The sequence below is a fragment of the Lactococcus nasutitermitis genome (assembly GCF_018403765.1).
In the GTDB taxonomy this organism is placed as follows: Bacteria; Bacillota; Bacilli; order Lactobacillales; family Streptococcaceae; genus Lactococcus; species Lactococcus nasutitermitis.
The window spans coordinates 346,029-432,087 of sequence record NZ_BOVQ01000002.1 but is presented as its reverse complement, the minus strand read 5'-3'; the positions used below and the strand labels follow the sequence as shown (position 1 = coordinate 432,087).

Sequence of the window (86,059 nt, the reverse complement as noted above, 5' to 3'; positions counted from 1 at the left end):
TCGAACACAGAAGTTAAGTCCATCCACGGCGGAAGTACTTGGAGGTTGCCTCCTGGGAGATAGGCTAGTTGCCAAGTATTGGGGAGTTTAGCTCAGCTGGGAGAGCATCTGCCTTACAAGCAGAGGGTCAGCGGTTCGATCCCGTTAACTCCCATTCAAGGAAACTTGAAGAGGTTCCATAGTATATCGGCTAGTACATCGCCCTGTCACGGCGAAGAGACGGGTTCGATTCCCGTTGGAACCGTTGTATCGTGAGATACAATGACTCGTTAGCTCAGTTGGTAGAGCATTTGACTTTTAATCAAAGGGTCGCGCGTTCGAGCCGCGCACGGGTCATTCGTTGGATAAGATATCTGCGAGCGGATGTGGTGAAATTGGCAGACACGCTAGATTTAGGTTCTAGTGCTTTAGGGCGTGAAGGTTCAAGTCCTTTCATCCGCATATGTTAATTTAGGTTACTCAGTAGCCGACTTAGCTCAGTTGGTAGAGCATCTGATTTGTAATCAGAGGGTCGCGTGTTCGAATCATGTAGTCGGCATAGGAAACTTTGGGAGTAGAGGGATATTTACTGCTTGCAGGGTTTAGGATAATTTGCGAACGTAGTTCAGTGGTAGAATACAACCTTGCCATGGTTGGGGTCGCGGGTTCGAATCCCGTCGTTCGCTTTCGGATATTTAAATCCGTTAATAATAGTTTATATGCAGGCGTGGCTCAACTGGATAGAGTATCTGACTACGAATCAGACGGTTGTAGGTTCGAATCCTACCGCTTGCATCGAAGATTGTCATTCTTTGAGTGGTAATTTTCGGGAAGTAGCTCAGCTTGGTAGAGTACTTGGTTTGGGACCAAGGTGTCGCAGGTTCGAATCCTGTCTTCCCGATTGAGGTTTTAAAAAACTAAAATTGGTTTTGTTCCCTCTTTTGGCGGTGTAGCTCAGCTGGCTAGAGCGTACGGTTCATACCCGTGAGGTCGGGGGTTCGATCCCCTTCGCCGCTATTACTTGATGAGACTGGATCTTTAGCTCAACTGGTTAGAGCTCTCGGCTCATAACCGAGCGGTTGCAGGTTCGAGTCCTGCAAGATCCATTTGTTTGGATATTATTCAAGCTTCCTTTATTTATTAACTCACATTGCTAATATTGTTTTGTGAGTTAGTGAAAATTGGCTCGGTAGCTCAGTTGGTAGAGCAAAGGATTGAAGCTCCTTGTGTCGGCGGTTCGATTCCGTCCCGCGCCATTGTTACTTTTAATGGTAAGTAACATTTGCGGATGTAGTTTAATGGTAGAACTTCAGCCTTCCAAGCTGACCACGCGAGTTCGATTCTCGTCATCCGCTTCAAATTTTCTGTTACTCTTCGCAGGAACTCAATCACGTACCTTAGTACGTTTCAATCGTTCCTTCCTAGATTAACAAAGAATTTATTAATCTACATGGGAGATTAGCTCAGTTGGTTAGAGCACTGTGTTGATAACGCAGGGGTCTCAGGTTCGAGTCCTGAATTTCCCATAGATATTAGTTATCTATTTTTGTTGAATTTGCCTGTGTGGGGAGTTACTCAAGTGGCTGAAGAGGACGGTTTGCTAAATCGTTAGGTCGGGAAACCGGCGCGAGAGTTCGAATCTCTTACTCCCCTTTGTTGACGTCTATTGTTTAATAGGCGTCTTTTGTACTTTTGTCGTTTGGTGATTATTCAATGATGCTGAACTTTTAGAATATGTTTGTGTGTATTTCTATTTGCGTTCTTATTGGGAAGAGGTGTAAATGGCAATTTTAAGTAATGAGGAGTTGGTAGAATTAAAGGGGAAGGTGAATATTGCGGATGTGATTTCGCAGTATGTTACTTTGTCTAAAAATGGTAAGAATTATCTAGGACTTTGTCCTTTTCATGGGGAGAAGACGCCAAGTTTTAATGTCAATGCTGAAAAGGGTTTTTATCATTGTTTTGGTTGTGGTAAGTCTGGCGATGTGATTGAATTTTTGAAAGATTATAAGCAGGTTGGTTTTGTTGATGCTGTGAAGGAATTGGCTGAGTTTGCTGGTGTGACACTTGCGGTTGATGAGGCTCGTGAACAGCGGAATAATCCAAATTCGGCATTATATGAAATCAATAATCAGGCGGGACGTCTTTACAATATTTTGCTGATGTCAACGGAACTTGGCGCTCGGGCACGAGATTATTTGGAGGAACGTGGGATTTCGACTGAGATTATCAAGCGTTTCAATATTGGCTTGGCACCGGATGAGGAGGATTTTATTTTCAAAAATCTTTCACAGAAGTTTGAAGAAGGTGTTTTGGCAAATTCGGGTTTATTTAATTTTTCAAATAATCGTGTGTTTGATGCGTTTAAGAATCGGATTATGTTTCCAATTACAAATGAATATGGGCATGTCATTGGCTTTTCGGGGCGTAAATGGCAGGCGGATGATGTGAGTAAGGCGAAATATATCAATACTTCGGCGACGACAATTTTTGATAAGTCTTTTGAACTTTATAATCTGGATAAGGCGAAACCGGTAATTTCTAAGAGTCATGAAGTTTATCTGATGGAAGGGTTTATGGATGTTATCGCGGCCTACAAGGCTGGTGTGTTTAATGTTGTGGCTTCGATGGGAACGGCTTTGACAGAAAAACATGTGCATCGGCTGAAACAAATCGCAAAAAATTTCGTATTAGTATATGATGGGGATTCTGCGGGACAAAATGCAATTTATAAAGCGCTGAATTTGATTGGTGAGGGGCAAACGCAGGTGGCTAAAGTGCCTGAAGGTCTTGACCCGGATGAATATGCGAAAACTTATTCGTTGGAGAGTTTGGCGGCTCTGATGAAAAATGGACGGATACAGCCGATTGAATTTTTGATTGACTTTTTGCGTCCTGAGAATTTGTCAAATTTGCAGGTGCAGCTTGATTTTATTGAGCAGATGGCAGGTCAGATTGCTAAGGTGCCGTCTTTGACTGCGCAGGATGCTTTTATAAGGAAATTAGTTGAGATTTTGCCTGATTTCGAGTATAATCAGGTAGAGAATGCTGTGAATTTGCGGCGTGAAAATGTTGCGGGGCTTGAGAATTTCTCGTCAGAAGTTGAAAATACTTTGACAGAAAATTTTCCTGCTCGAAGTGACCTAGTGCCTCCTGTCAGAGAGGATGAAAGTTTTTTGACAGAACTGTCAAAAAATGTACCACCCGATTTTTTGGAAAATGTGCCTGAATATGCACCGCGCATAGTTCCTGCGGTTCCTATCAAACAACCTGCGATAAAATTGTCGCGGATTGAACGAGCAGAAGAACAGCTCCTTAATCGGATGATTTATCATTCGGCGGTACTCAAGCGTTTTGAGGAAGATGAGAATTTCCGTTTTGTTCATCAGCGTTATCAGGATTTATTTGAGAAAATAATGATTGAGGCGATGACTTTTGGTGAGCTGGAGGATTCACATTTGGCTGGAGAATTAGAGGCAGATGAGCGGAATTTGTTTTATCAGATTATCAGTTTGGACTTGCCTGATGAGGTTTCTAGTCAGGAGCTTACAGATTTGACGGGAACTTTTGCTCGGGAAATGGATGTGACGAAGCTGTCCGAACTTATTCATCAGCTAGAAACTGCTCAAAAGTCGGGCAACAGGGAACGAGAATTGGAACTGACCGTTCAAATTATTAATCAAAAGAAAAAATTATTATAATTTTTTATGTTTTACAAAGAGGAGGATTACATGGCTCAAACTAAGAAAAGAATTAACCAAATCGCAAAGGAAACTGGAATTCCAAGCACTGCATTGGTTGCCAAGGCTATCGAGCTACAAATGGCTGTGAAGTCGCATTCGAGTTCTGTCACGGAAAATGAAGAACGACGTCTCCTTGAAGCGATGGACGTAAAACCTATCGTTGTGGAAAAAATTGAACCTATCAAAAAGGTGACGGTTAAAAAAGAAGTTGCAAAAGAACAAGAATTTGATACAAAAGCTTTTGACAAAGCTGTCAAAGAGTATATTGCGAAGCGTAAACCGCTTGGACAAGCGCTGGATGATGAAATCACGGATGACTTGGTGGTTAAGTTTGAACTCGACCCAGAGGCGATTGATGATTTGTTGACGCAAATTCAAGATGCTGGGATTGATATTGTCGACACAGAAGGAAATCCGAGTCCGCTGGCTTTGAAGGCAAATGAAACAGAAGAAAAAGAACATGATGTTTCAGATAATGCAATGGATGAAATTGTCACAAATGTGCGTATTGATGACCCTGTCCGTATGTATCTGAAGGAAATCGGACGTTATCCGTTAATTTCGCTGGATGAAGAAACGAAACTTGCTGAGGCGATTGTTGCTGGTGGTGAAGAAGCTGAGTTTGCCAAACAAATGCTTGCTGAGGCGAATTTGCGTTTGGTGGTTTCGATTGCGAAGCGTTATTCTGGTCGTGGAATGCAGTTTTTGGACTTGATTCAAGAGGGAAATATGGGCTTGATGAAGGCTGTGGATAAATTTGACCACACGAAAGGTTTCAAATTCTCGACTTACGCGACCTGGTGGATTCGTCAGGCGATTACACGTGCGATTGCTGACCAAGCACGGACAATCCGTATTCCTGTCCACATGGTTGAGACGATTAACAAATTGATTCGCGTGCAACGTAATCTCTTGCAGGACCTCGGACGTGACCCGTCGCCAGAAGAAATCGGGAAAGAATTGCACATGGCGCCAGATAAAGTGCGTGAAGTTCTGAAAATTGCGCAAGAACCTGTGTCACTTGAAACGCCAATTGGTGAGGAAGATGATAGTCATTTGGGCGATTTCATTGAAGATGATGTGATTGAAAGTCCGGTTGACTATACCAACCGTATTTTGCTCCGTGAGCAGCTGGATGAAGTCATGGATACATTGACTGACCGTGAGGAAAATGTCCTGCGGATGCGCTTTGGACTTGACGATGGTCGGATGCACACTTTGGAAGATGTTGGAAAACAATTCAAAGTGACACGTGAGCGTATTCGTCAGATTGAAGCAAAAGCCATCAAAAAATTGCGTCATCCAAGACGTAGCAAACCTTTACGTGATTTTATGTAAGTGAAAAACTTTTTGACAGTTCTGTCAAAAAGTTTTTTTATCTCTTTTTTCAAGTTTTCTAGCCTCTGTCAAAAAAAGCATTAGGAAATTGTTTTTGACAAACTTGTCAAAAAATTTTTTATGAAAATTCAATAGTGTACACTATTGTTATGATGTTTGACAACATCATAAAACATTATTGGAGAAACAAATGGAAAATCAACCAACATTTTGCCCGACTTGTGGCAAGGAAATTGAGGCTGGAAGTGCCTTTTGTACGAACTGTGGTGCAAAATTGAGAACTACAACAGTCGATGAAACAAGTAACACAAACTCATCCAAAAATTTTGTCACAGAGCAGCAAAAAGAAATTTTGAAAAAAAGTGCGACAAACCTTTGGAGCTGGGCAATAAGCGCTATCAAAGCACCAACAAAAAGTACAGCAGAAGAAAATCCCATCTGGTTTAACTGGTTAGCTTTTCTGGTGACTGCGATTTTTGGGACACTTACTCTATGTAAAATACTTGTGAATATTGTTACAAGTACGAGCGATAGTGTGGGAAATGCACTTGGCTCAGCCAATGATTCTCTGGGGAGTCTCTACAGTCAAAGTGTTGGAAATCCAGTGACAAACACTGCAAATCATGTGTTTGGACAGATTATTTTCCCAGTTATTATCAGTTTTATCATCCTTCATGGGGCGACAATTTTGGGTGCTTGGCTGGCAAATTTTGCAATTCTTGGCGATAAAACATACACATTTCAAAAAATCCTTCATTCTTATGGACGCTTTTATGTGTTACTTTTTGCGATGAGCTTTGTGAGTTTTCTATTTGCCCTCATTCATGTCAATGTTCTAGCGATTTTTATTGCTTATCTGGCAATGATGCTCTGGACATTTATTTCATTTTTCTCTTATATCAATACGACAGCTCAGCGAAAAATGGATACATTTTACATCAAACTTCTTGCATGGTTGGCAAATTGCGCAGTTCTTGGTCTTGCATTTTTGATTGTTTTTGCAATCATGGGTTCAGAAATTGCGACACTTATCCGCAACGCAACTGGCGGATTATTATAGGAGATAAAGATGGAAAATCAAAGCAAATTTTGCCCACATTGTGGGACAGAAAATAAAGCAGAAGCCACATTTTGTGCGAATTGTGGTCAATCAATGACTATCAACCAAGCAGATAATAAAGAACCAGAAACGAAAGAAAAACGTCCAGTCAATAAGAAAATGATTGGAATTATTGGTGCTATTGTTGCAGTTATTCTCATTGTCGGGGGGATTTTTGCCTACATCAATGCACAACCAAAAAGTATTTTAGGCAGTGTCAAGGTCAACTTTTCTGGTTACAATAGCCAAGGAACAGCTAGCATTTCCGGTAATTATGAGAAAAAAGAAATTGAAATCATTGGCAAAAAAGTTGGAATGTCGTCATCAGAAATTAAAAGCCTAGAGAACGGTAATTTGAACGCTAATCTTCCATATTTGACGAAAAACAGCCCATCAAAATTGCAAAAATTTGCGAAATATGTTGAAGATACAAGAATAAATCTTAGCCAATCGCAAAATTTATCCAACGGACAAAAAGTGACTTTAAAAATCACAACAACATTAAAAGATAATCCAATCAAGCAGGAAACAAAAAAATATACGGTCAAAAGTTTGGAAAAAGCAACAACTTATACGATTGAAACTGCTTTGAAAGAAAATCCTGTCACCTTCACTGGTTTCAATCATTTTGGCTCTGTCAAATTTGACGATGATGAATTTACAGTAAACAATGATGATTCTGATTCTGCACCGGCAGATTTGACAAATGGCGAGCGTGTCACAGTCCAACTTTCAGAAAATTATATCAGCGGGCAAAAAGATAATGGAAAAATATTGTCTGGCTCAGCAACAAAAACTTTGACAGTTTCAGGATTGACAAACAGTCCAAAAATATCAAATTTGAATGATTTATTAACGCAAGAAGATACGGTCGTTCGTGCAGACAATGAAAGTACGACAGGTGATTTTGGTACAACTTACACGGTAACACGTTTAGATTCGTATTTTGTAGGAACAAATGTTAGTGAATGGGGAGACACCTCAGATGATGAGAATGGCGAGTTTTCTGTTGTTACGATTTACAAAGTTGTGAGCCATTTTAATGACGATACGGACACATCCAATGATACAACAGGCTACGATACTTATGGCTATACAGGTTTAACTTTGACAGATGGAAAAGTTGATGTCAGTAGGTTGACAGATGACAATAAATATGAAGGTGGAAGTTCATCCTCAGAACAAGCAGCGGTTGACCAACTCAAATCAGATTATTCGAGCGCAACAAAATTAGATTAAAAACAAAAATTCTGTCAGATTTGACAGAATTTTTTTCATATAAAATCAAATTATTTGCCAAAATCTAAGAAAATGATTATAATTAAATCATCAAAGGTCAAAATTGGTCAGACTTTTAATAAGAAAAAACAGTTTTCAATCTTTGATATTAAAAAATTAGAGTAAAATAGTATTTAGAATGTTCTGTAATTTTTGACAGAGTTGTCAAAAACGCAGACAAGGCAAAAGGAGGACTTTATATGCTCTGTCAAAATTGTCATATTAACGAGGCTACCATTCACCTCTACACCAATGTGAATGGACAAAAAAGACAAACAGATTTGTGTCAAAATTGCTACCAAATCATGAAGGCAGGCGGACAAGAAAGTCTGTTTAGCAACGCAAATTCGATGAATGCGAATGATGATGAACCATTCAACCCATTCAACGACATTTTCAGCGCTCTTCACGGCAATGAATTGCCAAATGAACGTGGCACACAAGGACAAGTTCCACCAACACAAGCAGGCGGACGAGGTCCTGGTGGACCGCGTAATCCACGTTCACAGCGACCAAAAGGAATGCTCGAAGAATTTGGCGTTAATGTCACAGATAGCGCGCGCCGTGGCGAAATTGACCCCGTCATCGGACGTGATGAAGAAATCAAACGTGTCATCGAAATTCTCAATCGTCGGACGAAAAACAATCCTGTCCTGATTGGCGAACCTGGTGTTGGTAAAACGGCCGTCGTCGAAGGACTTGCACAGAAAATCGTTGATGGCGATGTACCACAAAAACTTGCCAGCAAAGAAGTTATCCGTTTGGATGTCGTTTCGCTCGTACAAGGCACAGGAATCCGTGGACAATTCGAGGAACGGATGCAAAAACTCATGGACGAAATCAGAAAACGCAATGACGTAATTTTGTTCATTGATGAAATCCATGAAATTGTCGGTGCAGGTTCTGCAGGTGATGGCAATATGGATGCAGGAAATATCCTGAAACCAGCTCTCGCGCGTGGCGAACTCCAACTGGTCGGTGCAACAACGCTCAATGAATATCGGATTATCGAAAAAGATGCCGCTCTCGAACGTCGTATGCAACCTGTCAAAGTCGATGAACCTTCTGTTGAAGAAACATTGATTATCCTCAAAGGTATCCAAAAACGCTACGAAGACTATCATCATGTCAAATACACAGATGATGCGATTGATGCCGCAGCAAAATTGTCAAATCGTTACATTCAAGACCGTTTCTTGCCAGATAAGGCTATTGACCTGCTTGACGAATCAGGTTCTAAGAAAAATCTGACCCTCAAATTCGTTGACCCAGACGACATCAAACGTCGGATTGCCGAAGCAGAACAACACAAAAATGAAGCAATGCGCACAGAAGATTTCGAGAAAGCCGCACATTTCCGCGACCAAATCTCAAAACTCCGCGAATTGCAAAATCACGAAGTATCTGATGATGAAATCCCAGTGATTACAGAAAAAGATATTGAGCAGATTGTTGAGCAAAAAACGCACATTCCAGTGGGCGATTTGAAAGAAAAAGAACAAACGCAGCTCATTCATTTGGCAAGTGACCTGCAAGCGCACGTTATTGGTCAAGATGAAGCGATTGACAAAGTGTCTAAAGCTGTCCGTCGTTCACGTGTTGGTCTCGGCAAACCTAACCGTCCAATCGGTAGTTTCCTCTTTGTCGGCCCAACTGGTGTCGGAAAAACGGAACTTGCCAAACAACTTGCCGTTGAACTCTTTGGCTCAGCGGACAGCATGATTCGTTTTGATATGAGCGAATACATGGAAAAACACAGTGTGGCAAAACTCATCGGTGCGCCTCCAGGATATGTCGGTTACGAAGAAGCTGGACAGCTCACGGAACAGGTCCGTCGTAATCCATACAGCTTGATTTTGCTTGATGAAATCGAAAAAGCCCATCCAGATGTGATGCATATGTTCTTGCAAATCCTTGATGACGGCCGTTTGACGGATGCACAAGGTCGCACGGTCAGCTTCAAAGATGCGATTATCATCATGACCTCAAACGCTGGTACAGGAAAAGTTGAAGCCAATGTTGGTTTTGGTGCGGCGCGTGAAGGTCGGACAAATTCTGTTCTTGGACAGCTCGGCGATTTTTTCAGCCCAGAATTCATGAACCGTTTTGATGCGATTATCGAATTTAGCGCACTTTCTAAGGAAAATCTCCTGCAAATCGTTGATTTGATGCTCGAAGAAGTCAATGCACAGATTGCTCGCAATGAAATTCATCTGAGTGTCACGCAAGCAGCGAAAGAAAAACTTGTTGACCTTGGATACGACCCAGCAATGGGCGCACGTCCATTACGTCGGACAATTCAAGACCATATCGAAGACCCGATTGCTGACTTCTACATCGAACACCCAGAATACAAAGAACTTGTCGCTGACCTGATTGATGATAAGATTGTCATTGCCAATCATACCGAAGAACCTGCAGAAACAACTGACGAAGAGGTTCCAGCAGAATAAAGCATAAAATTATTTTTGACAGTTTTGTCAAAAAATATAAATCACTTATGACAGGGTCATAAGTGATTTTTTTGATGAAAAAGTAAATAAAACATTACTTTTTGTTTGACAGACTTTACGTAAAGTGTTAAACTCTATTTGTAAATAAAAGTTTACATTTATAGAAGGAGAAAATGTGATAAAAAACAGAATAAAAGTCTTGCGTGCCGAAAATGACATGACCCAAGATGAGCTTGCTGAGCGCGTCGGTGTCTCCAGACAAGCCATCATCTCCATCGAAAAATACAAATACAAACCGTCATTAGACCTCGCCTTTAAAATCGCCAGAGAATTTGACAAATCAATCGAAGAAATCTTTGAATATACGGAGGACGAAAAATGATTTTGGAAATAATTATCTTAGTACTGGTTGCTTTGACACTCATCATGCGCTTATTAACTGTCCGCGGCGAGCGCGCATTAAAATCACTTTACAATAATGATGAACGCTATCAAGAAATCGTCCATCAAGCCAATTCGGCAACTTTTCAAATCATACGCTGGACTTTTGTTGTCTTTGTCCTCTCCTTACTCACGTTGAGTTTTTGGCTACAAAAAATGGAGATAAATATCAATCTGGCGACAAGTATTGCTCTCTTTTTTGGCTGTGGCTTTCAAATTATCCGCTATTACCTCATCAAAAAGCTAGATAAGGAGCTATGATGGACATCAATGCAATCATTCACAATAATACCGAGCTGATAATTGATGGAATTGTGCTGATTTTAGTCCTCTGGATTATCTTCAAACAACTTCGTGTCCAGCGCCTGAAATACCGTCCTTGGCTCTATGTCATTATTATTGTTATCGGTTTAAATCAAGCCGTGCAAGCAGGAAAAAATTTCCACATAAGTGCCAACTATGAACTCCTTGTTTTCCTTGGTTCGCTTTGTTTGCCAATCTTTCTCGGACTTTTGCGGGCAATGACCTATCATTACTGGGTCGGCGAAAGTCCAGATAAAAAAGATGGCGGAAAACAACTCGTCTTACGTCAAGGTTCTTGGCTCACGCTTCTTTTGTGGATTATCAATTTTGCCTTGCACGGTTTTATCCACTATCTTAATCCCGAAACAGCCATTTTCAGTACCTTTGAAATCGGCCTAACACTTTTTGCCCAACGAATGATTGCCTACACGATTGCTCGCCGCAAATTTCCCAGAGAAATCGAAAATAATTAAAAACAAAGAAAAGAGAAAAAGTGAAACATTCAAAAAGAAATCCGTTCGTTGGGAGGATTAGCAGATTTTCTGCAAAACATCGCTGGTGGATTGTGGCAAGTTGGCTCGTTATCTTGATTGCCTGTGTTTTCGGAGCAAAAACACTTGAAAAACCAATGAGTTCAAGCTTTACCATCAAAAATCTCCAATCCATCACAACATTAAATACAATCAATAAAAAATTTGGCAATTCATCTGATGGAGGAAATATCGTCTTTGCAGCGCCCAAAGGAGAAAAATTAACAGCAGAAGATGCTGAAAAAGTCGCAGAACTTACCCAAAATCTGGAACAAATCAAAGGCATTACCTCAGCAACAAATCCCTTTACCGCTCAAGTAAAAACACTTTCTCCTGCAGGAAGAATTGGCTATATCGCTGTGACCTTTAACAAGCAAGCCACAAGTGGCACTAGCGTACAACATTCCGCCACGCAAAATGCGATAAAAAAAGCAGTGGACAAGGTCAATTCTCCAGAGTTGAAAGTAAAAATGACATCAGGATTATTGCCAGCATCAAGTTCCAGTTCAAATCCTCTGATTGGCTTAATCCTTGCCTTTATCATCTTGTTTATCACATTTGGCGCCTTGTGGACAGCAGGATTTCCTCTGATAAGTTCGGTGTTAGCTTTGGGAATTTCAATGACTGGAATTTCGATGGTCACACATTTTACAACAATCAATGACGTTGCGCCCGTCCTTGCGATGCTGATTGGGCTGGCTGTTGGGATTGATTATTCTTTATTTATCATCAATCGTCACAAGCAACAACTCCTCTCGGGCATGGAAATAGAAGCTTCCATCATAAAAGCAGGAGCGACCGCAGGCACAGCTGTTGTCTTTGCTGCTTTTACCGTCATCGTCGCACTGGTTGCTTTAGCCGTGGCGCGTGTCCAATTTCTCACACAAATGGGACTTTCAGCTGCCTTTGCCGTCTTTGTTGCTATGTTTGTGGCGATTACTTTAACACCTGCTTTACTCGCTATTCGTGGCAATAAAATTCTTAGAAAACGTGAACGTTTAGCACTCAAAGCAGGAGAAGTCCAAAAACACGGTCATCACGCAGATAGCTGGGCAAAAATTATCACAGCCCATCCTATCCTTGCTATCCTCGTTTCAGTTATTGCTTTACTCATTCTTGCTTTTCCTGTATTATCCATTCACTTGGGCCTGCCAAATGATGGCAATCAACCCTCAGATACACAGCCAAGACAAGCTTATGACCTGATGGGACAAGGATTTGGTTCCGGAGTCAATGGACCAATTATCCTTTTGGCAAATTATCCAAGCATCCAAGCACACCAAATAAACTCCAAGTCGGACAAGCTGTTGAAAAGCTCAAAACAGTCGCTGACGTCGCAGAAGTCATCCCATCAGGACTGAAAAGAAATGCTCTCCTGATAACAGTGATTCCAAAAAGTGGCCCCTCTGCCCTTTCAACACAACGCTTAGTACAAAGGCTAAGAAAAACAAGCTTAGAAAGTTCTTTAGCAGGCAAACCAAAATTAGAAGTTTCCGGACAAACAGCTGTCAACATTGACGTTTCTAAACGTCTGGCAAATGCCTTGCCTCTTTATCTTTTATTAGTTGTTGGCTTTGCCTTTATCCTTTTGGCAGTTGTCTTTCGTTCATTGCTCGTGCCATTAAAAGCTGTACTAAGTTTTCTGTTAAGCCTTGGTGCAGCGCTTGGCAGCACGGTTGCTGTCTATCAATGGGGCTGGTTAGGAAAGCTCTTTGGTGTTGACCCTGCAAGTCCAATTCTCTGTTTCTTGCCGATTATTGTGATTGGTGTCCTCTTTGGTTTGTCAATGGATTATGAGATTTTCTTGGTCAGTGGGATGCGTGAACGTGTCGTGTTGGGCGATGAAGCACATACTGCGATTCATTCAGGTTTCGCTTTGGGTGCAAAAGTCGTTGCTGCGGCAGCCTTGATTATGATTGGTGTCTTTGGCAGTGGAATTTTCACTTCAGCCAGCACAACAAAACCGATTGCTTTTGCCTTAGCAGTTGGCGTGCTTGTCGATGCCTTCGTGGTGCGGATGATTATCCTTCCTGCGGTGATGGCGCTGTTTGGAAAATCTGCTTGGTGGTTCCCACATTGGTTAGATAAGATATTACCTAAAATCACGATTGAATAAATAAAAAATCATCTGTTAAGATGATTTTTTTAGTCATTAGTTTCTTGCTCAAATTTGGCAATCGTACCAGTTTCAACGTTGATATAATACTCAAATACGTGGCGGTCATTGCGAAATTCGAGTTCCCAGATGCGTTGCCCATGCTCAGTATCAATACCTGAACTTTCAGAGAAATGTGCGTTGATACCACGTTCTTGCAAGTCTTTTTCAGCAATTTTAATCGCCTTGTTTTCTGAAATGTCGCCTGTTGTTTTTGACTTGCCAGAGTTTTCATTGCTTGTATCATCGTCGGCTTCTACAACTGTTGAGATTTCAGAGTGATTGCGCACGCCTTCGTTGATAGTCCAGCTACGTAAGAGAAATCCACCCGTACCAGCTATCGCAAAAACAGCGATGAATAATAAAATGAGCCATTTTTTACTGTTCAATTATCTTTTCCTCCATTTATTCTTTATATTTATTATAACAAATGAGAAGAAGATGAAGAAAAGATATGAAAAATCTAATTATTTTCCCAAATCCAACGGTCCAAGTCTTTTAATTCATAGTTTTCCTCAGTTTCTTGGGCTACTTTTTCAAGTGTAATCGCGGAAAGTGTGGAAACAAGTGTGTTTTCAATGGTATCAAGGGCATCAGTGATGGCACATTTTTGTGCTTTATCACCTTCGCTCCCTAGAAAATTTTTAAGTAATTGTTGACTTTGAAAAATCTTGCCACGTCCTTCAACAGCGAGAAAAACATCGTAAAATGTGATATCAGAAAGTGGTTTTGCTAGAGAAAAACCGCCATTTTTTCCTGTTGTTGAGCTGAGAATACCTTCATTGACAAGAAGTTTAATGATTTTTTTGAGGTAAGATTGGGACACGCCGAGCCTGTCTGCCAGCATGATAGAGTTCATTGCACGATTATCTGGAAAGCGTGCGAGAATAAGTAAAACATAGACGGACTGCTCCCAGCCTGATGATAATTTCATAGAGTCTCCTATTCGGGATATTTATTATCTTTATTATAACATTTTTTCTTGACAAATAAAAACAAAGGTTTTATAATGATATTAGAGATATGAAATATCGCTAAATAAAAAACGGAGGACTACTAAAATGGTAGTAAAAATCGGAATCAATGGATTTGGTCGTATCGGACGTTTGGCTCTGCGTCGGGCGCAAAATGTGGAGGGGGTTGAAATTGTTCAGGTCAATGATTTGACAGACCCTGCAATGCTTGCGCATTTGTTGAAATATGACAGTACACAAGGAAAATTTGATGGTAAGATTGAAGTTGCTGAGGGCGGATTTCTTGTCAATGGAAAATTTGTCAAGGTCACTCAAGAAGCTAATCCTGAAAAAATTGACTGGGCAGCTTCTGGCGTTGAAATTGTGCTTGAAGCGACTGGCTTTTTTGCCACACGTGAAAAAGCTGAAAAGCATTTGCACGCAAATGGTGGAGCGAAGAAAGTGATTATCACGGCGCCTGGTGGAAATGATGTCAAGACGGTTGTTTACAATGTCAATCATGACACACTTACAGGCGAGGAAACTGTGATTTCTCCTGGTTCTTGTACAACAAATTGTCTTGCACCAATGGCAAATGCGCTGAACAAGGAATTTGGAATTGTCGTTGGGACGATGACAACGGTACATAGTTACACAGGAGACCAGATGTTGCTTGATGGCCCACATCGTGGTGGAGATTTTCGTCGGGCGCGTGCTGCAGCTGTCAACACAGTACCTGCAAGTTCTGGCGCTGCGAAAGCTATTGGACTTGTCTTACCTGAACTTAACGGTCGTCTGAAAGGTCATGCACAACGTGTGGCTACACCAACGGGTTCATTGACAGAGCTTGTCAGTGTGGTTGAAAAGCCAGTCACAGTCGAGGAAGTCAATGCAGCGATGAAGAAATATGAGACAGAAAGTTTTGCCTATAATACTGATGAAATCGTCAGCTCTGACATTATCGGAGATACACATGGTTCAGTATTTGATGCGACTCAGACAGAAGTCACTTCACATGGCGATACTTATCTTGTCAAAACTGTTGCTTGGTATGATAATGAAATGAGCTTCACAGCGCAGCTCGTACGGACTTTGGAATATTTTGCTAAGATTGCAAAATAATTGTTGATGAAAATGAAAACCCTTGTCAAATTTTGACAAGAGTTTTTTTGACAGTTCTGTCAAAAAATAAATAGCAAAAAAGCTTTTGACAAAACTGTCAAAAACTTTTTTTATTGGATAACGAGCATTCCATCTTTGACAGCCCAAGGTTGTTCAGGATTGATGTGGTCGTAGAACATGATACCATTTGTATGGTCGATTTCGTGCTGCACACACATGGACTCAAAGCCTTTCAGACGGATTTTTTTCTTCTCGCTATTTTTATCAACATACTCAACGGTAACGCGCGCATGACGTACGACAAAACCAGGGACATCGCGGTCAACGGAGAGGCAACCTTCGCCGCCTTCTAGTGCAGCTTCTTGGACGGATTCGCTGATAATGCGTGCATTGTACATGATTTCTTGCATTTTATAAGCTTCGGTTGGGGCGATTTCATTGCCATCTTCATCAACTTCTGGGTCATTTGGCACGAGAACAGCAATCACTTTTTTGAGAATGCCGAGCTGATTGGCAGCAAGACCGACACCGCCACGCAAGCCCATTTTTTCAGAAAGAACAGGATCTTGTGAATTACGCAGAAATTCCATCATTTTTTCGCCTAGACGAATATCTTCATCAGATAAGGGCAAAGTTACATTTTCAGCGACTTCACGTAGAGTTGGATAACCTTCACGGACGATGTCGTCCATGTTAATGAGATGACTTGCTTTGATTATATTTTCTTGAATTGACATTTTATATAAATCCCGAAAATGGGATTTTTCCTCCTATATTTTTATCTATATTTAAATTATATCATGAAAAAGGAGGTTGCGATAGTGCGAAAACTTTTAAGCTTAGCGATAATGTGTTAAAATAATATCAACTATTTGGTTACATTTCGTGAAAAATATCGTATTATATTATGAAAGAGGAAAATAAAATAGCGAAGAAAAAATCATCATCTTTTTTATGTCAAAATTGTGGCTATAAATCAGCAAGTTATCTTGGCCGTTGCCCAAACTGTGGGGAATGGAGTTCATTTGTTGAAGAAGTTGAAATTGCTGAAGTCAAAAATCAACGTGTGAGTTTAACGGGAGAACGCTCAAAACCCATGAAACTTGATGAAGTTGAGCTTTTTGATACACCGCGCGTGCCGACAGATTTGGAAGAATTTAATCGTGTATTAGGTGGTGGGATTGTGCCAGGTTCTTTGGTATTGATTGGTGGTGACCCTGGGATTGGGAAGTCAACCTTGCTTTTGCAAGTTTCTACACAACTTGCTTCTCGTGGACGCGTGTTGTATGTTTCAGGAGAAGAATCTGCCCAACAAATCAAGCTTCGTGCGGAACGTTTGGGAGATATTGACCGAGACTTTTATCTTTATGCAGAGACAAATATGCAAGCTATTCGTGCAGAAGTGGAACGTTTGCAACCTAATTTTTTGATTATCGACTCTATCCAAACAATCATGACACCAGAAATCCAGAGTACACAAGGCTCGGTCAGTCAGGTACGTGAAGTGACGGGCGAGTTGATGCAGATTGCTAAGACGAATGATATTGCGACTTTTATCGTTGGACACGTTACAAAAGAAGGGCAACTTGCGGGGCCTAGAATGCTGGAGCATATGGTGGATACTGTTTTGTATTTTGAAGGAGAACGTCAAAATACTTTTCGGATATTGCGCGCGGTAAAAAATCGCTTTGGTTCAACCAATGAAATTGGGATTTTTGAGATGCAAAGTCATGGATTAGCAGAAGTGACAAATCCTTCTGAGGTCTTTTTGGAGGAGCGTTTGGAAGGTTCCACAGGTTCGGCGATTGTCTGTGCGCTTGAGGGAACACGTCCGATTTTGGTGGAAATTCAAGCACTGACAACACCAACAATGTTTGGAAATGCAAAGCGAACAACTTCTGGACTGGACTTTAATCGTGTGAGTTTGATCATGGCTGTACTTGAAAAACGTGCAGGTTTATTATTGCAAAATCAGGATGCTTATTTGAAATCTGCAGGTGGTGTTAAATTGGATGAACCAGCGATTGATTTGGCTGTTGCTGTTGCGATTGCATCAAGTTATCGTGAAAAACCAACAGATGCACGAGAATGTTTCATTGGAGAAATCGGTTTGACTGGCGAGATTCGGCGTGTGACGAGGATTGAGCAACGTATCAATGAAGCAAGTAAATTAGGATTTAAGAAGGTTTATGCACCGAAAAATAGTATTTCCGGTATTGAAATTCCTAAAAATGTCAAAGTTATCGGTGTGACGACTCTGGAAGAATGTTTAAAACTTGTCTTTGGTTGATTTTTGTAGATGATGACAAATTATGAAAACGGCTAAATTTAGGAATATTTATAGACCTTGTGTTATAATTAGCATAGAGGCTTTTTGAGATTACATTCGTTTTTTAGATTAGTAAATGAGCTGTAGTCATACTATTTTGTGCTTAGATAAGAAATGGTCTGCGTTGTAGGTAAACTTGGAAGATTAAACAAGTGCTACATGAAAAACTTCAATTTTATATTCAGAAAGGAATATTGTATGCGTCGTTGGATAATCCATCTTTTGATGGCTATTGTTGGGGCATCCCTAGGAGTTGCGGCTTTGCCACCTGTGTGGCGGTTGGTGGGTCAGGAACGTAATGTTTTTGATCATGGGGTCGTGAACGGTTTAATTGGTGCCATTATTTTTCTTATTATTTCATTTTTTCTTGCCGGTACACTGTCTCGTGTTTTTTCACAAATTGAGAGTAAAGTTATCAATATCAATATGTCGAAACTTGTTTTCAACTTTATTGGTGCTGTTGTAGGTTTGGTTGTAGGTGTTTTGGGAAGTATTCCTTTGATTTTGTGGAATGTTCCTGTTTTGAGTAGTGTCGTTCCATTTTTGCTAATTTTGGGCTTGATTTATCTGGGATATGTGGTTTTCAATCGTCGTGGAGATGAGATTGTTCGAGTTTTTTCTCGGAAACGTAAAGAAATCATTGCGCATGAAAATTCAACTGAAGTTGCTACTGTTGTGGAAAATCAGATTGTGCTGGATACGAGTTCCGTGATTGATGGTCGGATTTTGGACGTTTTGCGGACAGGATTTATTTCAGATAAAGTGATTGTTCCGAATTTTGTGATTTTGGAATTGCAGTTGATTTCGGATAGTTCGGATGCGTTAAAACGTGCTAAAGGTCGGCGCGGGCTGGATTTGGTCAATACGTTGAAGGAATTTGATAATGTTGAAATTTCAGATAAAGATTATTCAGATATTCACGAAGTGGATACGAAGTTGCTCCGTTTTGCAAGTGAAACGGGTGCGAAATTGGTTACAAATGATTTTAATCTGAATAAGGTTGCTGAAATTCAAGGTGTGAAAGTGCTGAATATCAATGATTTGGCAAATGCGGTAAAGACACAGTTGGTCGTTGGCGAAACGATTGATGTGACGATTATTCGTGCAGGTTCTGAGCGCCAGCAAGGTGTGGCGTACTTGCCAGATGGCACGATGATTGTTATCGAAGATACAGCGAAAATGATTGATAAGACGGTGCGCGTGGAAGTGGCGAAAGTGCTGCAGACCAGTGCTGGACGGATGATTTTTGCTGATTTGATTAAGAAATAGTTTTTGACAGGGGACAAACTGACAGTGTTGCTATCAGCTTAGCCTGTCCGAGAAGTCTAGGTGCTGAAGTACCAAGCCCCTTAGACAGTTCTGTCAAAAAAGTTTGTTACATTTTTTGAGAAAGAATATGAGAATTTTCATGTTCTTTTTTTGACAGTTCTGTCAAAAATTTTGAGACTAAGTTTTGACAGTTTTGTCAAAAAAACTCGCGTTATGCGAGTTCTTTTATAATTTGGGAAATGGTGTAATCACGCTCAAAAACGAGGCGCCAAGGCAGGACAATCTTTGCTGCTAAAATAGTCGCGCTCAGGCTATTGTCAAATGCTTGGGCGATTTCATTTTCATACATTGCCCACATTCGCAAAAGGCGGTCGTGAAGTGCTGGCGTGGCGCGAATCAGTGCGGGGAGCGAGAGATTTTCTTCGTTTTCCTGCTCAAGGCTTTTGAGCCAGTCAAGGTAAGTCTGCCAAGGAGTTGCGCTATCGTTGATGACCTCTAAAATCTGTTCAAGAAGTTCGCGCTCATTTTCAAAAATAATGTCTTCTTTGCTGGGAAAATACTGGAAAAGGGTTTTTTTGGCAATTTGGCAAGCCACAGCAATCTCAGCGGTTGTTGTGTTATCGTAGCCTTTTTCGCTGAAAAGAGCGAGACTTCTTGCGACAATTTCTTCGCGTTTAGCGCGTTTTTTTTCTTCTCTGTTCATGATTACATTGTAACTCAGTTACTTATCTTTGGCAAGTGAAAATAGTATAATGTAACTTGGTTACTTTATTTTTGACAAAGTAGATGAGAATGTGTATAATGAATTTTATAAAAAGTAACTTAGTTACATTTTTGAAGAAAGAGGATTTATCATGAAAAAAACGAATTCGCTCTTACTGATAATGGTGCCGTTAATGTTGATTTTATTTGTTTCGTCACTTGACCAGACGATTGTCGCAACAGCTTTGCCGAGTATCGCGAAGTCATTGGCGCAGCCACAATATGTGGCGTGGACGACGACGGCTTATTTGCTGACAAGTTCGGTGACGACTTTGTTATTTGGACGTTTGGGCGACCAGCAGGGACGAAAAATTGTGCTGCAAGTGTCGCTTGTGATTTTCCTACTCGGCTCAGCCCTTGCTGGCTTAGCACCGACGATGCTGTTCTTGATTGTCATGCGTGCTTTTCAGGGAATAGGCGGTGGCGGTTTGACAGCGCTGGTTCAGGCAACGGTCGGTGATTTGGTGCCGGCGCGAGAACGTGGCGCTTATCAGGCACTTTTAGGGATTGTACCGTCATTGGCGGTGATTGCTGGGCCATTTCTTGGTGGCTTCATTGCTCAGACGGTGAGCTGGCGTTGGATTTTTTATATCAATGTTCCGGTTGGTGTGCTGGCTTTTGTGCTGCTGGGGACTTTATTGCACTTGCCAAAAGTACGAAAAGTTGGGCAGGTTGATTTTCTGGGCGGATTTTTGGCAACACTTTTTACCACGTCACTCTTGTTGATGACGACTTGGGGCGGGAATACTGTGGCTTGGACTTCGCCATTGATTATTGGGTTGATTGTGTTGGCGGTGCTGAGTATGCTTGGCTTTATCTTCGTGGAAAGACGTAGAAAACAGGCGATATTGCCTTTGGGATTGTTCAAAAAGTCAGTTTTTGCGATTTCTAGTTTGCAATTTGCCTTGGCGAGCTTCGTTTTGTTTGTGCTGATGTTGTTTACACCGATGTATTTGCAGACGGTGCGTGGTTTTAGTGCAAGTCGTGCGGGGCTAGTGATTATTCCGATGATGTTGGGGCTGGTCGTTGGTTCGGCGGTGACAGGACCGATTATCACGAAAACGGGAAAATACAAGATTTATCCGATTATTGGGAGCTTTTTGATGGGAATTTCCAGTTTATTTTTGGGAATGTTGACGGTGCGGACATCTTTGCTGGAGTTGATTGCGCTGTTGGTGCTTTCTGGAATTGGGCAAGGGCTGATGATTCAAGTTGCTTTGCTTGCTGGACAAAATGCGGCACCTTATCAAGATTTGGGTGCGGCAACAGGCGCATTAAATTTCTTTAAAAGTCTTGGTGGCGCTTTTGCTGCGGCAATCATGGGAACCTTGCTCAATGATGGCATGAAGCATTTGACAGCAGTAGCAGCGTTTGGACGGCTTTATAGCTGGCTCGTGCCTCTGATGCTGGTAAGTTTCGTGCTTGCTGTATTGATGAAAGAATTACCCCTGTCAGACGCGATGATTTCCGTGCTGAAAGAAGAAGTTGATGTGCCGGAATATTAAAGAGACTGAGAACATTTTTTGACAGAGTTGTCAAAAAATTTTTTCATATTTTCAGAGAACACTTACAGTTTGGAAATTTTGCTATAATTTAATAAGATAAAAATTTTGATGAAAGTGTACAAAAAGTGACTTCTGAAAATACACAAAAGCCGTTGACTTTTGGGAAACAGTTGGCAAGTGTTTATCTGCCAACGATGATTTATGAGATTGGGATTGGTGCGGTGACACCGGTCATTCCGCTGACAGCTTTACATTTGCACGCAAATGCGGCGATTGCGGCGTTTATCGTCGCGCTCTTGGGAATTGGGCAAGTGGTTGGAGATATTCCTGCGGGACATCTGGCAACGCGGCTGGGCGATAGAAAAGCAATGCTCTATGGTGCGGCGGTGACGATTGTGCTGCTCATCATGTGTGCTTTCGCGCCAAATTGGGAAATCTTTGCGCTCGGTATTTTTGTGCTTGGGATGGTCAATGCGCTCTTTGTCCTAGCAAGACAAGCCTATCTAACAGAAGTGACACCGCCGATGAAACGTTCGCTCGCCTTGTCAATGCTGGGCGGGATGACACGAATTGGCTCATTGATTGGCCCATTTTTTGGTGGTGCTGTGATGTCAATTTTCGCGATGAATGTTGCGGGAAAAGCGCAAGATTGGCTGCCTGGAGCTTTTTGGACGGCGGTCGTCTTGACGATTGTAACTTGGATTGTCGTTTTTGCCGTGCCTGAGATTGCAACACCAAAAACGGAAGCCCAAGTTAAAGCAGCGCAAGTCAGTTCAGGGTTTATTTTGCGAAAAAATGCGAAGATGTTCATGACATTGGGATTGGCGATTGTGCTGGTTGGTGCGGTGCGCCAAACGTCAAATACGGCGCTACCGCTCTGGTCAGCGCACATTGGCTTGTCGGCTTCGGTGACGAGTTATGTTTACGGATTGTCAGGGCTACTTGATGCGCTACTTTTCTATCCTGCGGGACGGATGATGGACCGTTTCGGCAGACTTTGGGTGGCAATTCCTTCGATGGTGATTTTGGGTGGTTCGATTTTGCTTATCCCCTTCACGCATGGTGTCTGGTCGATTGCGATTGTTTCGCTCGCGATGGGCTTGGGAAATAGTATTGGCGCGGGGATGATTATGACGATTAGCGCAGATATGGCGCCGAGCGATTATCGGGCGCAGTTTCTGGCGACCTGTCGAATGTTTGGCGATACGGGTTCGGCGGCTGGGCCTTTGCTGGTGGCAGCAGGTGCAGAAGTTGGATTTTTGGCAGGCGGTATCTGGTTGCTCGGCGCTTTTGGACTACTCGCTGCAGTAATATTAGGCACAACCTTAGAAAAATACAGTATTCATGCCAATCAACGGACGCGTTTGGCACACGGATTGACAAAAAGAGGTCGTCCGATTGAAAAATAAGTTTGACAGTTCTGTCAAAAAATTTAGCTCAAATTTAGTTTTGCTTGAGTGAGAATTAAGCTGACTTGGCTATAATAAATTTATTCCAATAAAAATTTTTTCATAAAGTTTACTCCTAAATAAAATAAACGGCTGGTTACCGTTTATTTTTTTGTCAAAAATCGCTTCCTGTTTGCTCAACGGAAATCTGCCAGAGACGCTCAGCGGCGCGTGGGTCAATAGAATGCGGGCGCACACCGCCTGAGAAATTGTCAGCTTCATTTTCCGTCATCAAGCGCGCAATGTTGCAATCTTCAAGATAAAGTCCGCCTTTATCAGCTAAATCAGGACTTGTTGCCGCCCAAACGACACTCGCAGCACCTTGCTGGATGGTCTTGAAATAGCGGTATTTACTGCGGTCAAAGCCAACTCTCAGAGCTTTGAAAAAGTCAGAAACACGAACCAACAACAATTTCTCAGCGATTTCGCGTTGCCAAGGACGAAACTGAAAGTGTTCACGGCCGATATTTGTCGTGGGAATCATTCCCGGATGAACCGCAAAGCTCCGAATACCGGCGTTTTTTCCGCGGGCATCAAGGGCAACGCTAAAGAGGACGTTCGCGGTTTTCGACTGCTGATAGCCGAGCTGCGGCGTGTAATGGTGCGTGTCCGTGAAATTCCAGTCGTCAAGCAAGGACGAAGATTGCTGAGCACGGCTCGAAAGGTTGATAACACGGGCATTACCAGACTTTTTAAGAGCAGGAAGCAGGGCGAGCGTTAGCTGAAAATGTCCGAGATGATTGGTCGCAAAATGGCTCTCAATCCCGCGCTTATCACGGCGCAGAGGGACGTACATGATGCCAGCTGCATTGATGAGAATGTCGAGGCGCTCATGTTCTTTGAGAAAATCCTTGGCAAAACGGGAAATGCTGGCAGGCGCCATCAAATCCATCTGGAAAATCTTGACATTTACCAGCCCTGCGAGCGCTTTTTGAGCGACGTCAATCCTGCGTGCTGGGACGACAACTCGTGCACCAGCACATGCGAGTGCTTGTACAGTGGCAAGTCCAATTCCCGAATATCCGCCTGTCACAACTACGATTTTTCCAGTCAAATCGCGGTTTTTGATGATTTTTTTAACGCTCGTTTTAAAATTATAATGGTAATTTTCGATAGCTTTTTGCTCATTCATTTGAATAATTCTCCGTAAAATGTTAAAGTAACAGTTGTTACGTTACAGATGTTATCTTAGCAGATTAAGAAAAATTTGACAAGAAAAAATGCGCGAAAAAGCAGTAAAATAGACAGATTGACCAATCTGTAACAGGAAAAATTTTTGACAGAACTGTCAAAAAAATAGGAGAAAAAATGTCAGACAAAAAAGAACAATTTTATGAATTTCATCACTATATTGTCACGGCGACGATGCAACTTTTGGATGAAAAAACGCTGACAGAGCTTGCTGTGACTGACATTTGCAAACGTGCGGGCGTCAGTCGTCCTGCTTTTTATCGCCATTTTAAAAATAAAGAGCAGATTGTGCTGACCTATTTCACGCCGATTTATGAAAATTTTTTGACAGAACTGTCAAAAATGCCAAATCTCAACAGTCAGCTTTTAGCAGAGCAATTTGTCAATTTTTTTGCCAATCAGGGCAAGGAAATCCGCAAAGCAACGCGCGCTGGCTATTATCTGCTGATTTTCCAAGTTTTCGCAGAAAAAATTGCTGATTTTTATAATGACACAACGACATGGACAGATTATGTCGGCACGAAACGCCAGTTCTGGAACGACTTTATGGCGGCAGGTTTGTTCTATGTTCTCGGAAATTGGGCAAAAAATAATTGTCCAGAAAGTCGCGAAGAAGTTGTTAAAATGGTCATTGAATTTCATGAATAAATATTTTTGACAGAACTGTCAAAACTTCAATTCCATACAAAAATGCTTTTGACAGAACTATCAAAAGCATTTTTTATCTGATTTTCATTTTCTCATTTTTGACATAGGATAGCCGTTGTGAGCTTGCTTACTTTACGGATATGCTAGTTGGGTTATCCAGAACTGTCAAAGGTGATTTTATCATCTGATTCTCATTTTGATAAATCAGTCAAAAAAATTTATAAACTGAAAACCATATTGTACCAAGTTTCGCCTGCGTGCTGTGAGGCAGAAACGCCTTCATTGACAAATCCGTGCGCTTCGTAGTAAGGCACAAGCGACTCCAGACAAGTCAGACTGATAATTTCGCGTCCAGCTGACCTGTCAACTTCTGCCAAGCGTTTGAGCAATTCGCCAGCCAAACCATGTTTGCGATAATCCGCCAGCACCGCCAGACTTACCACTGTCTGCACCTTATCTGTCGGCAAATTTGCCCGTGAATGTTCAAACAAATCATCTGTCAAATAGCGCTCAGGCGATGTCGGCCCAACGACCATGCCGACCACACGACCGTCCTCATTGCGGGCAACCAAAAAAGTATCCGAAATCAGCGCAATCCGTTCAATCATTGATGCCCGCGATGCAGCTTCCTCAGGGGTAAAACATGAGGTTTCAATCGTCATGATATCATCAATATCCTCAGCTTTTGCAAAATCGTAAGTAAATTTCATTTTTTTCTCCTTTTATTTTAATTTTTCTTATTTTAATTTTTCCAGACCAGCAACATTGAGCCGTTCAATGATTTCCTGACTTCGCGCAAAGAGTGAAATGTGCCGGTCAAAGCGACTTTCCAGCGGCACGAGTGACAGTTTTTCATTGCGCGCCACAAAACTTTCAGCAACAGAACGCGGCAAAATTGTCACCATCTCCGAATTTTCCACGAAAGCAACATTAGAAGTTGCAGATTCTACCTCATGGATTTTCGGCAATGGCTCAGCCAATTCCCGATAAGCCTGTGAAATTTTTTGATGAATCGGGCAAGTCGTTAGATGCAGCAACAGCTCAAAATCCTGTAAATCCAGCGCAGACAGCACCGTATTTTCCGTAAAATCATGATAAGCACGTGCATAAACCATGCAAAAATCCTCATCAAAAAGCGATAATTCCAGCATATTTCCACTCAACTGCTCCGCCAGCTCATGGTCAGCAATCAGCGCATCAAGCCGCTCATTAAATGCTTCCGTCAATTTCGCCGTATCATTGACCACAAAAACTTCTTGCAGATGTGACATTTCACGCACAAAAAAATCCGAGTAAATCGTTGAAGCAACGCTATCATAAGTCCCGATTTTCAAACCAGCCAGCTCTTTTTTGCTTGTCAAATTTTCTGTCAGTTTTGACAAGTCTGTCAAAAAATTTTCAGCAAAAATATAAAGCATTTCACCAGAAGCTGTGAGTACCACACCGCGCGACGAGCGCTCAAAAAGCTGACTATCCAAATCATTTTCCAAAGCGCGAATCCGTCTGGAAATCGACGACTGGTCAACATACAGTTTTTCCGCAGCCCGCGAAATAGAACCATTATCAGCCACAGCGATGAAATTTTGCAAACTATCTACAGACACCCCTCGAAGATTCATAACGCCCACCATGTCAAATCTGCATAGCTCCCATGCAAGATTGACCATTCCTTTTCTTGAAAAATTCAACTATACTTATTTTAACATATTTAAGGAGTTTATCAAAAATGCAAAAAAACAACTATCTACTAGGATTAGCACTCTGTCTCATTTCCACGATTTTTTGGGGCAGTCAATTTCCAGTCATGGAGCCAGTCCTCAAAGTTATTGACCCTTTTTACTTCACGCTCATGCGCTACGGCTCCGTTGCGATTATATTCGCAATTTTACTCTTGATTACCGAAGGCAAAAAAGCCTTTCACATGGACGGTCATCTCCTCAAACTTTGGTTGCTTGGCTCATCAGCGATTGCCGGCTATTCCTTCCTCGCCTTTGCCGGACAAAAAATGGCAGGAAATTCTGGAAGTATCATTACCTCTGTCCTCATGGCAGTTCAGCCTCTCCTTGCCGTCCTCGTTGCTCGCGTCTATCGTGGCACACGACCAACAAAAGTCGCACTTTTGTCAATGGCAGTTGCACTCATCGGCGTGCTTCTCGTCGTGACGAATGGCAATCTCAGCATTCTTACATCAGGCAGTCACACCTTGATTGCTGTCGTCCTCATTCTCCTTGGCGCACTGTGCTGGGTTATCTATACCACAGGAGGCGCAGATTTCACAGATTGGTCGATTTTACGCTTTTCCACACTCAGTACGATTTTAGGAATTGGTACCGTCATTGTCCTCCTCGCTATCGCCACAGCCGCGGGTTGGCTCCATATCCCAACAAGTAACGCCGTCGGCTCAATTCTACCAGAATGGCTTTATATGGTCATTCCAGCAGGCGTTATCGCCGTTTTCACTTGGAATTTAGGCAATCGCATCGTCAGCCCAATTAACGGTATTTTATTTATGAATATCGTTCCCGTCACTTCATTTATCATCAGCGCCGTTATCGGCTACAAAGTCGGCAGTTTTGAAATCATCGGCGCCGCCATCGTTATCAGCGCCTTGATTGCCAACAACATCTATAACCGCAAACATTCGTCCTAAAATAATTGACAAACTACTTTCCAAAGCATATAATGGAAATATTGTCACGCTCCATCTTCTAACGGTTAGGAATCTGGTTTCTCATTCCAGCAATAGGGGTTCGATTCCCCTTGGAGTGATAGAAGAACAAAAAAGTCTTACAGCTTTTTCTAAGAGAATTATAGAAGTTTCATTTTTCTATCATTCTCTTAGAATTTTTTTTGTGAAAATCAAACTTTCCTTTCGTTCTTCAATATTATTTTAGGAGACATTATGAATCAAAAAGCAAAAATCTGGACGAGTACTTTTAGCATTACCATGGCTATCAGCTTTATTTTTTACCTCGTTTTCTATCTTTTAACCGTCATTATCGGCACTGTTGCGATGACACAGGACCATGCATCCGCAGGACTTGCCGGCTTTTTATCAGGTATTTTCATTATCGGCTCATTTCTTGGCAGACTTTGGGCGGGAAATACAATCAATCGTATCGGGCTCAAACGAATGCTTTATATCGGCATTATTTTCTACTTGATAATGAACCTTTTTTATTTCTTTATCTCAAACATCTGGCTGCTCCTTTTCATTCGTTGCCTGCACGGTGTCGGTTTTGGGATTGCGGCAACAGCAACCAGTACACTCGTTGGACTTGTTGTTCCTGCCAGTCGTCGAGGGGAAGGAATTGGCTATTTCACCTTGTCACTCACACTCGCCTCAGCAGTTGGACCTTTCCTATCGATTTTCCTCTATCATACCTTTGATTATTCAATTTTACTTATTCTTTCAGTGATTGTCCTTGGCTTGGCACTTATCGGCTCATTTTTCCTGAAAATTCCTCAGCACGTCATTGACATCATGGCAACACAAGAAAAAAAGAGTTTCCATTGGTCAAATTATTTTGAAACAACAGCTCTACCAATGGGCTTTATCGGATTTTTGATTGGTGTCGCTTATGCAGGAATTCTAACCTTCATGGCAAATTTCACCGCAGAAATCGGACTTGTCACAGCTGGTAGTTTATTCTATGTTGTTTATGCGATTTTTATCCTCATTTCTCGTCCACTCACAGGACGTTTGTTTGACAGCAAAGGCGACAATTTTGTCCTTTATCCAACTTTAGTTTTGTTTGCGCTTGGTTTGCTGGTGACGGGACTTTCAACAACGAGCATCGTCTTGTTTGGCGCAGCCGCACTGGTTGGACTGGGTTATGGTTCTTTTCTACCTTTTGGACAAACCATTTCCATTCGCAAAGTATCCTCTGAGCGTATTGGTATCGCCACTTCAACATTTTTTAGCCTTTATGACATGGGTGTCGGCTTAGGCCCACTTTTTCTTGGCTTGATTGTCCCAATGACAGGCTATCGCAATCTCTATTTTTACTCAGCCATTTTTGTCCTTGTGATTATTGTGATTTATTGGCTCATTCATGGTAGAAAAGTAGCAAAATAAAAATCCAGATATCTGGATTTTTTTATGTCTCGATTTATTTTTTCCCGAGGTAAGCTCTGCCAAATCCACATTTTTATGATAAAATAGAAGTGATTACAAGCCAAATTGACTTGCTATAAATTTGTTGATTATCAGGAGAGAAACAAGTGTCTAATAACATTCGAGTGCGTTATGCACCAAGTCCAACAGGACTTTTACATATCGGAAATGCGCGTACTGCGCTCTTTAACTATCTTTTTGCACGTCATTATGATGGGACGTTCATTATCCGTATCGAAGATACTGACCGCAAACGTCATGTCGAAGATGGAGAACGTTCACAGTTGGAAAATCTGCGTTGGCTAGGGATGGATTGGGACGAAAGTCCTGAAACACATGAAAAATACCGTCAGTCAGAACGTTTGGATATTTACCAAAAATATATTGACGAATTACTCGCAAATGGTGCGGCTTATTACTCTTATGCGACAGAAGAAGAACTTGCCGCAGAGCACGAACGTCAAGAAGCTGCGAAAGAAGCGCCTCATTATGTCAATGAATACCGTGGAATGTCTGATGAAGAAAAAACAGCTTATGTTGCAGAACGTAAAGCAGCTGGGATTGTGCCAACGGTGCGCTTGAAAGTGCATGATGAACGTCTTTACAAGTGGCATGATATTGTCAAAGGCGATATTGAGTTTGAAGGTGGCAATATCGGTGGTGATTGGGTCATTCAAAAACGTGATGGCTATCCAACTTACAACTTTGCGGTCGTTGTAGATGACCATTTGATGGAAATTTCTCATGTGATTCGTGGCGATGACCATATCGCAAATACACCAAAACAGTTGATGATTTATGAAGCACTTGGTTGGGAAGCACCAGAATTTGGTCACATGACATTGATTATCAATTCTGAAACAGGTAAAAAACTTTCAAAACGCGATACAAACACTTTGCAATTTATCGAAGATTACAAGAGCAAGGGCTATATGCCTGAAGCCGTCTTTAATTTCATTGCTTTCTTAGGTTGGAACCCTGGCGGAAATGATGAGATTTTCTCCAAAGACGAATTGATTAAATTGTTTGATGAAAAACGTTTGAGCAAAGCACCAGCAGCATTTGACCAGAAAAAACTTGATTGGATGAATAATGACTATATCAAGCACGCCAGTCTTGATAAGGTCGTTACTCTTTGCCGTCCATTTTTGGAAGCAGCCGGACGTTGGGATGTACGTGGCGAGAAGTTTGTTGCGCTCTACCAACCACAACTTCGCTCAGCCGAAGAAATCGTTGGCTTAACAGATATGTTCTTTGATGAATTACCTGCTTGGGATGAGACAGAGCAAGAAATGATGGCATTAGAAAGCTCACCGATTGCGATTAAGGCATTCATGGAAAAATTAGCAGCAATTCCAGAAGCAGATTTTGTTGCAGATAATATCTTCCCACTTTTCAAAGAAACGCAAAAAGAAACAGGTATCAAAGGAAAAAATCTCTGGATGCCTATTCGTATCGCCTCAACAGGTTCAATGCACGGCCCAGAACTCCACAATGCGATTGAGTTACTTGGTAAGGAAACAACCTTGAAACACATGGAAGCAGCTTTAGCTAAGTAAATATTTTTTGACATAGGCAAGCCGTTATGAGCTTTCTCATTTGCCACTTCGCCTGTGGCTTTAGCCACATGATGCGAATGGACAGCGTAGCGAAGCGGAGATACGGATAGCCTAGTATGTTTATACAGAACTGTCAAAAATAAAAAGTTCTATCATTCTGATAGAATTTTTTTGACGAAAATAGAAAAACAGGAAAATCAATGAAAAAAGTAATTATTCAGCGTCTCGCAAGATTGGCAATCCTCACAGCCTTATGTTGCGTCTTGCGGATTTGGATGGCAGCTTTGCCAAATATTAAACCAATTACGGCACTCTTTTTTGTCTTTGCTCTTTATTTTGGACTGGCAGATAGTCTGGTGATTATGGCACTGACGATGACTGTCACAGGGATTTTACTGGGATTCTCACCGATTATTTTGGGACAAATTATTGTTTATGGACTGATTATTTTGCTTTTCAAGTTTTTGACAGAACTGTCAAAAAATAATTTAATCCTGTCAATTTTTTCTGGACTTCTCGCGCTACTCTATGGCGCACTGATTGATATATTTTCAGGAATTTTATTTGGTTTTGGGACAGGCGGATTTATTGGCTATTGGCTAGCGGGACTGCCGTTTGACCTAGCTCATGCGGTCTCCACTTTCTTATTTTTTCCTTTGATAATTTTCATTTTTAAGAGAATAAAAACACTCAAATGAGTGTTTTTTATAATTTTTCAGCAAAAAATTGAAAAAGTTGTTTATCAAATTTTTCTGTTTGCCAAGTACATTCTGGGTGCCATTGAACAGCAAGAACGCGTTTTTCTTTATTTTCCACAGCTTCGATAATGCCATCAGAAGCATGAGCAATAGCTGTCAAACAAGGTGCAAGTTCTTTGAGTGCTTGATGATGAAAAGAATTCACAAAATAATTTTCAGGTAAAAAATCCAAAAGACTATCTTGCTTAACCGTCACAGAATGAATCGGAAATTCCTGCGGAGTTGGGGCTTGCCGGTGTTTTACAACAGTTCCGGGATAATCACTCAAATCTTGATAAAGCGTGCCACCAAAATAAACATTCAATATCTGAATACCTCGACAAACACCAAATATTGCCTTTTTTTCAGCAAGTGCAGCTTCAATCGCAGCTATCTCAAAAGCATCGCGGTCAGGATTCGTAGTTTCTAATCGTGGTGAGGGTTCTTCATTGTAAAATTGAGGAGAAATATCTGCACCACCTGTTAGCACGATTTTATCCACTAAATGAATAAGATTTTTTGCATTTTCAGGTTTATCTGCGGGAATAATAAGCACAGTATGTCCCAATTCTTGCAAGACATCAATAAATCCTTGACGTGTATAAGTGACTTTATTCCACCAAAAAGGGGACTTTTCAACAATATTGTACGGTGTTCCTAAAATACCAATAACGGACAACTTTCACCTCCATTTTTAAATTTCTATTCTAATTGTAATAAATTTTTTCTTTGACAGACTTATAAAAAACGAATCATGGTATTTTATAAGTTAAAAAGTTTTTGACAAAACTGTCAAAAATTATTTTTCGCAAGGAATGATAAGTTTTGACTGAGATAAGTCAATATTGTAAGTGACATCACGATTATCACGAACAGTATGCTCGAAATCCGTGCTATACAAGAGAATGCGCAACTTATCATCTTTTTCTAATTGATAAATCGTAGGTTGCAATTTCAAACGGACAGTAAACCATTCATCTGCTTTAATCTCGCTAATACTCATCAAATTCTCATGATTTTGTAAGTTTAAAAAACCTTTGCTCATTACTTGATAAGGACTATTAACTAAAGGAATTTCACGTAAATCCTCTAATTGGAAATTGTGTCCACGGTCAATAGCTTTAAAGTCAAGTACCCGACTCACATCTGGCAAACGTTTTTTCTCACCAAAATCTAATAATTGGGCAGATAATAAACCTTTTGTATCATTTAATTTTAATCTTAACTCTAATTCAGCAGCTCCATTTAATAAAATAGAATCAGTCAACTTCAAATCAATGACAGCAGAATTTGCATTTCCAACAAACAAATCTTTCTTAAATTCATGAAAATCTTTGCTATATTTTTCAAATTTATCTGTTTCATAATGATTTTCAAAAGTTGCAATCGAAACAGATGTTTTTGCTAAAGGAAGTTTAGTTACTTCAACACTTCCCCAATCATCTACAGCTTTCCAAGATTGTTCTTTAGAATTTTCTTGCAAAATAATAGGAGGAAGATTAAGATTTAATTCTTTATCTAATAATTTTGCCACAAAATAATTATTTATTGCCTCAGAAAAGTCCAAAGATAACCAGTTATTGATATTTATATGCGCTCCGCGATGCAAGAAAATATGTTTTGCTACATCATCAGGGAGAGCTTTCCAGAAGTTATAAGCCTGTTCAGGAGTAACATTCCAATCCTGTAAACCGTGCACAATCAGCACATCCGCTTTTACATTTGCAATATTTGGTAAATAATTTCTATCATGCCAAAATTGATTGTAATCACCTGAAGTACGGTCCAAGGCAGTTGTCATTTCTGATAAAAGTTTAAGATGATTTTCATTATTTTTTAAGAAATCAGCGCCATCCAGATTTTTAGAATAAGTAAATTCAGCTAAAACATCCAAATCTTCCCCCGGAAAACCACCAGGTGAACGGACTAAGCCATTTTCACGATAATAGTTGTACCAAGAAGTGATACCAGCTTCAGCAAGAATAACTTCAAGTCCATCAATACCTGTTGTAGCAGCACCATAAGCCATTGTTCCAAGATAAGAACGCCCAGTCATTGCCACTTTTCCATTTGCCCAAGAAGCTGTAATTTCATGCGTTTTTTTACGATTAGTAAAGGCACGTGCGCGGCCATTGAGCCAATCAATAACTGCAGTCATCCCATAAATTTGTTGATAGTCACCAGAAGTTTGAAAACCATCAGAACCACGAGTACCAACACCTGCAACGTAGATAGACGCAAAACCACGAGCAAGAAAATAATCATTTAAAGAATAAGTCCAGCCGTGTGAGAAGTGCATTGTTGCTTCATCATCCACAGCTTTCTCATCTTTTTCATAACTTTCTAATTTAGGCAGACGATTTTCAACAGAAATCTCATGCTTTTCTTTTTCTGCGAGTTCAGTTTTCATTTCATGAAGTTGCGCATCATTTGCTTTGTCATTGGTTCCAAGATGATAAGGACTTGCGGTCATCACAACAGGAAGTTTTCCATCGTAGGAAGGACGAATAATTTGTACTTTGATTAGGTCATAACTTCCACGTCCGAGAGTATCGACAGAACTTTCCACCCAGACAGTTTCGCGTGTTAGATGTGCTGTATCAAAGCTGGCGAGAGACTTATCATTGAAAAAGTGATAGCGATTATCAACAGGCAGTAGCCCCTCTGAAACCCAATGCTCAACTAAAGTCATACCATTTAAACGCCGACTGGCAAGTAAAAGATAGAGAGCAGAAATAAGTTTTTCACTTTCCAACTCTCCAGCCACTTCAGGCAAATTTAAAGATTGAGCAAAATCATGTGCTTTCCCTATTTCAAAGTCAAAATTAACAGTAAAATCTAAAAGTTGCAAAGCAACTGTCCAAAAAATCTCCCAATCCAAATCTTCATCAGATTTAAAAAATTCTAGAACGTCAAGATTTTTAGTAGCTTGAAGTGCTGTCATATCAATCGGAGCAATGATAAGAAAATCTTTCAAAATCTTTTTTTCGCTCCAAAAAACTGACCAACGAAAGCCCAGACTATCTAAATCTTTGAGTTTATCAGTAAAACTCTTTTTAACAATAGAAAAGTGATTAAATTTCATTTATTTCCCCCTTAAAAAAATCGTGATAATATTAGACAATTATAGCAAATTTCACACAAACTTGCACATACTTTTTTATAGAAAAAACGCACAGCACTAAAGCTGAACGTTTTTAAGATGATTTTATTTGTTATGAGCTTCTTTATATTTTGCTGTTTGATAACGTCCGTGGATAAGAATATAAATAATCCAAACGATAATAACAGCAGGAGCGCTCAATAAGAAAAGATTACGGAAACCGACCATTCCTTTACCAAGCATTGGGATAATTGCACCAAGTATCATAGGACCGCCACCAACACCGAGGTCAAGGAAACCAAAGAAAGTAGAGGTTGCAACACCGATACGTTCAGGTTTAGCATCGCGAATGGCGACTGCTTGACCAAAAGGAGCAACACCACCATAACCAAGTCCAAAAGCAGCACCAGCAACCAATAGCAAGGCAAAGCCGACTGTTGCGTTAAAGAAGCCAGCTAAACCTACAAGAAGCATTGCGATAGCGTAGAAGACAAAGAGTGGGTGGAAAACCCAGTTATCACCTTTTGCATCAAACATACGACCAGTCAATGGACGTGAAATCAAAATAAGGATAGCGTAGAAGGTAAAGAATAATGAACCAGCAAGTGGGATTTTGAGGTAGGTAGAAAAGTCACCCATACCAGTCAAAATAGCAGAATCAATGAAACCAGCAAGGAAAGCAACGATAGAAATAGGTAAAGCTGCTTTTTCAAGATATTTATCTAAACCTTTAGGTTGTTTAGGAAGCTCAGTAGCAAGAACATCTTTGGAAACTTCTTTGACATGGACAAAGAAAATCATGGCAAAGGTAAGAACAAGCAATATAACAGCTAACATCAACAATACTGAAAAACCGTAATGTGAGTAGATTAAAATACTTAGAGCAGGTCCAAAAGCGGCGGCAATCGTAACAGACAAAGCATAATAACCAATTCCTTCACCTCGTCGGCTTGCTGGGACAACGTGTCCAGCGATTGTTCCAGAAGCAGTAGCGCCAATACCAAATCCGATTCCTTCAATCGTACGAATGAGGAAAAGGACAGGAACGCTATTTGTAAGGTAATAACCAAGGGTTAAAACAAGGAAAATGATACCTCCGACATAGAGAAGACGTTTCATACCAATGCGGATAACGACATTACCAGTCCAAAGACGACCGATTAAGGCGCCAATGACAAAAATACTAGAAAGTGAAAGGCTAACAACAGTAGATTGATGAAGCTCTTGCAAAGCATAAGTACTAATAGATGAAGTCAAAAGATAAAAGACTAAGTAGAATAAAAAGTTAATAAGGGTGTTGATGATGAAAGTAGGGGTAAAAATACTTTCTTTTTTCATAAGTTTCTCGTTTCTAAAAAATAAATAATAAATTTGGAGTTAAAAGTGCAATAAGAAGAAAATATTTTTTATTTTCCTCTAATGATGAGTGTGTCACAGGTTGCATGGTTAATAATGTATTGAGCGACAGAACCAACAAAGATACGTTCAATATAGCTCATACCAGTAGCACCAAGGACGATGAGGTCAACGTTTTCACGTTTTGGGATGGTTGTGCCCATCATTACTTTTGGAGAACCATATTCCAAGAAAGTAGTGACTTTTTTGACACCGGCTTGTTTTGCTTCATCGGCAAAGTCTTTCAAGAGCAGTTCAGCGCCCTTTTGGTGGTCTTCGGCAACGATTGTATCATAGGTTGCGATAGACTGGTAAGAGCGTAGTTCAATGACGTTGACCAAGATAAGTTCGGCATCATTACGAAGCGCAGTGGCAAGCGCGGTATCAAAGGCTTTTGTGGATTCTACAGAGCCATCAAGACCGACTAGGATTTTTTGATAATCATTCATATAATAACCTTTCTAAATATGAGTTTAAGAATATTTTCACTAGTAATTATACCCCTATTCTAAGCTAAATGAAAGAATTTTCATGAATGAAGCCGTTTTCTGAGAAAAATCTAATTTAACACCGTTTTCAGGGGGACTATATGAGTTTATTTTAATAAAAGAGGGAGAAATAGACCAAACATATTCCAAAGAATGTGGATAGACATATTCAGGTAAAAGTTACGATATTTTGCATAAAAAATAGTGAGAGTTAAACTCATCAAACCATAAGTAAGCCAACTATAAAGGTCAGTTGGCCCGTGCATAAATGCAAAAAGAACGGTAGCTGTGATAAAAGCGAGTTTTGGATGTTTTGCAAAAACAATCTCAAAAATACCTACACGATAAGTGAGTTCTTCAAAAAATCCAGCAAAAATAACTTGAAAAGCAAAAATCACAAATGGAATAGATGTTTCAAGTTGATTGAGTGCGGCTTGATTTTCCGTGGTGGCACTATGCGTGACTTGTCCGACAATTCCTGTGAGATAAGAAAGGATAAGAATGCAGAAAAATCCAATGATAATTTTTACTATTGGAAATTGCTTGAATGAAATTTTGGGTATAATTTCAGGCTTTCTTGCAATGAAATAAGAGATGAAAAGCGCAACGAAAAAGATGAGAAAGAAAATGGAAATGCTTTGTGTTGCATTAGGATGATGCGCTTCAGCCAGAAAGCTAGAAGTTATTGTAGGAAGTAAAGAAAGTACAAAGAGTGCAATCCAGCGCCCTTTGTTGTACACAAACAGAAGTCCTAGAAGATAAATAATCAGAGCTGTAGTGGCAAAATCCACAAGATTTTTTCCGAAAGAAAAGAAAGATGTGAAAAGTAAAACAGGAAATAAAAGCCAGAACCAGCGGTATTTTATAATGTGGTTAATCATGCTTTCATTGTATCATATAAGAGCTTGCGATGAATAAAATTAAAGTGAATTTTTAATCCGCGAGCAAATCTTTGATAATTTGACAAAAATTTGCGAAAATAAGAGAATAAGAAGTATGCAATTTTTCAGATATGAGAGATGGAAGTTAATTCGTTTCAAAGATAAAAAAATGTGCAAAATTATTGGAGGCTGCCGTGAGTGAAATTTTGAAAAGTATAACAGAAGTGATGCCTGTTTATCGTGTTTTAAATCGTGAGGAAAATTTGAACTTTTTCCGTGACGTATTAGGATTTAAAGTGCTGATGGAAGAAGGAGCAATGGTTTGGCTCGGAGGACATGAGGCTAAAAAAGCACATTTGCTCTTAGAAGAATCACCAGGATTGCGTTCTGCAAATGGTGCTAAAAAGCATGGATTGACAGTTATCAAGGCAAATCGTGAGGAAATCATACAACTTTTAGCTGGACAGTTGGAAAAAATTTCCAAAGTGTATCAGACAGAAACTGGCTATGCTTTTGAGGCAATTTCTCCTGAAAATGATGTTTTTGTGCTAACAGATAATGAAAATTCTCATTTGACAGAAATTGCGAAGTCAGCTATCAATTTTTCTGTACGACAAAATTTTACAGGTCTGTCAAATTTTGAAGTGGAAGAAATCAAGGTGAATGTTACAAATTCTGCAACTAAAGATTTTTTGACAGAAATTTTGGATGAAAAATTGACAGTCGCATCAACGAAAATTCTTTTTACAACTAGTGATGATGAAGATTTGAATGTTGCTTCAGATGAAACATTGGATTTGGAATTTTTGCGTTTTGGAGTTGAGAAAGAATTTGACCTCTCAGCCTTTGAAGAAAATTTTGACAAAACTGTCAAAAATTATTTAGACAAATCAGCAAGAACACTTGTATTGACAGCACCAAATGGAATGGAAATTTGGTTTGTAAAATGAAAAAAGTTTTTGACAGACTAAGAATAAATTCTCTAGCCTCTACGGCAGAGCTGTCAAAAATAAAAATAGCAGGTGAAAATAATGAGAAATGAACAACAAATCTTAGAAATGATAAATGACTATCAGGAAAATGAGATTTTTCCTGCTGCAAATTTTGCTGTTTTGGAAAATGATAATGTCAATGAATTCATTTCAGGTTTCTCATCAATTTTACCAGAGAAAAAATTGCTCCAACCCGATATGCACTGGGATTTAGCCTCTGTGACAAAAGTCGTTGGAACGGGGACAGTTGTGATTGATATGATTCTTGCTGGAGAGCTAGAATTAGATGCTCCATTGATAAAATATTATCCTGCATTTTCTCATTCTTCTATTAGTTTACGTCAACTTTTGACACACACTTCTGGGATAAATCCGTTCATTCTAAACCGAGATGAATTGTCAGCTGACGAATTAAAAATAGCTATAAATCATATTTCTGTCACTGATGACAAGACATTTCTTTATACAGATATCAATTTTATTTTGTTAGGATTTATGCTGGAAGAAATTTTTGACCAATCATTAAATGAGATTTTTCTGTCAAAAGTATTTGAAAAATGGCAAATGAATGAGACAATGTATGGGCCAGTAGAAAATGCGGTTCCCGCAAATTTGACAATTCCCGCTGGGACAGTTCACGACCCAAAAGCGCGTGTTCTCGGTGTTCATTGTGGCTCAGCAGGTCTATTTTCCACTTTGACAGATTTGTCAAAATTTGTGAAAGGATATTTTTCTGACGAAAAGTATTTACAACTTGTCAAAAATTTTGCGCAAGGCAAAAAACAACGAAGTTTAGCCTGGGATTTGGTGGGCGAACAGAAAGATTGGCTTTTGCACACAGGCTACACAGGAACATTTATTTTGATGAATTTACAAACAAAAAAAGCCGTCATTTTCCTATCAAATCGTGTTTATTTCAAAGATGAACGTGCAAAGTGGATTATTCAACGTGATAAATTAATTCAAAAATTCATAGAAAATCTGACTGATAATTGACATCAGTCTTTTTTATTAAGAAAAATTGGAAAAAAAGATGAAAAAATGGTATAATATACGCAAAATTTCAAAGAGAAATTGGCAAAAAAAGAGGAACGATAATGAGTAGAATGATGCCCGCAAAAGTGCGAAGCGAAGGAGTAGAACTCTATGAAGCAGGACTTTTGGCTGACCCAGTTGAAGCGGAATTCAAATTAACCGCGGACATTGATGGAGAACAAGTTATATATGACTTAGACGGCGCTCAAGATTATTGTTCTTGCGCAATGTTTCAACAAAATCACCGTTATTGTAAACATATTGCGGCGATTGAAGAATATCTGAAGAACGAAGAATTTCAAGAAAAAAAATCCGAGCGAGAAGCGGCAAAAACAGAAGAAAGTCCCTATGCAGAAAATACGCAATTTTTAGATATCATTAACGGCAAAAACCAGCTCAATTTTGGAACAGAACAATATTCCATAGAAATCCAAGTAGAAGAAAATGACCGACTTTATGACGTTTTTTCCTTGGAAGATTTTTTGTATTTTGACCTCCGCTTGCACAGTGACCATCTAGGACGTTCTTATGTTATCAAAGACATTCCCTATTTTTTACGTGTTCTAAATAATTCAGGACAATATTCTATGGGAAGTCATTATATCAATCTCTTGTTTGACAATTTTGACGAAGCAAGCCAAGATTTTTTAAATTTTTTATTAAAAATTGATAGAAAAACAGATGAAAATTTCATAAAATCCTTATTTGTCAAAAGTGGTCGATACCTTAATCTCCCTTATTTATATTTGGAAGAAGGAATGGATTTAGCAGCAAATTTGCAAAATTTCACGCTCAAAGTTGGGGGAAAACCGATCAATTATTTCAGTTTTGTTCCCCTAGAAGCGAGTGCAACCATTTTTCATTTTCGAGTAAAAAGTGAACGTGATTATATTGAGCTAAAAGGCTCAACAGAAGATTATTACAGCTTTTACGACGGTGCTCTCCTTTACTTTGACAATGCCTTTCATCAAGTCAATCCTGAGCAGCAGCGCCTCATAAAACTATTAGATAAGCAATTTCAACAAACAACAAGCATCAGATTTTTATATTCTGACAAGGACAAATTAGCGCAAGCTCTACAACAACTTTCAAGCTTTGCCGAGATTGAAGCGCCAAAATATTTTATTATTAAAAACTTTGAACCGTATTTCTCTTTTGATAAAATTGACGATGAAACATTGACATTATCTGTCAGCTTTGACTATGGAGATTTCAATATTGAAAGTTTTCATGACCTAGAAACATTAGATTTTTCACGAGATTTACGCAAAGAAGCAAAAATATTCGCACTTATGGAACGCTTTGGTTTTGCAAAAGCATTCAATAGTAGCATTAGCATTCCCAACTTACTTACAGAAAACTTTTTTGTAAATATCCTTCCTGCCTTTTCAAAATTAGGCGAAGTCATTCTTTCAGCGACATTACGCGCATTAAAAATGGACGAAATACCAGAAATTCTTATCGACCAACGTGGCAGTCTCTTAGATATTTCCTTTGATATGCCCAACGTTTCTGAAAATGAATTTACTGATGTTATCAAAAAACTTCAAGAAAATGCCACATATTTTGTAAGTTCAGATGGCAAATTTTACCTTTTTGATGAAAAATTCAATAGCTTAAAATCTGCACTACGTGAACTAGATGATAATTTCACAATCAATGGCAATCATCTTGAAGTCAATGCAAATCGCAGTTTTCAAGTGTCTAAAATTTTTGAACATATTGCAGGTACATCATTTTCAGAGAAATTCAAATCTTTTTACGAAGACTTAATTCACCCAGAAAATTATCCTTACGAAAAACCAGAGCATATCAAAGCAGAACTTAGACCTTATCAGGAAACAGGCGTTCGCTGGTTGAGTATGCTCAGTCATTATCAACTTGGTGGTATTTTGGCAGACGATATGGGACTTGGAAAAACAGTCCAAGCAATTACCTATCTTCTTTCAGTATTAAAAGAAAATGAGAATGTGTTGATTACGGCACCAGCCAGCCTGACTTATAACTGGGCAAGTGAGTTTGAAAAATTTACAGATACAATAGATTTTGTAGTCGTTGATGGGACAAAAGCCGAAAGAGATGCGATGATAGAAGCTAAGCATCAGATTTATATCACAAGCTACGGAAGCTTCTTAAAAGATGCGCCAGCCTATGAAGAAAAAGACCTTACCTATCTTCTTCTTGATGAAGCGCAAGTTGTAAAAAACTATAGCAGTAAAACAAATAAAGCACTTGCCAATCTCTCAGTAGAACACACAGTTGCTTTGTCAGGAACGCCACTTGAAAATCGTATCGAAGAAATTTGGGCAATTTTTCAAGTAGTAATGCCAGGATTTTTACCTCCTCGAGACAAATTCAACAAACTTGCACCAAACGTTGTTTCTCGTCTCATCCAGCCATTTATCCTGCGACGTAAAAAAGAAGATGTGCTGACAGAATTACCAGAAAAAATGGAAACAACAGTTTACAATGTCTTAGCAGAAGATCAAAAAGTAATTTATATTGCTCAGTTAGAGCTTATGCAACGTCAAGTGATGGCAATGGACAGCAAAGCACTTTCACATTCACGAATTGAGATTTTAGCAGGCATCACACGATTGCGACAAATCTGTAATACTCCAGCTCTATTTATGGAAGATTACAAAGGAAGTTCAGGGAAGTTAGAACGGTTAAAAGAACTCTTAGAACAAGTCAAAGATTCTGGGCATCGTCCACTCATCTTTTCTCAATTTACAAAAGTTTTTCCATTTATAAAAAATATTATGGACGAACTTGACCTCAGTTGCTATGAACTGACAGGCTCAACTCCTGTGAAAGACAGACTTTCTATGGTTCAAGCCTTTAATGCTGGAAGTCGTGATGCTTTTCTAGTATCATTAAAAGCTGGCGGTGTTGGTTTAAACCTAACTTCAGCAGATGTAGTCATTCTTGTTGACCTTTGGTGGAATCCTGCCGTCGAAGAACAAGCCATAGCACGTGCTCATCGTATGGGACAAAAAAATACAGTTGAAGTCATTCGACTTATCACTCAAGGGACGATTGAGGAGAAAATTATGGAAATCCAAGAACGGAAAAAAGACCTCATTGCAAACGTTCTTGAGGGCGATATCATTGATAAAACGCTAAGTGAATTAGAAATTCGAGAAATATTAGGGATTGGACTTCCCAAATGATAAAAAATAGGCTATAATGAAAATGAGACATTTTAGAATTATGAAGATTCTAGTCTAAAAAGTGCAAAAAAATACAATGAAAAATAGTAGGTTAATAGAATGGTAGAAAGAAGTAGAGTGACATTTCCAATTATTGGCGATGATGAAGCACTCCAAAAAGACACGCGCGTCATCTTAACCAATCGGCAAATTTTAACAAGAAATCCTAGTCTTCAAGATGAAAACTCTCTTGGAGAGACATCTAAAAATGAAACAAAAAAAACAGATGTAAATAAACCCTATCGTCCAAAAGTAAGCTACAGTAGCCAACATCGTCCACTCAATGGCATACATAGTGGTGTGAGTTCTTTTGATAAAATGCCTAAGAAAACAAGTGTTGATGAATCAAAAGAGCGTGCAAAGCGTGCAGCAGCAACTTTACCAGAACGTCCAAAAGGTTATGTTCATCCATTAGCGCGTGATAAAGAAGATTTGAGCGTTCGTCGTTCAAATTCTGCCATTTTGAATAAGCGTCCAGTCAATGATAATCCAATTCAGGATATGAAAAGACGAGGAATGAACCTATCAGATGCTATCAATCAATCTGAAAAACAAAAAGATTATAACCATGTTGCAAATGCACCAAAAGCAAGCAGTTATTTTGAAAATAAACGTAAAAGTATTTTTGACCGCGGCGTTGTATAAGACAACAGCTGCATGACTTTTATTTTATCATTCTGTGGAAAATCAAATGTAAAACCTTGTTGACAAGAGAAAAACTGTTGAAAGCAAGTCTAGTTATAGAGAGGAAAAACTGTCATTATTTTTGAGAAATGACAGGTCATTTATTATGGAAAAAAAATATCATTTTATTGGAATTAAAGGCTCAGGAATGAGTGCGTTAGCTTTGATGTTAAAGCAAATGGGAAAAGAAGTACAAGGTTCAGATTCTACAGATTATTATTTTACTCAGTATGGTTTGGAGCAGGCAGGGGTTCCGCTACTTCCTTTTGACGAAAAGAACATCAAACCAGACTATGAACTGATTGTCGGAAATTCTTTTAACGATGATAACAATGTTGAAGTTGCCTTTGCAGATAAAAATGGTTTTCCTTATAGACGTTATCACGAATTTTTGGGACATTTCATGGAAAATTTCACAAGTATTGGAGTTGCTGGAGCACACGGAAAAACGACAACGACAGGATTGCTCTCTCATGTTATGAGCAGTGCAGTTGATACTTCTTACCTTATTGGGGATGGAACAGGTCGTGGAAATGCAAACAGTAAGTACTTTGTATTTGAATCTGATGAATATCAACGTCATTTTATGCCTTATCACCCAGAATATACGATTATCACGAACATTGACTTTGACCATCCAGACTTTTTCCATGGTATCGAAGATGTCACAGAAACCTTCCAAGAATACGCTCAAAATATTTCTAAAGGAATTTTCGTCTATGGCGAAGATGAAAATCTTCGCAAAATCACAGCTAAAGCTCCTATTTATTACTATGGTTTTGAAGACAAAGAAGATTATCAAGCAAAAAATCTTATCCGTACAACACGAGGTTCATCATTTGATGCTTACTTCCGTGGTGAATTTTTAGGACATTTCGTTGTTCCTACTTATGGAAAACATAATGTTGCGAATGCTTTAGCAGTAGTTGGAGTTACTCATCAACTTGGACTTGATATGCAAGATATTGCAGACCATATGTTGACTTTCCGTGGTGTCAAACGTCGTTTTACAGAGAAAAAAGTTGGCGAAACGATTATTATTGATGATTTTGCGCATCATCCAACAGAAATTGAAGCAACACTTGATGCAGCACGTCAAAAATATCCAGACCGTGAAATTGTTGCAGTTTTTCAACCTCATACATTCACACGAACGATTGCTTTTGCAGATGATTTTGCAAAAGTATTGGATCATGCAGATACAGTTTATTTAGCTGAGATATATAGTTCAGCTCGAGAAGTAGATCATCATCAAATCACAGCACAGGATTTAGCAGATAAAGTTCGCAAGCCTGCACGTGTTATTAAAGCTGACAATGTTTCACCACTTCTTGACCACGAACGAGCAGTTTTTGTATTTATGGGCGCAGGTAATATTCAAAAGTATGAAAATGCTTTTGAAAAACTCCTTGGACAGCTTACAGATAATGTACAATAAATAAAAGAGTTTCCTTGAGATGGAAACTCTTTTTTTACAAAAAAAGTAGGAACTGCATAATAGCAATTCCTATAAAGGGGTTATGAAGAAATTATTTAGGGAGTAAACATATTATAAATGAAAAGGCTTAACTAAAACTTAAACAGCAAAAAAATTATAGAAAAATAGAATAAAAAGATTGACAAATTAAAAATAAGAAGCTATAATATAGAAAAAAGCTATAAAAGGATTATGCGATGAATTTTGGAAAAAATATTAAAAATTTGAGAATTGAAGCTAATCTTACACAGGCTGAAGTCGCAAATATACTAGGAATAAAGCAAAGTAGTTACGTATCATGGGAACAAAAAGATAACAACCCAACTTTAGAATTACTAAAAAAACTTTCCCAGCTTTATCATTGTTCAATAGAAAATATTATCGAAAAAAACGATATTCAAAAAGACGAAAAAGAGTTAATAAATAATTATCAAAATTTGAAGCAAGAACAAAAGCAAGCTTTGAAAGATTTTGCTCATTTTTTGCTTTTGCAAAACAAAGAGAAAAAATTATCAGAAAAAGTAGTTATTGAGTTAAAAACTTACAAACAAGAAGAACTTTATTGTGTGTTAGTTGAAGATGAGCAACTTTCAGCTGGATTTGGTAATAGTGTCACAAATACAAACACAAAATACAAAGCCTATACAGAACAACGATTATCTCGTTATGACGGAGCTGCGCGTATAAAAGGTGATTCTATGGAGCCAGATTATCCTGATTACTCTATCGCAACTTTTCTCAATACAGGATTTGATAGGAATGGTGAGGTTTATGCCATTTCTCAGGGAGACTTAGGTGATGAACAGCTTTATATCAAACAAGTTTTCCAAGAAGAAAATAGATTTAGAATTCATTCCCTCAATCCAAAATACAAAGATTTTTATTTAGATAGAGATGATAATTTCAGGATTATTGGACCAGTTATTGATAATTTTAATGAAATAGAAGAAGCACAGATTGAAGACTAAGAGTAGAAAGAGCAAAAAACAATGATAGAGTTTGTAAAACAAATTTTTCCATTTATCGGGATTGGAATTGCTTTTGCAGTAATGTATGAAGCTGTTTTATGGTTAAGTATTTATTTGGAACGAAAAGATAAACCCAAAAATGAAAAATTACTTTTTTTAAAAGAAAAAATAGAGCAAGAAAGTAAAAAAATAGCTTGAAAATATGAGTAAAGAGCTATTCGAGGTGTATTTATGTTAGAATTTCCACTTATCAATGATACTTCTCGCAAAATCATTCATATAGATATGGATGCTTTTTTTGCATCAGTTGAGGTACGAGACAATCCTAAATTAAAAGGAAAACCAGTGATTATCGCGCGTAATCCTTTGCAAACAGGAGGACGTGGTGTTGTTTCTACTTGTTCTTATGAGGCAAGAGCTTTTGGTATTCATTCAGCGATGAGTTCCAAAGAAGCCTATGATTTATGCCCGCAGGCTGTTTTCATTCCTGGAAATTATGAAAAATATACGAAAGTTTCTAAACAAGTGCGTGAAATTTTTGCGCGCTATACAGATAAAGTGGAAGCAGCATCTATTGATGAAGCTTATCTGGATGTTACAGATAACAAATTAGCCTCTCATTCAGCGATAAAAATTGCAAAACTCATTCAGCATGATATTTTTGTGGAACTTCAGCTGACTTGCTCTGCTGGAGTTTCTTACAATAAATTTTTAGCAAAAATTGCTTCAGATTATCAAAAACCGCATGGTTTAACCGTTATTTTACCGGAAGATGCAAAGAATTTCTTGGCAACATTACCCATTGAAAAATTTCATGGTGTTGGAAAAGCAACAGTTCCAAAATTAAATGAGTTAGGAGTTAGATTTGGTGCAGATTTACAAGCAATGAATCCTTTAGATTTAGCTGAACGTTTTGGTGTATATGGTTGGGAATTGTATTTAAAAGCGAATGGTATTCATAATTCTAAAGTTATAAATTCAAGGAAAAGAAAATCAGTAGGCAAAGAACGAACTTACGGGAAGTTGTTATATTCAACAGATGCTATTAAAGGAGAATTGGCGAGACTTTCAGAGATGGTTATGAAAAGCATGAGGGCTCATGATTTAAGGGGAAATATTGTTGTTTTAAAACTTCGTTATTCTGATTTCACGACTTTGACTAAAAGAAAAAACTTTGGAGAAAAAATAGTTCAAACTGAACAACTTTTTCAAATGGCAGAAGATATTTTTGATGAATTAGATTATAAAGAAAAATTAGGAGTAAGACTTTTAGGTGTGACAGTTAGTGGATTTGAACCGACATCAGAAGTATTAGATATCCAATGGACAAAAAAGGAATGAAAGGCAATTCTTTATAATTTTTGAGAAGGATATATAAAATACCTAAGAAACTGGAAATTTGGATGAGTAAAGCAAGTTGAATAAATGTGAGAGAAAAACTTGCAATAAATAGCCAGAGAAAGTCACCAGTACCAATTTTTATATTTTTAAACTCTGCAATCAGAGCTAAAATAATCCAAATGCAGTGCGAAATATTTAGAGGAAATAAAAGAAGAAAAATGATAGCGAACAAAATCCAAAGATTCAGAGGAAATTGGTGGGCACGATAATCAAAAATTGATGAGAGGATTGAAAAAAGTAGTGTTAAAAATTGTGGGAGTGTAAGGACGTTTTGCCAAGCAGCCAAAAAACAAATACCTATTAGAATTTCCAAGAAGATATAAAGAGGAGGAATTTTAACTTTACAGTGCCTACATCTATTCTTTAAAAATAGTTGTGAAAATATGGGAATGAGTTCCCAAAAGTGAAGTTTCATCTGGCAATGATTGCAATGTGAACGTCCCCATATGATAGATTCTCCTGTATAAAGTCTATCTATGACAACACCGAAAAATGAGCCAAAAACACTACCGATAATAAAAGCAAATAAATTTTCCATACTTATTAATACGTAAAAAAAGTTAAAAAGTTTCTTGATATGTAAGTATTGAAATGAAAAAAATATAAAATTAAAATCTTTCTAATGAAAAAATGAGCAAATCATTTTCAAAATCAGAACTTTTTCGTTATAATTTAATAAGAAGCTAATGTAATAATAAAAAAGGAGAATTATAATGTCTAACGAAAAAACAAAAGCAATTCTTAATCAAACGGTAGCTGATTTGGCACAAGCCTCAGCGTTGGTGCATCAAACACATTGGTATATGCGTGGACGCGGATTTTTGAAACTTCACCCAAAAATGGATGAGTACATTGATGATTTGAATGAATTTCAAGATGAATTTGCAGAACGCTTGATTACGATTGGTGGATCACCTCTTTCAACTTTGAAAGAATTTGCTGAAGCTTCAAAAATTAAACTTGAAACTGCTACTTGGGACAAATCAATGGATGAACGTCTTGAAGGAGTACTCGCAACATATAAATATTTGGCTGGTCTTTTCAAAGAAGGTTTGAGTGTTTCAGAAGCGGATGAAGATGCAGTTACAGTTGACCTTTACACAGGTGCACTTGGTGATGTTGAAAAAACAATCTGGATGCTTGAAGCAGAACTTGCTTAATTTTGAGTAAAAATGCTTTGGCTTTTGTAGTGAAAGAATTATAAAAATAGTTGAGTGTAGTTCTGTAATTTAATCAGAATTACACTTTTTAATTGGGGAATAAAAAAAGAAGTTAGACATTTAAAAATGTTTAGCTTCTTTTTGTAGAATTATTTTTAACCTTCTTTAACTTTACCATCCCATTTTGAAAGTCCACCTTTGAGAACGTAAATTTCTGGAACACCCGATTTTTTCAGTTGTCTTGCAACTTTTGCTGAAGCGGTTGGTTTTCCGTTTTCATAAAGCAAAACAGGTTTATGTTTACTGATAGCGTTGAGACTCTGCTCGATTTGAGTGGCTGCAACATTACGTGCGCCTAAGATATGTTTAATCCGAAATTGATTTGCTTCACGAATATCAATGAGTTGAGATGTAGGAATTAGTCGAGCAAATTCAGGATTATCAATAACTTTAGCGCTGCGTCTGAGGTTCCAGCGTGGATAAAGAACAACGAGAATCAATGCAATTACTAAGAGGGCATCAATGATGTATGTCCACATTATTTTTCTCCTTTAAATTTGAGAGCAAGACTTGCTGCACCGATGATACCTGCATCATTACCAAGAACAGCGAGTTTTACTTTTGTTGTATTACGAACAGTTGAGAAAGCATATTTTTTGAAATAACTTTCAACTTTTTCACGTAAGAATTCGCCTGCGGCAGAAACACCACCACCAATAACGATAGAATCTGGATTGAGTGTTGAACCAAGATTTGCTGCTGCAAAGCCAAGATAATAAGCGAATTTGTCAACAACGGTTAATGAGAAGGCATCGCCTGCTTCAGCAGCTATAAAGATATCTTTTGAAGTGACTTCATCGCCATTGTCGATTGCAGCTTTAATAGAACTATCACCTTCATATTCTTCAGCGAAAGTGCGTGCTAGACGAACGATACCAGTAGCAGAAGTAACTGTTTCAAGGCAACCGTGGTTACCACAAGTACATTCAAAACCGTTTGGATCTACGCAAATATGTCCGATTTCTCCACCAGCACCAGCAACACCGTGGATAAGATTTCCATCAGCGATAATTCCGCCGCCGACACCTGTGCCGAGTGTGATGAATACAACATCAGGGTTATTTTCACCAGCACCTACCCAACGTTCGCCGAGGGCTGCAACATTTGCGTCGTTGTCGAGGACAAATGGAAGGTTGACACCTGCGGAAATAGCTTTGCCAACTTCTTGAGTGTTATCCCAGTTAAGGTTATAAGCTGCTTTTACTGTTCCTGCTGCAATATCTACTGAGCCAGGTGTTCCCATGCCAATGCCGACAAATTCTGATTTGTCAAGGTTGTAAAGACTGAGACGATGGTTGATGGACTCAATGATATCAGGGACAATATGTTTTCCGTCTTCGAGAATGTTTGTTGGAATAGACCATTTGTCTTGTACTTCTCCATCGAGTGTGAGAATGCCGAATTTGATTGATGTACCGCCTAGGTCGATACCGATAACTTTGTTAGCCATTAGAATTTCTCTCCTAATTGTTCTTTTTCTATCCGCTCTTCACGTTGTAAAATGAGGCGTGCAGTAAGGTAATCATGATTACTTTTATCCAAAATCTTGTTCTCAACCATGTAAGAAAGTTCTTTTTGCATAAAATAAATCGCGTCTAGGCGATTACTCATCAAATTGATATAGCCATATTGCTTGAGCCATTCTTGGACGCCATAAAGAGTTTTCATCATTCTATTTTACCGCAACTGAAAGCGGTTTTCAAGTGAAGACGATGTGCAAAGCGTTTTCGCGGCATATTTTTATTCAGAAAAATGCAAAAAAAACTCTTTGTTAAGCCTTGTAAACGTGTGCATTAGCAGCTTTTGAAAAAGTGTGTTATAATTAGTCTGATATATTTTGGGCGCGAATAGACGGCGCACAATCTGCGGAGAAAAAATTCCGTAGGAAATTCTCGAAAGATGTAGGTATTAAAAAATTGACTAAATTACGCGAAGATATTCGGAATGTTGCTATTATTGCTCACGTTGACCATGGGAAAACGACTCTTGTTGACGAACTTTTGAAGCAATCTGACACTCTTGATGCCCGCACAAATTTGCAAGAGCGTGCGATGGACTCTAACGCGCTTGAGCAAGAACGTGGAATTACTATTCTTGCCAAAAATACTGCTGTTGAATATAAAAATAATCGTATCAACATTTTGGATACACCAGGTCACGCGGATTTCGGTGGTGAAGTGGAACGTATCATGAAAATGGTTGATGGTGTTGTTTTGGTTGTCGATGCTTATGAAGGAACGATGCCTCAAACACGTTTTGTGTTGAAAAAAGCATTGGAACAAAGATTGACACCTATCGTTGTGGTAAATAAGATTGATAAACCTTCTGCTCGTCCTGAGGAAGTAGTTGATGAAGTGTTGGATTTATTTATCGAACTTGGTGCTGAGGAAGACCAGTTAGAATTCCCTGTTGTTTATACTTCAGCTATCAATGGAACTTCTTCATTGAGCGAAGACCCTGCTAATCAAGAACACACAATGAATTATGTTTTGGATACTATCTTGGAACATATCCCAGCGCCTGTTGATAATGAAGATGAACCTTTGCAATTCCAAGTGTCGTTGTTGGATTATAATGACTATGTTGGTCGTATCGGTATTGGACGTGTGTTCCGTGGAAAAATCAAAGTTGGCGATAATGTTGTCTTGTCTAAATTGGACGGTACAACGAAGAATTTCCGTGTGACGAAATTGTTTGGTTTCTTTGGACTTGAACGTCAAGAAATTCAAGAAGCAAAAGCGGGGGATTTGATTGCCGTTTCTGGTATGGAAGATATCTTCGTCGGTGAAACGGTCACACCTGCAGATGTGGTTGAACCTTTGCCATTGCTTCATATTGATGAACCTACATTGCAAATGACATTTATCGTGAATAATTCGCCATTTGCAGGGCGTGAAGGAAAATTTGTTACGGCGCGTAAATTGGAAGAACGTTTGAATGCTGAGTTGCAAACAGATGTGTCTTTGCGTGTTGAAGCGCTTGGTCCAGACCGTTGGATTGTTTCTGGTCGTGGTGAATTGCACTTGTCAATTTTGATTGAAACAATGCGTCGTGAAGGTTATGAATTGCAAGTTTCACGTCCTGAAGTTATCATCAAAAATATTGATGGTGTGGATTGTGAACCTTTTGAACGTGTGCAAATTGATACACCTGAAGAATATCAAGGTTCTATTATCCAAGCTTTGTCTGAACGTAAAGGCGATATGCTTGACATGTCTAATGAAGGAAATGGTCAGACACGTCTTGTATTCTTGGTGCCTGCTCGTGGTTTGCTTGGATTTACAACCGAATTTATGTCAATGACACGTGGTTATGGAATTATGAACCATACTTTTGAAAAATATTTGCCAGTAATTAAAGGCGCAAATATTGGTGGACGTAGCCGTGGTGCGTTGGTATCTGTAGATGCTGGTGCAGCGACAGCCTATGCGATGGGTTATGTGCAAGAACGTGGATTGCTCTTTGTTAATCCTGGAACTGAAGTTTATGAGGGAATGATTGTTGGGCAAAATTCTCGTGAAAATGATATTACGGTTAATATCACGAAAGCGAAACAACAAACGAACGTCCGTTCATCAAATAAAGATTCTACTTCTGTTTTGAATACACCTAAGATTTTGACGCTTGAAGAATCACTTGAATTCTTGAATGATGATGAATATATGGAAGTCACACCAGCTTCTATCCGTTTGCGTAAACAAGAATTGAACAAGGGACTTCGTGAAAAAGCTGCTAAAAAGCGTAAAACTGCTGAAGAATAAGAGTTTTTAAAAGATAAATTTTTTGACAGTTCTGTCAAAAAATTTATCATAATCTTGAACTAAGAAAAATGTCATAAAATGAAGGAGGACATATGTTTTACATTATTCTTTTGATTTTGCTTGCTCTGGCTTATTTCTTTTTGATGCCACGAGACATTCGGCGAAGTATGGACATTTTCTTTTTTGCTGTGGTTGTTGTGCTGCTTATTTCTGTGGCGGTTGCGCAGGCGGTGCTGAATCAAGGACTGATTTTGGAAATTTTGATTGTTCTTGCAGGAATTGCTGTGACAGTGAAAGCTTGGTTTGAAATTGGAAACTTAGATAAACATAAACGAAAAAATCGTAGAAAATGAGCTGTCAAATTTGACAGTTCTATTTTCATTTTTGACGGTTCTGTCAAAAATAAAGGAGACACTAAAATGAATATGGAAAAGGTTGAACAGGCTTTTGGACTTTTAACAGCCAATATAGAAGTTATTCAAAGAGAATTAAATACTGATTTTTATGATGCGTTTGTTGAGCAAAATGCAAATTTTCTTGGTGCGATGACTGTGGAAAATTTGACAGTTCTGTCAAAAAATAATGACCAGCTCCGCGCATTGAATTTGACAAAAATAGAATGGCAAAAACTTTTTCAATTTGTCCTGCTCAAAGGTTCGCAAGTTGCGCCATTACAGCCCAATCACGCTTTAACACCAGACTCAATCGGCTTACTTTTTGAGTTCATTATTGAGCAACTTTTCCCGAAAAATGAACTTCGCCTGATTGAATTTGGCTCTGGAACAGGCAATCTTGCAGAAACTTTGCTCGTGAATACAGTGAAAAACATTGATTATCTCGGCTTTGAAGTAGATGATTTGCTTCTTGATTTGTCGGCTTCGATGTCGGAAATCATTGGCACAAAAGCGACATTTATCCAGCAAGATGCTGTTCAGGCACGCGTTCTGGAGCCAGCAGATGTGCTTATTAGTGATTTGCCGATTGGTTTTTATCCAGATGATGCTCTCGCTGCACACTTTGAAGTTGCCAATCCTGATGGACATACTTATGCACATCATCTCCTAATAGAGCAAGGTTTCAAGTATCTAAAAGATAATGGAGTAGCGCTGTTTCTCGCACCAGAAGAGCTATTAAATAGTGCGCAAGCACCTTTCTTGAAGAAATGGTTGCCCCAGCACGCCCGATTATCAGCGGTGATTACCTTGCCAGAAAGTCTGTTCAAAGCTGAAAATAAAGCTATTTTCGTCCTAGAAAAATCATCGGCTGAACATCCAACTTTCGTTTACCCACTGACTTCCCTGACAGACCGTGAAAGTTTGCAAAATTTCATGACAGAATTCAAAAAAAGTTTTTGACAGTTCTGTCAAAAAAATTTCACATAAAAAAATCGTATTATCAAATTTGACAAGGCTTTCTCTAAAACAAAACGAAATTTCACAAGCCCAACTTGCCAAAATTATGGTATAATTTACAAGAATAATTGAAAATTAGAAGGAAAATATAAACATGACAAAAACACTTGCTGTCAACGCCGGTTCATCATCATTAAAATGGCAACTCTATGAAATGCCAGAAGAAAAAGTAGTTGCCAAAGGACTTATTGAGCGTATTGGATTGAAAGATTCAATTTTCACAACAAAATTCGACGGTGAAAAGTACGAACAAATCTTAGATATTGTCAATCACACACAAGCCGTAAAAATGGTTCTTGAGGATATGCAACGTCTCAATATCATCAAAGAATTTAGCGAAATCACAGGTATCGGTCACCGTGTCGTTGCCGGTGGCGAACTTTTCAAAGAATCAACACGTTTGACACCAGAAGTGGTGAAACAAATCGAAGAACTTTCTCCATATGCACCATTGCACAATCCGGCTGAAGCTGATTGTATGCACGCTTTTGAAGAAGTATTGCCAGACGCAGTCGGTGTTGCCGTATTTGATACAGCTTTCCACACAACAATGCCTGAAAAAGCTTACCGTTACCCAGTACCAAACAAATATTACGATGAATTGAAAGTCCGTAAATATGGCGCTCACGGAACATCACATATGTTTGTATCACAAGAAGCCGCAAAACTTCTCGGAAAACCAGTCGAAGAAACAAAAATCATTACTTGCCATATCGGAAATGGTGCATCTATCACAGCTGTTAAAGGTGGAAAATCTGTTGATACATCTATGGGCTTCACACCACTTGGCGGTATCATGATGGGAACACGTTCAGGTGAGCTTGACCCATCTGTTCTTCCATTTATTATTGCCAATGACCCAGAACTCAAAGATGCTCAAGATGCGATTGATATGCTCAACAAGAAGTCGGGACTTGCAGGAATTTCTGAAATTTCATCAGATATGCGCGATATCCGTGATGGACGTAAAGCAGGCAATCCAAAAGCAATTCTTGCCTTTGATATGTACTGCGACCGTATCCAAAAATATATCGGACAATATCTTGCCGTATTGAACGGAGCAGATGCGATTGTCTTTACGGCAGGTATCGGTGAAAATGCTGAATATATGCGTGAAGGTGTTCTTGATGGACTCGATTGGTTCGGTATCAAACTTGATAAAGAAGCAAACAACACTTATGGCACAACAGAAATCTCAGCAGCAGATTCACGTGTCAAAGTTTTCGTCATTCCAACAGATGAAGAACTTGTCATTGCTCGCGATGTAGAACTTTTAAAATAATAAAAATATGAAAAGCCTATCAGTTGATAAGGCTTTTTTTATCTAAAAAAATATAAAAATTTAATAATATTATCTTATTTGACCCTAAAATGATAGTTAAGATTGTAAATATCTTCTAAAATATGTTATACTAAAAAGTGAAGCGCATACAAAATAAAAGGAGAACTATATGGGGAAAACACTCGCAATTAATGCAGGCTCATCATCATTGAAATGGCAACTTTATGCCATGCCAGAAGAAACAGTACTTGCCAAAGGACTTATAGAACGTATTGGATTAAAAAACTCCGCTATTACAGTAAAATATGCACAGCAAGTAGATAAAAAAGTCATAGACATTCACACACACACAGAAGCAGTCAAACAACTGATGAATGACCTAAAAACTTTTAAATTGATAGACGATTTCAATGAAATTACAGGTGTAGGACATCGCGTTGTTGCAGGTGGTGAACTTTTCAAAGAATCAACTTTGATTACTTCTGAAGTTCTACAACAGATTAAATCAATCTCAAATCTCGCTCCTCTGCACAATCCAGCGAATGCACAAGGGATTGAAGCCTTTTTGGAATTACTCCCAGAAGCAACAGCAGTCGCAGTTTTCGATACGGCTTTTCACACAACGCTCCCTGAAAAAGCCTATCGCTATCCAATCCCAAACAAATATTATCACGATTACAATATCCGCAAATACGGTGCGCACGGTACTAGTCATATGTATGTTTCTCAAGAAGCCACAAAATATCTGAACAAACCAATCGAGGATTTGAAGCTGATTACCTGTCATATCGGAAATGGCGTTTCGCTTTCAGCAATCAAAGGCGGAAAATCTGTTGATACATCAATGGGATTTACACCTCTGGCAGGTGTTATGATGGGCACACGTTCTGGGGAAATAGACCCTTCGATTATCCCTTATATGATTGAAAATGACCCTGAACTTCATTCAGCTCAAGATGTCATTGACTTACTCAATACGAAATCAGGACTACTTGGAGTTTCTGAAATCTCCTCAGATATGCGAGATGTTCAAAATTCAGAAAGCGAAGGAAATAAAAATGCAGCTCTCGCTTACGAACTTTTCATTGACCGTATTCAAAAATATATTGCTCAATATTTCGCCGTCCTCAATGGCGCAGATGCTGTGATTTTTACCGCTGGTATTGGTGAAAATGGCTGCCGTGAACGAGAAGATATCATCAATGGAATGGATTGGTTCGGATTTAAGATTGATGATGAAAAAAATAAAAGAGGCTGTGTAGGAAATATTGCCACAGCAGATTCAAAAGTGAAAGTCCTTGTAATACCAACCGATGAAGAGCTTGTTATTGCTCGTGATGTAGAAGCTTTTAAGAAATAGAATTTCATTAAGAAATTCTATTTTTATATCGGATAAATTCCCCTTTTTTTAAAAGCAAAAATATGGTAAAATAGAGCAAACAAATAGAATAGGTGAGTTATGGCTAACATTAAATATAAACGTGTCCTACTAAAACTTTCAGGCGAAGCACTTTCAGGCGAAAAAGGTTTCGGTTTTGACCCAGCAACTGCAAAAGAAATTGCCAAAGAAATCAAAGAAGTGCATGATTTAGGTGCAGAAATCGCGATTGTATGTGGCGGTGGCAATATCTGGCGCGGCATTACAGGTGAAAAAGCAGGCATGGAACGCGCCCAAGCGGATTATATGGGAATGCTTGCGACCATTCAAAACGGTCTGTTCGTTCAAAGTGCGCTGGAAAATATTGGTGTAGATACACGTGTGATGACAGCGATTGATATGAAACAAGTTGCAGAACCTTACATTCGTCGTCGTGCCGAACGTCATTTGGAAAAAGGGCGGATTGTGATTTTTGCAGGGGGGACAGGTTCGCCTTACTTCTCAACGGATACAACATCTGCGCTGCGCGCCGCGGAAATCAATGCTGATGTCATCTTGATGGCAAAAAATGGTGTTGACGGTGTTTACAACGCTGATCCGAAACTTCATGAAGATGCAGTGAAATTTCAAACACTCACCCACATGGAAGTCATTACAAAAGGACTTCACGTCATGGACAGCACAGCATCAACGATGTCAATGGACAATCACATTCCACTCGTCGTCTTCAATATGAACGAAATGGGCAATATCAAACGCGTTGTTCTTGGCGAAAATATCGGAACGACCGTTGAATAAAAGATATAGCCTCCATGATTTCTGGGATTTTGGCTTAAAACAATTTCAATCGGCAATTTTTGGGATTACAATCATTCTGAGTTTAGCAGTCACGGAAATCATTCATATTCCCGCCATTTCTCGTTATGACTTGATGTTCATTATCGTGGTGCTGATTCAGCTGGTGCTTCTTGTGACGCGTTACGAACAGCCTTTTGATTTGATTCCAATCATGGTTTTTCACATTTTGGGAATGTTGCTTGAGATTTTCAAAGTTCATCAGGGGAGTTGGTCTTATCCGGGCGCAGGTTTTCTAAAAATCGCTTCTGTTCCACTTTACAGTGCTTTTATGTATTCGGCAATCGGTTCATATATCGTGCGTGCCATTAAAGTTTTTGATTTGCAGGCGAAAAATTGGCCGAAAATCGGTTGGACATTGCTAAGTGCCACACTTATCTACTTAAATTTCTTCACAGACACTTTTCATTTTGACTATCGCATTGTTTTGTATTTGTTGATTATGATTGCTTTCTGGCGAACAAAGTTTACTTTTGTTCTTAGGGAACGGCGACATGAAATGCCTGCGATATTGAGCTTTTTCCTGATTGGACTCTTTATTTACTTCGCAGAAAATATCGGTTCTTATTTTAGTGCTTGGCGCTATTCCTATCAACTTTCACATTGGCGCTTGGTCGATGCAGGAAAAATCTCCTCATGGTCTTTGTTAATCATTGTTTCTATTATCCTAGTAATAGAACTTCAACGGTATTTTTCAAAGAAACTTACCGTAAAAAATATTATTCAAAATTAAAAATAAAGTTTACAAACTTAGGAAGTAAACAAAAAAGGAAAATAAAATGGCAAACGAAATTATTGAAACAGCAAAAGAAAAAATGAACCAATCACTCGCTAGTTTACAACGTGATTTGGGACATATCCGCGCAGGACGTGCCAATGCGAGTCTTCTTGACCGTGTTCAAGTTGAATATTATGGAGCAGCAACACCACTTAATCAACTCGCATCAATCACAATCCCAGAAGCACGTGTTCTCATGGTAACTCCATTTGACAAGAGCATTTTGAACGAGATTGAACGTGCGTTGAATGCATCAGACCTTGGAATCACACCATCAAATGATGGTTCAGTCATTCGTCTTGTTATCCCAATGTTGACAGAGGAACGTCGTAAAGAACTTGTCAAAGAAATGGGGAAAATCATTGAAGGCGCTAAAGTTGCTATCCGTAATATTCGTCGTGATGCAATGGATGCTGTGAAAAAACAAGAAAAAGCAAAAGAAATTACAGAAGATGATCGCAATTCACTTGAAAAAGATATCCAAAAAGTGACAGATGATGCTATCAAAGAAGCAGATAAAAAAGCAGCAGAAAAAGAAAAAGAACTCATGGACGTCTAAAATCTATAAATTTTAGATGAAAAATGAAAAACGGCTCTGATAAAAGAGCCGTTTTCTAAGAAAGAATAGAATGAATAATTTATTAGCAACAACATTTTCAGCACTGATAACAGATGAGAATGAACAATTTTATTTCCTACAAAAAGAAGGATATGTTTTCCGTCTTGCAAAAAGTGAGGGAGAACACGCGATTGGTGATATTGTCACAGGATTTGCTTATTTGGACAAACAAGATAAGGGCAGATTAACGACTATTGAACAGACAGTCACTAAAGAAACTTTTGGTTGGGGAGAAGTGACAGACGTTCGTCGTGATTTGGGTGCTTTCGTCAATACAGGGCTTCCTGACAAAGATATTGTTGTCTCTCTTGATGATTTTCCTGAAAATGACAAGGAAAGTTGGCCCAAAAAAGGCGATAAACTCTATGTCAAATTGGTTGTGGATAAAAAAGACCGAATTTGGGGACATCTTGCTTGGCATGAGGACTTTTGGAAATTATCCACACCAGCTTTTGATAATATGAATAATCAAGATTTGCGTGCGATTGTTTATCGAAATAAAGAAACAGGAACATTTGTTTATTTACCAGACAATAATATGCTGGGTTTCATTCATCCAAGTGAACGATTTTCAACACCACGTATCGGGCAAGAATTGCAAGTGCGCGTGATTGGTTTTAGAAAAGAAGACCGCTCGCTCAATCTTTCAGCAAAACCAAGAGCTTATGAAATGTTGGACGCAGATAGCCAGATGATTCTTGCTTATCTTCAAACAATGGGTGGAAAAATGCCTTTTAATGACAAATCTGCTCCAGAAGATATCAAAGCAACCTTCGGAATTTCAAAAGGTCAGTTCAAAAAATCTCTCGGCGGTTTGATGAAACAGGGAAAAATCAAACAGAGCCCAGCAGGAACAGAATTGGTATAAAAACTTTTTTGATAATTCTGTCAAAAAAAGTTTGATGAGATTTTGGATTAAAAATATTTTTGACAGTTCTGTCAAAAATTATTTAGAACAAAAAAGTAGCTTATAAGGCTACTTTTTTGTTCAATATGCTATAATATTTCACAAGAAAGTATTCAAGGAGGAAAAAATGGCAACAGAAAAGGCAATATTTGCAGGCGGCTGTTTTTGGTGTATGGTTCAGCCATTTGAAGAGCAAAAAGGTATTTTGACAGTGACAAGCGGTTATACAGGGGGAGACTTTGCTCATCCCACTTATGAACAGGTCAAACAACATATAACAGGACATACAGAAGCAGTAGAAATTATATTTGATAATACTTTGGTAAGTTATCAAGATTTGGTACAGTTGTATTGGCAAACCACAGACCCAACAGATGCTTTCGGACAATTTGAAGATCGTGGCGACAATTATCGTCCAGTAATTTTCTATACAAGTGAAGAACAGAAAAAAATTGCACAAGCAAGTAAAATAGCACTTCAAGAGTCAGAAAAATTTGAAAAACCTATTGTTACAAGCATTGAGCCAGCTAAAGAATTTTGGGTAGCTGAAAGTTATCATCAAGGCTTTTATCGCAAGCATCCAGAAGACTACAAAGAAGAAATTCAAGGGCGTCGTGATTTTATTCTTAGTCATTGGAATGATACAAAGTATTCTCAAGGAGAAGTCTCATGAAAATGCCTTTTTACACTTACCTGATGAAACATCGCGCACCAATAGAAAAAGACGACGTCACACGTTTAGCAAACTTAGCATTTGGAGATAGTTTATTTCCTAAACAATCAACAGATTTTGACGAAATTTCAACTTATTTAGAAACGCACGCAACTTTTTACTTCAATCTTACCCTTTTTGATGATATTTGGCGAGATTATTTGGAAAGCTGATTAAATAATCCAAGTAGAATTATTCTACTTGGATTTTTTCAAAAAATGAAGTAACAAATATTGAGAAATATTTGAACAATCTAAAAATAAACTTAAAAATTATGATATAATAGTGACAAAAGGAGCTAAAATATGCAAATTAAAATAGAGAACCTAACATTTTCATATAAATCAAAAGCAGTTCTTTCAATTCACGAAAGTGAGTTCGATTCAGGAAAAATTTATGGGATTGTAGGGAAAAACGGCGTAGGTAAAACAACTTTTTTCAAAACATTGACAAATATTATCACGAACTATAGCGGAAGGATAAGTTTTGATGAGCAAGAAGTAAAGAAAAATCCGAACTTGCTCACAAAAGTCGGGATTATGCTTGATGACATGGAACTTTACAAAAGCTATACAGGACTATTTAATCTCCGCTATTTCGGAGGACTTCGTGGTGGTTTTGACGAAGCAAGAGCACTGGAAATTGCCGCAAAGCTAGACTTGACCACCGAACAGTTGATGGGGAAAGTATCACGTTATTCACTGGGAATGAAGAAAAAACTGATTTTATTGATTTCAATCATGAACGATGCAGAGATTTTGATTTTTGATGAGCCTTTCCGAGGAATTGATGCAAAATCAGTTGAGTGGATGAGGAGTTATTTACTAGATTTAAAGCAAAAAGGCAAGTTAATTTTAATTTCGAGTCATGTTCAAGAAGATATTGAGTCTGTCTGCGACCAAGTCTATCTACTTGCAGGAGGAGATTTTAAAGCTTCCTTTGATTTGCGAGATACAAAGCAACTTTTGACTTATACAGTCGTAGTAAATGAACCTGAAAAATTGAAAACTTATTTAACTGATGCTGGTTTAGAACCAGTAGTGACAGGAAATAACGTTAAGTTTGACAGTACTATTGAAGATTTCCAAAAAACATTTCGTCATGCTGTAGAACATGGTGTAGATTTTGATAGTATCAAAAAAGAATCTAAATTTGCCGATATTATCAAGAATGGGGAGGCATAAATGAACGCTAAAAATATTTTTCGGATGGAGTTTTATAGAAATTTTCGAGATAAAGCATGGCTTATCGTTACGGCTTGTTTATTTGGAACAACTCTTTTGACCGCAATCTTAGGACTCATAGCCATTCGCCAATTCAAATATGAACAATTCACAACAGGGGTGACTTTGCTTGATGTGATTACTCTAACTTTACTGTTTTTTGTTCTCGTTGGTATGTGGGCATTTTCAATCATTTATCCATTTCATCTATTATCCGTAGATTACAGTAATAAAGCATTAGGATTGATGGTTGCTTCAGGTGTAAACCGAGTCACTTATTATTTTATTAAAATAATAACAACAATCCTTTCAACATTACTTGCCTGGGTTGTCATTCTTTTTATTCCAGTTGTGCTATATTTGGGAATCTATTCAAAACAATTTACAGAATTTGCAACAGGATTTTCTCATGCTTTTACGCTCACAACAGCTTGGGGCGCATTGCTTAACGGATTATTCGGAGTTTTTGCATCAATCGCTATTTTATTCTTTACCGTTATCCTTACACGCGGGAAATTTTGGGGAATTTTTGTATATTTTGGTTTCACTCTAGTATTGGGAATTGTTGCTAATAGCTTTTCAGCAAGTATGGCTCTTGCAAGTGGTTCATCAAGTAATGATGTCCAAGGAATAGTAAATTATATTGGATTAGCTTTTTCAATCTTTAAGTTAGTATTATTTGGACTACTAGGTATTTTCATGATTCGCAATCAAGATTTATAATATAAGCCTTACTTGACAATCTATCTCCTATTTTGATAGAATAGGAGGGTACGCGAATTTTCCCGTACAGGGCGTGGGAGGTCAGAACTCATTTGTTGAGCAGGTCTCAATGGTGTATGACCATTTACCACATCACGAAAATATTATAAAGGAGATTTATCGTGGCTAAAAAAGTCGAAAAACTCGTTAAATTGCAAATTCCTGCTGGAAAAGCAACACCAGCTCCTCCAGTTGGTCCAGCTTTGGGTCAAGCAGGTGTCAACATTATGGGATTCACAAAGGAATTCAATGCTCGTACAGCTGACCAAGCTGGTATGATTATTCCTGTTGTTATCTCTGTATATGAAGACAAATCATTCACATTCATTACAAAAACTCCTCCAGCAGCAGTGCTATTGAAGAAAGCAGCCAATGTTCAAAAAGGTTCAGGTGAACCAAACAAAACAAAAGTTGCAACAGTTACTAAAGCACAAGTTGAAGAAATTGCAAAAACTAAAATGCCAGACCTTAACGCTGCTTCACTTGAAACAGCAATGTCTATGATTGAAGGAACTGCAAAATCTATGGGATTCGTTGTAGAAGGTTAATTACCAAAGTCTATAAAGAATTTCCACATGAGTGGAAGGCTGAGCTTTTCCTTTGAGGGAAAGACAGACAACCGATATTACCACAAGGAGAAAAAATAAAATGGCTAAGAAAAGCAAAGCTTTGCGTGCAGCTTACGAAAAAGTTGACGCCACTAAAGCTTATAGCATGGAAGAAGCTGTAGCACTTGCAAAAGAAACTTCTTTCACAAAATTTGATGCAACTGTTGAAGTTGCTTACAATCTGAATATTGATACTAAAAAATCTGACCAACAAATCCGTGGTGCAATGGTATTGCCAAACGGTACTGGTAAAACTGCTCGCGTTCTCGTATTTGCACGTGGTGCAAAAGCTGAAGAAGCAACAGCAGCTGGTGCAGATTTCGTAGGAGCTGACGAACTCGTTGCCAAAATCAACGGTGGATGGCTTGATTTTGATGTTGTTATCGCAACACCTGATATGATGGCTATCGTTGGACGTCTTGGACGTGTCCTCGGACCACGTAACTTGATGCCAAACCCTAAAACTGGTACAGTAACAATGGATGTTACTAAAGCAGTTTCAGAATCTAAAGCTGGTAAAGTAAACTACCGTGCTGATAAAGCTGGTAATGTACTTGTTCCGATCGGTAAAGTTTCATTTGATACTGAAAAATTGGTTGAAAACTTTAAAGCCTTGAATGCAATTATCGTTGCAGCAAAACCTGCTACTGCCAAAGGTACATACATCACAAACCTTTCTGTTACAACAACAATGGGTCCTGGTGTGAAAGTTGATACAACAGTATTTTAATTTTAGATTTTTAAAAAAGAGGTTTGAGCCTCTTTTTTTGTACAAAAAAACCTGATTTTTACACAGGCTTTTTATTCTTCCTGATTTTCGTTAGCAGAGTTGAATTTTTCCAATATTTCATTGATTTTATCAATCTTTGGTTGAGTAGAATTTTGAAATTCACTGACTTTACGTGTGATATCTTGACTAGTACGTTCAGTTTTTTTGAGTTCTGTCTGTACACGCTCTGCATTTACTTTTATATTATCAACATTTTCTAGCAAGTCTGATAGAAGATTCTTAATATCCTTGAAAAAATCTGCCATTATTTCTCCTTTATGAATTTAATTTTTATTGATTTCTTCAGCAATAGCAGCCAAGTCAAAATGATGCTCAGTGAATTTTGCGATAAATCCATCATCTTCAGTATAGCGAGGAATGAGATGAATATGTGTATGAAAAACAGATTGTCCAGCGATTTCTTCATTATTTTGTAAAATATTCATACCTGTAGCATTAAGATTTTGTACAATTTTATTGGCAAGAGCTGGAACTTTGGAAAAAAGAATAGCAGATTCACCTGGTGTCATCGCAAGAATATTGTGATAATGCTTTTTAGGGACAACAAGTGTATGTCCTTTTGTTGTTTGAGTAATGTCTAAAAATGCGAGAACATCATCATCTTCATAAATTTTTGTACTGGGAATTTCCCCAGCAATAATTTTGCAAAAAATACAATTGTCCATAGCTATCTCCTGATTTTTTTAATAAAGTGATTATAATAAAATTTAATTTTACATTTGATATATGAGAAAGTTTTCACTTCATGAGTAAAATGTTATAATTAGATTATAACAAAATTAATGATAATTGGAGTGGAAAACGTGACTTTAAAAATAACAAATTTAACTGGAGGCTATTTTGGAAATCCTGTTTTGAAAGATGTGAATTTTGAGATTGCTGATGGTGAATTAGTTGGTTTGATTGGTTTAAATGGTGCAGGGAAATCAACAACAATTCAGGAAACGATTGGTCTTTTGACACCTTATTCTGGAACGATTGAGTTAGATGGTCTGACTTTACAGGCTGATTTGGAAAGTTACCGTAAGAAAATTGGTTTTATTCCAGAAACGCCGAGTTTATATGAGGAATTAACTTTGCGTGAGCATATTGAAGTAACAGCCTTGGCTTACGGAGTGCCTTTAGAGACAGCCATGGAACGTGCTAAAAAACTACTTGAAACTTTTCGCTTGAGTGATAAGTTGGACTGGTTTCCAATCAATTTTTCTAAAGGGATGAAACAAAAAGTGATGATTGTTTGTGCTTTTTTAGTAGAGCCATCACTTTATATTATTGATGAACCTTTTATGGGGCTGGATCCGTTAGCTATTCAGGACTTGATTGATTTGATGCTGGAAATGAAAAAAAGTGGTGCTTCTATTTTGATGAGTACGCATATTTTATCAACGGCTGAGAAATTTTGTGATAAATTTGTTGTTTTGCATGAAGGACAAGTTTTAGCTTTTGGAACTTTGAAAGAGTTACAAGAGAAATTTGGAAAACCTCAAGCGACTTTAGATGAGATTTATATCGAGTTGACGAAAGGTGTACAACATGGATAAGATTTTTGCGCGGCGGCGAAATACGTGGCGAACGCAGAGCCTTAAATACTTGCGTTATGTTTTTAATGACCATTTTGTACTTTTCTTGATGATTTTATTGGGCGCATTAGTGGTTCAATATGTACAGTTTTTACATAATCATTCACTCAATTCTTGGGAAAAAGCAATTCTGGTGCTGCTAATTAGTGGAATTTCATTATTGTTCGGGAGACTGGCAACTTTTGTGGAAGCAGCAGACAAAGTTTTCTTGTTAGCTCAGGAAAAGCAAGTAAAAAAAATACTTACTAAGTCGCTTGTCCGCTCACTTATTGGACCAGCATTTATCATTTTAATTTGTGTACTGATTGCTACACCGTTGGTGCAAGAGCCTGTATATTTGATAATTGTTTGGTTTTTATTGGTCTTTGCTATTAAAGGGGCATTATTGGGCTGGAAATTGCAGTCATTTATGAAAAATGGAATATTGCAATGGGAAAAGCTTATCAAATATGAAGAAGATCGCAAAAATGCGCAGTTACATTTCTTTGCTTTGTTTACCAATGTTAAAGGCTTAAAGGGACACAGCAAACGGCGGAAGTATTTAGATTTTCTGTTGCCAAAAACAAAACGAACCTACGAATTTTTATTTTCTCGTAGTTTCTTGCGGGCTGGTGATTATTTGGGATTGACAGTTCGTTTGTTAATCCTGTCGGTTCTTGCATTGATTTTTATACGAACCTCTATTTTATCAATTATTTTGGTAGCTGTTTTGAATGTTTTGCTTGTTTTTCAACTGCTCGCTTTGCGTGAAGCTGTTGATTATCAATTGTTCACACGAATCTATCCATTGAAAAAAATGGCAAAAAATATTGCTCTAAAGCGTGTACTGTTAAGAATAGTTTCAATTTTGACTGTCATTGAGTTGATTATTGGACTTGTATTTTTGCGAGAACGTCTTTATTTGATTGGCTTAGTGCTTGTAAATTTCTTGTTGGTTCGATTTTATGTGAATTTCCGTTTAAAAAAATAAGACTATCATTGATAGCCTTATTTTTTTATAATTTTTGTACCATGAACAAAGTTTGTGTGAACTTTGTTAGCTAAGTCCTCATAGTTCTCTGATGTTACTCCGCCACCTATCATGATAGATATTTTATTATCTGCATAGGCGATAAGCTCTGATATGAGTGCGGTATTGAGTGGTTTGTCTAAACTATCTCCATGTGTTAGGATTTTTTCTACACCAAGTTCGATAAGTTGGTCAATTGCTATTTTTTTATTAGAAATCTCGTCGAATGCCATGTGAAAAGTGACAGGAAGTCCTTGAGAAGCAATCATGAGTGTATCCATGGCATCAAGGTCAATTTCGTTTTCGGAAGTTAAAGCTCCGAAAGCAAGGTTTTGAGCACCTGCTTCAATAGCTTTTAATATATCATTTTCCATGATTTTTAGTTCATAGGAGTTGTAAACAAAATTTCCTCCACGTGGACGAATCATGACGGCAAGCGTTGTTTTACTTTCATTTTCGCTGATAAATTCAGCTGCTTGCTGAATGACACCGTAAGATGGAGTTGTACCACCAACAGCGAGGTTATCGCAAAGCTCAATACGTTCGACATTTTTATTTATAGCTGTGGGAATTTCGCTAAAGTTTTCTAGGCAAAGTTCTCGAATTATCATGTTTTTCTAACCTTTTTCTTTCTTTTTTACTTATTTTATTATACCATTAGTTTTATGGTATTGAAGTTTTATAATCAATCTTGTTTAAGGGGAGTATTACTGACTTTTTGCACTTATCTATGATTGTATTTTTTGTACTAACTCCCCTTTTAACTCCCCCACTATGATTTTTTAGAGATTATTGATGATTTTTTCAAATTGTTCAGCAGTTTCTTTCTTTTTATCTTCGGCAAGGTGGCTGTATGTATTTAACGTTATGGATATATCTTTGTGTCCGAGACGTTCTGAGATACTTTTAGGGTTTACATCATGGTTCATCAATAAGCTGGCGTGAGTGTGTCTAAAACCATGAAAGCCTATATGCGCTACACTTGCATTATCAAAATGTTTGTTTAAACGATACAATAACATTCCATACTTCAAAAAGTTTCCCTCAATATCAGTAAATAGCTTACCACTCCGAGCAGAGAGAAAACCGCGATATTTATATTGCTTCTTTTGCCACGCTTTTAGGTCGGTTATTGTCCCTTGATTAAGAGCAATCACACGCGCACTTGTTGCCGTTTTGGGACTATTTTGTAATTTCCCAGAGGGGAACAGTGTTTTACTAATCGTGATTGTCTGTTTGTCAAAGTCAATATCAGTCCATGAGAGCGCCAGAGCTTCCCCTATACGCATTCCCGTACTTAGTAAGAGCAAATAGAGCGTCTTATCAAAAATATTTTGTGGTGTGGCTTCAAAGTCGTTCAGGTAAGCAAGAAATTTCTTTAATTCCTTATTATTAAAATATTTGAGTTTCTTCACACCTCGCTTTTTTAGTCGGGGTGCTTTTACCAGAATTGCAGGATTGGAAGAAATCAAACCAAGCTGAAAGCCAACATCTAAAATACGCTTAACAAGATTGAGTAATAACGCATAGGCTTTACATTTCCCTTTCTCTCGTCTCCCATTCTTAATAACAGCCGTGTTCGCATTGTTCGCCCATTTATTGACAATACCTTGCAAGAGCGCAGGCGTTATCTTATTGAGCTTGTACTTTCCAAGAGCAGGGAGAATATAAAGTGATAGAAAACTCTGTGTGATACGTTGTGTGTTCTCCTTAACTGTGAGCTTGTAATTATCCCACCACATCAACGCTAAACTTTCAAAGTTCTCAATCTGTATTGAGGGACGCAATGTGTTGCCATTTCTCTCAAAATCTGCTATCTTTTGTTTAGCAAGAGTTTTTAAAGCTCTTTGTGTTGGCGCGGTAATAGTTGTTTTGACTTTCTTACCTGTCAAATTATCTATCCCTAAATAGATATTACTCTTATAGACGGTTGAACCGTCTTTTTTTATTACTTCTTTAATTATCATGTTGTGATTTTCCTTTCGTGTTCCATTTGTCAGGCAGGACAAGACAACAACTTTGAAAATTTAACATGAGTGAGTAATGAGGGAGAAATAAAATTATACCGAGATTTCCGAGACCCTAAAAAAGGACATTTAGCCATTTTAGCCACCCTAAAAAGAAGTATAGTGACATAAGTGACACCCTAAAAAAGGGATAATATCACAAAATAGTACAATTTGAACAGATAATACAGCTATTTTTGCACATAATTAGTTAAAATAGCACTTTTGAACAGATAAAATAGCAAAAAATTATATTCTTACTTCGCGTTCCCAAAACTTTAAATGATACCCTAAAATAGATATTTCTATATAAGCTTTAGCATAGGTTTTTACATAACCAGAGCCGTCTAGTTCTTGACGGCTTGATATTTTGTGCTTAATCACGTTTCACTTCCTTTCTAATGAGTTGTGAGAATTTAAAAATTGACTTAGCAAGTCATTTTATTTTGTGCTTGTTGAAAAATGTTGAAGTACAACCCTAGATAGTATATAACCTTAGCATTTTGACTTTTAAATAACAGCAAGGTTATAGCAAGGTTTTTTGAACAATCTCAAAAAACAAACATGATAATCACGCGCACTAAGCGCTTTTTATTTTTCATTCCTAAAATTTAGGATTGTTGGAAAATGTTGGTATAAAACATATATATGCAGAAAGTTAGTCTTTTTTGCACTTTTAACTAAACAAAAAGTGACACATACGGCTATTATAACTCTGTTTAATATAGCTGTGAAAGCTATGTATTGTTGACTTTGCGCGTGATTTGATGTTTTAGTAGTGTCACGTTGCTGTTGACAAATGCTGACCTTTCTCTATATAGAGAAAAATGACAAATTTGATAATTTTTTACTAAAAAATACTAATTCTTGCTTATATAGATTTAACCTTAGTATTTCTTAGCAATTTGAATTTATAAATTTTATTTAGTAGAAGCAATTCTAATTTAATTTCAAATCATTTGAGATATTAGCTAAATCACGCCTTGATTTTATAAGTATATCTATTGCTTTCTGATAGGCTTCAACACTCAAATCATCGTAAATTAAATCTGCAGTTTTTGTGTTGGCAGGACGGATTCTCATATTGCCTAAACCAAGTAGTTTATCAAGCTTTTTTGGGTCTTCATATTTTTTTTGAAGTTCCTGCTGTAAATCCTGAATTCCATAATAAATAGAATTGATAATCCCCCTATCCGTATTTCCTCGACCGTCTAAATTTTGTACAGCTTGACCTATTAAACTTTGTAGGTTTTTTTCATCTCCAATTATATGATTGACGGACTTCATTCGCTGAATTTCTTTTTTTATTTTTTCGGTGGTGTATCCTGTGGCTTCTTCCCATAAATCCCAGCCATCAGGGTCATCAGTTTTTTCTTTGAGATATTCGGCAGGAGCATTCAATATTTGGGAAATACGATTTAGTGTTTCATCATCAGGCATACGGCTCCCATTTTCGTAGTAACTTACCGCCTGCTGTGTGACATTCAGTTCTTTAGCTAATTCTTGCTGGCTAATTCCTTTTTTTTGACGCGCTATTTTAATTCGTTTCATTAAAAATACCTCTCATGTATCCATTTTAACAATAATTTATAAAAAAAACAACATCGTTGTTGACAATACAACGATGTTGTGGTAAATTGGTTTTACACAACACTGTTGTGAATAATTTAGGAGGCATTCAAATGAAAGCAAATCAGGACATAAGAGAGTTGATTTATATGAAACGCTTAAGGAATTGGCAAGTAGCTAATAAAATTGGTATTTCAGATAGTCGCTTTTCTGTTTGGTTACGTACAGAACTATCAAACGAACGTCGTGAGCGAGTTGAAAAGGCACTTGACCAACTAATCAATAACAAATAATCATCAAAGAGAACAAACGCAGGCACTTGCATAGCTTCTGCCAAAGCGTAGGTACACAGCGTAAAACCTCGCTGTAAGTATCAGAGATGATAACTAGAGCCTAAGCATGGCTATAAACTACATGATAAAGCAGTTTGACCGCAACGTCATAAAACTACGTAGAAATGAGGAAACAACTAACGGACACTATCATCACAGTTTGCGACTATATCGCAGGCGTTGACAGCTTAGGTATGAGAGAACTCAAAGCCGAACATGAAAACTTATCTGAACAAGAGATAAAGGCGCGTGACAGCCTTAATAGAGACTTTCAGACCGTACACGAACATCACAGACATTCAAAAATGGGTGTACTTTATGAAGATGAAAAAGAGAAATAAAAAAAGCTGTCCGAAAGTTTGGCGACCGAAGACAGCTTTAACAAGATTATGAGTAGAGAACGCATAAACACGCGCTTTCTACTCCTATTCTAACATAATATGGAGAATTTAAAAAGATGAAACAAGAAATAGACGTGATATTTGCGACACACGGTGTACAGGCAGGCGCACAAGCCCAGTTTGACATAAGCGCTCATACTTGGACGGTTTGGACGGAACAAGGCAAGACACGGACATTTAAAAGCATTGTTGGCTACGTTCGATTTATGACGAAAGGAACGTTATTATGAGTAGAGCAAATTATTTCCCCGAAGAACGTGAAACAATCGTGCGTTATGATGACCTTGAGGGAATTTGGTATTTTGAAACAAACTCTTTTAAACACGTCAATCAATTTAAAAAGAGAGCCATTGCAGATAAGGCTATTACTATTGACAAGGAAGAATACAATGAGGGCGGAAATCTTATTTATATTCGCGCACATTGGAACAAAGATTTTGTCAACTTTAGCCCTTACCCGACTAAGAAGAAAAATTTAATACATAACGAACAACTAGAATAGTGTTTTTGAATGCTGAGAACGGCGGAGAACGTCCCACAGAGAATTAAAATACATACGGAGTAGAATATTACCCCAGACATGAAAAAGAGGAGAGAAATGAACTTATTGAGCCTTTTAGATGAAATGCACAAAGCCACATCCAAAGAAAAAATGAGCCAAGAATTTATGGACTTGTTCCATGAAGCAATGGAGAGTGAGGAAATTGATAGAGAATGTACGGATAGGGTTTTTCCACTAGAACAACCGAGAGAGCTTGATTTCTTTAAGGTTGCTTGGCAGATTTACACCGTTGCCCTCAATCGAGGACGTACAGAGCGCAAAGATTGGCGCAGACGTCCTATTATTTCCGAAGAAGATACACGCTTTGATAACTTTTGGGAAATGGAAAAATCTTATTCTAACAAACTCGCGCATGAAAAAACGCATGAATTAGTTGGCATAGTTGATTTTAGTAAACAAGTTTCATACGCTATGTATCTTGCGGGTGTCGAACATGGGAAAAAGGGACTTGACATTGGCACAGAGTTTTATATCTCACGGCTTGATTATCCCACAGAGCCAAAATTAAATGACTATGAAAAGATTGTTATTGTGAGACCAGAACTATCAGACGAAGAACTCAAAGAGCTGTTAGAGCGTCATTTTGGGATTGAGAAAGGGACAAGTGAATGACAGAGTTTAACTTATTAAGTCCCGAAATGGAAAGAGCGCTGATTGATACAATAGATAAACGCTTTGAGCAGTACGATAAGGCGCGTGACAAAATCGTCCCACTTGATGATATTATCCCACAAGCGGAAGTGTGCAACCGTCTTGATATTGATTATCTGACCTTGCAGGAATGGGAAAAACAAGGCTTACCACGTTATGAACCACCGTATAAAAGCCGAAAAGTCTTTTATTTAAAAGCAGATATTAGAAAATTTTTAGGTATGCAATAACTCTAAGTCAGGCAGGACAAGAGAGCAACTTTAAATGACGAGGGCGGGCGTCACATCACATACAGTAAAAAGACATCATAGAGAGTAAAAAAACATCAAAGCAGGAAAGGACATCATGATAAAATATAAGAATTTACCAGCATTAGACAGAGAGATTATTAACATTCTGGCACAGCACAAGGGGATTGAGAGAGCTATTCGAGGGAGAGACTTAGCCCAATGGCTCAATGTTGATTTAAGAACGCTACAAGCGCGCATAGAGAGCTTGCAAGTTAAAGGCTGTGTGATTGGTTCAGTTGATAACGTTGGCTATTTCGTGCCAGTAGATGAAGCCGAACGGCGACAAGGGATTATTAAGAAGCAACGCACAGGAATAGCAATAAATAACGCGGTTAATGGCTATACATTGGCTGATTTAACGTGGATTGATGAATTATTGGGGGGAGAAACAAAATGAATATTGAAAAAATAAGTGATGATGAAAAACAAGAAGTTGAAAATCTTAGTTTTAGCCAAGAAGAAATGTACAACATGATAAAACAACAAGAAGATACTGAGGTTAAAACAATCATGATTGAAGCGTTATTTATAGATAATGATTTATTAGCTGTTACTGATAACATTGACGAAGCAGACAGCTCAAAAGCTCTTGAAATCATGCTTCATACTATTGTTGGTTATGCAAGATTAAATACAACTATCGAAGATTTTATTAAAAAAGTGATTTCTATGTGGGGAACGTATGACGCAATGGAGGGAGAACGTGACTAAAACAGAAGTTCAACCAAGTCCCGAAAAGCTGGCAGAGCTGGAAAAACAACGTGACGCATGGGAAGCACTAGAAAAGAACCTTGAAAAAGTAAAATCTTTACCTTGGGAGAAGTTCGATAATATTGATAGTGCAAAGATACCCCAAGCCTTAGATTTAGTACAGGTTCTACACCGTGATAGCTTTATCTATCAATATTTACAGGTTAAACAGACAGGAGAAAAGAAACGTGTGCCACGTCCTAGCTTACATCTTAACAACGGATTGATAAGTGTCTCTATCTTCTACGGTGCTGTGAATACCAAGACAGAGAAAGACGGTAACGGAGAGACAAGAGAAGTCGCGATACTCAAAGGGAATAAAAACTTGCCACGCTTTGTGACGGCTATTCTTGATTATCTATTCGGAACGATTGCGTTTGAAAAAGATAACTTGTATCTGATAAATGATAGTCAATTTATTCTATTGTCGGAGTTGGAACTCTCACACCGCTACAAAACAGGAAGTAAGGGAGATTTTAGAGCCAATGAACTATTAGATATTTTAAAATTTATTCATGAACAGCTTAAACTTGAACCTGTCAAAAAAATCCAAACAGCAGTAATTGCTTGTACAGATTTTCAGATTGATTTGAAAGCACGAAAAATTTTGACAGATTGCGCACTCGAAGAAGATGAAACTTATTTTAAAGTCTTTGATAGCACCTTTAGGGAAGTGATGGACTTGGTAAAAACGTATGACACTTATCTTAATATGGTTATTGATGACGCTGACAGTTTACATAACGCTAGCCTACAACCTATTTATACTATGCTTATTGCGTGCCGAGAGCTGAGCAAAGAACGCTTTTTTATAAGCAAGTCAGCCGAGCGGACAGGAAAGGGTTTGAGACATGAAATTATTAGCTCTGTCTTTGAAACCAAGTCTATCAATCTTGACGCACTCAAAGGGAAAATGAGTGATTTCGCATGGGCGAGCTATGACGGAGGCGAAATGTTACTTGTGACCGAAGCAGGCGCAATAGATAAAAGTGTCGAACGCTATTTAAAGATACTGGCAACTGAAAGCAAAGTTCCAGCACGTAAAATCGGGAATGACTACGCAGAAATTAACCTGACAGGCATTTTAGCGATTGATAGCAATGAAAAGATACTCTTATCAAGTGGCATGAATAGCCGTGTAGTGAATATTGCCTTTCGAGATAGACCCAAGAAAGAAACAGACAGCGAGAGACGGGCGATATTTGCGCCCTACTGGCAGGCTTTCACAGCACAGAAGAAGAATAAGACAAGTCGAAGTGCGACCACCACGGCAGGGCTTGCGTCTCTGGTGCATTCTTTTCTTTACTGGCAATCAGAAAAGTTTCAATTTAACTTTAAACAAGTAGAGATGAATAACTTTACAGGAGAGAACGCGGAGTTTGATGACGTTCAAGTTTATGTTTTGGAAGAATACACTAAAGGAAAAGAGTTTGTATTTTTTACAGATAACATTGAGCTACAAACATTGATGAAAGAAACTTATTTCGGAACAAATAAAAAAGAGCGTAGAAAACAAGCACTTGATGAGATAGGAAGCTACCTGACACCGCGTAAATTTCTTAATGGCACACAAACAGGCTATCGAAGTATGAAAATTATTAAGAAGCAGAATATCAAGCGTGTTCAAAAAGCACTCAATGCTTTTATTGAAAGTATGATGGACGACAAATAAATACTACCAATTACTACTAAAAAGACTACGCATTTTTGACAGGCTTAACCCTTGCTATTAAAGAGTTACTACTAATACTACAAGTACTACCGTTTTTATATAGAAAAATATTTATTTTATTAGATAGATAAGTACAATATCAACTATACCAATTTATATAATGTTATGTTTTATTTTATATGTATATAAAGAAAAAAACGGTAGTTTCGGTAGCTTGCGTAGTAATGGCTTAACCACGCGCTTTGTGGCTATCGTAAAACAGTAGTATTTAGTAGAAAAGCGTAGTAATTTTAGGTAGTATTTGAAAAAATGATAAAATTTCACTCAAAAATTGAGTGAGAAAGTAACTATACCAATTATATAAAATGAGTATTACATTAGAAAAATGGAGAAAAATATGAACATAATTAAATTAAACGAACAAAAAGAAAACAATGAACCACAAAAAATAAAGTCTATCATCAAAAATATCCAAGATATGACACATCAACCCTATGAGATTTCTGGCGGAAATTTAGACGCATATTCGGATATTATTAGCGTAGAGCTTGACCGATTGCTTGAAGCTCTAGGGTTGACTGATTTAAGTATCACCGCAGAACTCGAAAACAAACTACCAAAAAATACACTCAAAGACCAGATACAAGACCTCTACTCGCTCAATGACGCAATGATTTCCGCTGACCCTAACCACGTCCCAAGATATACAGACGGTACAATTATTAAACCGGCTGACTTGGCAGATATGAACATGAACGCTTTAGATAATATCGCGGAATTAGTCGGTTTTGAATTGGAGGAGTAGCACATCACGCGCGTGAGTGTATGAAATGAAAGAGAGATATGAAAATAAAGGCACGGTGTCCGACTAGCAGAATTTGGAAACCTAAAACGAAAAGACAATATAGAAAAATGGAGAAAACAATAATGACAAGCTCAATCAAATTTACAGAAATTGCGATGAAAGAGCCAAAAGACAAAATTGCTCTCTTAGCTAATCTTGAAAATGAAATTATTGCGCCAAGTGGAGTGATTGCGACTGTGAGGGATAGGGTCAATCTTATCTCTGGTATCTTGAACAATGAAAGATATGAATAATTAAAATGTTTAAAATTATAATAAAGAGCCTAGTTTTAGCTAGGTTCTTTATTTTGCATAGTATATTTTTATTGTTATGCTTTGAAATAGCAGAGTGACGGCGTTTATTGGCTTTTTCTTCGATATAAAAAGCTCTAAAAGTATGCAAAAAACTGCAATTTTAAGAGCAGGGGGGATTATATACTCAAGGAATTATATCCCTCAGTATCAGTCACGTTCCTTAGCCACAAACAAGCTCAAATTTCGCGTTTAAAGTTGTTTGTGGTAAATTTACCGCTGGAGCTTAAACGCGCTTATTTTGGCTGTTATTAGCTTATGAAACAATCATACTCTTTGCAATGATTGTACCGTGCATTCCCACAGAGGAATGTAAAACATACAAATTATAACCTCCTGAAAGCAATAAATCATTATAATCTTCTGGTGTTCGAAATAAATTTGAGTTCATAACGTTTTTGAGTTTTTCATCAAAATTATTATCGGTCGCAATTACTTTATCTAACGTATCAATTTTAGTAATATCATATAAAACTGTATAGCTGTTAGGTTCTTCAAACTCAAAACAGAATACTTCTGTAAAATCAATGCTAAATTCTTCATTGCTATCTGAAATGAGATTTAAAACTAGTTTTTCTTCTCGAAATTTAATGCTAAGTTCTAATATTTCGCTATCGTGTATGTCTTTCACAATATTATTTTTCTTTTTCCCAAAAGAAACTTAAATCTTTATTTTGAATTTCTTCAACGTCAATATTTTTACATACAATACTCATATTCATAATTGAAAAATTACACTCAACTTTTATAAAGTCTTCATTTTCACTTTCTGAGACAGTAATATCTTGAGCGAAATATCCTAACTGTGCAAAAGACATATCTTTGACTTTTACACTACCTCGCCAGTTATCGTCCCAGCCAGCGTCTGTCTCATAATTTACTTTGTAGCAAGTGTTAAAAGATACTTTGAAACTTGTTTTATCATCTTTTTCTATGTAAATAGTGAGTTCATCGCCAAAAAAGTCAGCTTGAACATTTAAAATTTTCATATCCCAGTAATCTGTTTTGTCTATCTCTGTTTGAACTTGTTCTATATTCATTGTCTATCTCTTATTTGTTGTAGTATCGGCTTTTCTATTGGAAATTATAAAACAGAATAATACACGTTTATACTGCTTAAATTACTTCGTTTATCATAATCAGATTCCACTTTTCCCCAATCATATTCTTTTTCTGGGGTAATTCCATTCACTGAAAGAGTACTATCATGTAGAGCTTTTCTTTCAATTTCATGGGTTTCATCAAAATTAACATCACAGTTAATGAGTGAAGCCATGTAAATGAAGTCGTTTCTAAAAAACAATCCCACCATATAATGTGTATCATCTATCACAATTTTTTATCAAGATAGAACATTCGTACACTGTCTTGATTACTATAAAAAGTTGTCTTTTTAAAATCATCAAATGAAAAGTTTGGTTTTAATACCAAATTATCCCCTAAATCCAATGTTCCATTATTTAAATTTATAAACATTTCAATTGCCTCTATATCCCTTTAAAAACTAATTTAAAGACTGAGAGGATTACCGAACATCTTTGACTAGCTCCCATAATTCTGAACGAGCTTTATCAATTTTAGAATTTATTTCCATTCTTTTATCGTAATCATCTTCCCACACGTTAAATTCAGAAAGTCCTGATTTTGGAGTAAATAAACTGCTAGCTACTTCCTTAGCTTCATCAATAGAATAATCATTAAAATCATCTATAAGACGTGATAGGATAGAAATTTGATTATACATAGTCGAACTACCGTATAATTTTAGTTGAGTATTCAGTTCAATCAAAGTAGTTTTTAATTTTTCTTTTTGTTCCATAGTTATATATATCCTCACTTTATTCCAGTTTTACTAATTATTTTAACACCTTTTATTTGCCAAGGCTTATCTATATATATTTGTTGAGTGCCCAATCCTCCTTGATAAATTCCTCCTTGTGTACCTACTGGTCCTTGATAGATAGTTGTTCCTGCTGGAAATTCTACTTCATATACAGTATTTATTGGAGAAGTAGCTTCAAGTTGTCCCGTTTTAGGGTTTATCCACTGTTCTTTTACTGCGGTATCTATTCTTACCTGCGCAACAGATTGTGGAGGTTCTGTGGTGTACCACTGTCCCAATGGGTTACTTGTATCTCCAGCCCTGAAATATCTTTTGGGAACTGTCAAATCATCAGGATTATATCGCCCACCATAAAAATTTTGAGCAGGTCTATTTTCAAGTTCAGCTAAAGGTCCTGGGTTTGTCATAGCATTATATTTATAATCGTTAATGTCATTGTACTTAGAAATAGTCACATTGGACATCATTCCGTTCGGCATTCGTGAAACAGCATAACCAAAACCGACCGCACCCATGATATTTGATAGTCCGTATTCATTCGACCAGTTTGCACCGTCTTCTATGTACTGTGAACCACCAACCGCACCAGCTAAAACGGGATTAAGTTTTTTACCAGACCAATAATTATAACCTTTTCGCCAGCCAGCTTCTTGACGTTTCTGAAAGTCTTCCATACTCATACGAGTAACATTGCTTAATTCTTTGCCGTTTTCATTGACCCATTCAAAGAGTTGATTATCCGTAGTTAAAACGTGAGTTTTTTTATTTTCAACAAGCCAAAGCGTGTGATGCTTCCCGCCTGAGCCTTTATAATCCACACGATAAACATTATACTTTTTAAGTTTATCTTTCATCTTGTTGGCTTTTTCTGCTTCGGCGACACTTTCCTTTTTAAGAGATTTGAGCCACGAACTATCAATTCCTTTAGGGAGTTTATAGCTTCCTGTATGCTTATTGATTGTTGTATCATTGATAACATCAATCTTTTGCATAGCAAGTTTAATTTTATTAAGTGGTTCTTTAAATAAACCGTGAATGCTGGCTTGAAATTGTTTTACCGCGTTTAACTTAGCCATGTCTTCATTGAGTATTTGTTGTTGTGCGTCAAGAAGTTGTTCAAGATTTTGTCCTTGATGTGCCACTTGCTCTAAAACGCTTTGTGAGAGTTTCCCCATACCAAGTGTTTGATTAGCTTCAATCTGAATTTCAAGACGTGCAATAATCCGCTTGCTATTGTCTATGAGCCGTTCTTGTTTCTCACTGTCTATCACGTCCCAAGCGGGGTTAATCTGTGCGTCCGCATTCTCGTATTTACTGGTATCTGTCTTTAAACCGTCAACACCTTGTTGATAGGTGTCAATGGTTGGATTAACCAGTTCTGAGAAAAAAGCTTTGCTCTTGTTGTAGAATGCACCAGCTAAGTGAACACCGTCAACGGATTGGATAAGGTGCTGAGAGCCTGACTTAAACTGTCTGAGAACTTCCTCTGCGCCTGACGTGTTCGTCTTTAAGGCTTCTATGAGGTTACGTGAATCCTCTCGTATATATTTTACCATGCAAGGGTGTTCCTTTCTTGATATAAACTTTCTCGTTCATCATCTAACTTTTGAATACTTTGACGGTAACCGCGCGTGACTGTCTCGCTTTGTTCGTCTATGGTACGTTGAAAGTGCCGTCTCATGCTTTCGGTTGTAGTCAAAGCATTTTGTATCTCACGGCTAGATGAAGCAAGCTCTGTATAAATCATTTCTCTTTCTTGGTAAGCCTGTGTGATTTCTTGTTTTGTCCGTTCGAGTTGTTCTGTGACTTGACGTTGCTCATAAGAAAGTTCATCTATTGTTTGTTCGTTATGCTGTATCTTGACAGTTAAGTCATAGCGTTCAGTAGCGCTCTTGTCTTTTGATTTTGGCTTGGTACTTGAAAACATAGAGGTGCTATTTTTAGTTTGAGAGTTTGGTTTACTTTCTTTTGTCTCATTTTGCTTGATGATAACATAGAAACTCCAAGTGCCTGGGACTTCTGTTTCAAGCTTCTTTTGTTCACGTATTCTGTAATCGTTGATGAAGTCTTGAATTTCCTTTTCACTTAACTTCTTGATAGAATACTCACGCGCGTGTTCTCTGATTTCCTCGTCTGTGGCATTCACTAAGCCTATATACTCGCTTCCGTCTGTCGCGTCAGCTACTTTTTTCCAAGGCATTATTTTCCTCCAAAACTTCCTGCGTCTGTTCTGTCGCGTTCCTCTATCGTTTCAGCCATTTGTGAAAAGAGGTGTGCTTTATCAAGGATACATTTTGATAGCTTTGTGAGGTCTTTGAAAAGCTGGTTACTGGCATTCTTACCGTCTGTCATCTCTGGTATGTTACTTCCTGTGAATGAGACAGTTTGATTAGTCATGGCGCTTGTGTCAATTCCTGTGAGCTTTGAGATAGCATTGTTGGCACTCATGGTATTAGACGCGATATTGTTTGACGGTACATTACTTGGCATTACGTTTCTCCTTTTATTTATTACGACTACTAAACAATAAGAATAATTATTAGTGTATTTTTATTCAATTCTATCACTAAGTCTTTGTAAATACAATAATATGTTAAGGAATAGTTAATATTATTTTACGCAATACCCCCACCTTAAAAAAATGAGAGCTTTTTATAAAAATATCCCAGACCGGTTGGGGTCGTCTAACCAAAAATGTGAAAGATTTTTTTAAGAGAGCTGAGAACGGTCAAACGAGGAAATCACAAAGAAAACTTACTTTATACAAAGTACCCTAAGCTTAGTATTAGAGCGGTCCAAGGGCTTATCATGCTTCTCTAAAATAGGTGCTTTTTTATGTGCTAAAAGCGTCAAAAACTGAAAAAAACTGAGAACACTTCTGAGAAACTGAGAACGATTTGAAAACGATTTGAGCTATAAACGGCTCTGTTATCACGTTTTGATTAAAAATACTGAAAAAAGCTGAGAATATTGGGATTAAAAAGGGTGTTAAAAACTTTACACCCCCGCCCCTATTGTTTATATGGGAAACCACACACATAGGTGTTTTCTTACGTCACAGACCATTTTTGAAAATTTTTATATAGGGGGGGTATACCACTCTAAACGTTTATACAAAGCCTTTTGTTAAGGAATTTAGGTTGAAAAAGTACCCCCAAACTCCCACCCTAGTTCTCCTTTCTTCCGTCTTTTTAGAGTATCAAAGTTAGATAATCTCGTGGCGGAAAATTCCGCTCATTATAAATCTATGTTTTCCGAGGAAACGTACAGAAAAGTGAAAAAGACATTTGGAGATTTTGGAGACCCTAAAAAGTATCTGTCAATTCTGGCATCCCTAAAAAAGGGAAATAAAAAAACTGCATATCTATGATATACAGCTCCCTGCCTGACAAAAATATTAAGTTTTTTAACTCCCCTTTTAACTCCCCCAACAATAAAATGAGATACAATGTACTATGGTTTGATTTTATAGATTATGAGAAATAATACATCTAATATATCAAGTTAAAATTTATTAGGGTTAAATGGTACAATAGTTTTATGCTAAAGAAAATCGAAAAATCTTATTTGTTTCTAAGTAAAAATTTAGAAGTGTTACGTTGTCCGATATGTCATGGAAGTTTTAAAATTGAGAAATATGCGTTGATTTGTGAAAATCGCCATACTTTTAATCTCAATAAAAAAGGAATTGTGAATTTTTTACAAACAAAAATGGATACGGAACATTATACACGAAAGATGTTTGAACCGCGACGTCGCTTGATTTCTGCGGGAATGTATACAGCAGTTTTGACGGAAATCCAGAAACATCTTGTATCTGGAAATCTGCTTGATGTGGGAACAGGTGAAGGAACATTTTTAGAAATGCTTCATTTTGAGGGGAATAAATTTGGCTTTGATATTGCTAAAGATGCTGTGGAAATGGCGACTGAGCTGGATATAACTGCATTTTTTAGTTTATCAGATTTGACAAATCTGTCATTTGCTGATGAAAAGATGACAACGATTTTAAATATTTTCACACCGTCTAATTATAATGAGTTTCATCGTGTTTTGACGAAAAATGGTGTTGTGATTAAAGTTGTACCTGATAAATTTTATTTACAAGAGTTGCGAAAAGTTTTTGACAAACCTGTCAATTATGACAATCAAGCAGTTGTAGCACGTTTTTTTGATGAATTTCCAGATGCTCAAAAAATAGAAATTCATGATATTTTTGACATCCCTGAAGAACTTCGAAAGGACTTTTTGGAAATGAGCCCGCTAGAATGGGCTGTTTCTCCGGAGATTAAAAAGCAAGCGCAAAAAAATCCTCCTCGACAAGCAACAATTCACGTGCAAATTTTGATTGGACGAAAGAAATAAATTTTTTGACAGTTCTAGGTAAACCAACTAGCCTATCCGTAAGTGAGCAAACTCACAACGGCTTTGCTATGTCAAAAAATATCAACAGTCCTAGAAAGCTTACTATTACTATCTAAAGAGGCTATATATAAATATATAGCTTTTTTAGATACACAAAAAATAAATTATAAGATATCAAAAAGAAATCATAATAGATTTTTACAAATAATTTAGAGCGAAAATTTAGATAAAGCAACTTAAATATAATCGTATTCGCTACCAATTAAGTTTAAAATAAGATGTGTAAATAACTTAATGATAACTTATTGAGCTTGACGAAAAGGAAGTACTTCCTTTTCTCTTGAACAAAGTTCAAGAGAAACTCTACAAAGCTTTATAAATTAGTAAGGAGAAACCATGAAAAAACCGCATGAGACAAAGGTCAGAAAACTTTGTTATTCAGCAATGACTGCACTTTTGCTTTTTGGTGGCTTGTCAAATGTTCCAGCAGCATTTGCGCGAACAACTACTAATCCTAACGCTCCATCATCCACAGATAACATGAATACCATTCAGGGATATTTGAGCTATACAGGCTGGTATGAACCTCAACAAATCCATTTTGGAGGTACGACCTGGGCAAAAACTTCAGGCGATTGGCGTCCTTATTTGATGTACACATGGCCAGATTTGAAAACTCAGATTGCTTATCTTGAGTATTTCTTGGAAAATGGCTACAGCAACTCTGCGAACGGTTTAACACTCTCACTTGTACAAAAACTCAGCTCAATGACAGATACAACAGCTGAGCAAGATGCTGCGAATAACTATGCAGCAATCATGCGTGATAATATCGAAGCACGTATCACAGCAGACAATAACGCTGGTCAAAGTGGACTTGGTAATCTCGCGAACACAATGAGTGCTTTTGAAGCAACCATTCCAGCTTTTTCATCTGCAAGTGAAGCCCCTGTTGAGTTTTCAACTTCTAAAACATATGCTCCAGTAAATGTTGGCTACGCAGCTCAAGACCAATTTACCTTCATCAATAGTGCTAATACACCAGGAGCCAATAGTAATTATCGCGTATTCAGTAGTGACCGTGGTTCAGAAATGTTGATGGGAAATGATATTGATAACTCAAATCCAACTGTTCAAGCAGAAAATCTCAACTGGGAATATTTCCTTTTAAACTATGGAAAAATCATGGATGGCAATACAAATGCTAACTTTGATGGTTTCCGAATTGATGCGACAGATGACTATTCAAACGATGTTCTCGCTCAAGAAGGACAGTTGATGAATGCTCTTTACGGAACAGCTAATAATCCGGCAGCAGCCAATGCTCATTTGACTTACGATGAAGGTTATAGTAGTAAAGACCAAAGCTATGAAAGTAGCGTTGATAATCAGCAACTTGCAATGGATGCCGCTTATTATTATACTCTTAGAGGTGTTTTACAATCGCCAGTAGCTAATCGTACTGCAATCGGCACACTTGCTACAAATAGTGATGTTAATCGGACAGACGATACAAAAAATGATGAGTCAGCAACGCCAAACTGGAGTTTTGTAAGTAATCATGACCAACAACTTGATATTATCAATAGCATCATGATTGCACAAAATCCTGGGGATTCCAATATCATGGCATCAACAGGAAATGGTCAATACAACAAAGCAGCCGAAGCGAAAGCCATCAGCACCTTTGAAGCAGATGAAAATTCAACAACAAAACAATATGCAAAATATAATATTCCATCATCTTACGCTCTCGAATTAACAAATAAAGATACAATTCCTGAAGTTTATTACGGTGACTTGTATGATGAATTTTCAACTTACATGACAAATAAATCACTCTACTATACACCAATCACGACACTGCTTCAAGCGCGTGAAATGTATGCGGCAGGCGGTCAACAAATGACAACAGATGCTGCAACAAATATTGAAACATCTGTCCGCTTTGGAAATGGAAATAATACAGCAACAGATACATCAGCAGCAGGTAAAACCAGTGGTATCGCAGTTGTAGTAGGAAACAATCCAGACCTTGCCCCAACAACTGTCACTGTCAATATGGGAGCAGACCATGCCAATCAACAATATACAAGTGTTTTAAATACAACAAGTACTGGTACGACAACAACAGCTACAACATTGACAACAGATAGTAAAGGTAATTTGACTGTTCCTGTTCAAGGTTATAGTAATCCACAAGTCAGTGGTGATTTGAGTGTTTGGGTACCAGCTGGTGCGCCAAGCGACCAGACAGCTTATACGACTCCTGCAACAACAAACTTGACAGGCTATACTTACCAGTCAAATCAAGCATTGGATTCCCATGTCATCCTTGAAGATTTCAGTGAATATGAACCTGGTATTGGCTGGGGACCTGGAGGTAGTTCATCAAGTGCTGCCGTAGGCAATGACCCTTATACAACACTTGCAAGTAATGCTAAAAATCTACAACAACTTGGATTCACAGATATCTGGATGGCACCACCTTACCTGAGTTTCTCGCAGGCACGTTACATGGAAGGTTATGCTGTTGCAGACCGCTATGATTTAGGTCAAAGTCAACCAACCAAATACGGAAATTCAACTGAACTTGAAAGTGCAATCGAAGCTATTCACAGTGCAGGAATGAAAGCGGACGTTGACCTTGTCCCTAACCAAATGATGGGACTTGACCAACAAGAAGCAGTGACTGTAAATAGAACCAACGGAGCAGGAAGCACAACAGGTTCTGACTTACTTCCTTATCTTGGCGGAACAAATAATTTAACGAATAAACTTTACTTTGCCTATACAGCAGGTGGCGGACAGTATCAGTCAACTTACGGTGGTGCATTCTTAGGAACATTGAGTACACAATATCCAAGTCTTTTTAGTACGAAAGATTCAGAAGGAAGTGTTTTACCAGCCAATCAACCGATTACTCAATGGGCTGCAAAATATGAAAATGGAACGTCACTTCAGTTTGTTGGTTTAGGACTTGCGATGCAAGCATCAGGCGGAAGTTATGATTATGTCAATGGTTCGGGAAATACAATTCATAGCACTCAATTACCTACGCCGTTAACGTCAAGTTATGACCCAACACCACTTACTGGTTTACAGAAAATAGATGGTAATTACTATGACTTTTCTAGTAAAGGAACACTTCTCTATGGTCAGCAAACAGTAAATGGAAAAACTTATACTTTCAATACAACGACAGGTATCCTACAAAATCAAGCAGCCATCACTGTGAAAAATGTAAGTTTGAAAGTTGGAGCAAAATGGGCAACTTCACAAGCTTTGGTATTAGCTATGGATGCTTCAGGCAACAGTTTGAAATTAAGTGATTTGAAAGTTACTGGCACAGTAAATACTGCAAAAGCTGGAACTTACAAAGTAACCTATAGTTATACAGACCCTAATTTGAATACAACTGTGAGCCAAGTCGCTACGGTTACCGTTGGCACTGCTACAGTTGAAGTTCCTGTTTACCGTTTATACAATAAAAATACAGGCGAACATTTTTATACAGAAAGTCTTATTGAGAAAAATTCACTTGTAAAAGTAGGCTGGAACTATGAGGGAATTGGCTGGGAAGCACCTAAAACAAGTAGTACACCAATCTACCGAGTTTACAATCCAAATGCCAAAGGTGGCGACCACTACTACACAAAGAGTAAAGCAGAAGCAACTTCTCTTGTAAAACTTGGTTGGAAATGGGATAACGGTGGTAAAGCAGTCTTCTATTCAGGAGGGAAAAAAGCTGTTTATGTTGCTTACAATCCTAATGCACAATCAGGCGCACATAACTATACAGAAAATTTAACTGAGCAAAATAATCTTTTGAAAGTTGGTTGGAAGTACGGTGCTACTGCATGGTATGGTGAATAAAAATTATTTTAACTGATAAAAAAGTCGATTTATTCGGCTTTTTTGAATTAGTTTTTTCACATATCGTTCTAATGAAATTCTCATTTATGATAAAATCGTATTAAAGGAGAACAAATGAATTTCAAAAAAATAATGATCATTACTGTTTTATTTGGTAGTTTATCAGTAATGACAGGTGCGCAAGCAGATACATTAATTGAGAATTCAGCGGATAAAAAGACAATTAAGATTGAAAAAATCACAACAGATAAAGCACGTTATTTGCCAAAAGATAAGGTAACGACAGTTATTACAGTTAAAAATCCAGCAAATGTTGCACAATATGGAACTGGGAAATTGAAAATGAATTATTTGGAGAAGGAAATTTCTGAACTTGACTTTTATTATCAGGTTGAAGCCTATAGTGAAAAGAAATTATCGCTTCAATTTTCCTTGCCAGCAGAGGATTTGAAGGGCTACTTATTGGATGTGACGTTGGCAGATGACGATAAAAAGATTGTTTCTGAAATGACAAATGCTGTTGATGTGTCATCTAATGTGACAAAATTTCCGCGCTATGGCTATTTGACAAGTTTTGATACATTTAATCAGAAGAATTTGGAGCAAATGAAAGATTTTCATCTTAATTTAATTCAAAATTATGATTGGTATGATGGCAATAGTCCGCAAATACCAATGCCACAAGATGAAAATGGCACGCTCAATCGTAAAACTTGGCAAAATTATATGGGAAAAACGGTCAAAGCAGCAACAGTTATTCAGCAAAATGACTTTTTTCATCAAATGAATATGCAAAGTATGGCTTATGATATGATTTACGCAATGACAAATCCTTTGCAAAGTGAACTCAAAAGCTGGGGATTGATGAATTTTGAGAATTATGGAGATTATAATGGTGGTCAATGGAATTATTTCACGATTGGGAAACAGTTTTATATGGATATTGGTTTGAATGGTTGGCGTGATTTCATTGGTAAAAATGTGAAAAATGCGGTTGAAACGTTGCATTTTGACGGTTGGCACGGGGATACGATTGGCGAATGGGGCAAGCATTATAATGCGAGTTATCAAGAAGTTGAAGATAAAACGGTTGAAA

The 86,059-nt window shown here is 38.0% G+C and carries 89 protein-coding genes and 15 tRNA genes (1 of these 104 running past the window's edge); 75 read left to right on the top strand and 29 right to left on the bottom strand.

Annotated features, from left to right (window positions below; all coding sequences use genetic code 11):
* Positions 1-81: 81 nt before the first annotated feature.
* From KJS36_RS02630 to KJS36_RS02515, 24 genes are all read left to right on the top strand, one after another.
* Positions 82-154, top strand: a tRNA-Val gene (locus tag KJS36_RS02630).
* 18 nt (positions 155-172) lie between these two features.
* Positions 173-244: transfer RNA gene (locus tag KJS36_RS02625), tRNA-Asp, on the top strand.
* A gap of 19 nt (positions 245-263) precedes the next feature.
* Positions 264-336, top strand: a tRNA-Lys gene (locus KJS36_RS02620).
* A gap of 23 nt (positions 337-359) precedes the next feature.
* A tRNA-Leu gene (locus KJS36_RS02615) sits at positions 360-441 on the top strand.
* Positions 442-465: 24 nt separating this feature from the next.
* Positions 466-538: transfer RNA gene (locus KJS36_RS02610), tRNA-Thr, on the top strand.
* A 55-nt stretch (positions 539-593) separates the two neighbouring features.
* A tRNA-Gly gene (locus tag KJS36_RS02605) sits at positions 594-665 on the top strand.
* A gap of 35 nt (positions 666-700) precedes the next feature.
* Positions 701-774, top strand: a tRNA-Arg gene (locus KJS36_RS02600).
* 32 nt (positions 775-806) lie between these two features.
* Positions 807-880: transfer RNA gene (locus KJS36_RS02595), tRNA-Pro, on the top strand.
* A gap of 42 nt (positions 881-922) precedes the next feature.
* Positions 923-996, top strand: a tRNA-Met gene (locus KJS36_RS02590).
* 15 nt (positions 997-1,011) lie between these two features.
* A tRNA-Ile gene (locus KJS36_RS02585) sits at positions 1,012-1,085 on the top strand.
* A gap of 77 nt (positions 1,086-1,162) precedes the next feature.
* Positions 1,163-1,235 (top strand) — tRNA-Phe (locus KJS36_RS02580).
* Between the two features lie 28 nt (positions 1,236-1,263).
* A tRNA-Gly gene (locus tag KJS36_RS02575) sits at positions 1,264-1,334 on the top strand.
* A 97-nt stretch (positions 1,335-1,431) separates the two neighbouring features.
* Positions 1,432-1,505 (top strand) — tRNA-Ile (locus KJS36_RS02570).
* 39 nt (positions 1,506-1,544) lie between these two features.
* Positions 1,545-1,632: transfer RNA gene (locus KJS36_RS02565), tRNA-Ser, on the top strand.
* Between the two features lie 128 nt (positions 1,633-1,760).
* Positions 1,761-3,680, top strand: a complete 1,920-nt coding sequence (gene dnaG / locus KJS36_RS02560) for a DNA primase (RefSeq protein ID WP_213534016.1) — start codon at positions 1,761-1,763, stop codon at positions 3,678-3,680.
* Positions 3,681-3,710: 30 nt separating this feature from the next.
* The gene (rpoD, locus tag KJS36_RS02555; protein WP_213534014.1) at positions 3,711-5,060 is read left to right on the top strand and encodes an RNA polymerase sigma factor RpoD; all 1,350 of its coding nucleotides are present in this window, start codon (positions 3,711-3,713) and stop codon (positions 5,058-5,060) included.
* 190 nt (positions 5,061-5,250) lie between these two features.
* Entirely contained in the window at positions 5,251-6,120 is an 870-nt protein-coding gene (locus KJS36_RS02550) for a zinc ribbon domain-containing protein (RefSeq protein ID WP_213534012.1), read from the top strand.
* Positions 6,121-6,129: 9 nt separating this feature from the next.
* A complete protein-coding gene (locus KJS36_RS02545; RefSeq protein WP_213534010.1) occupies positions 6,130-7,398 on the top strand; it encodes a zinc ribbon domain-containing protein in 1,269 nt (422 codons plus the stop codon).
* 239 nt (positions 7,399-7,637) lie between these two features.
* Complete coding sequence (locus KJS36_RS02540) at positions 7,638-9,890, top strand: ATP-dependent Clp protease ATP-binding subunit (RefSeq protein ID WP_213534008.1); 2,253 nt, start codon at positions 7,638-7,640, stop codon at positions 9,888-9,890.
* 175 nt (positions 9,891-10,065) lie between these two features.
* Entirely contained in the window at positions 10,066-10,272 is a 207-nt protein-coding gene (locus tag KJS36_RS02535; protein ID WP_373306157.1) for a helix-turn-helix transcriptional regulator, read from the top strand.
* Positions 10,269-10,592 carry a hypothetical protein gene (locus KJS36_RS02530; protein ID WP_213534005.1) on the top strand — a complete coding sequence of 108 codons (324 nt, stop codon included), beginning with the start codon at positions 10,269-10,271 and terminating at the stop codon, positions 10,590-10,592. Before KJS36_RS02535 ends, KJS36_RS02530 begins: the two co-directional genes overlap by 4 nt.
* Positions 10,592-11,107 carry a hypothetical protein gene (locus tag KJS36_RS02525; RefSeq protein ID WP_213534003.1) on the top strand — a complete coding sequence of 172 codons (516 nt, stop codon included), beginning with the start codon at positions 10,592-10,594 and terminating at the stop codon, positions 11,105-11,107. Before KJS36_RS02530 ends, KJS36_RS02525 begins: the two co-directional genes overlap by 1 nt.
* Before the next feature lie 20 nt (positions 11,108-11,127).
* Positions 11,128-12,525, top strand: coding sequence for an MMPL family transporter (locus KJS36_RS02520; protein WP_213534001.1), 1,398 nt, complete (start codon positions 11,128-11,130; stop codon positions 12,523-12,525).
* Positions 12,526-12,548: 23 nt separating this feature from the next.
* Entirely contained in the window at positions 12,549-13,280 is a 732-nt protein-coding gene (locus tag KJS36_RS02515; protein WP_213533999.1) for an MMPL family transporter, read from the top strand.
* 29 nt (positions 13,281-13,309) lie between these two features.
* Here the strand turns inward: KJS36_RS02515 and KJS36_RS02510 are convergent, their stop codons facing one another.
* Both KJS36_RS02510 and KJS36_RS02505 read right to left on the bottom strand, forming a co-directional pair.
* Positions 13,310-13,708, bottom strand: a complete 399-nt coding sequence (locus KJS36_RS02510; protein WP_213533997.1) for a PepSY domain-containing protein — start codon at positions 13,706-13,708, stop codon at positions 13,310-13,312.
* Positions 13,709-13,782: 74 nt separating this feature from the next.
* On the bottom strand, positions 13,783-14,253 hold the full coding sequence (locus KJS36_RS02505; protein ID WP_213533995.1) for an Rrf2 family transcriptional regulator: 471 nt from the start codon (positions 14,251-14,253) through the stop codon (positions 13,783-13,785).
* A 127-nt stretch (positions 14,254-14,380) separates the two neighbouring features.
* Here KJS36_RS02505 and gap point away from each other — a divergent pair, with 127 nt between their 5' ends.
* Entirely contained in the window at positions 14,381-15,394 is a 1,014-nt protein-coding gene (gene gap / locus KJS36_RS02500; protein ID WP_213533993.1) for a type I glyceraldehyde-3-phosphate dehydrogenase, read from the top strand.
* 110 nt (positions 15,395-15,504) lie between these two features.
* Here gap and def read toward each other — a convergent pair whose 3' ends face one another.
* The gene (gene def, locus KJS36_RS02495; RefSeq protein ID WP_213533990.1) at positions 15,505-16,131 is read right to left on the bottom strand and encodes a peptide deformylase; all 627 of its coding nucleotides are present in this window, start codon (positions 16,129-16,131) and stop codon (positions 15,505-15,507) included.
* Between the two features lie 170 nt (positions 16,132-16,301).
* On the opposite strand from def, the gene radA reads away from it, so the two are divergent.
* A complete protein-coding gene (gene radA / locus KJS36_RS02490; RefSeq protein ID WP_213533988.1) occupies positions 16,302-17,684 on the top strand; it encodes a DNA repair protein RadA in 1,383 nt (460 codons plus the stop codon).
* Positions 17,685-17,921: 237 nt separating this feature from the next.
* A complete protein-coding gene (locus KJS36_RS02485) occupies positions 17,922-18,992 on the top strand; it encodes a PIN/TRAM domain-containing protein (RefSeq protein ID WP_213533986.1) in 1,071 nt (356 codons plus the stop codon).
* 211 nt (positions 18,993-19,203) lie between these two features.
* Here the strand turns inward: KJS36_RS02485 and KJS36_RS02480 are convergent, their stop codons facing one another.
* Positions 19,204-19,695, bottom strand: coding sequence for a TetR/AcrR family transcriptional regulator (locus KJS36_RS02480; protein WP_213533985.1), 492 nt, complete (start codon positions 19,693-19,695; stop codon positions 19,204-19,206).
* A gap of 151 nt (positions 19,696-19,846) precedes the next feature.
* Between KJS36_RS02480 and KJS36_RS02475 the strand changes: the two genes are divergently transcribed.
* Together KJS36_RS02475 and KJS36_RS02470 are read left to right on the top strand one after the other, a co-directional pair.
* Positions 19,847-21,259, top strand: a complete 1,413-nt coding sequence (locus KJS36_RS02475) for an MDR family MFS transporter (RefSeq protein WP_213533983.1) — start codon at positions 19,847-19,849, stop codon at positions 21,257-21,259.
* Between the two features lie 125 nt (positions 21,260-21,384).
* On the top strand, positions 21,385-22,668 hold the full coding sequence (locus KJS36_RS02470) for an MFS transporter (RefSeq protein ID WP_213533981.1): 1,284 nt from the start codon (positions 21,385-21,387) through the stop codon (positions 22,666-22,668).
* Positions 22,669-22,822: 154 nt separating this feature from the next.
* Here KJS36_RS02470 and KJS36_RS02465 read toward each other — a convergent pair whose 3' ends face one another.
* Positions 22,823-23,839 (bottom strand): SDR family NAD(P)-dependent oxidoreductase, encoded by a 1,017-nt coding sequence (locus KJS36_RS02465; RefSeq protein WP_213533978.1) that lies wholly within the window; start codon positions 23,837-23,839, stop codon positions 22,823-22,825.
* A gap of 176 nt (positions 23,840-24,015) precedes the next feature.
* Between KJS36_RS02465 and KJS36_RS02460 the strand changes: the two genes are divergently transcribed.
* Positions 24,016-24,546, top strand: coding sequence for a TetR/AcrR family transcriptional regulator (locus KJS36_RS02460; RefSeq protein ID WP_244842558.1), 531 nt, complete (start codon positions 24,016-24,018; stop codon positions 24,544-24,546).
* Between the two features lie 218 nt (positions 24,547-24,764).
* Here the strand turns inward: KJS36_RS02460 and KJS36_RS02455 are convergent, their stop codons facing one another.
* Both KJS36_RS02455 and KJS36_RS02450 read right to left on the bottom strand, forming a co-directional pair.
* Positions 24,765-25,256: a GNAT family N-acetyltransferase gene (locus KJS36_RS02455; protein ID WP_213533977.1), complete on the bottom strand. Its 492-nt coding sequence runs from the start codon at positions 25,254-25,256 to the stop codon at positions 24,765-24,767.
* 27 nt (positions 25,257-25,283) lie between these two features.
* Positions 25,284-26,177 (bottom strand): LysR family transcriptional regulator, encoded by an 894-nt coding sequence (locus tag KJS36_RS02450; protein ID WP_213533975.1) that lies wholly within the window; start codon positions 26,175-26,177, stop codon positions 25,284-25,286.
* Between the two features lie 95 nt (positions 26,178-26,272).
* On the opposite strand from KJS36_RS02450, the gene KJS36_RS02445 reads away from it, so the two are divergent.
* From KJS36_RS02445 to KJS36_RS02425, 5 genes are all read left to right on the top strand, one after another.
* Positions 26,273-27,196 carry a DMT family transporter gene (locus tag KJS36_RS02445; RefSeq protein ID WP_213533973.1) on the top strand — a complete coding sequence of 308 codons (924 nt, stop codon included), beginning with the start codon at positions 26,273-26,275 and terminating at the stop codon, positions 27,194-27,196.
* 47 nt (positions 27,197-27,243) lie between these two features.
* Positions 27,244-27,315, top strand: a tRNA-Glu gene (locus KJS36_RS02440).
* Between the two features lie 133 nt (positions 27,316-27,448).
* Positions 27,449-28,624 (top strand): MFS transporter, encoded by a 1,176-nt coding sequence (locus KJS36_RS02435; RefSeq protein ID WP_213533971.1) that lies wholly within the window; start codon positions 27,449-27,451, stop codon positions 28,622-28,624.
* 146 nt (positions 28,625-28,770) lie between these two features.
* Positions 28,771-30,222: a glutamate--tRNA ligase gene (gene gltX / locus KJS36_RS02430; protein WP_213533969.1), complete on the top strand. Its 1,452-nt coding sequence runs from the start codon at positions 28,771-28,773 to the stop codon at positions 30,220-30,222.
* A 200-nt stretch (positions 30,223-30,422) separates the two neighbouring features.
* Positions 30,423-30,920 carry an ECF transporter S component gene (locus tag KJS36_RS02425; RefSeq protein ID WP_213533967.1) on the top strand — a complete coding sequence of 166 codons (498 nt, stop codon included), beginning with the start codon at positions 30,423-30,425 and terminating at the stop codon, positions 30,918-30,920.
* A gap of 7 nt (positions 30,921-30,927) precedes the next feature.
* Here KJS36_RS02425 and KJS36_RS02420 read toward each other — a convergent pair whose 3' ends face one another.
* The 5 genes from KJS36_RS02420 to KJS36_RS02400 all read right to left on the bottom strand — a co-directional run bounded on the left by KJS36_RS02420 (position 30,928) and on the right by KJS36_RS02400 (position 36,826).
* Positions 30,928-31,638 (bottom strand): gamma-glutamyl-gamma-aminobutyrate hydrolase family protein, encoded by a 711-nt coding sequence (locus tag KJS36_RS02420; RefSeq protein WP_213533965.1) that lies wholly within the window; start codon positions 31,636-31,638, stop codon positions 30,928-30,930.
* 120 nt (positions 31,639-31,758) lie between these two features.
* Complete coding sequence (locus KJS36_RS02415) at positions 31,759-34,044, bottom strand: Xaa-Pro dipeptidyl-peptidase (protein ID WP_213533963.1); 2,286 nt, start codon at positions 34,042-34,044, stop codon at positions 31,759-31,761.
* A gap of 123 nt (positions 34,045-34,167) precedes the next feature.
* The gene (locus tag KJS36_RS02410; RefSeq protein ID WP_213533961.1) at positions 34,168-35,400 is read right to left on the bottom strand and encodes an MFS transporter; all 1,233 of its coding nucleotides are present in this window, start codon (positions 35,398-35,400) and stop codon (positions 34,168-34,170) included.
* A 68-nt stretch (positions 35,401-35,468) separates the two neighbouring features.
* A complete protein-coding gene (locus KJS36_RS02405) occupies positions 35,469-35,906 on the bottom strand; it encodes a universal stress protein (protein ID WP_213533959.1) in 438 nt (145 codons plus the stop codon).
* 146 nt (positions 35,907-36,052) lie between these two features.
* Positions 36,053-36,826 carry a CPBP family intramembrane glutamic endopeptidase gene (locus KJS36_RS02400; protein ID WP_213533957.1) on the bottom strand — a complete coding sequence of 258 codons (774 nt, stop codon included), beginning with the start codon at positions 36,824-36,826 and terminating at the stop codon, positions 36,053-36,055.
* Between the two features lie 194 nt (positions 36,827-37,020).
* Between KJS36_RS02400 and KJS36_RS02395 the strand changes: the two genes are divergently transcribed.
* The 8 genes from KJS36_RS02395 to dinB all read left to right on the top strand — a co-directional run bounded on the left by KJS36_RS02395 (position 37,021) and on the right by dinB (position 46,535).
* On the top strand, positions 37,021-37,776 hold the full coding sequence (locus KJS36_RS02395; protein WP_213533955.1) for a CppA N-terminal domain-containing protein: 756 nt from the start codon (positions 37,021-37,023) through the stop codon (positions 37,774-37,776).
* Positions 37,777-37,857: 81 nt separating this feature from the next.
* On the top strand, positions 37,858-38,814 hold the full coding sequence (locus KJS36_RS02390) for a serine hydrolase domain-containing protein (RefSeq protein WP_213533953.1): 957 nt from the start codon (positions 37,858-37,860) through the stop codon (positions 38,812-38,814).
* Positions 38,815-38,915: 101 nt separating this feature from the next.
* Entirely contained in the window at positions 38,916-42,026 is a 3,111-nt protein-coding gene (locus KJS36_RS02385) for a DEAD/DEAH box helicase (protein WP_213533951.1), read from the top strand.
* Positions 42,027-42,125: 99 nt separating this feature from the next.
* Entirely contained in the window at positions 42,126-42,710 is a 585-nt protein-coding gene (locus tag KJS36_RS02380) for a hypothetical protein (protein WP_213533949.1), read from the top strand.
* Positions 42,711-42,855: 145 nt separating this feature from the next.
* The gene (gene murC / locus KJS36_RS02375) at positions 42,856-44,187 is read left to right on the top strand and encodes a UDP-N-acetylmuramate--L-alanine ligase (RefSeq protein ID WP_213533947.1); all 1,332 of its coding nucleotides are present in this window, start codon (positions 42,856-42,858) and stop codon (positions 44,185-44,187) included.
* A 236-nt stretch (positions 44,188-44,423) separates the two neighbouring features.
* Complete coding sequence (locus KJS36_RS02370) at positions 44,424-45,194, top strand: S24 family peptidase (protein WP_213533945.1); 771 nt, start codon at positions 44,424-44,426, stop codon at positions 45,192-45,194.
* Between the two features lie 21 nt (positions 45,195-45,215).
* Complete coding sequence (locus tag KJS36_RS02365; protein ID WP_213533943.1) at positions 45,216-45,392, top strand: hypothetical protein; 177 nt, start codon at positions 45,216-45,218, stop codon at positions 45,390-45,392.
* Positions 45,393-45,425: 33 nt separating this feature from the next.
* Entirely contained in the window at positions 45,426-46,535 is a 1,110-nt protein-coding gene (gene dinB / locus KJS36_RS02360; protein WP_213533940.1) for a DNA polymerase IV, read from the top strand.
* On the opposite strand, the gene KJS36_RS02355 is transcribed toward dinB, so the two are convergent.
* Positions 46,477-47,133, bottom strand: a complete 657-nt coding sequence (locus KJS36_RS02355; RefSeq protein WP_213533938.1) for a prepilin peptidase — start codon at positions 47,131-47,133, stop codon at positions 46,477-46,479. The genes dinB and KJS36_RS02355 overlap by 59 nt on opposite strands.
* A 175-nt stretch (positions 47,134-47,308) precedes the next feature.
* Here KJS36_RS02355 and KJS36_RS02350 point away from each other — a divergent pair, with 175 nt between their 5' ends.
* Positions 47,309-47,755 (top strand): Dps family protein, encoded by a 447-nt coding sequence (locus KJS36_RS02350; protein ID WP_213533936.1) that lies wholly within the window; start codon positions 47,309-47,311, stop codon positions 47,753-47,755.
* Positions 47,756-47,910: 155 nt separating this feature from the next.
* Here the strand turns inward: KJS36_RS02350 and KJS36_RS02345 are convergent, their stop codons facing one another.
* The 3 genes from KJS36_RS02345 to KJS36_RS02335 are packed head-to-tail and all read right to left on the bottom strand — an operon-like array spanning position 47,911 to position 49,483.
* Complete coding sequence (locus tag KJS36_RS02345; protein WP_213533934.1) at positions 47,911-48,294, bottom strand: rhodanese-like domain-containing protein; 384 nt, start codon at positions 48,292-48,294, stop codon at positions 47,911-47,913.
* Complete coding sequence (locus tag KJS36_RS02340) at positions 48,294-49,265, bottom strand: ROK family glucokinase (RefSeq protein ID WP_213533932.1); 972 nt, start codon at positions 49,263-49,265, stop codon at positions 48,294-48,296. Before KJS36_RS02340 ends, KJS36_RS02345 begins: the two co-directional genes overlap by 1 nt.
* On the bottom strand, positions 49,265-49,483 hold the full coding sequence (locus KJS36_RS02335; RefSeq protein WP_213534047.1) for a YqgQ family protein: 219 nt from the start codon (positions 49,481-49,483) through the stop codon (positions 49,265-49,267). The genes KJS36_RS02340 and KJS36_RS02335 overlap by 1 nt, the downstream gene beginning before the upstream one ends.
* A gap of 248 nt (positions 49,484-49,731) precedes the next feature.
* On the opposite strand from KJS36_RS02335, the gene typA reads away from it, so the two are divergent.
* The 15 genes from typA to rplA all read left to right on the top strand — a co-directional run bounded on the left by typA (position 49,732) and on the right by rplA (position 62,842).
* Positions 49,732-51,576: a translational GTPase TypA gene (typA, locus tag KJS36_RS02330; protein ID WP_213533930.1), complete on the top strand. Its 1,845-nt coding sequence runs from the start codon at positions 49,732-49,734 to the stop codon at positions 51,574-51,576.
* Positions 51,577-51,668: 92 nt separating this feature from the next.
* Positions 51,669-51,929: a DUF3165 family protein gene (locus tag KJS36_RS02325; protein ID WP_213533927.1), complete on the top strand. Its 261-nt coding sequence runs from the start codon at positions 51,669-51,671 to the stop codon at positions 51,927-51,929.
* A 66-nt stretch (positions 51,930-51,995) separates the two neighbouring features.
* Positions 51,996-52,931, top strand: coding sequence for a class I SAM-dependent methyltransferase (locus tag KJS36_RS02320; protein ID WP_213533925.1), 936 nt, complete (start codon positions 51,996-51,998; stop codon positions 52,929-52,931).
* Positions 52,932-53,082: 151 nt separating this feature from the next.
* Positions 53,083-54,270 carry an acetate kinase gene (locus KJS36_RS02315; protein WP_213533923.1) on the top strand — a complete coding sequence of 396 codons (1,188 nt, stop codon included), beginning with the start codon at positions 53,083-53,085 and terminating at the stop codon, positions 54,268-54,270.
* A gap of 169 nt (positions 54,271-54,439) precedes the next feature.
* Positions 54,440-55,630, top strand: a complete 1,191-nt coding sequence (locus KJS36_RS02310; protein WP_213533921.1) for an acetate kinase — start codon at positions 54,440-54,442, stop codon at positions 55,628-55,630.
* Between the two features lie 99 nt (positions 55,631-55,729).
* Positions 55,730-56,446, top strand: coding sequence for a UMP kinase (pyrH, locus tag KJS36_RS02305; RefSeq protein ID WP_213533919.1), 717 nt, complete (start codon positions 55,730-55,732; stop codon positions 56,444-56,446).
* Positions 56,439-57,236, top strand: coding sequence for a DUF817 family protein (locus KJS36_RS02300; protein ID WP_213533917.1), 798 nt, complete (start codon positions 56,439-56,441; stop codon positions 57,234-57,236). The genes pyrH and KJS36_RS02300 overlap by 8 nt, the downstream gene beginning before the upstream one ends.
* 46 nt (positions 57,237-57,282) lie before the next feature.
* A complete protein-coding gene (gene frr / locus KJS36_RS02295; RefSeq protein WP_213533915.1) occupies positions 57,283-57,840 on the top strand; it encodes a ribosome recycling factor in 558 nt (185 codons plus the stop codon).
* A gap of 70 nt (positions 57,841-57,910) precedes the next feature.
* Positions 57,911-58,768, top strand: coding sequence for a CvfB family protein (locus KJS36_RS02290; RefSeq protein WP_213533913.1), 858 nt, complete (start codon positions 57,911-57,913; stop codon positions 58,766-58,768).
* Positions 58,769-58,934: 166 nt separating this feature from the next.
* On the top strand, positions 58,935-59,480 hold the full coding sequence (gene msrA / locus KJS36_RS02285) for a peptide-methionine (S)-S-oxide reductase MsrA (RefSeq protein WP_213533911.1): 546 nt from the start codon (positions 58,935-58,937) through the stop codon (positions 59,478-59,480).
* Between the two features lie 2 nt (positions 59,481-59,482).
* A complete protein-coding gene (locus KJS36_RS02280; RefSeq protein ID WP_213534045.1) occupies positions 59,483-59,692 on the top strand; it encodes a YozE family protein in 210 nt (69 codons plus the stop codon).
* Between the two features lie 132 nt (positions 59,693-59,824).
* Positions 59,825-60,703, top strand: a complete 879-nt coding sequence (locus KJS36_RS02275) for an ATP-binding cassette domain-containing protein (RefSeq protein ID WP_213533909.1) — start codon at positions 59,825-59,827, stop codon at positions 60,701-60,703.
* Positions 60,704-61,465: an ABC transporter permease gene (locus KJS36_RS02270; RefSeq protein WP_213533907.1), complete on the top strand. Its 762-nt coding sequence runs from the start codon at positions 60,704-60,706 to the stop codon at positions 61,463-61,465. It begins immediately after the preceding gene.
* Between the two features lie 161 nt (positions 61,466-61,626).
* Positions 61,627-62,052 carry a 50S ribosomal protein L11 gene (gene rplK / locus KJS36_RS02265; RefSeq protein ID WP_213533904.1) on the top strand — a complete coding sequence of 142 codons (426 nt, stop codon included), beginning with the start codon at positions 61,627-61,629 and terminating at the stop codon, positions 62,050-62,052.
* A 100-nt stretch (positions 62,053-62,152) separates the two neighbouring features.
* A complete protein-coding gene (rplA, locus tag KJS36_RS02260; RefSeq protein WP_213533902.1) occupies positions 62,153-62,842 on the top strand; it encodes a 50S ribosomal protein L1 in 690 nt (229 codons plus the stop codon).
* A 71-nt stretch (positions 62,843-62,913) separates the two neighbouring features.
* Here the strand turns inward: rplA and KJS36_RS02255 are convergent, their stop codons facing one another.
* Together KJS36_RS02255 and KJS36_RS02250 are read right to left on the bottom strand one after the other, a co-directional pair.
* The gene (locus KJS36_RS02255; protein WP_213533900.1) at positions 62,914-63,147 is read right to left on the bottom strand and encodes a hypothetical protein; all 234 of its coding nucleotides are present in this window, start codon (positions 63,145-63,147) and stop codon (positions 62,914-62,916) included.
* 18 nt (positions 63,148-63,165) lie between these two features.
* Positions 63,166-63,567: an HIT family protein gene (locus KJS36_RS02250; RefSeq protein WP_213533898.1), complete on the bottom strand. Its 402-nt coding sequence runs from the start codon at positions 63,565-63,567 to the stop codon at positions 63,166-63,168.
* A gap of 138 nt (positions 63,568-63,705) precedes the next feature.
* On the opposite strand from KJS36_RS02250, the gene KJS36_RS02245 reads away from it, so the two are divergent.
* Complete coding sequence (locus tag KJS36_RS02245; protein ID WP_379862544.1) at positions 63,706-64,443, top strand: ABC transporter ATP-binding protein; 738 nt, start codon at positions 63,706-63,708, stop codon at positions 64,441-64,443.
* Entirely contained in the window at positions 64,436-65,452 is a 1,017-nt protein-coding gene (locus KJS36_RS02240) for an ABC transporter permease (protein ID WP_213533894.1), read from the top strand. Before KJS36_RS02245 ends, KJS36_RS02240 begins: the two co-directional genes overlap by 8 nt.
* Positions 65,453-65,469: 17 nt before the next feature.
* Here the strand turns inward: KJS36_RS02240 and KJS36_RS02235 are convergent, their stop codons facing one another.
* The 4 genes from KJS36_RS02235 to KJS36_RS02225 form a co-directional block, all read right to left on the bottom strand.
* Entirely contained in the window at positions 65,470-66,102 is a 633-nt protein-coding gene (locus KJS36_RS02235) for a copper homeostasis protein CutC (RefSeq protein ID WP_213533892.1), read from the bottom strand.
* Positions 66,103-66,273: 171 nt separating this feature from the next.
* On the bottom strand, positions 66,274-67,458 hold the full coding sequence (locus tag KJS36_RS02230; protein ID WP_213533890.1) for a tyrosine-type recombinase/integrase: 1,185 nt from the start codon (positions 67,456-67,458) through the stop codon (positions 66,274-66,276).
* A 288-nt stretch (positions 67,459-67,746) separates the two neighbouring features.
* The gene (locus KJS36_RS10885; protein ID WP_280520328.1) at positions 67,747-67,881 is read right to left on the bottom strand and encodes a hypothetical protein; all 135 of its coding nucleotides are present in this window, start codon (positions 67,879-67,881) and stop codon (positions 67,747-67,749) included.
* Positions 67,882-68,436: 555 nt separating this feature from the next.
* Positions 68,437-69,048, bottom strand: coding sequence for a helix-turn-helix domain-containing protein (locus KJS36_RS02225; protein ID WP_213533888.1), 612 nt, complete (start codon positions 69,046-69,048; stop codon positions 68,437-68,439).
* Positions 69,049-69,215: 167 nt separating this feature from the next.
* Here KJS36_RS02225 and KJS36_RS02220 point away from each other — a divergent pair, with 167 nt between their 5' ends.
* The 11 genes from KJS36_RS02220 to KJS36_RS02170 all read left to right on the top strand — a co-directional run bounded on the left by KJS36_RS02220 (position 69,216) and on the right by KJS36_RS02170 (position 74,822).
* Complete coding sequence (locus KJS36_RS02220; protein ID WP_244842553.1) at positions 69,216-69,359, top strand: hypothetical protein; 144 nt, start codon at positions 69,216-69,218, stop codon at positions 69,357-69,359.
* Positions 69,360-69,523: 164 nt separating this feature from the next.
* Positions 69,524-69,739 (top strand): hypothetical protein, encoded by a 216-nt coding sequence (locus tag KJS36_RS02215; protein ID WP_213533884.1) that lies wholly within the window; start codon positions 69,524-69,526, stop codon positions 69,737-69,739.
* A 116-nt stretch (positions 69,740-69,855) separates the two neighbouring features.
* Positions 69,856-70,029, top strand: coding sequence for a hypothetical protein (locus KJS36_RS02210; protein ID WP_213533882.1), 174 nt, complete (start codon positions 69,856-69,858; stop codon positions 70,027-70,029).
* Positions 70,026-70,301, top strand: a complete 276-nt coding sequence (locus KJS36_RS02205) for a hypothetical protein (protein WP_213533880.1) — start codon at positions 70,026-70,028, stop codon at positions 70,299-70,301. The genes KJS36_RS02210 and KJS36_RS02205 overlap by 4 nt, the downstream gene beginning before the upstream one ends.
* 96 nt (positions 70,302-70,397) lie before the next feature.
* Complete coding sequence (locus KJS36_RS02200; protein ID WP_213533879.1) at positions 70,398-70,973, top strand: hypothetical protein; 576 nt, start codon at positions 70,398-70,400, stop codon at positions 70,971-70,973.
* Complete coding sequence (locus KJS36_RS02195; protein WP_244842551.1) at positions 70,970-71,242, top strand: XRE family transcriptional regulator; 273 nt, start codon at positions 70,970-70,972, stop codon at positions 71,240-71,242. The genes KJS36_RS02200 and KJS36_RS02195 overlap by 4 nt, the downstream gene beginning before the upstream one ends.
* Positions 71,243-71,360: 118 nt before the next feature.
* Positions 71,361-71,699, top strand: coding sequence for a helix-turn-helix domain-containing protein (locus KJS36_RS02190; protein ID WP_213534041.1), 339 nt, complete (start codon positions 71,361-71,363; stop codon positions 71,697-71,699).
* Positions 71,696-72,013 carry a hypothetical protein gene (locus tag KJS36_RS02185; protein ID WP_213533876.1) on the top strand — a complete coding sequence of 106 codons (318 nt, stop codon included), beginning with the start codon at positions 71,696-71,698 and terminating at the stop codon, positions 72,011-72,013. The genes KJS36_RS02190 and KJS36_RS02185 overlap by 4 nt, the downstream gene beginning before the upstream one ends.
* Positions 72,006-73,724, top strand: coding sequence for a hypothetical protein (locus KJS36_RS02180; RefSeq protein ID WP_244842549.1), 1,719 nt, complete (start codon positions 72,006-72,008; stop codon positions 73,722-73,724). Before KJS36_RS02185 ends, KJS36_RS02180 begins: the two co-directional genes overlap by 8 nt.
* 397 nt (positions 73,725-74,121) lie before the next feature.
* Positions 74,122-74,529 (top strand): hypothetical protein, encoded by a 408-nt coding sequence (locus KJS36_RS02175; protein ID WP_213533874.1) that lies wholly within the window; start codon positions 74,122-74,124, stop codon positions 74,527-74,529.
* Positions 74,530-74,636: 107 nt separating this feature from the next.
* Positions 74,637-74,822 carry a hypothetical protein gene (locus KJS36_RS02170; RefSeq protein WP_213533872.1) on the top strand — a complete coding sequence of 62 codons (186 nt, stop codon included), beginning with the start codon at positions 74,637-74,639 and terminating at the stop codon, positions 74,820-74,822.
* A gap of 313 nt (positions 74,823-75,135) precedes the next feature.
* Here the strand turns inward: KJS36_RS02170 and KJS36_RS02165 are convergent, their stop codons facing one another.
* The 7 genes from KJS36_RS02165 to KJS36_RS02135 form a co-directional block, all read right to left on the bottom strand.
* On the bottom strand, positions 75,136-75,510 hold the full coding sequence (locus tag KJS36_RS02165) for a hypothetical protein (RefSeq protein WP_213533870.1): 375 nt from the start codon (positions 75,508-75,510) through the stop codon (positions 75,136-75,138).
* Positions 75,511-75,514: 4 nt separating this feature from the next.
* Positions 75,515-75,919 (bottom strand): PIM7 family immunity protein, encoded by a 405-nt coding sequence (locus KJS36_RS02160; RefSeq protein ID WP_213533868.1) that lies wholly within the window; start codon positions 75,917-75,919, stop codon positions 75,515-75,517.
* Between the two features lie 44 nt (positions 75,920-75,963).
* Positions 75,964-76,155, bottom strand: a complete 192-nt coding sequence (locus KJS36_RS02155) for a hypothetical protein (RefSeq protein WP_213533866.1) — start codon at positions 76,153-76,155, stop codon at positions 75,964-75,966.
* 249 nt (positions 76,156-76,404) lie between these two features.
* Entirely contained in the window at positions 76,405-76,698 is a 294-nt protein-coding gene (locus KJS36_RS02150) for a hypothetical protein (protein ID WP_213533864.1), read from the bottom strand.
* Positions 76,699-76,712: 14 nt separating this feature from the next.
* On the bottom strand, positions 76,713-78,278 hold the full coding sequence (locus KJS36_RS02145) for a hypothetical protein (RefSeq protein ID WP_213533862.1): 1,566 nt from the start codon (positions 78,276-78,278) through the stop codon (positions 76,713-76,715).
* Complete coding sequence (locus KJS36_RS02140) at positions 78,272-78,922, bottom strand: hypothetical protein (protein ID WP_213533861.1); 651 nt, start codon at positions 78,920-78,922, stop codon at positions 78,272-78,274. The genes KJS36_RS02145 and KJS36_RS02140 overlap by 7 nt, the downstream gene beginning before the upstream one ends.
* Positions 78,922-79,212, bottom strand: a complete 291-nt coding sequence (locus KJS36_RS02135) for a TIGR04197 family type VII secretion effector (protein WP_213533859.1) — start codon at positions 79,210-79,212, stop codon at positions 78,922-78,924. The genes KJS36_RS02140 and KJS36_RS02135 overlap by 1 nt, the downstream gene beginning before the upstream one ends.
* A gap of 1,050 nt (positions 79,213-80,262) precedes the next feature.
* Between KJS36_RS02135 and KJS36_RS02130 the strand changes: the two genes are divergently transcribed.
* From KJS36_RS02130 to KJS36_RS02120, 3 genes are all read left to right on the top strand, one after another.
* The gene (locus KJS36_RS02130) at positions 80,263-81,087 is read left to right on the top strand and encodes a putative RNA methyltransferase (protein ID WP_213533857.1); all 825 of its coding nucleotides are present in this window, start codon (positions 80,263-80,265) and stop codon (positions 81,085-81,087) included.
* A 396-nt stretch (positions 81,088-81,483) separates the two neighbouring features.
* Entirely contained in the window at positions 81,484-84,963 is a 3,480-nt protein-coding gene (locus KJS36_RS02125) for a glycoside hydrolase family 70 protein (RefSeq protein ID WP_213533855.1), read from the top strand.
* A gap of 114 nt (positions 84,964-85,077) precedes the next feature.
* Positions 85,078-86,059, top strand: the 5' end (the start) of a protein-coding gene (locus tag KJS36_RS02120; protein WP_213533853.1) for a glycoside hydrolase family 66 protein. Its footprint extends 989 nt past the window's final position; 982 of the gene's 1,971 nt are visible here — the first part of the coding sequence; the start codon lies at positions 85,078-85,080; the stop codon falls past the right edge of the window.

Coding starts and splice junctions, on each gene's coding strand:
- KJS36_RS02410 (WP_213533961.1), bottom strand. CDS start 35,400: ATGAAAAAAGAAAGTATTTTTACCCCTACTTTCATCATCAACACCCTT.
- KJS36_RS02465 (WP_213533978.1), bottom strand. CDS start 23,839: ATGAATGAGCAAAAAGCTATCGAAAATTACCATTATAATTTTAAAACG.
- KJS36_RS02130 (WP_213533857.1), top strand. CDS start 80,263: ATGCTAAAGAAAATCGAAAAATCTTATTTGTTTCTAAGTAAAAATTTA.
- KJS36_RS02350 (WP_213533936.1), top strand. CDS start 47,309: ATGTCTAACGAAAAAACAAAAGCAATTCTTAATCAAACGGTAGCTGAT.
- KJS36_RS02185 (WP_213533876.1), top strand. CDS start 71,696: ATGAATATTGAAAAAATAAGTGATGATGAAAAACAAGAAGTTGAAAAT.
- KJS36_RS02250 (WP_213533898.1), bottom strand. CDS start 63,567: ATGGACAATTGTATTTTTTGCAAAATTATTGCTGGGGAAATTCCCAGT.
- KJS36_RS02135 (WP_213533859.1), bottom strand. CDS start 79,212: ATGCCAAGTAATGTACCGTCAAACAATATCGCGTCTAATACCATGAGT.
- KJS36_RS02425 (WP_213533967.1), top strand. CDS start 30,423: ATGAAAAAAGTAATTATTCAGCGTCTCGCAAGATTGGCAATCCTCACA.
- frr (WP_213533915.1), top strand. CDS start 57,283: ATGGCAAACGAAATTATTGAAACAGCAAAAGAAAAAATGAACCAATCA.
- KJS36_RS02270 (WP_213533907.1), top strand. CDS start 60,704: ATGAACGCTAAAAATATTTTTCGGATGGAGTTTTATAGAAATTTTCGA.
- KJS36_RS02205 (WP_213533880.1), top strand. CDS start 70,026: ATGAGTAGAGCAAATTATTTCCCCGAAGAACGTGAAACAATCGTGCGT.
- KJS36_RS02175 (WP_213533874.1), top strand. CDS start 74,122: ATGAACATAATTAAATTAAACGAACAAAAAGAAAACAATGAACCACAA.
- KJS36_RS02170 (WP_213533872.1), top strand. CDS start 74,637: ATGGAGAAAACAATAATGACAAGCTCAATCAAATTTACAGAAATTGCG.
- KJS36_RS02225 (WP_213533888.1), bottom strand. CDS start 69,048: ATGAAACGAATTAAAATAGCGCGTCAAAAAAAAGGAATTAGCCAGCAA.
- KJS36_RS02405 (WP_213533959.1), bottom strand. CDS start 35,906: ATGAATGATTATCAAAAAATCCTAGTCGGTCTTGATGGCTCTGTAGAA.
- KJS36_RS02530 (WP_213534005.1), top strand. CDS start 10,269: ATGATTTTGGAAATAATTATCTTAGTACTGGTTGCTTTGACACTCATC.
- KJS36_RS02505 (WP_213533995.1), bottom strand. CDS start 14,253: ATGAAATTATCATCAGGCTGGGAGCAGTCCGTCTATGTTTTACTTATT.
- KJS36_RS02145 (WP_213533862.1), bottom strand. CDS start 78,278: ATGGTAAAATATATACGAGAGGATTCACGTAACCTCATAGAAGCCTTA.
- KJS36_RS02340 (WP_213533932.1), bottom strand. CDS start 49,265: ATGGCTAACAAAGTTATCGGTATCGACCTAGGCGGTACATCAATCAAA.
- KJS36_RS02345 (WP_213533934.1), bottom strand. CDS start 48,294: ATGTGGACATACATCATTGATGCCCTCTTAGTAATTGCATTGATTCTC.
- gap (WP_213533993.1), top strand. CDS start 14,381: ATGGTAGTAAAAATCGGAATCAATGGATTTGGTCGTATCGGACGTTTG.
- KJS36_RS02160 (WP_213533868.1), bottom strand. CDS start 75,919: ATGAATATAGAACAAGTTCAAACAGAGATAGACAAAACAGATTACTGG.
- KJS36_RS02325 (WP_213533927.1), top strand. CDS start 51,669: ATGTTTTACATTATTCTTTTGATTTTGCTTGCTCTGGCTTATTTCTTT.
- KJS36_RS02390 (WP_213533953.1), top strand. CDS start 37,858: ATGAGAAATGAACAACAAATCTTAGAAATGATAAATGACTATCAGGAA.
- KJS36_RS02550 (WP_213534012.1), top strand. CDS start 5,251: ATGGAAAATCAACCAACATTTTGCCCGACTTGTGGCAAGGAAATTGAG.
- KJS36_RS02370 (WP_213533945.1), top strand. CDS start 44,424: ATGAATTTTGGAAAAAATATTAAAAATTTGAGAATTGAAGCTAATCTT.
- KJS36_RS02235 (WP_213533892.1), bottom strand. CDS start 66,102: ATGATAATTCGAGAACTTTGCCTAGAAAACTTTAGCGAAATTCCCACA.
- KJS36_RS02435 (WP_213533971.1), top strand. CDS start 27,449: ATGAATCAAAAAGCAAAAATCTGGACGAGTACTTTTAGCATTACCATG.
- KJS36_RS02380 (WP_213533949.1), top strand. CDS start 42,126: ATGGTAGAAAGAAGTAGAGTGACATTTCCAATTATTGGCGATGATGAA.
- KJS36_RS02400 (WP_213533957.1), bottom strand. CDS start 36,826: ATGATTAACCACATTATAAAATACCGCTGGTTCTGGCTTTTATTTCCT.
- KJS36_RS02385 (WP_213533951.1), top strand. CDS start 38,916: ATGAGTAGAATGATGCCCGCAAAAGTGCGAAGCGAAGGAGTAGAACTC.
- KJS36_RS02355 (WP_213533938.1), bottom strand. CDS start 47,133: ATGGAAAATTTATTTGCTTTTATTATCGGTAGTGTTTTTGGCTCATTT.
- KJS36_RS02365 (WP_213533943.1), top strand. CDS start 45,216: ATGATAGAGTTTGTAAAACAAATTTTTCCATTTATCGGGATTGGAATT.
- KJS36_RS02240 (WP_213533894.1), top strand. CDS start 64,436: ATGGATAAGATTTTTGCGCGGCGGCGAAATACGTGGCGAACGCAGAGC.
- radA (WP_213533988.1), top strand. CDS start 16,302: ATGAAAGAGGAAAATAAAATAGCGAAGAAAAAATCATCATCTTTTTTA.
- KJS36_RS02290 (WP_213533913.1), top strand. CDS start 57,911: ATGAATAATTTATTAGCAACAACATTTTCAGCACTGATAACAGATGAG.
- KJS36_RS02255 (WP_213533900.1), bottom strand. CDS start 63,147: ATGGCAGATTTTTTCAAGGATATTAAGAATCTTCTATCAGACTTGCTA.
- KJS36_RS02445 (WP_213533973.1), top strand. CDS start 26,273: ATGCAAAAAAACAACTATCTACTAGGATTAGCACTCTGTCTCATTTCC.
- KJS36_RS02450 (WP_213533975.1), bottom strand. CDS start 26,177: ATGGTGGGCGTTATGAATCTTCGAGGGGTGTCTGTAGATAGTTTGCAA.
- KJS36_RS02195 (WP_244842551.1), top strand. CDS start 70,970: ATGACAGAGTTTAACTTATTAAGTCCCGAAATGGAAAGAGCGCTGATT.
- dinB (WP_213533940.1), top strand. CDS start 45,426: ATGTTAGAATTTCCACTTATCAATGATACTTCTCGCAAAATCATTCAT.
- KJS36_RS02150 (WP_213533864.1), bottom strand. CDS start 76,698: ATGGAACAAAAAGAAAAATTAAAAACTACTTTGATTGAACTGAATACT.
- rpoD (WP_213534014.1), top strand. CDS start 3,711: ATGGCTCAAACTAAGAAAAGAATTAACCAAATCGCAAAGGAAACTGGA.
- KJS36_RS02315 (WP_213533923.1), top strand. CDS start 53,083: ATGACAAAAACACTTGCTGTCAACGCCGGTTCATCATCATTAAAATGG.
- KJS36_RS02525 (WP_213534003.1), top strand. CDS start 10,592: ATGGACATCAATGCAATCATTCACAATAATACCGAGCTGATAATTGAT.
- KJS36_RS02280 (WP_213534045.1), top strand. CDS start 59,483: ATGCCTTTTTACACTTACCTGATGAAACATCGCGCACCAATAGAAAAA.
- KJS36_RS02320 (WP_213533925.1), top strand. CDS start 51,996: ATGAATATGGAAAAGGTTGAACAGGCTTTTGGACTTTTAACAGCCAAT.
- dnaG (WP_213534016.1), top strand. CDS start 1,761: ATGGCAATTTTAAGTAATGAGGAGTTGGTAGAATTAAAGGGGAAGGTG.
- KJS36_RS02335 (WP_213534047.1), bottom strand. CDS start 49,483: ATGAAAACTCTTTATGGCGTCCAAGAATGGCTCAAGCAATATGGCTAT.
- KJS36_RS02310 (WP_213533921.1), top strand. CDS start 54,440: ATGGGGAAAACACTCGCAATTAATGCAGGCTCATCATCATTGAAATGG.
- KJS36_RS02545 (WP_213534010.1), top strand. CDS start 6,130: ATGGAAAATCAAAGCAAATTTTGCCCACATTGTGGGACAGAAAATAAA.
- KJS36_RS02480 (WP_213533985.1), bottom strand. CDS start 19,695: ATGAACAGAGAAGAAAAAAAACGCGCTAAACGCGAAGAAATTGTCGCA.
- KJS36_RS02155 (WP_213533866.1), bottom strand. CDS start 76,155: ATGGCTTCACTCATTAACTGTGATGTTAATTTTGATGAAACCCATGAA.
- KJS36_RS02460 (WP_244842558.1), top strand. CDS start 24,016: ATGTCAGACAAAAAAGAACAATTTTATGAATTTCATCACTATATTGTC.
- KJS36_RS02220 (WP_244842553.1), top strand. CDS start 69,216: ATGAAACGCTTAAGGAATTGGCAAGTAGCTAATAAAATTGGTATTTCA.
- murC (WP_213533947.1), top strand. CDS start 42,856: ATGGAAAAAAAATATCATTTTATTGGAATTAAAGGCTCAGGAATGAGT.
- KJS36_RS02415 (WP_213533963.1), bottom strand. CDS start 34,044: ATGAAATTTAATCACTTTTCTATTGTTAAAAAGAGTTTTACTGATAAA.
- KJS36_RS02200 (WP_213533879.1), top strand. CDS start 70,398: ATGAACTTATTGAGCCTTTTAGATGAAATGCACAAAGCCACATCCAAA.
- pyrH (WP_213533919.1), top strand. CDS start 55,730: ATGGCTAACATTAAATATAAACGTGTCCTACTAAAACTTTCAGGCGAA.
- KJS36_RS02215 (WP_213533884.1), top strand. CDS start 69,524: ATGAGGAAACAACTAACGGACACTATCATCACAGTTTGCGACTATATC.
- KJS36_RS02230 (WP_213533890.1), bottom strand. CDS start 67,458: ATGATAATTAAAGAAGTAATAAAAAAAGACGGTTCAACCGTCTATAAG.
- KJS36_RS02475 (WP_213533983.1), top strand. CDS start 19,847: ATGAAAAAAACGAATTCGCTCTTACTGATAATGGTGCCGTTAATGTTG.
- KJS36_RS02455 (WP_213533977.1), bottom strand. CDS start 25,256: ATGAAATTTACTTACGATTTTGCAAAAGCTGAGGATATTGATGATATC.
- rplA (WP_213533902.1), top strand. CDS start 62,153: ATGGCTAAGAAAAGCAAAGCTTTGCGTGCAGCTTACGAAAAAGTTGAC.
- KJS36_RS02210 (WP_213533882.1), top strand. CDS start 69,856: ATGAAACAAGAAATAGACGTGATATTTGCGACACACGGTGTACAGGCA.
- msrA (WP_213533911.1), top strand. CDS start 58,935: ATGGCAACAGAAAAGGCAATATTTGCAGGCGGCTGTTTTTGGTGTATG.
- KJS36_RS02140 (WP_213533861.1), bottom strand. CDS start 78,922: ATGCCTTGGAAAAAAGTAGCTGACGCGACAGACGGAAGCGAGTATATA.
- KJS36_RS02485 (WP_213533986.1), top strand. CDS start 17,922: ATGCGTCGTTGGATAATCCATCTTTTGATGGCTATTGTTGGGGCATCC.
- KJS36_RS02275 (WP_213533909.1), top strand. CDS start 59,825: ATGCAAATTAAAATAGAGAACCTAACATTTTCATATAAATCAAAAGCA.
- def (WP_213533990.1), bottom strand. CDS start 16,131: ATGTCAATTCAAGAAAATATAATCAAAGCAAGTCATCTCATTAACATG.
- KJS36_RS02540 (WP_213534008.1), top strand. CDS start 7,638: ATGCTCTGTCAAAATTGTCATATTAACGAGGCTACCATTCACCTCTAC.
- KJS36_RS02125 (WP_213533855.1), top strand. CDS start 81,484: ATGAAAAAACCGCATGAGACAAAGGTCAGAAAACTTTGTTATTCAGCA.